Source organism: Pseudomonas sp. ACN5 (genome assembly GCF_002303975.1).
GTDB lineage: Bacteria > Pseudomonadota > Gammaproteobacteria > Pseudomonadales > Pseudomonadaceae > Aquipseudomonas > Aquipseudomonas laurylsulfatiphila.
This window is the reverse complement of record NZ_MRCP01000010.1, coordinates 1-110,905: the sequence shown is the minus strand read 5'-3', so window position 1 is coordinate 110,905 and position 110,905 is coordinate 1. Positions and strand designations below refer to the sequence as shown.

At 60.4% G+C, this 110,905-nt stretch carries 115 protein-coding genes, 2 tRNA genes and 1 riboswitch (1 of these 118 cut by a window edge); of the genes, 50 read left to right on the top strand and 67 right to left on the bottom strand.

Annotated elements, in window-relative coordinates; genetic code table 11:
• The 4 genes from BSF40_RS19390 to BSF40_RS19375 form a co-directional block, all read right to left on the bottom strand.
• Positions 1–83 carry the 5' portion of a DUF4398 domain-containing protein gene (locus BSF40_RS19390; protein ID WP_015093949.1) on the bottom strand. 274 nt of this gene lie to the left of the window's left edge, so only the first 83 of its 357 coding nucleotides appear in the window; its start codon is at positions 81–83; its stop codon lies off the left edge, out of view.
• A gap of 9 nt (positions 84–92) precedes the next feature.
• Complete coding sequence (locus BSF40_RS19385) at positions 93–929, bottom strand: ABC transporter substrate-binding protein (RefSeq protein ID WP_095966320.1); 837 nt, start codon at positions 927–929, stop codon at positions 93–95.
• 195 nt (positions 930–1,124) lie between these two features.
• On the bottom strand, positions 1,125–2,054 hold the full coding sequence (locus BSF40_RS19380) for an electron transfer flavoprotein subunit alpha/FixB family protein (RefSeq protein ID WP_008004325.1): 930 nt from the start codon (positions 2,052–2,054) through the stop codon (positions 1,125–1,127).
• A complete protein-coding gene (locus BSF40_RS19375; RefSeq protein ID WP_015093946.1) occupies positions 2,055–2,804 on the bottom strand; it encodes an electron transfer flavoprotein subunit beta/FixA family protein in 750 nt (249 codons plus the stop codon). It lies immediately after the preceding gene.
• Positions 2,805–3,352: 548 nt separating this feature from the next.
• On the opposite strand from BSF40_RS19375, the gene BSF40_RS19370 reads away from it, so the two are divergent.
• Positions 3,353–5,017, top strand: coding sequence for an electron transfer flavoprotein-ubiquinone oxidoreductase (locus BSF40_RS19370; RefSeq protein WP_095966319.1), 1,665 nt, complete (start codon positions 3,353–3,355; stop codon positions 5,015–5,017).
• A 177-nt stretch (positions 5,018–5,194) separates the two neighbouring features.
• On the opposite strand, the gene BSF40_RS19360 is transcribed toward BSF40_RS19370, so the two are convergent.
• From BSF40_RS19360 to BSF40_RS19335, 6 genes are all read right to left on the bottom strand, one after another.
• Positions 5,195–5,998: an IclR family transcriptional regulator gene (locus BSF40_RS19360; protein WP_095966318.1), complete on the bottom strand. Its 804-nt coding sequence runs from the start codon at positions 5,996–5,998 to the stop codon at positions 5,195–5,197.
• Between the two features lie 60 nt (positions 5,999–6,058).
• The gene (locus BSF40_RS19355; protein WP_095966317.1) at positions 6,059–7,369 is read right to left on the bottom strand and encodes an MFS transporter; all 1,311 of its coding nucleotides are present in this window, start codon (positions 7,367–7,369) and stop codon (positions 6,059–6,061) included.
• A 195-nt stretch (positions 7,370–7,564) separates the two neighbouring features.
• Positions 7,565–8,713 (bottom strand): galactonate dehydratase, encoded by a 1,149-nt coding sequence (dgoD, locus tag BSF40_RS19350; protein WP_095966316.1) that lies wholly within the window; start codon positions 8,711–8,713, stop codon positions 7,565–7,567.
• 45 nt (positions 8,714–8,758) lie between these two features.
• Positions 8,759–9,379, bottom strand: a complete 621-nt coding sequence (locus BSF40_RS19345; protein ID WP_095966315.1) for a 2-dehydro-3-deoxy-6-phosphogalactonate aldolase — start codon at positions 9,377–9,379, stop codon at positions 8,759–8,761.
• A gap of 19 nt (positions 9,380–9,398) precedes the next feature.
• On the bottom strand, positions 9,399–10,391 hold the full coding sequence (locus tag BSF40_RS19340) for a 2-dehydro-3-deoxygalactonokinase (protein WP_095966314.1): 993 nt from the start codon (positions 10,389–10,391) through the stop codon (positions 9,399–9,401).
• Between the two features lie 257 nt (positions 10,392–10,648).
• A complete protein-coding gene (locus BSF40_RS19335; protein ID WP_007977016.1) occupies positions 10,649–11,131 on the bottom strand; it encodes a GNAT family N-acetyltransferase in 483 nt (160 codons plus the stop codon).
• Between the two features lie 324 nt (positions 11,132–11,455).
• On the opposite strand from BSF40_RS19335, the gene BSF40_RS19325 reads away from it, so the two are divergent.
• A complete protein-coding gene (locus BSF40_RS19325) occupies positions 11,456–12,661 on the top strand; it encodes an MFS transporter (protein ID WP_095966312.1) in 1,206 nt (401 codons plus the stop codon).
• A gap of 81 nt (positions 12,662–12,742) precedes the next feature.
• Positions 12,743–13,066, top strand: a complete 324-nt coding sequence (locus tag BSF40_RS19320) for a hypothetical protein (RefSeq protein WP_095966311.1) — start codon at positions 12,743–12,745, stop codon at positions 13,064–13,066.
• A gap of 202 nt (positions 13,067–13,268) precedes the next feature.
• On the opposite strand, the gene araH is transcribed toward BSF40_RS19320, so the two are convergent.
• The 8 genes from araH to BSF40_RS19280 form a co-directional block, all read right to left on the bottom strand.
• Positions 13,269–14,237: an L-arabinose ABC transporter permease AraH gene (gene araH, locus BSF40_RS19315; RefSeq protein WP_095966425.1), complete on the bottom strand. Its 969-nt coding sequence runs from the start codon at positions 14,235–14,237 to the stop codon at positions 13,269–13,271.
• Between the two features lie 12 nt (positions 14,238–14,249).
• A complete protein-coding gene (araG, locus tag BSF40_RS19310) occupies positions 14,250–15,788 on the bottom strand; it encodes an L-arabinose ABC transporter ATP-binding protein AraG (protein WP_095966310.1) in 1,539 nt (512 codons plus the stop codon).
• 64 nt (positions 15,789–15,852) lie between these two features.
• Positions 15,853–16,857, bottom strand: coding sequence for a substrate-binding domain-containing protein (locus BSF40_RS19305; protein ID WP_095966309.1), 1,005 nt, complete (start codon positions 16,855–16,857; stop codon positions 15,853–15,855).
• A gap of 138 nt (positions 16,858–16,995) precedes the next feature.
• Complete coding sequence (locus BSF40_RS19300) at positions 16,996–17,814, bottom strand: SDR family oxidoreductase (RefSeq protein ID WP_007977027.1); 819 nt, start codon at positions 17,812–17,814, stop codon at positions 16,996–16,998.
• 274 nt (positions 17,815–18,088) lie between these two features.
• Positions 18,089–18,964 carry an SMP-30/gluconolactonase/LRE family protein gene (locus tag BSF40_RS19295; RefSeq protein ID WP_095966308.1) on the bottom strand — a complete coding sequence of 292 codons (876 nt, stop codon included), beginning with the start codon at positions 18,962–18,964 and terminating at the stop codon, positions 18,089–18,091.
• Between the two features lie 127 nt (positions 18,965–19,091).
• Positions 19,092–19,808, bottom strand: a complete 717-nt coding sequence (locus BSF40_RS19290; protein ID WP_095966307.1) for a FadR/GntR family transcriptional regulator — start codon at positions 19,806–19,808, stop codon at positions 19,092–19,094.
• A gap of 123 nt (positions 19,809–19,931) precedes the next feature.
• The gene (locus tag BSF40_RS19285) at positions 19,932–21,161 is read right to left on the bottom strand and encodes a hypothetical protein (protein ID WP_095966306.1); all 1,230 of its coding nucleotides are present in this window, start codon (positions 21,159–21,161) and stop codon (positions 19,932–19,934) included.
• A gap of 35 nt (positions 21,162–21,196) precedes the next feature.
• Complete coding sequence (locus BSF40_RS19280) at positions 21,197–21,646, bottom strand: YcgN family cysteine cluster protein (protein WP_007984794.1); 450 nt, start codon at positions 21,644–21,646, stop codon at positions 21,197–21,199.
• A 164-nt stretch (positions 21,647–21,810) separates the two neighbouring features.
• On the opposite strand from BSF40_RS19280, the gene BSF40_RS19275 reads away from it, so the two are divergent.
• Positions 21,811–22,404 carry a nitroreductase family protein gene (locus BSF40_RS19275; RefSeq protein WP_095966305.1) on the top strand — a complete coding sequence of 198 codons (594 nt, stop codon included), beginning with the start codon at positions 21,811–21,813 and terminating at the stop codon, positions 22,402–22,404.
• Positions 22,405–22,529: 125 nt separating this feature from the next.
• On the opposite strand, the gene BSF40_RS19270 is transcribed toward BSF40_RS19275, so the two are convergent.
• The 6 genes from BSF40_RS19270 to BSF40_RS19245 all read right to left on the bottom strand — a co-directional run bounded on the left by BSF40_RS19270 (position 22,530) and on the right by BSF40_RS19245 (position 29,073).
• Complete coding sequence (locus BSF40_RS19270) at positions 22,530–23,462, bottom strand: D-2-hydroxyacid dehydrogenase (RefSeq protein WP_095966304.1); 933 nt, start codon at positions 23,460–23,462, stop codon at positions 22,530–22,532.
• 119 nt (positions 23,463–23,581) lie between these two features.
• Complete coding sequence (locus tag BSF40_RS19265) at positions 23,582–23,875, bottom strand: YcgL domain-containing protein (protein ID WP_095966303.1); 294 nt, start codon at positions 23,873–23,875, stop codon at positions 23,582–23,584.
• Positions 23,872–25,005, bottom strand: a complete 1,134-nt coding sequence (gene rnd, locus BSF40_RS19260) for a ribonuclease D (protein ID WP_095966302.1) — start codon at positions 25,003–25,005, stop codon at positions 23,872–23,874. The genes BSF40_RS19265 and rnd overlap by 4 nt, the downstream gene beginning before the upstream one ends.
• 123 nt (positions 25,006–25,128) lie before the next feature.
• Complete coding sequence (locus tag BSF40_RS19255; protein WP_095966301.1) at positions 25,129–25,779, bottom strand: class I SAM-dependent methyltransferase; 651 nt, start codon at positions 25,777–25,779, stop codon at positions 25,129–25,131.
• 72 nt (positions 25,780–25,851) lie between these two features.
• Positions 25,852–27,501, bottom strand: coding sequence for a phosphoethanolamine transferase (locus BSF40_RS19250; RefSeq protein WP_095966424.1), 1,650 nt, complete (start codon positions 27,499–27,501; stop codon positions 25,852–25,854).
• A gap of 189 nt (positions 27,502–27,690) precedes the next feature.
• Positions 27,691–29,073 carry a glutamine synthetase family protein gene (locus BSF40_RS19245; protein ID WP_095966300.1) on the bottom strand — a complete coding sequence of 461 codons (1,383 nt, stop codon included), beginning with the start codon at positions 29,071–29,073 and terminating at the stop codon, positions 27,691–27,693.
• A 485-nt stretch (positions 29,074–29,558) separates the two neighbouring features.
• On the opposite strand from BSF40_RS19245, the gene BSF40_RS19235 reads away from it, so the two are divergent.
• The 3 genes from BSF40_RS19235 to BSF40_RS19225 all read left to right on the top strand — a co-directional run bounded on the left by BSF40_RS19235 (position 29,559) and on the right by BSF40_RS19225 (position 32,726).
• Positions 29,559–30,743 (top strand): cyanate transporter, encoded by a 1,185-nt coding sequence (locus tag BSF40_RS19235; protein ID WP_095966299.1) that lies wholly within the window; start codon positions 29,559–29,561, stop codon positions 30,741–30,743.
• Positions 30,744–30,756: 13 nt separating this feature from the next.
• On the top strand, positions 30,757–31,674 hold the full coding sequence (locus BSF40_RS19230) for a DMT family transporter (protein ID WP_095966298.1): 918 nt from the start codon (positions 30,757–30,759) through the stop codon (positions 31,672–31,674).
• A gap of 113 nt (positions 31,675–31,787) precedes the next feature.
• Positions 31,788–32,726 (top strand): LysR family transcriptional regulator, encoded by a 939-nt coding sequence (locus BSF40_RS19225; RefSeq protein WP_095966297.1) that lies wholly within the window; start codon positions 31,788–31,790, stop codon positions 32,724–32,726.
• Between the two features lie 3 nt (positions 32,727–32,729).
• Here the strand turns inward: BSF40_RS19225 and BSF40_RS19220 are convergent, their stop codons facing one another.
• On the bottom strand, positions 32,730–33,095 hold the full coding sequence (locus BSF40_RS19220) for a 5-carboxymethyl-2-hydroxymuconate Delta-isomerase (protein WP_015093921.1): 366 nt from the start codon (positions 33,093–33,095) through the stop codon (positions 32,730–32,732).
• Positions 33,096–33,146: 51 nt separating this feature from the next.
• Positions 33,147–34,073: a LysR substrate-binding domain-containing protein gene (locus BSF40_RS19215; RefSeq protein WP_095966296.1), complete on the bottom strand. Its 927-nt coding sequence runs from the start codon at positions 34,071–34,073 to the stop codon at positions 33,147–33,149.
• Between the two features lie 440 nt (positions 34,074–34,513).
• Between BSF40_RS19215 and BSF40_RS19210 the strand changes: the two genes are divergently transcribed.
• From BSF40_RS19210 to lhpI, 7 genes are all read left to right on the top strand, one after another.
• Positions 34,514–35,389: a MurR/RpiR family transcriptional regulator gene (locus tag BSF40_RS19210; RefSeq protein ID WP_095966295.1), complete on the top strand. Its 876-nt coding sequence runs from the start codon at positions 34,514–34,516 to the stop codon at positions 35,387–35,389.
• A gap of 13 nt (positions 35,390–35,402) precedes the next feature.
• Positions 35,403–36,158: a transporter substrate-binding domain-containing protein gene (locus tag BSF40_RS19205; RefSeq protein ID WP_095966294.1), complete on the top strand. Its 756-nt coding sequence runs from the start codon at positions 35,403–35,405 to the stop codon at positions 36,156–36,158.
• Positions 36,159–36,268: 110 nt separating this feature from the next.
• A complete protein-coding gene (locus BSF40_RS19200) occupies positions 36,269–36,988 on the top strand; it encodes an ABC transporter permease (RefSeq protein WP_095966293.1) in 720 nt (239 codons plus the stop codon).
• Complete coding sequence (locus BSF40_RS19195) at positions 36,985–37,695, top strand: ABC transporter permease (protein ID WP_095966292.1); 711 nt, start codon at positions 36,985–36,987, stop codon at positions 37,693–37,695. The genes BSF40_RS19200 and BSF40_RS19195 overlap by 4 nt, the downstream gene beginning before the upstream one ends.
• 49 nt (positions 37,696–37,744) lie before the next feature.
• The gene (locus BSF40_RS19190) at positions 37,745–38,986 is read left to right on the top strand and encodes an FAD-binding oxidoreductase (protein WP_095966291.1); all 1,242 of its coding nucleotides are present in this window, start codon (positions 37,745–37,747) and stop codon (positions 38,984–38,986) included.
• 17 nt (positions 38,987–39,003) lie between these two features.
• Positions 39,004–39,792, top strand: coding sequence for an amino acid ABC transporter ATP-binding protein (locus BSF40_RS19185; protein ID WP_095966290.1), 789 nt, complete (start codon positions 39,004–39,006; stop codon positions 39,790–39,792).
• A 127-nt stretch (positions 39,793–39,919) separates the two neighbouring features.
• Positions 39,920–40,867 carry a bifunctional Delta(1)-pyrroline-2-carboxylate/Delta(1)-piperideine-2-carboxylate reductase gene (lhpI, locus tag BSF40_RS19180; protein ID WP_095966289.1) on the top strand — a complete coding sequence of 316 codons (948 nt, stop codon included), beginning with the start codon at positions 39,920–39,922 and terminating at the stop codon, positions 40,865–40,867.
• 247 nt (positions 40,868–41,114) lie between these two features.
• Here lhpI and BSF40_RS19175 read toward each other — a convergent pair.
• The 5 genes from BSF40_RS19175 to dapA form a co-directional block, all read right to left on the bottom strand.
• Positions 41,115–41,204, bottom strand: a tRNA-Ser gene (locus BSF40_RS19175).
• Between the two features lie 83 nt (positions 41,205–41,287).
• Positions 41,288–42,001 carry a phosphoribosylaminoimidazolesuccinocarboxamide synthase gene (gene purC / locus BSF40_RS19170; protein WP_007944067.1) on the bottom strand — a complete coding sequence of 238 codons (714 nt, stop codon included), beginning with the start codon at positions 41,999–42,001 and terminating at the stop codon, positions 41,288–41,290.
• Between the two features lie 28 nt (positions 42,002–42,029).
• Complete coding sequence (locus BSF40_RS19165) at positions 42,030–42,788, bottom strand: MBL fold metallo-hydrolase (protein ID WP_095966288.1); 759 nt, start codon at positions 42,786–42,788, stop codon at positions 42,030–42,032.
• Positions 42,789–42,792: 4 nt separating this feature from the next.
• Complete coding sequence (gene bamC, locus BSF40_RS19160; protein WP_095966287.1) at positions 42,793–43,908, bottom strand: outer membrane protein assembly factor BamC; 1,116 nt, start codon at positions 43,906–43,908, stop codon at positions 42,793–42,795.
• A gap of 17 nt (positions 43,909–43,925) precedes the next feature.
• Entirely contained in the window at positions 43,926–44,804 is an 879-nt protein-coding gene (dapA, locus tag BSF40_RS19155) for a 4-hydroxy-tetrahydrodipicolinate synthase (RefSeq protein ID WP_007979774.1), read from the bottom strand.
• A gap of 329 nt (positions 44,805–45,133) precedes the next feature.
• On the opposite strand from dapA, the gene BSF40_RS19145 reads away from it, so the two are divergent.
• Together BSF40_RS19145 and BSF40_RS19140 are read left to right on the top strand one after the other, a co-directional pair.
• Positions 45,134–45,694, top strand: a complete 561-nt coding sequence (locus BSF40_RS19145; protein WP_007979776.1) for a glycine cleavage system protein R — start codon at positions 45,134–45,136, stop codon at positions 45,692–45,694.
• An 11-nt stretch (positions 45,695–45,705) separates the two neighbouring features.
• Entirely contained in the window at positions 45,706–46,179 is a 474-nt protein-coding gene (locus BSF40_RS19140) for a peroxiredoxin (protein WP_095966286.1), read from the top strand.
• A 130-nt stretch (positions 46,180–46,309) separates the two neighbouring features.
• On the opposite strand, the gene BSF40_RS19135 is transcribed toward BSF40_RS19140, so the two are convergent.
• Both BSF40_RS19135 and BSF40_RS19130 read right to left on the bottom strand, forming a co-directional pair.
• Positions 46,310–47,380: an AI-2E family transporter gene (locus BSF40_RS19135; RefSeq protein ID WP_095966285.1), complete on the bottom strand. Its 1,071-nt coding sequence runs from the start codon at positions 47,378–47,380 to the stop codon at positions 46,310–46,312.
• Between the two features lie 31 nt (positions 47,381–47,411).
• The gene (locus tag BSF40_RS19130) at positions 47,412–47,651 is read right to left on the bottom strand and encodes a sulfurtransferase TusA family protein (RefSeq protein WP_007979782.1); all 240 of its coding nucleotides are present in this window, start codon (positions 47,649–47,651) and stop codon (positions 47,412–47,414) included.
• Between the two features lie 98 nt (positions 47,652–47,749).
• Between BSF40_RS19130 and BSF40_RS19125 the strand changes: the two genes are divergently transcribed.
• A complete protein-coding gene (locus BSF40_RS19125) occupies positions 47,750–49,183 on the top strand; it encodes a M48 family metalloprotease (RefSeq protein ID WP_095966284.1) in 1,434 nt (477 codons plus the stop codon).
• A gap of 77 nt (positions 49,184–49,260) precedes the next feature.
• Here BSF40_RS19125 and BSF40_RS19120 read toward each other — a convergent pair whose 3' ends face one another.
• The 4 genes from BSF40_RS19120 to rpoE all read right to left on the bottom strand — a co-directional run bounded on the left by BSF40_RS19120 (position 49,261) and on the right by rpoE (position 53,032).
• Complete coding sequence (locus BSF40_RS19120) at positions 49,261–50,685, bottom strand: DegQ family serine endoprotease (RefSeq protein ID WP_095966283.1); 1,425 nt, start codon at positions 50,683–50,685, stop codon at positions 49,261–49,263.
• A 178-nt stretch (positions 50,686–50,863) separates the two neighbouring features.
• Positions 50,864–51,823, bottom strand: a complete 960-nt coding sequence (locus BSF40_RS19110) for a MucB/RseB C-terminal domain-containing protein (protein ID WP_095966281.1) — start codon at positions 51,821–51,823, stop codon at positions 50,864–50,866.
• Between the two features lie 8 nt (positions 51,824–51,831).
• The gene (locus BSF40_RS19105) at positions 51,832–52,419 is read right to left on the bottom strand and encodes a sigma-E factor negative regulatory protein (protein ID WP_015093912.1); all 588 of its coding nucleotides are present in this window, start codon (positions 52,417–52,419) and stop codon (positions 51,832–51,834) included.
• Positions 52,420–52,450: 31 nt separating this feature from the next.
• Complete coding sequence (rpoE, locus tag BSF40_RS19100; protein ID WP_003172477.1) at positions 52,451–53,032, bottom strand: RNA polymerase sigma factor RpoE; 582 nt, start codon at positions 53,030–53,032, stop codon at positions 52,451–52,453.
• 552 nt (positions 53,033–53,584) lie between these two features.
• Between rpoE and nadB the strand changes: the two genes are divergently transcribed.
• A complete protein-coding gene (nadB, locus tag BSF40_RS19095; RefSeq protein ID WP_095966280.1) occupies positions 53,585–55,201 on the top strand; it encodes an L-aspartate oxidase in 1,617 nt (538 codons plus the stop codon).
• Here the strand turns inward: nadB and BSF40_RS19090 are convergent.
• Both BSF40_RS19090 and BSF40_RS19085 read right to left on the bottom strand, forming a co-directional pair.
• Positions 55,170–55,622: a protein YgfX gene (locus BSF40_RS19090; RefSeq protein WP_095966279.1), complete on the bottom strand. Its 453-nt coding sequence runs from the start codon at positions 55,620–55,622 to the stop codon at positions 55,170–55,172. The two genes, nadB and BSF40_RS19090, sit on opposite strands and share 32 nt — an antisense overlap.
• Positions 55,606–55,860, bottom strand: coding sequence for a succinate dehydrogenase assembly factor 2 (locus tag BSF40_RS19085; RefSeq protein WP_007979797.1), 255 nt, complete (start codon positions 55,858–55,860; stop codon positions 55,606–55,608). Before BSF40_RS19085 ends, BSF40_RS19090 begins: the two co-directional genes overlap by 17 nt.
• Positions 55,861–56,009: 149 nt before the next feature.
• On the opposite strand from BSF40_RS19085, the gene BSF40_RS19080 reads away from it, so the two are divergent.
• On the top strand, positions 56,010–56,951 hold the full coding sequence (locus tag BSF40_RS19080; RefSeq protein WP_095966278.1) for a folate-binding protein YgfZ: 942 nt from the start codon (positions 56,010–56,012) through the stop codon (positions 56,949–56,951).
• Positions 56,952–56,972: 21 nt separating this feature from the next.
• Complete coding sequence (locus BSF40_RS19075; protein ID WP_095966277.1) at positions 56,973–57,794, top strand: HDOD domain-containing protein; 822 nt, start codon at positions 56,973–56,975, stop codon at positions 57,792–57,794.
• Positions 57,795–57,910: 116 nt separating this feature from the next.
• Here BSF40_RS19075 and BSF40_RS19070 read toward each other — a convergent pair whose 3' ends face one another.
• Entirely contained in the window at positions 57,911–59,299 is a 1,389-nt protein-coding gene (locus tag BSF40_RS19070) for a sensor histidine kinase (RefSeq protein WP_095966276.1), read from the bottom strand.
• The gene (locus BSF40_RS19065) at positions 59,292–59,963 is read right to left on the bottom strand and encodes a response regulator (protein WP_095966275.1); all 672 of its coding nucleotides are present in this window, start codon (positions 59,961–59,963) and stop codon (positions 59,292–59,294) included. Before BSF40_RS19065 ends, BSF40_RS19070 begins: the two co-directional genes overlap by 8 nt.
• 442 nt (positions 59,964–60,405) lie before the next feature.
• Between BSF40_RS19065 and BSF40_RS19060 the strand changes: the two genes are divergently transcribed.
• Genes BSF40_RS19060 through BSF40_RS19045 form a run of 4 tightly spaced genes read left to right on the top strand, consistent with a single transcriptional unit; the run spans position 60,406 to position 64,449 of the window.
• On the top strand, positions 60,406–61,383 hold the full coding sequence (locus BSF40_RS19060) for a tripartite tricarboxylate transporter substrate binding protein (protein WP_095966274.1): 978 nt from the start codon (positions 60,406–60,408) through the stop codon (positions 61,381–61,383).
• A gap of 58 nt (positions 61,384–61,441) precedes the next feature.
• Positions 61,442–61,900, top strand: coding sequence for a tripartite tricarboxylate transporter TctB family protein (locus tag BSF40_RS19055; protein WP_007979809.1), 459 nt, complete (start codon positions 61,442–61,444; stop codon positions 61,898–61,900).
• Position 61,901: 1 nt separating this feature from the next.
• On the top strand, positions 61,902–63,416 hold the full coding sequence (locus tag BSF40_RS19050) for a tripartite tricarboxylate transporter permease (RefSeq protein WP_007979812.1): 1,515 nt from the start codon (positions 61,902–61,904) through the stop codon (positions 63,414–63,416).
• The gene (locus BSF40_RS19045; protein ID WP_095966273.1) at positions 63,409–64,449 is read left to right on the top strand and encodes an AbrB family transcriptional regulator; all 1,041 of its coding nucleotides are present in this window, start codon (positions 63,409–63,411) and stop codon (positions 64,447–64,449) included. Before BSF40_RS19050 ends, BSF40_RS19045 begins: the two co-directional genes overlap by 8 nt.
• Before the next feature lie 101 nt (positions 64,450–64,550).
• Here BSF40_RS19045 and ung read toward each other — a convergent pair whose 3' ends face one another.
• A complete protein-coding gene (gene ung / locus BSF40_RS19040; RefSeq protein ID WP_008050720.1) occupies positions 64,551–65,243 on the bottom strand; it encodes a uracil-DNA glycosylase in 693 nt (230 codons plus the stop codon).
• A 132-nt stretch (positions 65,244–65,375) separates the two neighbouring features.
• Between ung and BSF40_RS19035 the strand changes: the two genes are divergently transcribed.
• Entirely contained in the window at positions 65,376–66,488 is a 1,113-nt protein-coding gene (locus BSF40_RS19035; RefSeq protein WP_095966272.1) for an enoyl-CoA hydratase/isomerase family protein, read from the top strand.
• Positions 66,489–66,623: 135 nt separating this feature from the next.
• On the opposite strand, the gene BSF40_RS19030 is transcribed toward BSF40_RS19035, so the two are convergent.
• On the bottom strand, positions 66,624–67,091 hold the full coding sequence (locus tag BSF40_RS19030; RefSeq protein ID WP_095966271.1) for a hypothetical protein: 468 nt from the start codon (positions 67,089–67,091) through the stop codon (positions 66,624–66,626).
• A gap of 167 nt (positions 67,092–67,258) precedes the next feature.
• On the bottom strand, positions 67,259–67,507 hold the full coding sequence (locus BSF40_RS19025) for a hypothetical protein (RefSeq protein ID WP_095966270.1): 249 nt from the start codon (positions 67,505–67,507) through the stop codon (positions 67,259–67,261).
• A 283-nt stretch (positions 67,508–67,790) separates the two neighbouring features.
• Positions 67,791–67,891, top strand: a riboswitch (guanidine-I (ykkC/yxkD leader).
• A gap of 60 nt (positions 67,892–67,951) precedes the next feature.
• On the opposite strand from BSF40_RS19025, the gene BSF40_RS19020 reads away from it, so the two are divergent.
• From BSF40_RS19020 to BSF40_RS18945, 16 genes are all read left to right on the top strand, one after another.
• On the top strand, positions 67,952–69,019 hold the full coding sequence (locus BSF40_RS19020; RefSeq protein ID WP_095966269.1) for a putative urea ABC transporter substrate-binding protein: 1,068 nt from the start codon (positions 67,952–67,954) through the stop codon (positions 69,017–69,019).
• A 15-nt stretch (positions 69,020–69,034) separates the two neighbouring features.
• A complete protein-coding gene (locus tag BSF40_RS19015) occupies positions 69,035–69,850 on the top strand; it encodes an ABC transporter permease (RefSeq protein ID WP_095966268.1) in 816 nt (271 codons plus the stop codon).
• Complete coding sequence (locus tag BSF40_RS19010) at positions 69,847–70,635, top strand: ABC transporter ATP-binding protein (RefSeq protein ID WP_095966267.1); 789 nt, start codon at positions 69,847–69,849, stop codon at positions 70,633–70,635. The genes BSF40_RS19015 and BSF40_RS19010 overlap by 4 nt, the downstream gene beginning before the upstream one ends.
• 13 nt (positions 70,636–70,648) lie before the next feature.
• Positions 70,649–71,374 carry an urea amidolyase associated protein UAAP1 gene (locus tag BSF40_RS19005; RefSeq protein WP_095966266.1) on the top strand — a complete coding sequence of 242 codons (726 nt, stop codon included), beginning with the start codon at positions 70,649–70,651 and terminating at the stop codon, positions 71,372–71,374.
• Between the two features lie 11 nt (positions 71,375–71,385).
• Entirely contained in the window at positions 71,386–72,027 is a 642-nt protein-coding gene (locus tag BSF40_RS19000) for an urea amidolyase associated protein UAAP2 (RefSeq protein ID WP_095966265.1), read from the top strand.
• Between the two features lie 316 nt (positions 72,028–72,343).
• The gene (gene uca / locus BSF40_RS18995; protein WP_095966264.1) at positions 72,344–75,985 is read left to right on the top strand and encodes an urea carboxylase; all 3,642 of its coding nucleotides are present in this window, start codon (positions 72,344–72,346) and stop codon (positions 75,983–75,985) included.
• A gap of 25 nt (positions 75,986–76,010) precedes the next feature.
• On the top strand, positions 76,011–77,789 hold the full coding sequence (gene atzF, locus BSF40_RS18990; protein WP_095966263.1) for an allophanate hydrolase: 1,779 nt from the start codon (positions 76,011–76,013) through the stop codon (positions 77,787–77,789).
• Positions 77,790–78,000: 211 nt separating this feature from the next.
• Positions 78,001–79,494 carry a sensor domain-containing diguanylate cyclase gene (locus tag BSF40_RS18985; RefSeq protein ID WP_095966262.1) on the top strand — a complete coding sequence of 498 codons (1,494 nt, stop codon included), beginning with the start codon at positions 78,001–78,003 and terminating at the stop codon, positions 79,492–79,494.
• Positions 79,481–79,699, top strand: a complete 219-nt coding sequence (locus BSF40_RS18980) for a cysteine-rich CWC family protein (protein WP_007979840.1) — start codon at positions 79,481–79,483, stop codon at positions 79,697–79,699. Before BSF40_RS18985 ends, BSF40_RS18980 begins: the two co-directional genes overlap by 14 nt.
• A gap of 33 nt (positions 79,700–79,732) precedes the next feature.
• The gene (locus tag BSF40_RS18975) at positions 79,733–80,425 is read left to right on the top strand and encodes a pseudouridine synthase (protein WP_095966261.1); all 693 of its coding nucleotides are present in this window, start codon (positions 79,733–79,735) and stop codon (positions 80,423–80,425) included.
• 312 nt (positions 80,426–80,737) lie between these two features.
• Positions 80,738–81,622, top strand: coding sequence for an alpha/beta fold hydrolase (locus tag BSF40_RS18970; RefSeq protein WP_095966260.1), 885 nt, complete (start codon positions 80,738–80,740; stop codon positions 81,620–81,622).
• Between the two features lie 180 nt (positions 81,623–81,802).
• Positions 81,803–81,876: transfer RNA gene (locus BSF40_RS18965), tRNA-Gly, on the top strand.
• Positions 81,877–82,128: 252 nt separating this feature from the next.
• Positions 82,129–82,431 carry a type II toxin-antitoxin system HigB family toxin gene (locus BSF40_RS18960; RefSeq protein WP_095966259.1) on the top strand — a complete coding sequence of 101 codons (303 nt, stop codon included), beginning with the start codon at positions 82,129–82,131 and terminating at the stop codon, positions 82,429–82,431.
• Entirely contained in the window at positions 82,431–82,790 is a 360-nt protein-coding gene (locus BSF40_RS18955) for a type II toxin-antitoxin system HigA family antitoxin (RefSeq protein ID WP_095966258.1), read from the top strand. The genes BSF40_RS18960 and BSF40_RS18955 overlap by 1 nt, the downstream gene beginning before the upstream one ends.
• 486 nt (positions 82,791–83,276) lie before the next feature.
• Positions 83,277–83,546, top strand: coding sequence for a short-chain dehydrogenase (locus tag BSF40_RS18950; protein WP_095966257.1), 270 nt, complete (start codon positions 83,277–83,279; stop codon positions 83,544–83,546).
• A gap of 160 nt (positions 83,547–83,706) precedes the next feature.
• A complete protein-coding gene (locus BSF40_RS18945) occupies positions 83,707–84,435 on the top strand; it encodes a bifunctional 2-polyprenyl-6-hydroxyphenol methylase/3-demethylubiquinol 3-O-methyltransferase UbiG (RefSeq protein ID WP_095966256.1) in 729 nt (242 codons plus the stop codon).
• 290 nt (positions 84,436–84,725) lie between these two features.
• Here the strand turns inward: BSF40_RS18945 and tam are convergent, their stop codons facing one another.
• From tam to fos, 6 genes are all read right to left on the bottom strand, one after another.
• Positions 84,726–85,496, bottom strand: coding sequence for a trans-aconitate 2-methyltransferase (gene tam / locus BSF40_RS18940; protein ID WP_095966255.1), 771 nt, complete (start codon positions 85,494–85,496; stop codon positions 84,726–84,728).
• Positions 85,497–85,700: 204 nt separating this feature from the next.
• A complete protein-coding gene (locus tag BSF40_RS18930) occupies positions 85,701–86,204 on the bottom strand; it encodes a DUF4142 domain-containing protein (protein WP_095966253.1) in 504 nt (167 codons plus the stop codon).
• 73 nt (positions 86,205–86,277) lie between these two features.
• The gene (locus tag BSF40_RS18925; protein ID WP_007976786.1) at positions 86,278–86,436 is read right to left on the bottom strand and encodes a KGG domain-containing protein; all 159 of its coding nucleotides are present in this window, start codon (positions 86,434–86,436) and stop codon (positions 86,278–86,280) included.
• A gap of 118 nt (positions 86,437–86,554) precedes the next feature.
• Positions 86,555–87,901: a diguanylate cyclase domain-containing protein gene (locus BSF40_RS18920; RefSeq protein WP_095966252.1), complete on the bottom strand. Its 1,347-nt coding sequence runs from the start codon at positions 87,899–87,901 to the stop codon at positions 86,555–86,557.
• Positions 87,902–87,980: 79 nt separating this feature from the next.
• Positions 87,981–88,619 carry a LysE family translocator gene (locus tag BSF40_RS18915; RefSeq protein WP_095966251.1) on the bottom strand — a complete coding sequence of 213 codons (639 nt, stop codon included), beginning with the start codon at positions 88,617–88,619 and terminating at the stop codon, positions 87,981–87,983.
• A gap of 64 nt (positions 88,620–88,683) precedes the next feature.
• Complete coding sequence (gene fos / locus BSF40_RS18910; RefSeq protein ID WP_095966250.1) at positions 88,684–89,100, bottom strand: fosfomycin resistance glutathione transferase; 417 nt, start codon at positions 89,098–89,100, stop codon at positions 88,684–88,686.
• A gap of 203 nt (positions 89,101–89,303) precedes the next feature.
• Between fos and BSF40_RS18905 the strand changes: the two genes are divergently transcribed.
• On the top strand, positions 89,304–89,543 hold the full coding sequence (locus BSF40_RS18905) for a CopG family ribbon-helix-helix protein (protein WP_095966249.1): 240 nt from the start codon (positions 89,304–89,306) through the stop codon (positions 89,541–89,543).
• On the top strand, positions 89,533–89,817 hold the full coding sequence (locus tag BSF40_RS18900) for a type II toxin-antitoxin system RelE/ParE family toxin (protein ID WP_095966248.1): 285 nt from the start codon (positions 89,533–89,535) through the stop codon (positions 89,815–89,817). Before BSF40_RS18905 ends, BSF40_RS18900 begins: the two co-directional genes overlap by 11 nt.
• A gap of 10 nt (positions 89,818–89,827) precedes the next feature.
• On the opposite strand, the gene BSF40_RS18895 is transcribed toward BSF40_RS18900, so the two are convergent.
• Positions 89,828–90,754, bottom strand: coding sequence for a LysR family transcriptional regulator (locus tag BSF40_RS18895; protein WP_095966247.1), 927 nt, complete (start codon positions 90,752–90,754; stop codon positions 89,828–89,830).
• Between the two features lie 77 nt (positions 90,755–90,831).
• On the opposite strand from BSF40_RS18895, the gene BSF40_RS18890 reads away from it, so the two are divergent.
• Positions 90,832–91,320: a DMT family transporter gene (locus BSF40_RS18890; RefSeq protein WP_095966246.1), complete on the top strand. Its 489-nt coding sequence runs from the start codon at positions 90,832–90,834 to the stop codon at positions 91,318–91,320.
• A 128-nt stretch (positions 91,321–91,448) separates the two neighbouring features.
• Here the strand turns inward: BSF40_RS18890 and BSF40_RS18885 are convergent, their stop codons facing one another.
• From BSF40_RS18885 to BSF40_RS18870, 4 genes are all read right to left on the bottom strand, one after another.
• Positions 91,449–92,780, bottom strand: coding sequence for an MFS transporter (locus BSF40_RS18885; protein ID WP_095966245.1), 1,332 nt, complete (start codon positions 92,778–92,780; stop codon positions 91,449–91,451).
• A gap of 174 nt (positions 92,781–92,954) precedes the next feature.
• Positions 92,955–93,881 carry a hydroxymethylglutaryl-CoA lyase gene (locus tag BSF40_RS18880; RefSeq protein ID WP_095966244.1) on the bottom strand — a complete coding sequence of 309 codons (927 nt, stop codon included), beginning with the start codon at positions 93,879–93,881 and terminating at the stop codon, positions 92,955–92,957.
• Entirely contained in the window at positions 93,878–95,071 is a 1,194-nt protein-coding gene (locus BSF40_RS18875) for a CaiB/BaiF CoA-transferase family protein (RefSeq protein ID WP_095966243.1), read from the bottom strand. The genes BSF40_RS18880 and BSF40_RS18875 overlap by 4 nt, the downstream gene beginning before the upstream one ends.
• Positions 95,072–95,307: 236 nt before the next feature.
• Positions 95,308–96,216, bottom strand: coding sequence for a LysR family transcriptional regulator (locus tag BSF40_RS18870; protein WP_095966242.1), 909 nt, complete (start codon positions 96,214–96,216; stop codon positions 95,308–95,310).
• 131 nt (positions 96,217–96,347) lie between these two features.
• On the opposite strand from BSF40_RS18870, the gene BSF40_RS18865 reads away from it, so the two are divergent.
• On the top strand, positions 96,348–97,367 hold the full coding sequence (locus BSF40_RS18865) for a DUF4917 family protein (protein ID WP_095966241.1): 1,020 nt from the start codon (positions 96,348–96,350) through the stop codon (positions 97,365–97,367).
• Between the two features lie 109 nt (positions 97,368–97,476).
• On the opposite strand, the gene BSF40_RS18860 is transcribed toward BSF40_RS18865, so the two are convergent.
• Positions 97,477–98,019, bottom strand: coding sequence for a helix-turn-helix domain-containing protein (locus BSF40_RS18860; protein WP_095966240.1), 543 nt, complete (start codon positions 98,017–98,019; stop codon positions 97,477–97,479).
• Between the two features lie 159 nt (positions 98,020–98,178).
• Between BSF40_RS18860 and BSF40_RS18855 the strand changes: the two genes are divergently transcribed.
• Positions 98,179–98,961 (top strand): aldolase, encoded by a 783-nt coding sequence (locus BSF40_RS18855; RefSeq protein WP_095966239.1) that lies wholly within the window; start codon positions 98,179–98,181, stop codon positions 98,959–98,961.
• 29 nt (positions 98,962–98,990) lie between these two features.
• Positions 98,991–99,878 carry a dihydrodipicolinate synthase family protein gene (locus BSF40_RS18850; protein ID WP_095966238.1) on the top strand — a complete coding sequence of 296 codons (888 nt, stop codon included), beginning with the start codon at positions 98,991–98,993 and terminating at the stop codon, positions 99,876–99,878.
• A gap of 134 nt (positions 99,879–100,012) precedes the next feature.
• Here the strand turns inward: BSF40_RS18850 and BSF40_RS18845 are convergent, their stop codons facing one another.
• From BSF40_RS18845 to BSF40_RS18835, 3 genes are all read right to left on the bottom strand, one after another.
• Positions 100,013–100,357, bottom strand: a complete 345-nt coding sequence (locus BSF40_RS18845; RefSeq protein WP_095966237.1) for a YegP family protein — start codon at positions 100,355–100,357, stop codon at positions 100,013–100,015.
• A 164-nt stretch (positions 100,358–100,521) separates the two neighbouring features.
• Positions 100,522–100,827, bottom strand: coding sequence for a ribbon-helix-helix domain-containing protein (locus BSF40_RS18840; protein ID WP_095966236.1), 306 nt, complete (start codon positions 100,825–100,827; stop codon positions 100,522–100,524).
• A gap of 14 nt (positions 100,828–100,841) precedes the next feature.
• Entirely contained in the window at positions 100,842–101,423 is a 582-nt protein-coding gene (locus BSF40_RS18835) for a DJ-1/PfpI family protein (RefSeq protein ID WP_095966235.1), read from the bottom strand.
• Positions 101,424–101,718: 295 nt separating this feature from the next.
• Here BSF40_RS18835 and BSF40_RS18830 point away from each other — a divergent pair, with 295 nt between their 5' ends.
• Positions 101,719–102,693 carry a DMT family transporter gene (locus tag BSF40_RS18830; RefSeq protein ID WP_095966234.1) on the top strand — a complete coding sequence of 325 codons (975 nt, stop codon included), beginning with the start codon at positions 101,719–101,721 and terminating at the stop codon, positions 102,691–102,693.
• Here the strand turns inward: BSF40_RS18830 and BSF40_RS18825 are convergent.
• The 3 genes from BSF40_RS18825 to BSF40_RS18815 all read right to left on the bottom strand — a co-directional run bounded on the left by BSF40_RS18825 (position 102,684) and on the right by BSF40_RS18815 (position 104,671).
• Entirely contained in the window at positions 102,684–103,898 is a 1,215-nt protein-coding gene (locus BSF40_RS18825) for an SAM-dependent methyltransferase (protein ID WP_095966233.1), read from the bottom strand. The genes BSF40_RS18830 and BSF40_RS18825 overlap by 10 nt on opposite strands.
• Positions 103,899–104,030: 132 nt before the next feature.
• The gene (locus BSF40_RS18820) at positions 104,031–104,390 is read right to left on the bottom strand and encodes a hypothetical protein (RefSeq protein ID WP_095966232.1); all 360 of its coding nucleotides are present in this window, start codon (positions 104,388–104,390) and stop codon (positions 104,031–104,033) included.
• 2 nt (positions 104,391–104,392) lie between these two features.
• On the bottom strand, positions 104,393–104,671 hold the full coding sequence (locus BSF40_RS18815) for an ogr/Delta-like zinc finger family protein (protein WP_095966231.1): 279 nt from the start codon (positions 104,669–104,671) through the stop codon (positions 104,393–104,395).
• Positions 104,672–104,971: 300 nt separating this feature from the next.
• Here BSF40_RS18815 and BSF40_RS18810 point away from each other — a divergent pair, with 300 nt between their 5' ends.
• Positions 104,972–105,397 (top strand): helix-turn-helix domain-containing protein, encoded by a 426-nt coding sequence (locus BSF40_RS18810; protein WP_095966230.1) that lies wholly within the window; start codon positions 104,972–104,974, stop codon positions 105,395–105,397.
• 68 nt (positions 105,398–105,465) lie between these two features.
• Here the strand turns inward: BSF40_RS18810 and BSF40_RS18805 are convergent, their stop codons facing one another.
• From BSF40_RS18805 to BSF40_RS18785, 5 genes are all read right to left on the bottom strand, one after another.
• The gene (locus tag BSF40_RS18805; protein ID WP_015093872.1) at positions 105,466–105,822 is read right to left on the bottom strand and encodes a putative holin; all 357 of its coding nucleotides are present in this window, start codon (positions 105,820–105,822) and stop codon (positions 105,466–105,468) included.
• Positions 105,809–106,111, bottom strand: coding sequence for a helix-turn-helix domain-containing protein (locus BSF40_RS18800; RefSeq protein ID WP_095966229.1), 303 nt, complete (start codon positions 106,109–106,111; stop codon positions 105,809–105,811). The genes BSF40_RS18805 and BSF40_RS18800 overlap by 14 nt, the downstream gene beginning before the upstream one ends.
• 129 nt (positions 106,112–106,240) lie before the next feature.
• Positions 106,241–106,858: a TPM domain-containing protein gene (locus BSF40_RS18795; RefSeq protein ID WP_095966228.1), complete on the bottom strand. Its 618-nt coding sequence runs from the start codon at positions 106,856–106,858 to the stop codon at positions 106,241–106,243.
• Positions 106,859–106,886: 28 nt separating this feature from the next.
• Positions 106,887–107,642: a YgcG family protein gene (locus tag BSF40_RS18790; RefSeq protein ID WP_095966227.1), complete on the bottom strand. Its 756-nt coding sequence runs from the start codon at positions 107,640–107,642 to the stop codon at positions 106,887–106,889.
• Positions 107,643–107,677: 35 nt separating this feature from the next.
• Positions 107,678–108,283: a LemA family protein gene (locus tag BSF40_RS18785; RefSeq protein ID WP_007976733.1), complete on the bottom strand. Its 606-nt coding sequence runs from the start codon at positions 108,281–108,283 to the stop codon at positions 107,678–107,680.
• Between the two features lie 263 nt (positions 108,284–108,546).
• On the opposite strand from BSF40_RS18785, the gene bglX reads away from it, so the two are divergent.
• Complete coding sequence (gene bglX / locus BSF40_RS18780; RefSeq protein ID WP_095966226.1) at positions 108,547–110,838, top strand: beta-glucosidase BglX; 2,292 nt, start codon at positions 108,547–108,549, stop codon at positions 110,836–110,838.
• Positions 110,839–110,905: the final 67 nt, after the last annotated feature.

Below are 110,905 nucleotides of genomic sequence, written 5' to 3'. Positions count from 1 at the left end.
ATTTGTTCGTTCGGCGCCGGATCGGTTGCACAACCCGCCAGGGCGACAATGGCCACGGCAGCGAAAAGAGGTCGAATACTCACTAAATATCCCTACTGTTTTGGGGTACTGACGGGTTGTTGCGAGGGTTGCTGCGGTTGTGAGCGCTGTGCCTTCCAGCGCTCGATATTGCGCATCAGCACAGCCTCCGTCAGTCCGGACGCGGGCAATTCTGTCATCTTTTTGGCCAACTGTCCGCGCAACCACGGATCGTTGCAGGCCGAGTTGTGGGAAATCGCCAGGAACAGGCCAGGCTTGTCGACCGGTTGCGAACGCGCAATCAGATCACCGGCCATGCCCAGTGCCTGTGCAGTCGCCATGCCCGAGTAACGTCCGGCCAGGACAAATTCGACTTCGCCCAACAACAGCTTCTGAAAGGCCAGGGTCAGGCTGGACGTGTGCGCGAGGGTTAACTGCTGTGCGGCAAAAGTGCTGAATTGCGCGGTCAATCGAGCCTTTTCCGACACGGCACCCGGATGGCCGTGCAGATCTGTGGCTTCGTTGTAGACCAGTGCCGAATCCTTGCGCGTCCAGACCAGGTAGTCGTTTTCCAGCAAGGGAGGATGGATGTAATCCAGGGTTTCCAGCTCACTGACGGTCAACGTCGCGTCCGCCAGCATGTCCATGCGTCCGCTGCGCACTTCGTCCAGGGCCTGGGCGCGTTTGCCGGCATACAGCAGTTCGACCTTGAGCCCCAACTCCCCCGCCACTTGCTGCAACAAATCGGCACTGGCACCGATCAGGTGTTTGGGATCTTGCGGGTCTTGCCACAGGTACGGCGGCGCATCGGGGCTGCCGGTGACCACCAGGCGTTCGCATTTACCTGCGGCGAAAGACAGCGCCGGCAACAGCGTCAATCCCAGCAAGCTCCATACACAGCGCAGATCCATGGCTTCACACTCCACTCAAACCCGGTTATTCCCCCCCTGTAGGAGCGAGCTTGCTCGCGATGGACGTTAACGATGACGCGTTCATTTTGGAAAAACGCGGCGCATTGAAGTCCATCGCGAGCAAGCTCGCTCCTACAGAAGAGCAAAAAAAAGCCCGACCAAAAGGCCGGGCTCTTTATAAGTGAAGCAGCCGGTTTAGACCAGCTTCTCCAGCTCAGGGATGGCTTCGAACAGGTCCGCCACCAGGCCGTAATCGGCCACCTGGAAGATCGGCGCTTCTTCGTCCTTGTTGATCGCAACGATCACTTTGGAGTCTTTCATGCCGGCCAGGTGCTGGATCGCGCCGGAGATACCGACGGCGATGTACAGCTGTGGAGCAACGATCTTGCCGGTCTGACCGACCTGCATGTCGTTGGGTACGAAACCTGCGTCGACCGCGGCGCGCGAAGCACCCACGGCAGCACCCAGCTTGTCGGCCAGGGCGTACAGGTGCTTGAAGTTGTCGCCGTTCTGCATGCCGCGGCCGCCGGAAACGACGATCTTGGCAGCGGTCAGTTCCGGACGATCGGACTTGGCCAGTTCTTCGCCGACGAAGCTGGAGATGCCAGCGTCGTGAGCAGCGCCAACAGCTTCAACGGCAGCGGAGCCACCTTCAGCTGCAACCGGGTCGAAACCGGTGGCACGCACGGTGATCACTTTCACTGCAGCGTTCGATTGAACGGTGGCAATGGCGTTACCGGCGTAGATCGGGCGCTTGAAAGTGTCAGCGCTTTCTACCGAGATGATCTCGGAGATCTGGTCAACGTCCAGTGCAGCGGCAACGCGCGGCAGGATGTTTTTGCCGTTGGAAGTGGCGGCAGCCAGGATGTGGCTGTAGCCCTTGCCCAGTTCGGCGACCAGTGGAGCAACGTTTTCCGGCAGCTGGTGAGCGTAGGCAGCGTTATCAGCTACCAGCACTTTAGCCACGCCAGCGACTTTCGCAGCGGCTTCAGCCACGGCGCCAGCGCCCTGGCCTGCAACCAGAACGTGGATGTCACCACCGATTTTGGCGGCAGCAGCAACGGTGTTCAGCGTGGCCGGGGCCAGCACTTTGTTGTCGTGTTCAGCAATAACCAAGATAGTCATTTAGATTACCTTCGCTTCGTTTTTCAGTTTCTCGACCAGTTCAGCCACCGACTTGACCTTGATACCCGCGCTGCGTGCAGCTGGCGCTTCGACTTTCAGGGTCTTGTTGGTGGAGGCGGTGGAAACGCCCAAAGCGTCCGGAGTCAGCACTTCGAGAGGCTTCTTCTTGGCTTTCATGATGTTTGGCAGAGACGCGTAGCGCGGCTCGTTCAAACGCAGGTCGGTGGTGACGATGGCCGGCAGTTTCAGGGAAACTGTCTGCGCGCCGCCGTCGATTTCGCGAGTCACGGCAACACTGTCGCCGCTGATTTCGACTTTGGACGCGAACGTGCCCTGACCGTAGCCGCTCAGTGCAGCGAGCATCTGGCCAGTCTGGTTGTTGTCGCTGTCGATGGCTTGTTTGCCAAGGATCACCAGCTGAGGCTGTTCCTTGTCGACAACAGCCTTGAGCAGCTTGGCAACGGCCAGGGAAGTCAGGTCTTCGGCGGACTCGACGAGGATGGCGCGGTCGGCACCCAGAGCCAGCGCGGTGCGCAGTTGCTCTTGAGCGGTGGACGGGCCGACGGAGACGACGACGATTTCAGTCGCAACACCTTTTTCTTTCAGGCGTACGGCTTCTTCCACGGCGATCTCGCAGAACGGGTTCATCGACATCTTGACGTTGGCAAGATCGACGCCGGAATTGTCCGCCTTGACGCGAACCTTGACGTTGTAATCCACAACGCGTTTGACAGCTACAAGAACCTTCATGGATTCCTCGTTACTCTCCGGTGAAAAGAAAGTCGCCTAGGCGAACCTGGCGGTTGATGCTCATCGGGCGCAAGGGCACCTCCAAAAACGCCGGCAAAGGTGTCAAGTGACCAGCGCTCATGATCTGCATGACCGTTCGTCAGTGGTGACTGACGAGTCATTCAACATCGCGGCGTGTAAACTGCGCATCAAACCCGCGCAGCGCATCACTCTCTACTGCCATCGCCCTGTCTTTAGAGGTGCTCTTGAAACCAACTGCCAGCCTACGGCGAGCGCAAAACCGCCCGTATCTTGACCGGAACGCCTATTCCGGTCAATACGCCAAAATGGCCGTTCATAAGGCGCGTGACTTTGATTTCTCTGGCTTTGAGCCAATTCAAACAAACGTTTGTATTGGACGCTGAGAGTGGTGTAGATATAATGCGCCACCCAAAGAGAAAGGTGGTCAATCGATTGTCCGCTTTCGGCGTTGCGCCGGAATTCATGGATGCGACACCCAACCTCCAAATTAGAAAAAAAACTGTTGAGCCTTGAGTAGGAGATAACCTGTGGAACGCGAATACATGGAATTCGACGTCGTCATCGTCGGTGCCGGCCCCGCTGGTCTTTCCGCCGCCTGCCGCTTGAAGCAGAAGGCCGCCGAAGCCGGTAAGGAAATCAGCGTCTGCGTGGTCGAAAAAGGCTCCGAAGTCGGTGCTCACATTCTGTCCGGTGCCGTGTTTGAACCACGCGCCCTGAACGAACTGTTCCCGGACTGGAAAGAACTCGGCGCGCCGCTGAACACCCCCGTCACCCGTGACGACATCTTCGTGCTGAAGAACGCTGACAGCGCGCAGAAAGTTCCAGACTTCTTTGTGCCCAAGACCATGCACAACGAAGGCAACTACATCATCTCCTTGGGCAACCTGTGCCGCTGGCTGGCCCAGCAGGCCGAGAACCTGGGCGTGGAAATCTACCCGGGCTTCGCCGCTCAGGAAGCACTGATCGACGAGAACGGCGTGGTGCGCGGGATCATCACCGGCGACCTGGGTGTCGATCGCGAAGGCCATCCGAAAGAAGGCCTGTACACCCCGGGCATGGAACTGCGTGGCAAATACACGCTGTTCGCCGAAGGTTGCCGTGGCCACATCGGCAAGCAGCTGATCAAGCGCTTCAACCTGGACACTGACGCTGATGCCCAGCACTACGGCATCGGCCTGAAGGAAATCTGGGAAGTCGACCCGGCCAAGCACCAGCCAGGCCTGGTGGTGCACACCGCCGGTTGGCCGATGGACATCATGGGCACCGAGAACACCGGTGGCTCGTTCCTCTATCACCTGGAAAACAACCAGGTCGTCGTCGGCCTGATCGTCGACCTGTCCTACAGCAACACCTACCTGTCGCCTTTCGACGAGTTCCAGCGCCTCAAGCATCACCCGGTGCTCAAGCAGTACCTGGAAGGTGGCAAGCGCATCAGCTACGGCGCTCGCGCCATCTGCAAGGGTGGCCTGAACTCGCTGCCGAAGATGGTCTTCAAGGGTGGCGCGCTGATCGGTTGCGACCTCGGCACCCTGAACTTTGCCAAGATCAAGGGCAGCCACACCGCCATGAAGTCCGGCATGCTCGCCGCTGAATCGGTGGCTGAGGCACTGTTCGCAGAGAAGGACGGCAGCGAAGAACTGACCACCTATGTCGACGCGTTCAAGAAGAGCTGGCTCTACGACGAACTGTTCGCCAGCCGCAACTTCGGCCCGGCGATCCACAAGTTCGGCGCCATCGTCGGCGGCGGTTTCAACTGGCTCGACCAGAACATCTTCGGCGGCAAACTGCCGTTCACCCTGCACGACACCAAGCCGGATTACGCGTGCCTGAAACTGGCGGCCGACTGCAAGAAGATCGACTACCCGAAACCGGACGGCAAGATCAGCTTCGATAAACTCAGCTCGGTGTTCATCTCCGGTACCAACCACGAAGAAGAGCAGCCGTGCCACCTGAAGCTGGCCGATGCGAGCATCCCGATCAGCAAGAACCTGCCGTTGTACGATGAACCGGCACAGCGTTACTGCCCGGCCGGCGTGTATGAAGTGATCACCAAGGAAGACGGCGAGAAGCGCTTCCAGATCAACGCCCAGAACTGCGTTCACTGCAAGACCTGCGACATCAAGGATCCTGCACAGAACATCACCTGGGTGACGCCGGAAGGCGCTGGCGGCCCGACTTACCCGAACATGTAAGCCGACCGCTGAACATCAAGGCTCCCGAATGGGGGCCTTTTTGTTGCCTGGCATTGATGCAACAGCACAAACCCCATGTGGGAGCGGGCTTGCTCGCGAAAGCGGTCATTCATTCAACATTGATGTCGACTGATACACCGCTTTCGCGAGCAAGCCCGCTCCCACAAGGGGGTCGAATCAGACCTTGAGGCCCAGCTCCGCTGACAGCCGTGCCGTGACCCCCTTGATCAACGGAATCAGCTCGGCCATTTTCTCCAGCGGCATGTACGGCACGGTACTGGCGATGCTGATGCCGGCGACGATGCGTTTGCTGGCATCGCGCACCGGCGCCGCCACGCAACGGATCGACGGCTCGTTATCTTCCAGATCGAAGGCGTAGCCGCCGGCCACGTACTCGACCATGCGCTGCTCGAACTGCTCCCAGGATTGCTCCGGGTGCTGCGGCCAGAACTGGTTTTTTCCACCCACCGGCAGGCTGACTTCGTACAGGCGCTGCCACTCCTGCGGCGAATCATCGAGCATCAGCGCCTTGCCGATCCCGGTGCGCGCCAGCGGCATGCGATGGCCGACCCGCGAACGCATTTCCGGGCCATTGCGACCCGGGTTCTTGTGCAGGTACAGCACTTCGTCGCCTTCACGGATCGCCAGATGAATGGTGTCGCCGGTCAACGCCGACAACTCATCCAGATACGGCCCGGCCAGGGTCACCAACGGCAACTCTTCACGGGCCTGAAACCCCAACTCGATCAGTTTCGGCCCCAGCAGATAGCCGACTTGCGGCACCACCCGCAGGTAACGCTCGTCCACCAGGCAACTGGCCAGGCGATGGGTGGTGCTGCGCGTGGTGCCGATCAGCCGGGCGATTTCCTTGAGATCGCGGGCGCCGCTGGCCACGGCATGAACCACACCCAAACCGCGAAGCAGAGTTTGGGTGCCGGTGGGTGCGGCGTCCTTGGCGATTTTTGGGGCGTCTTCCTGCATATCCAGCCTTTACCGTTGAGCGAGTGAACGGGCGGCATTATGGTCGCCCGCGTGCCACGACTACAACTTGATACGCTCGACCTTGCCCACCAGCAAGATGTAGGACAGTGCGCCAATCAATGCCAACACCGAGATGTAGGTGATCGCCGGGGCAAAGGAATCACCCGTGGCGAGGAAGCCGATCACGATCGGCGTGGCAATGGCCGCCAGGTTGCCGATGAAGTTGAACACCCCGCCGGTCAGCCCGAGCAAACGCGCCGGGGCGAGCGTCGACACCAGTGACCAGGTGATCGAAGCCAGGCCGTTGCCGAAGAATGCCAGCGCGAGGAAGGCAATCACCAGCGGCGTCGACTCAACGAAGTTGGCGCCGATGATCGAGGTGGAAATCAGCAAACCGCTGATGATCGGCAACTTGCGGGCGAAACCCACCGTGTAACCGCGACGGATCAAAAAGTCCGAGAAGAAACCGGAGCACAGTACGCCGACAAAGGCCGCGAGAAACGGCAGCGACGCCAGCAGGCCGGACTTGATGAAGTCCATGCCGCGGTATTTCACCAGGTAGGTCGGGAACCACGTCAGGAAAAACCACAGGGTCGAGTTGAGGCAGAACTGGCCGAGGTAGATACCCCAGAGCTTGCGTTTGGTCAGGACAATCCCCAGGTCAGTCCAGCTGAATTTGGTTTTGACCTTGGCCTGTTCGGCCTGGATATCCACCAGCCCACCGCCCTCGCGGATCAAGTCGATTTCAGCGTCATTGGCGCCTTTGAAATCCCGTGGCTCGCGATACACCGCGTACCAGATCACGGCCCACAGAATGCCTACCGCGCCGGTGGTGACGAACACCATGTGCCAGCCGAATTCGTGCTGCAGCCAGGCCAGCACCGGTGTCAGGAAGGCCAGGCCGACGAATTGCCCGGAGGTGTAGAAACCGATGGCCGTGGCACGCTCGCGCTCGGGGAACCAGGTGGTGACCACGCGGCTGTTGATCGGATAGGCCGGCGCTTCCAGGGCGCCAACCGCCATGCGCAACACGAACAGCGCGATGAAGCTGCCGGCGAAGCCGAGCATCACGGTGGCAATCGACCACAGCAGCAGCGCTGCCGTGTACAGGATGCGTGGCGGTACGCGGTCTACCAGCCAGCCGCCGGGGATCTGCATGGCGGCGTAGGTCCAGCCGAAGGCAGAGAAGATCAGGCCGACATGAATCGGGTCGATGCCCAGGTCACTGGTCAATGCCGGGGCGGCAATCGACAGGTTGCTGCGGTCCAGGTAGTTGATCACCACGGTGATGAACAACAGCACCATGATGAAAAAACGCTTGCGGCTGGGCGTCACCAAGGACGCCTGCCCGGTGAGGGTTTGCGGTTGCATGGGGGGTGCCTCTTCTTATGGTTATTGAGGTCGATTCAAGTCTTGTGTGTACTCGGATCCACTGCCGATGGAGATCGAGTGTGGGAGCGGGCTTGCTCGCGAAAGCGGAGTGTCAGTCAACATCTATGTTGAATGTGCCGCCCTCTTCGCGAGCAAGCCCGCTCCCACAGGGATATGTGGTGGGTTAGAGATCACTCACCACTCGGCAAAACTGCCATCGGCATGGCGCCAGATCGGGTTGCGCCAGCGGTGGCCGATGGCGGCGCGTTCGATCACGTATTCCTCGTTGATCTCGATGCCCAGGCCCGGGCCGTTCGGGATCTTCACGAAGCCCTGGTCGTAGTCGAACACCCGTGGGTCTTTCACGTAGTCGAGCAGGTCGTTGCTCTCGTTGTAATGGATGCCCAGGCTCTGCTCCTGGATGAATGCGTTGTAGCAAGCCGCGTCCAGTTGCAGGCAGGCCGCCAGGGCAATCGGCCCCAGCGGGCAATGCAGCGCCAGCGCCACGTCGTAGGCTTCGGCCATGTTGGCGATCTTGCGGGTTTCGGTGATGCCACCGGCGTGGGACGCATCCGGCTGGATGATGTCGACATAGCCTTCGCTGAGCACGCGCTTGAAATCCCAGCGCGAGAACAGGCGCTCACCGAGGGCAATCGGTGTGCTGGTCAGTGGTGCCAGTTCTTTCAGCGCTTCGTAGTTTTCGCTGAGCACTGGCTCTTCGATGAACATCAGCTTGTACGGATCAAGCTCCTTCATCAGCACCTTGGCCATGGGTTTGTGCACCCGGCCATGGAAGTCCACGCCGATGCCGACGTTCGGGCCGACCGCATCGCGCACGGCGGCGACGTTGGCCAGGGCCTGGTCGACCTTGTCGAAGGTGTCGAGGAATTGCAGCTCTTCGGTGCCATTCATTTTCACCGCAGTGAAACCGCGCTCGACCGCATCTTTGGCAGCACGCGCCGTGTCCGCCGGACGGTCGCCGCCGATCCACGAATAGACGCGAATCTTGTCCCGCACCTGACCACCCAGCAGGTCGCTGACCGACACGCCCAGCGCCTTGCCCTTGATGTCCCACAAGGCCTGGTCAATACCGGCCAGGGCGCTCATGTGGATCGCACCGCCACGGTAGAATCCGCCGCGATAGAGCACGGTCCAGATGTCTTCGATGTTGCGCGGGTCCTTACCGATCAGGTAATCGGACAATTCTTCAACGGCAGCGGCAACGGTGTGGGCGCGGCCTTCGACCACGGGCTCGCCCCAACCGGTGACGCCCTCGTCGGTTTCGACCTTGAGGAAGCACCAGCGTGGCGGAACGATGAAGGTGGTCAATTTGGTGATTTTCATCTGTTGTCTCTCTTATGGATGCAGCGCTCGCAGCGCCAAAAAGTCTTAGCGAAGGGCTTTCCAGGCAGCGACATAGGCCTTGGCATTGGCCGCCACCTGCGCAGGCGTCATGCCCGGTTTGAACAGACCGGAGCCGAGGCCGAAACCTTTGACGCCCGCGTCGATAAACACCTGCATGTTGTCCGGGGTAATGCCACCGACCGGCGCCAGGATTGTCCCGGCCGGCAGTACCGCCAGCCAGGCCTTGACGACTGCCGGCCCCATTTGCTCGGCCGGGAACAGCTTGAGGATGTCCGCGCCTTCGGCCAGCGCCGCAAAGGCTTCGGTCGGCGTGGCGACACCGGGCGACAGGTACAGCCCCGCCGCTTTCGCCGCACGCAGGACCTTCGGATCGCTATGGGGCATGACGATCACCTGGCCCCCCGCCACTTTCACCCGTTCGACCTGCTCCGGCGTCAGCACCGTGCCGGCACCGATCAGGCAATCGGCAGGCAAGGTACTGCGCAGGATGCGGATACTGTCGTACGGTTCAGGGGAATTGAGCGGCACTTCGATGACGCGAAATCCGGCGGCGTACAGGACTTCGCCGATAGCGGCAGCTTCCTGTGGACGCAAGCCGCGCAGGATCGCGATCAAGCCGTTTTGCGCCAGCGCTTGTTTGAGCATGTCAGACCTCCAGGCAGGTTTAACGGGATGCGGTGGACGAGACCAGACCGGCGGCGAGCGCCAGTTGCCACAATCCGCGTTCGGTGGCCTGTTCGGCCAGGGTCACCCGGGTAAAACCACAGGCGTCGAGCGCACGGCGGTAGCGGGCACAGAGTTGGGTATTGCCGATAAGGATGATCGACGGCAGGTGCACGCTGTTGCGCCGACGCCGCTGGACATTGGCCAGGGCCGACAACTCGTGGCCGATCAGCAGGCCGGACAGATAATCGGCCTGAGCGGTGGCGCTCAATTCACCCGTGAGGCCCAGGCTACGGGCACTGAACAGGGTCGACAGCGGACCGGTTTCACCGTCCGCCGACAACGCGACCTGCACGCCACGATCAAACGCATCCCCCTCGAAAGACCCGCCACGCTGCTGGGTGCGCCCGAGAATGCTGTGCTCGCTGAGCACGGCGAAGACTTCGCCAGTCATGAAGGTATCGAAATGCACGATGCAGCCGTCGGCCACTTCCACCCATTTCGAATGACTGCCCGGCAGGCCGATCAGCAGGTCCGCGCTCGCCTCGCCCGCCAGGTTTTGCAGCACACCGAGCACCTGGGTTTCTTCGCCGCGCATCACGTTCGGCAGACGTGAACGCTCGATGACGCCGGGCACGATGTGCACATCGACGCCACGCAGGCTGCGAACGGTTTGCAAGGAAGTGCCGAGCGTGGCGACGTTCGCCGGCGTGTCGCGGTACGCCGCTTCGCACCAGCCCTGGGCGCTGCCGACCATGCCACAGGCAATCACCGGCAATTGCGGCTGGGCATCGAGCCAGTCACCGCATGCCTCATCGAAAGCCAGTTCAAAACCGTCGGTGCATTCCCGGCCGCCAATGATTCGAGGCGCCTTGGGCAACTGCATGATCCCCGACGCCAGCGAACGCTGTTCGAGCACCTGCCCGCCTTCAGTCAGTTTGTAAGCACGTAATGAGGTTGTCCCCCAGTCGAGCGCGATCAATTGCGCCTGCATCGCTTCACCTGTTTTGGTTTTTGGCAGTGAGTGAGCGGGACTATAAACCCACGCGACGCAAAATCTCAATATATAAATTATCATCCCATATATTGAGATTAAGACAAAAAAAACCACCGCCTACGGTAGCTCCCTGGAATGCATTCCCCTGGAGCTAGCTTGCTAGCGATGGTCGTCAACGATTAAGCGGAAAACCTGACACCCCGTGGTGCTTTCGATTTCTTCGCGAGCAAGCTCGCTCCTACAGGGGATACGGCTCAACTGCCCTCGGCGAACTCGCGCAATACTTTCCCGTCCATCCGATACCGGACCCACTCCTCCTGCGGCTGCGCACCCAGGGATTTGTAGAAGTCGATGGCCGGCGTATTCCACTCCAGCACGCTCCATTCGAAACGGCCGCAGTCGTTGGCGCAGGCGATTTTCGCCAGATGCCGCAACAGGGTCTTGCCTGCGCCACCGCCGCGCTGCTCCGGAGTGATGTAAAGGTCTTCGAGGTACAGGCAATTGCTGCCCAACCAGGTGGAATAGCTGAAGAAGAACACCGCGAAACCGATGGCTGCGCCGTCGCGCAGGCAGATCAGGCCATGGGCCGTGGCGCCTTCGCTGAACAGGCTGCGCTCGATATCGGCAACGCTGGCGATGACTTCATGGCGGGCACGTTCGTAGTCGGCCAGTTCAGTGATGAACGCGAGGATTTGCGGTGCATCACTGGGGGTCGCCGGGCGGATTTCGATCGTCATGGACGTGCCTTGTCAAAAGTTGAAAACGCCATACTAAGGCGACACGTGGCCTGTGGCGAGGGGGCTTGCCTGTGGCGAGGGAGCTTGCTCCCGCCGGGTTGCGCAGCAACCCCAAAAAGAACACTTGAGTCTTTCTGGTGGAACGCAGTCATTGAGAAAGGGCCTGCTTCGCAGGCCAGCGGGAGCAAGCTCCCTCGCCACAACAGCGCAGAGGCTTCACTCCGGCCGCCACTAACCCTGGCATCGATAACCTTGAACCTGACAATCAGGCACTGCGTGGTTAGATAGCGGCGCTGCTCACTTATCCGGTCAAGGAACCGCGTCATGTCTACCGCAACACCCCCAGTCTCAAGCAAATTGTTCGGCCTGTTTTGCCTTGCCAGTTACCTGCTGTCATTGTCCTATGGCTCGACCTTCCTGCTGTCGCTGCTGATCAACGCGCGTGGCGGCAACGAACACGACGCCGGCAGTGTGATTTCGGCGGCGATGCTCAGCACCTTTGCGGCAGTGATCGTTTCCGGTCATTTGTCCGACTTGCTCGGTGCCGCCCGGTCGGTGGCGCTGTTCGGTGTGTTGCTGGTAGCGGCCAGCCTGGGCTTCGCCCTGACCCCGGGCTTCGGCCCTCTGCTGTTGTTTTTTGGCCTACTGCTGGGCCTGGGTTGGGGCGTGTTCTACACCCTCGGGCCGATCATCGTGGCAAGCCTGGTGACACCCGCACAGCGCGCCAGATACTTCGCCCTGCTGTCGGGCAGCATGATGACCGGGATCGGCAGTGGCCCGCTGCTCGGCCGCGCCGCGAGTGCCCTCGGGTACCCGGTAACCGCTGCGTTTTATCTGGCAGCACTGGCCAGCCTGGTCGGTGTGGTGCTGTTCTGGCGACTGCAGCGGAAATTGAATCAGGCCCCTCTGCCATCGGGCAGCGTGTCGCGGATTTCGTGGCGTGCCGCGGGTCAGGTGCTGTCGTCCAGGGCTGTCTTTGCGATCATCATGGTCGGTCTTGGCGGCTGCGTGTTCGGCGGGCTGTCGAGCTTTCAAACCAGTTATGCCGCAGCGCGCTCGCTCGACTACTCGCTGTTCTTCCTCGGCTTCATGAGCGCGGCGATCAGTGGCCGAATGCTGGTTGCCGGGTTTGTGGTCAAGCGCGATCCATTGCGTGCCTCGTGCCTGCTTTCGGGGCTGATGCTGGCATCGATCGTCATGTTCGGTTTTGTCGTCGACAGCAGCTTCAGCTACGTGCTCGCGGCGGTGATGCTCGGGACCGGTTACGGCCTGACCTACTCGGTGATCAACGGCCTGGCCGCCAATGAGGCGCCGCCCGGCAACACCGCGCAATCCTTGCTGCTGTTCAGCCTGTCGTATTTCATCGGTGTGTTCGGCTTCCCCTTGCTGGCCGGGAAAATCATCGTCGAGCAAGGCATGGCCACACTGCTGCTCACCGTGCTGGCGGTTGCTGCGCTCAACTGGTTGATCACCGCAGGCCGATTGATCTGGCGAAGGGCAGCAGCGGTCAGGGCATTGACACAGGCCTGAGCCGTCCGTCGCTAACAACGCACCTATCCCGGGCGAGGACGGACTAATCAGGTAAGGACTCTACCCGTTGGAGACAACACCATGATCCTGTCCAGGTTGACCGCCCTCGCCCTCACCGCCCTGCTGTCTTGTGCCTCGTTCGCCGGGACCCTCGGCTCGAGCACCGGCCCGACCAATCCGGTGGAAAAGCCCAGGGCGCCGGCCATCCAGAGTGCCCCCGGCATGAACACCGACGGCACCACGATCGACCACAACCTGCCTCCGTCCACCGGCACCGACCCGCGCATCCAGGGCAATGACATGGGGCGTCAGGGAGGGGTGGACTTGCCGAACAGAAAAACGCCCGGCAGCGGTGGTCTCGGCTCGAGCACCACCGAGGACGAGGACAGCAACATCAGCCAATAGTGAAGCCAGGATAAATGTACTGAAGCTGATGGCCCCTTCGCGAGCAAGCCCGCTCCCACAGGATCTATGCCACACCAGCACTCAATGTGTGAAGGCAGAACCCTGTGGGAGCGGGCTTGCCCGCGAAGGCGTCGTCATATCCAACATTTACATTTCAGACAGACCTTCGCGGGCAAGCCCGCGCCTACAGAGGAAATGAATGTCAGCGCTGCTTCAGTCGGTCAATGACCACCGCCAGCAGCAAGATCGAACCGCGAATCACATACTGATAAAACGTATCGATATTCTTCAGGTTCATCGCATTCTCGATGATCGCCAGAATCAACACCCCGGCAATCACGTGCCGGATCATGCCGATCCCGCCACTCAACGAGACCCCGCCCAGTACACAGGCCGAGATCACGGTCAGCTCGAAACCCTGGCCGATCATCGGTTGCCCGGAGGTCATGCGCGACGCCAGGATCACCCCGGCCAACGCGCCGATCACGCCATGCACGGCAAAGATGATGATCTTGGTCCGGTCGACATTGACCCCGGCCAGCAACGCCGCCTCCTGATTGCCGCCGATGGCCATGGTGTTGCGCCCGTAGGTCGTGTAGTTCAGCAGCCAGCCGAAGAACAGGAAGCAGATGATGGTGATCAGGATCGGTACCGGCACGCCGAACATCTGGCCGTTGCCGAACACGAAGAACGATTCCTGGGACACCCCCACCGCCTTGCCGTTGGCGAAGATGTAGGCCAGGCCGCGCACGATCTGCATGGTCGCCAGCGTGGTGATCAGCGCGTTGACCCGCAGCCTGGCGATGACGATGCCGTTGATCAGCCCGACGATCAGGCCCATCACCAGCGCCGCACAGACACCGAGAAACACGCTGTTGGTGTCACGCATCACCACCGCCGCAACCACCCCGGCACAGGCAATCACTGAGCCCACCGACAAGTCGAAATGCCCGGACGCCAGGCAATACAACATGGTGCACGCGGCAATGCCGGTGGTGGAAATCGCCAGCCCCAGGCCACGCATGTTCAGCGGCGACAGGAAGTTGTCGATCATCAGGGTACAGAGTACGAAGATTCCGACGGCCGCCAGCAGCATTACCCAGTCATCTAGAAAGCGCCGCATATCCAGCGGTTTGCGTGTAGTCGGCAGGGTGTTGTTTTGGGTTGTCATCATAGTCACCTCTCAGTTCGCCACGCCGTCGGCGCGTTGGCGCGGCAAAGCCAGTTGCAGCAGGTTGGATTCGTTGGCCTGGTCGCGGCTCAGTTCGCCACGCAGCGCGCCTTCGCACAGCACCAGGATGCGGTCGGAAATGCCCATGACTTCCATCAAGTCGCTGGACACCACAATCACCGCGATCCCCTCGGCCGCCAGGTTATGGATGATCTGGTAGATCTCGGCCTTGGCACCGATGTCGATGCCGCGGGTCGGTTCGTCGAGCAGCAACACTTTCATCGGCATCGACAGCCAGCGACCGAGAATGGCCTTCTGTTGATTGCCACCGGATAGAAACTTGATCGGCTGCCCGGCGTGTGGTGTTTTTACCTTGAGCGCCTTGATCTGCTGGTCGGCGTTGCCTTTCTCCCACTGGCCACGCAACAGGCAGCCGAAGGTGGAATGGGCGCCGCGGGCGCTGATGTTGATGTTTTCGGCGACGCTGGCCAGCGGCAGGATGCCTTCCTTCTTGCGGTCCTCGGGGCACAACAGGATCCCGGCGGCAATCGCATCCCGGGGTGAACGCAGCTTCAGTTCATGGCCACGCAGTTTCAGCTGTCCGGCGCGGTTTCGCGCCAGGCCGCTGAGCAGGCGCAGCAGCTCGGTGCGACCCGCGCCCACCAGCCCGAACAACCCGAGAATCTCGCCTTTGTGCACCTCGAAACTCACGGGCTCGCGTAACCCCGGCCCAAGCAGACCGTCGACCTTGAGCGCCACCGCACCGCGCTGGCGCGGGCGGTAATCGTAGATGTCCTGGATGTCGCGCCCGACCATGCAGGTGACCAGTTGATCATGGGTCAGCTCGCTCATGTCGTCGAACGTGCACACGTATCGTCCGTCCTTGAACACCGTCACCGCATTGCAGATGCGGAACACTTCTTCCATGCGGTGGGAGACGTAGAGCACCACTTTGCCCTCGTCCCGCAGCCGGCCGATGATCGCCATCAAGCGGTCGATCTCCCGTGCCGAAAGGCTGCTGGTGGGTTCGTCGAAGGCAATCACATGGGCGCCACGGGACAGCGCCTTGGCGATTTCCACCAGTTGCCGCTGACCGAGAGACAGGCGCCCGACTTTCTCCTGCGGGTCGATCTCATCGGCCAGGCCTTTGAGACAGGCCAGCGCCTGCTGGCGCAGGGCGCCGCGATTGATCAGGCCAAAACTGGCCGGCAGATGCCCGAGAAACAGGTTCTCGGCCACGGTCATTTCCGGCACCAGATGCAGCTCCTGGTGGATCACCGCGACGCCACTGCCGATGCTGTCGGCGGTGGACTTGAAGTCCATCGTCCGCTCGCCGATCTGCAAGGCTCCGCTGCTGGGTATGTAGGCCCCGCCGAGGATTTTCAGCAGCGTCGATTTACCAGCGCCGTTCTCGCCCATCAAGGCATGAACCTGCCCCGGATAGGCGACGAAGCTGATGCTGTCCAGCGCCTTCACCCCGGGAAAGGTCTTGCCGATCCCGTTGAAACGCAAGCTGCCGCTGTGTTGTTGTGTATGTGTTTGCGCGTGCATAACCCACCTCTTCAAACCGGACAGGCAACCTCGTCGCCGAGGCCGCCGCTGAAATCAATGGCCGTCAGTTCCACAGGCCGATCTTTTCCAGTTCCTGCTTGAAGTTGTCGCGGGTGATCAGCGTCACGTCATCCATGGCGGTGTACTTCGCCGGTTCTTTGCCGGTGGTGACCCACTCGTACATCATGCTTGCGGTGTTGTAGCCCTCGATGTGCGGGCTCGGCAGCATCGAACCATAAAAGCCGCTGTCGGGCTTCTTCAGCTCGCCGATGGCGTCGGTACCGTTGATGCCGATGCCGATCACGTTGGCCGCAGCGAACCCGGCGCTCTCGGTGGCGCGCACACCGCCGAGCACGGTGTTGTCGTTCATGCCGCCGATGATCAGGTTCTTCGCTGCACTCGGCAGTTTCACCAACGCCGAGTTGGTGGCGTCCATGCTGCCCGGCACGTCGAGGGTCTTGAGGGCCGAGAACAGGATGTGGTCCTTCGGCATGCCGGCGTCTTCCAGGGCTTTGACCGAACCGTCAGTGCGCTTCTTGCCGGTGTCGAGTTCGTTGTAGGTATTGATCACCGCGTACGTGTCTTTCCAGTCCCAGCCGCGTTTCTTCGCCTCGGTGGCCATGGCATGGCCTTGCTTCTGGCCGACTTCGAACGCGGCCATGCCGAGGTACGGCACGTCTTCCATGAACTTGCCGCTGGCATCGACGAAACGGTCATCGACAGCGATCACCTTCAACCCGTTGAGCCTGGCCTTGGCCATGATTGCCGGGCCGAGGGACACGTCCGGCGGGCAGATCACGAAGCCTTTGGCGCCATTGGCCGCGAGGCTGTCGATGGCCGACAGGGTTTTCTCACCGTCCGGCACGGCGATCTTGATCAGGGTGAAGCCCTTCTCTTTCCCGGCCTTTTCGGCAAACGCCCACTCAGTCTGGAACCAGGGTTCTTCCGCCTGCTTGACCAGGAAACCGATTTTCACTTCCTCGGCCGCCAGCAGCGTGCTGCTCAGGCTGACCGCCGAGACCGCCAACGCGGCACAGCACAGGGAACGGATAGCATGACGACGATTCATAAGCTGACTCCTTGTTATTTTTGTTGAGCGTTCTTTGAAAGCGTTCTGTAAAGCCTGGGCGGTAAACCGTACTGCCAATAGTCATATCGTATGATGATTGACTTTCAGGCGAACCAGGACGCCTGAAAGCCCGGCCACTCAGTCGTGGTACATCACCGAGCGCCCACCATCGATGGTGATGCACGAGGCATTGATGAACGGCGCTTCATCACTGGCCAGGAACACCGCAGTCATCGCCACTTCAATCGGCTGGCCGATGCGTTTGGGTGGATGCAGGTCAAACGCACGCTGGCGCTCAGCGTGAGGATCGGCGAAACCGTTCCAGTAATCGATATTGATCTGGGTTTCGATATAGCCCGGTGCGATGGCGTTGACACGAATGCCCCTGGACGCATATTCGATGCCCAGCGCGCGGGTCAGCCCGAGCAAGCCGTGCTTGGCCACCGGGTAGGGAAAGCAGCCCGGTATGATGTGGGAGGAATGGGTCGAGGCAATATTGATGATGCTGCCGATGCCCTGCTCGATCATCTGCGGCAGCACCGCCTTGCAGCCATACCACGCGCCATCGAGGTCAATGGCAAAGCAGCGACGCCAGTCTTCCTCGGTCATTTCCAGCGGATCACGGAACACGTTGACCCCGGCGCAGTTGACCAGCACATCGATCCGGCCGTGTCGCTCGACCGCCAGCCTGGCCATCGCCTGCAGATCCTGCGGCTGTGAAACGTCAGCCTTGATCGCCACTACGTCGGCGCCCTGTCCGCGCCAGTGCGCCGCGACCTTCTCGACCTTCTCGGCCTGAATGTCGCTGATGATCAGCCTGGCCTGCTGGGACGCAAAGGTCGCCACAATGGCCTCGCCAATGCCCTGGGCGGCACCGGTCAGCAGCACGACTTTGTCTTTGAGGCGCTCACCCTTGGGCGGCTCGGGCACCGGGGGCAATGACAGCGGTTCAGCCATGGTTCAAGACTCCTTTTCGAAAACACGACGAAAACCGGACATCAGTCGATGGCCGGTCAAAAGGCGTTGTGGAAGAAAACAGGTGAAAGCGAAAACGTTTCAGCTTGAAAACGCTCTGCGGCACTGTCTGCGCAAGGGAGCACGGGGGAATTTCGCTGCATCACTTCACCTGTTTTGTTTTTTTGAGTGTGAGTGCATGTAACTGGTGAGGCCGACTATAAACCTGGCCCGCGATAAATCTCAATATATATATTCGCATCCCATATTATGGGACTTAACCCGCAAAACGCGTGCAACGCTTCCCGGGCACATCCACTGGAATCGACAGCACCGCCCCATCCAGCGGATGTCCCAGCGGACTCGCCGCACTGGTGATGTACAGGGTTTTCAGGTCCTCACCGCCGAACACGCAACTGGTGGGACGACTGATCGGCAGTTCGATGGTCCGGTCGACTTTGCCGTCAGGGCTCAACCTGAGCAGACAGTGTCCATCCCAACGGGCATTCCAGATAAAACCCTCGGCATCCATCGCCGAGCCGTCCGGGCCGCCGCGCCCGTGCGGGCCAAACCAGACCTGCGGCGCATCGAGGGCGCCGTCGCTGCGGATGAAGTGTCGATACATGGTGCCATCGAGGCTGTCGCCGAAATAAACGCGGGTGGCATCATCGCTCCACAACAGCGTGTTGGGAATGCCCAGGTTGCGCAGTAACGGCACAACCCGCCCGGTACGATCGATGCGAAACAGTCCACCCGAACGGCGCACGATGGGCAGGTCTTCACCCTGTTCTCCGATATTGTTTTGCATGGTACTGAGCCAGAGCCGGCCCTGGGCGTCGCAGCGGGCTTCGTTGGGGCGATTGCCCGGTTGCGGATCGGCCACGCAGAACAAGGTCAGGCGCGGCGCCAGGCCCGGTGAATCGAGATCGAGCCGATACACGCCACTGCTCAATGTCACCAGCGCGTCGCCGCTTTCACAGGGGATGAAGGCTGACACATGCTCCGGCATCTGCCAGATCTGCACGTTGGCGCCGATCAACCGCAACGCCTGTTTACCCGCGATATCCACCCAATACAGGGCCTGGGTCGGCGCATCCCAGAACGGACCTTCGCCCAGTTTCGCCCGATGCCCGGTAACCGCCGTCAACGTCATGAAACCTCCTGCATGGTTCTTGTTTTTATGATGTAGGACCCAGCTTGCTGGCGATGGTGTGTCAGTCGGTCTCGTGGTAGCTGATAAAGCATCGCGAGCAAGCTCGCTCCTACAGGGGTTCAAGTTCTCAGCTGGCCTTTTTATCGGCCATGACTTGCGGGTAGTAACGCTTGATCGCCAGGGCGGCGTTATCGATCAGGGTCATGCAGGCCCAGACGCCCCGAGCGGTATCACGGGCCGCAATAGCCTCGGCCAGGTCCCGGTGAATCGGCAAGGTGCGGCGCAGTTCATCCGGGTCGGCGGCGGACACTTCAAAGGCCACCGCCAGCAACGCGCCGAGGGCGGGAACCATTTGTTCGATGAATTGATTGTGGCTGGCGGCCAGGATGCACTCGTGGAAGAGCTGGTCGGCACGGTTGTAATCGATGCCGCTGTCCACCGCCCGTTCCAGTGCGTTGCAGGCCAACAGGATCGCGTCCACCTGTTCGCCGGTTGCGCGCTCGCAGGCCCAGCGCACGGCCATTGGTTCGATGGTGCGACGCAGATCGAGCAGATCGTCGACGAAGTTTTCCGGCAAGCCGCTGCGCGACAGCCAGCCGACGACTTGCGGATCGAAGAGGTTCCAGCGCCGCACCGGCAACACCCGCGTGCCGACTTTCGGGCCGACTTCGAGCATGCCTTTGGCAACCAGGGTTTTGATCGCTTCGCGGATGACCGTACGGCTCACGCCAAGTTGTTCGCCGAGGTCGGCTTCGACCTTGAGTGACTCACCCGGCCTGACCTGCCCCGTGGCCAGCCAGCATCCCAGCCAGTCGACCGTCGTAGCATGAAAGCTGTTGGACATGAGCACCTCCAAGCCGTATGCGATGGAGGACTACGCTAATCATCATACGATTGGGTGTCAATTTGATTTTTTGAAGAAATCAGAAATCTGATGCGGGAGCGGGTTTGCTCGCGAATGACGGTGTTACTGAATCAACTCGGTACTGAGTACTTTTGAAGACCCACCTATCACGCTCTCGCTGAGCTGAACAAACGCCTGGGTATCGATTTCCCCCTGCTGCATCGCCCCGCGCAACACGTCGTCCAGTGAACGCTTGTTGTGGGTTTTCAGACGAATCTCGCGATCCAGTTCCTGCAGCAACACCACCGCCCTGGCCACCTGCGCCGGGTTGACCCGATCACTGCGCAGCGTGCTGACCTTCTGGCTGGCCCTGACCAGTTTGCCGTGCAGGCTCTCGTAGCGTTCATCGCTCATGCCGCCGGCCCGGCGCACCAGTTCGATGGCGTAATACTCGGCAAAGCCTTCATTGATCCAGTCACTGCGCTTTGTGCCGTTGATCCGCCCGAACACCTGAGCCAACTCGCGGACCAGGGCGCTGGAGCCGCTTTCGCTGACCAACGGCAGGCGACTGTTGAGGTAGATCGACTCATGCGCCGACCGGCTGCCACGCCACATCGGATCATTGGCCCCGACGATCAGCAGTTTGCCCGGGTGTCGCGGGTACAGCGCCTGCACTTGCGGCCAGACGAAAGTCAGCAGCGTCAGCACATCCATACGCCGCATGCCCTGCCCCAGCGGCGAGGCGACGGTAACTTCAGTCTCGCCCAGACGGGTACGGCGACTGCCAAGCTGGCCGGCGAGCATCCAGCCCGTGGGCCGGTCGAACAGCCTGGAAGGGTTATCGATACGGAACTTGTTCTGGCCGATCCGTGGCCACGCGGTTTCGACGCTTTTCCAGACACCGGGCAGCTCGAATTCAAGGCGTGAAACCAGTTCGATGCCATCCTGTTGATCGAGCCTGGCAGGCGGCACCAGATCGTCGCCGCGCATCAATGCCCAGTTTGGCGTCATGCGAGCATCAAAGCTGCCGTTCTTGCGCCCATGGTTGATACTCACCCGATACGTCAGGCTGGCCTTGTCAGTCGCTGGACGCCAGACACCCCGCGCCGCTTTGCCCGGGGTCAGTTGCCATTGGCCGTCGGCCTTGAAATCGCTGTAGTGGCTGCCGTCGCCCAAGTCGAAATCCAGGCTGCGTACCGCCGAGCCCTGGGCGAGCGTCAGGCGCACTTCGGCCTGATCGTTCTTCGGCAACAGGCGCACGTGATAATCCAGATCGACCTTGTTCGCTGCCCATACGGGCGCACTCACGGCCAGTAATCCAACGCCCCACGCCTGCCGCCATCCCACAGCCATACACACTCCTTCGTGAAAGGTTGAACCTCAGGCAGTCAGCCCGCGCGGAAAATCAGGTGATCCTCCCAGTCGTCTTCCGGCACGCTGCCTTCGGCGAGCATGCGCCCGGACTGGGAGATCCGCTCATGGTGCACGGCATCGCGATCACCGCACACCAGGTGATGCCACAACGGCAGGTCCTTGCCTTCGCTGACCAGACGATAGCCGCACGTCGGCGGCAGCCATTTGAATTCGTCGGCCTTGCCCGGCGTGAGCTGGATACAGTCCGGCACAGTGTCGCGACGGTTAGGATAATCCGTGCACTGGCAGGTTTTCAGGTCCAGCAGTTTGCAGGCGATGCGCGTGTAATAGACGCTGTTGTCGTCTTCGTCTTCAAGCTTTTGCAGACAGCACAATCCACAGCCGTCGCACAGCGACTCCCATTCCTCCTGATCGAGTTGATCGAGGGTCTTGCGTATCCAGAACGGTTCTACTTTGGCGGCCATGGTTCGAGCATCGACATCAGGTGGTGAAAAGGCCGCCAGTCTAGTGCCCGAAACCCCGTGGGCCAAGCATTGGCGACTGTCGGTAGAACGGGCTTGTCAGTTTCTGCGCTGCCAAGTAGGGTTTTTCGTCGCTCCCACTTTCAAAACCTGCAAGGAATCTCTTGATGAGTGCCAACCCACGCGTTGCCGATTACACCATTGACCCTCAGTTCACCGATCGCTGGTCGCCCCGCGCCTTCACTGGCGAAGCCATTGCCGAAGAAACCCTGCTGAGCTTCTTCGAAGCCGCGCGCTGGGCACCTTCGGCCTACAACTCGCAACCCTGGCGCTTTCTTTACGCACGTCGCGATACGCCGAACTGGGAACGCTACCTGGGACTGCTGAACGAATTCAACCGCAGCTGGGCGCAACATGCTTCGGCCCTGGTGATCGTGATTTCGAAAACCACCTTCACCGCGCCTGGCGCCACCGAAGAAACCCCGGCCCTGTGGCACACCTTCGACACCGGTTCCGCCTGGGGCCACCTGGCCCTGCAAGCGAGCCTGAGCGGCTGGCACACCCACGGCATGGCCGGCTTCGACCAGGAACTGACCCGCAAAGAGCTGAACATTCCTGAAGGCTACGCCCTGCACGCCGCCGTCGCGGTGGGCAAGCTGGGAGACAAGGCCAGCCTGGCGGATTACCTGCAGGCCCGCGAAGTGCCAAGCCCGCGTCGTCCGTTGAGCGAGTTGGCGGCTGAAGGCGACTTCACTCTCTAAGCCACACCGAAAAACCAATGTGGGAGCGGGCTTGCTCGCGAATGCGGTGTGTCAGTCACTGTGATTGTCGACTGACACACCGCATTCGCGAGCAAGCCCGCTCCCACACTTTGATCGCATTGGATTTAATACCCGCGATCGAAATCCACTTCCCCGCGCAACGCCTCTCCCGCCTGAAACGCCCGCAGGTTTTCGACAAACAGCTTCACCATCATCGACGGCGAAGTCGGTGCCGAACTGTGGCCGGTGAGCAGCAGGCCCCAGGCTGTCCAGAACGGATGCCGCTGGGGCAATGGCTCCTGACGGCACACGTCGATCACCGCGCCCGCCAGATGCCCTTCCTTCAAGGCTTCCACCAGATCCGCATCGACCACCGCCACACCGCGCCCGGCATTGATGAACAACCCGGTCGGCTTGAATTGCTTGAACAGCGCCGCGTCGTAGATATCGTGGGTTTGCGGCGTATTCGGCAGCAGATTGACCACGTAATCGACTTCACCGACCAGCCGCGGCAGATCCGCCAGTGAACCGACTTCGATGAACGGCGCCTGTTCCCGCGCGCTGCTGGCAACGCCATACAACTCGACACCAAACGGCACGAGGAACTGCGCGACACGCTGACCGATATCACCGGTGCCGACGATCAACACCTTGCGCCCCGCCAGGCTCTGGCCATGGCGGCTGTCCCATTTGCGCTCGACCTGGCTGACCAGTCGCGCCAGCACTTCACGTTCGTGACCGAGCATATAGGTGAGCACGTATTCGGCCATGACTTGCCCGAAGATGCCCACTGCACGGGTCAATCGATAGTGCCGTGGCAAGCCATCGGCCAGCAGCGGCGTAATGCCGGCCCAGGTCGATTGCAGCCATTGCGGTTGATGGCCCTGGCGTAACAGGGTCGCCAGCAGATCAGGCTGGCCGAGCCATACCGGACAATCGGCGGCCTGGCCGGCCAGTTCGGCGGAATCACCGCTGGTCAGCACCTCCAGGTCCGGTGCCGCCTCGCGCAACAGTTGGGCGTACACGGGGTGGTCGTGTTCAGCAATCAGGACGCGCATGCTTCAAACCTTTCAAAAACGGTGCAGACGGCAGCCGACAGAGCGCTGCTCGGTCGATGCTGCCATCGCTAAAATCAATCAGTGTTTCATAACCACGCTGAACAGAGCCTGTCTGCCATTCACACCGGATCGTTGCGGCGCAACAATTCTTCCGGCAAGTGCTCGATGTACTCGTCTTCGGCAGGCGGCATTTGCAGGTGATAACCCTGTTTCTCGAGGTTATCCAGCACGACCGTGATGTCCTCGCGCGACAGCTTGCGCTCCGGGCTCAGTACCAGGTCGAAGGCATGGATAGCCTTGCCGAAGGCGGCCATCAAGGCATCCGGCACACGCTCCAGAGCATCGCTCTTGAGCACATACAGGTACATTTCGTTTTTCTTCGAGCTGCGATAGATGGAGCAAATACGTTTCAAGGCTGTTCTCCGGCGGTGACCAGGCTGTCTAGCAGCGCCTGGCCCATCAATTCGCGGCGCCAGCCACGCAGCGAATCAGGCAATTGGTAGGGACCATTGGGGAAGCCGCTCTTGAGCAGCGCTTCCAGGGTTTTCTTGCGCAGCATCAGTTCCGGCGCAATGCTCAGGCGCTCGGCCTCAGCCTGGCCGATGGCTTTGAGCTGCTTGAGCAACACGGCAGCGTCCACCGGCAGCGGCTCCGGCACGGCTGGTGGCCATTGATCTGGCGACACACTGCCAGAGCGCTTGATCAGATCAAGCAGAAACTCACCATCCTGACGCACGGTACGCGGGTGCATGTCTTCGATTTTCGCCAGGGCGCCGAGATTATCCGGTTGCGTACGCGCCAGCGGCCACAACGAATGCTCGCGGATGATCCGGTTGCGCGGCAGGTCGCGGGCACGGGCTTCCTTTTCGCGCCAGGCGCAAAGTTCACGCAATACCGCGAGTTGGGCGCGGGACAGCTTCCAGGCCAGCTTGGCATCGCGATAGACCTCGTACGGATCTATCTCGCGACGCAGGTTGGCCACCAGTTCGGCACCGTCTTCCAGAACCCAGGCGTATTTCTCGTCAGACAGCTTTGGACGCAGCTTTACGAAAACTTCGGCCAGGTGCACGGCGTCTTCGGCGGCATAGCTGATCTGGGTTTCGGAGAGCGGACGTTGCAGCCAGTCGGAACGGGTTTCACCCTTGGGCAGGTCGATGCCGAGCACTTCCTGCACCAGGCGTGAATAGCCCATGGAGAAACCGAGGTTCAGGTAAGCGGCCGCCAATTGCGTATCGAACAGTGGCGCCGGCAGGCTACCGGTCAGGCGTAGCAGGACTTCGAGGTCTTCGCTGCACGCGTGGACAACCTTGACCACGGCCGGATTTTCCAGCAACGCGGCCAGAGGCTGCCAGTTGTCGATGGTCAGCGGATCAATCAGGTAGGCACGTTCGCCATCGCCGACCTGCAGCAGGCCTGCGATCGGGTAGAAGGTGTCGACCCGCATGAATTCGGTATCGAGGGCAACGAATGGCAGTTGCTGCCACTCGGCACAAAACCGACCGAGGCTATCGTTGTCGCGAATCCAGTGAATATCGATGGCCACACGGCTCTCCCTTGAAGAATGGCGCGCAGTATATATCGCCCCCGGCGATTTCCGCGCATCCACTGAACAAGAGCGTTAGCGAAAATGACTGCGTGACATGAAGAATAGTCCGACAAGGTCGGCCTAGCGGGTCTTACCCAGCACGTAGACCCGCATTTGTGCACAACCGGGGAAAAAATCCTGATGGCTGAGCAAACGGAATCCCGCCTGCCTGAACTCGCTTTCGACCCCGGCCTTGCTCGGTAACGGCCCCTCCAGGCTTGAATGCGCGCCCTTGAAACGTCCGTCGAGGCGCACCGCGACAATCACCGTATCGCGACTGACCCGGTAAAACTCGCCCAGCATCGCCAGACGATGCTCCGGGCTGTAAAGGCGTTGAAACAGTTGCATGCAAAAAATGCAGTCGACCGCGTTCTCCGACAAACCAATCGAGAAGGCGGAGCTTTGAAAGGTCTTGATCCGCTTCAACAGGCTTTGCGGGTGATGTGTGCGGGCATGATCGAGGATGTCCTGGGACGGGTCCGTCGCGAGGATCACCCGATTGGCATGTTCGGCCAGCACCGACCAGAAACGCCCTACACCACAAGCAACGTCAAGGATCAGGCCCGGCTCGCCAGCGACGTTAAGCGCATTACGCACCAGACGCGCCTCACGCCAGAGCAGCAGACGCCCGGTCAGGCCCGGCGCTTGCGGCTGAAGGCAGACGCGCGCGTGTTCCTGGTCGTAGCGCCGGGCAATCTCAAGCTCGATGGCGGATGGGGGTTGAGCGGACATGTGCAATGGCTCTTGATAAACGTTCAACAGGCCGCAGGTCGGCAGCCATCGAGTGAAACAAAATCGGAGCACTCAATCCTTGGCCAGCACACCGTCGGTCACCGGGCCACGACATCCGGCAAACATGTCCAGATCCCGGTTGTAGACCTTGCTGTTGACCTCCAGCAGCCCAAGCATCGAATGGAACAGGTTGTCCTGGCTCAGGGGCTTTTCACGACCCTGTTGCAGGCAGCGGGTATCTACCGCAAACGACTGTTTATAGCTGTCGGAGAACCAGGCAAACATGGCCACATGTTTTTGCTGCTCCGGTGCCAGCATGTAAGGCGTGCCGTGGAGGAACAAGTTGTACTCGCCCAGGGATTCACCGTGGTCCGACAGATACAGCATCGCGGTGTCCACTTTGGACTGGTTGCTGCGCAGCAGATCAATCAAGGTCGACAGCACATGGTCGGTATAGACCAAGGTGTTGTCGTAACCATTGACGATACTTTCGCGACTGCAATTGTTCAGGGCATTACTCTCGCAAACCGGGGTGAAACGCTCGAACTCTTTCGGATAACGCTTGAAGTACTCCGGACCGTGGCTACCCATCTGGTGCAATACCAGCACGGTGTCCTTGTCCAGGGTATCGATGAAATGTTGAAGTCCCTGCAGCAGGATTTCGTCGCGGCATTCACTGTTGGCGCACAGCGCCGGGTCTTTCAGATTGCTGACGTCCTGGAGGGTGACGCGATCGCATGCACCCTTGCAACCTGACTGGTTGTCACGCCAGATCACGTCGATACCCGCATGCTTGAGCACATCCAGCAGGCCTTCTTCGTTCTTGGCCTTGCTGGCGTTGTAGTCCTTGCGCCCCATGTTGGAGAACATGCAAGGCACCGATACGGCGGTTTCCGTACCGCAGGAGTGCACATCGGTGAAAGCGATCAGGCCATCTTCCTTGCTCAGTTTCGGCGTGGTGTCGCGGCTATAGCCAAAGATGCCGAAGTTCTCCGCCCGGGCACTTTCCCCCACGACAAGCACCGTCAGGGATTTGCGCCCGTGAGTTTGCCAGAGCGTATTGCGCTGAGCATCTTCACCGATCTTGACAAAGGGTTGCCGCGCAGTCGCTACTTTCTCGCGCAATAAACCAGCCGAGGCACCAATGTAGTTGCTTGGCACCACCATCAAACGCAACTCGTGGTGATTGCGAAACAGCGAAGACAAGCCTTGATAGTTAACCAGTGCAATACCACCAATGACGGTCGCAGAAGCAAATATCACCAGGACTTTACTAAGCAGCTCACGGTGCCAACGACGATAATTAATCGGTGCCTTCCACAATAGCCATGACGGCAATACACCGAGCAGCACAATATAAACAAACAACTTGAGCGACAGTAAGTCGCGTACTTCCGTAGCATTGGTTTCAGCGAAGTTACGCAACATGCCGGTGTCGATCAGGACACCATACTGGCTCATGAAATACGCCACGCCCGCGCTGACCATGAACAGCAGGGTCAGGACCGGCTTGAGCACCGGCCGGAAGGCCAGCAGCGTCAGCACGATGTTGAAAGCCGCGAAGATCATCATCCCGAAGGCCACGCGCATGACGATGCCTTTGCCATCGGACGTGGTGATTTCGAACAGGTGTTGCCAGAGTACAAAGTTGAAGCCAACCAACAAAAACGCACTGGCAATGAGTGTCACCCATTCGGGGCGCACGGCTTTAATCTTAAACATGAGGTTCGGCGAGTCCTGAAAAGAAGTGCCTTCGGTCAATGTGAAAATTTCATTGACCGAGACAGTTCAAATTTTAGGAAGCCAACCATCAATTTTTTGTGAAAAAGAAGCCAACAATTAGTTGGCTTATAACACCCGCCTGAAACTTCAGACTATTTGAGAATAGTTCAGCTTTGGTTCAGTTTCGGCTCAAGCCTGATGCAGGTACCAGCGCCAGTCCTGCTCACCCACTTCCCCCATGAACTGGCGGTACTCGGCGCGTTTCACCGCCAGGTAGACACCGAGGAACTCGCCGCCGAAGGCTTCCCTGGCCCAACTGGAACCTTCCAGCGAACGCAATGTGGTCAGCCAGTCCGTCGGCAACAGTTTCGCGGCCTGGGCGTAGCCATTGCCCTCCACCGGCGCACCCGGGTCGAGTTGTTCGCGGATACCGCGATGAATACCGGCCAGAATCGCTGCAGCCGCCAGATAGGGGTTGGCATCCGCGCCACAAATTCGATGCTCGATGTGCCGGGAATACGCCGGCCCGCCAGGGACACGCAAACTCACGGTGCGATTGTCCACACCCCAGGTGGCTGCCAGCGGCGCATAGCTGTTGGCCTGGAATCGACGGTAGGAGTTGGCGTTGGGGCAGAACAGCAACAGCGAATCGAGCAAGGTACTGAGCATGCCGGCAACAGCCTGCTTGAGCAGGGGCGTTCCATCCGGGGCTTCGCTGGCAAAGAGGTTGTTGCCGTCCTTGTCCGCCAGACTCACGTGCATATGCATCCCGGTGCCGGCCAGGTCATCGAATGGCTTGGCCATGAAGCACGCTGTCATGCCGTGCTTGTGCGCCACCCCTTTGACCAGACGCTTGTAACGCACCGCTTCGTCCATGGCCTGCAACGCGTCGGTGCGGTGTTCGAGGGTGATTTCCACTTGCCCCGGCGCGTATTCGGAAATGGCCGTGCGCGCCGGAATCCCCTGGTGCTTGCAGGCGCTGTAGAGATCGGCAAGGAAGGGTTCGATCTGCTCAAGCTCGCGCAATCCATAGACCTGTGTGCCGCGCGGACGCCCGCCATCGACATCCCGTGCCGGTTGCGGCCGGCCATTGCTGTCGCGTTGCTGATCCAGCAGGTAGAACTCCAGTTCCGCCGCCATGACCGGGTAATAGCCGTCAGCCTGCAACCCTTCGATGACTTTCGCCAGTAAGTGACGGGGATCGGCAATGGTAGCGGGCATCCCCTCAGTCGGGTGCATGCTGACCTGCACGGCCGCGGTCGGTATCAGACGCCACGGCATACGCGTGAGGCTGCCGCTGATCGGGTAGGCCCGGCAGTCGATATCGCCGACATCCCAGACCAGCCCGGAGTTTTCCACGTCATCGCCGTTGATGGTCAGGCCGAGGATGGTGCTCGGCAATGGCCGCCCGCTTTCATACACCGCCAGCAATTCGTCACGGTGCAGCAGCTTGCCCCGCGGCACACCGTTGTTGTCGAGGATGAACAGCTCGAACATTTCAATATCCGGGTTCTGTTCCAGAAAAGTCAGGGCTTCAAGCCGGGTGGCGAACGAGGTCGTGGCACAACTCATGGGAATTCTCTTTTTCCGTGTTTGACGGGTGCACAAAGGCACACGCACTTTAATTCCGGTACCTACCGGAATATGTAGGAACGATCAGCGGAAAAAGCAGGAATCCGGCGGGCGCGCATGTCGGCAATGCCACAGCGCCCAGAAGGCCAGTTCAGAAGGAAGTGCAGAGAGGCTTGGTGCGGTGGCAGGCGTGAATCGACGACCAAGGCTCGACGCACGAGCGCCGATGGTTGCCTTGAAGTGGATTGCGACTGGCCAACCGTCCATAGAGAGAACCGCAGAAAACAGATGACCGGCAGCGTCACACGATGGGTTCCGTCGTTAAATCAGGATTTGAAGAACCTTGGATGTCGTCTGGCTAAACATTCAACGGTGTCCGTATGACCGCACGCCTATTTAATTTCCAAATACATCCCCAGACTTTCTGATTTGCGGCCTTCAGGCCTCGCGCGCCTAATCGCAACCTTACCGTTCAAGGCCCGATCATGGAAAACACCCGCGCGACTACCCGCCCTGCCCTCTGGCTGATGTTCAGCATTGTTCTCGTCGCCCTGAACCTGCGTCCCTCCATGGCCGCCGTCGGACCTTTGCTCTCGGCAATTCGCGAGGACATCCCGCTGAGTTTCAGCCTGGCATCACTGCTGACCCTGCTGCCGGTCATGGCCATGGGACTGGCGATGTTTTTCGGACTGCGTGTCAGCCAGCGTCTCGGTGAACATCGCACTGTCGTCCTTTCGTTGCTGATCATAGGCATGGCCACGGTGTCGCGCCTGTTTCTCGATTCAGTCGCCGAATTGATCCTCAGCGCCGTACTGGCAGGTATCGGCATCGCCCTGATCCAGGCCCTGATGCCTGCGCTGATCAAATCCCGCTTCAGCGACCACGTTGCCTTGTGCATGGGGCTCTACGTCACGTCGATCATGGGCGGTGCCGCCCTGGGTGCGTCCTTTGCCCCGCTGGTGATGGCGTCTAGCGGCAGCTGGCGTATGGGCCTGGCGATCTGGGCCGTACTCGCCGTGCTGGCATTGCTCTTCTGGCGCAGCCAAAGCACCGGGATGCCGACACCGAATTCGAGGGCATCCAGCAAAGGATCGTTCTTCGCCAATTCCCGCGCGTGGTTACTCGCGATCTTCTTTGGCCTGGGCACTGCGTCCTACACCTGTGTTCTGGCCTGGCTGGCGCCGTACTACGTGGAAAAGGGCTGGAGCGAGCAACACGCCGGATTGCTGCTCGGGTTTCTGACCGCAATGGAAGTGCTGTCGGGCCTGCTGACGCCCTTCATCGCCAATCGCAGCCGCGACCGTCGAGTCGTGCTGATGGTCTTGCTGACACTGATCATCACCGGTTTCTGCGGACTGATACTGAGCCCGCAGCACTTGAGCCTGATGTGGCCATGCCTGCTGGGGCTGGGCATTGGCGGGCTGTTCCCGATGAGCCTGATCGTATCGCTCGATCACCTGGACAATCCATTGCGCGCCGGTGGCCTGACCGCATTCGTGCAAGGCATCGGCTACCTGATCGCCAGCCTGTCGCCTTTGCTGGCGGGGATCATCCGCGACCGGCTCGGCAGCTTTGAATGGGCCTGGTGGTCACTGACGGCGGTCATGGCGCTGATGATGTTGATGGTTTTGCGCTTCAACCCAAGGCACTACAGCCGCCACATCCACTGACCCGGAGCCTGCCATGAAAACCACCGGTTTCGCCGCCGCTCACGTCAGCATGCTGCTTTGGGCCTTGCTGATCGCTGCCTCGTTTTCCGCGGCGGCGCAAGTCAGCCAGGCCATCGACCCGATCCTGCTGACCGGTTTGCGCCTATTGTTCTGCGCGGTGGTGTTTCTGCCGCTGTTGCAGCGTGAAGGCAACGCCGTCATGACCACCCGCGGGCTGCTAGGTCACGCGGTGCTCGGCCTGCTGTTGGCGTTGTACTTCGGTTCGCTGTTCGAAGCGTTGCGCTACACCTCGGCCGTCAATACCGGGACGATGTTTACGCTCGTGCCGCTGATGACCCTGGCTTTCGAAGCCGTGCTCATACCTGACAGCCGCTTGAAACAACGGATTGTGCCGATGCTGCTCGCCGCTGCCGGGGCGGTGATACTGATCATGAAAGGCACCGGCCCCGGTGAGTTGCCATCGCCCTATGCACTGACTGTATACGGCATCGGTTGCCTGGCGATGGCACTCTACGCCCCACTCAGCCAACGCCTGAAAGCCAATAGCCTGAAGGGACGCGGGCCGGTGCCCATGACGTTCTGGAACATGCTGTTCGGCGCGCTGTTTCTGCTGGTGTTCTGCGGACTCAGTGGCGGTTGGCGCTCGGCATCATCACTGACGCTCAAGGACTTCTATTGGTTGATGTACCTGGCGGTGTTCGCCACCCTGGCGACGTTCTGGCTGCTGCATCGGGCCATCGGCGTGATCGCGCCATCCTCGGTGATTTCCTACATCTACCTGAGCACGCTGTTCATTACCTTGTTTCATTGGTTCTGGGGACGCCAGATGCCGCTGCCGCTGGAGTTGGCCGGCGCGCTGCTGGTGGGCATCGGCATGTTCGCGCTGTTGATCTCCAGCCGCCGCACCGTGTCGGCGATGGTCCAGCGTTGAAGGGCTCCAGGGGGAAACTTCCTGCAAGGCATTTTCCCTGTTCGCTCATTCCGTTAGGATAATTCACCCACCCTGCACAGGGTCAGCGCAAGGGATGCAGCGAGACGCAACGGATGCTGAACAGTAATTCGCTTAGAAAACTCGACATGCAGGACCTCCTGGTGTTCGTCGCCGTGTACGAGCAGAACAGCGTCACCGGCGTATCCGAGATGCTTAGCGTCAGCCAGTCCACAGTGAGTTACTGCCTGAAAAAACTGCGCAACAGCTTCGAGGACGAACTGTTCATCAATACCCGTACCGGCGGCATGCAACCCACCGACAAGGCCAGCGCGATGTACCCGCACGCGCTGAAAATCCTGGAAAGCATCAACTTGTGTCACGCCGGCTCACCCGCGTTCGACCCAGGCCTGCAAGCCGTGACGTTCAACCTCTGCGCACCGGAGTATTTCGAGCAGTTGATCCTGCCGCGCCTGTTGAAAACCTTCGCCCTCGCCGATCTCCCGGTGACGGTCAATGTGCTCAAACTCGAAGCCGACATCCCGGCCGAAGCGTTGCGCGAAGGCAATCTCGACCTGGTGATGTGTTTCGGCCCGAACTTTCATCGCAGCCACGTCGATTTCAAATCCCGGACGCTGCTCGATGATGATCTGGTCTGCGTGTTCGACAAACGCGCCACCCCGGCGGAACCGCGTTTGAGCCTGCAAACCTATGTTGAACGTCGACACGTGTTCCCGACACCCTGGACGTCCGCCACCAACATGGTTGACGGCTGGCTCGCGCAGCAGGCCAAACAGCGCCAGATCGTCGCGCGCGCCAACAGTTACAGTGCAGCGCTGAAGCTGATTACCGGCACCGACTATGCCCTGACCCTGCCCCGGCGCATCCAGCGGCTGCTGGCCAGTACCGACACCTTCAATCACTGTGAAGCGCCCGAGGGTTTGCCGGGTTTCACCCTCGACATGCAGTGGAGCCAGCGTGTCGATCAGGACAGCGCCAACACCTGGCTGCGAGCGCAAGTGATCCAGGCCTGCACCGTGCAGGAAACGGCCTGATACTCAGTGGCTGATGGCGGTCTTGCTGTAGGAGTCGCGATCGATGTCGAGAATTTCCACGCACAGCTGGACTTCAACGCCGCTCGGCCACTCACACAGGTCCTGAACCACCGCCAGCAGGCTTTCGGAAAGTTGTTTCTTGATCTGTGCGGAACGACCACTCAACAGTGCGAGTTTCACATGCACGAATGCCCGCTCAGACAGAGCAGTACCGACCTTGAACGTTTCGACCCTGACCGCGCGGCTCTTGATGTCGAATTCGGCAGCAAACTGACCGGAACCCACCAGCGTATTGTTCAACCGCATCAACGCCACATCGGCATTCAGGTCAGACAGGTTGGCGGTGTATTCCATGTGCAGGTGAGGCATGAGTTGGCTCCTGGAAGGGGATGGAAAGGTCGTACGTATAACACGCCCTGTTCATTCGGGCAGCGGCAAAACGGCACGCTCACTCATGAACGCCTCCAGGCGCGAACGCAACCAGCGCTCGGCAGGGTCGGTATCGACATGACTGAGCCAGACCATGGACAAATCCAGGGTCGGTGTCTTGAACGGAAAGGGCTCCTTGAACAGCATTCCGGAAGCCGCCATCGCCTCGGCGGTGTAGTCCGGCAGGCTGGCGATCAGGTCCGTCCCGGCGAGCAGTGCCGGCAACGAACTGTATTGCGGCACCGAGAGCACCACCCGGCGCGTGCGGCCGATTTCCGCCAGCCACTCGTCGGCGTAGCCACTGACGTTGGCGGTATGGGACACCAGCACGTGCGGTCGCGCGCAATATTCGTCTAGCGTCAGCGGAGTGTCGCAAGCATCGGCGCGCAAAATGCTGGGCTGGATATGCCGCAGCAACTTGCGCTTGGCATTGGCCGGCAAGCCACGGGTCTGGCTGATACCCACCGTGATATCGCCGGACGCCAGCAAGTCGGGAATCCGCCAGTAATCGACATGCTGCACCACAAACACCACCTTTGGCGCTTCCTGGCGCAGCGTTCGCAGCAAGGGCGGCAACAGGCCGAACTCGACATCGTCGGACAACCCGATGCGGAACGTCATCGTGCTGCTGGCCGGGTCAAAATCATGGGTCAGACTCAAGGCCACGGACAAGGAATCCAGCGCCGGCGACAGGTGCCTGATGATCTCCTCAGCCCGTGCCGTCGGCTCCATGCGATGGCCAACACGGATGAACAACGGATCATTGAACATCGCACGCAAGCGGTTGAGCGCAGAACTGATGGTCGGCTGACCGAGAAACAGCTTCTCCGCCACCCGGGTGACATTGCGCTCCAGCATCAGCGTTTCGAATACCACCATCAGGTTGATATCCGCCTTGCGAAGTTCGTTGCGATTCATCCAGTGTCCCCGTCCCCCAAATCTGCTGACAGTTTAGGTAGCCGGGGCAACTGCCGTCTATCCAACTCAAGTTCAACAGCCTGATGGGGTTCACGCTTGATGGATTGAGCAGGAATGCGGACCGTTGCCAGCTCGAAAGAAAGCGGCCTCGAACGAGCAGCTTTACCGCTGCATTTCAGCTCCCCCCAGGCGTCCTGCCAACGATGCATTAGAAAATGACTGATATCGCGCTAGATGACCAAGAGGATGGTGCACATGGGATTTTTGGCTTCTCCACTATACAAGGTCGTGCTTGGAGCATCCTGAAGCTCCAACCGAGTTATCGATGCTGTGTACCAGAGTGACGACCATCGGTCGTGACAGCTAACTGTCACGTATTGACTTAATGACAGAAAACACGCACTTTCTTTCTAAGCGCTGAAAAACAACAGGAAGCAGCCTTGAGCCAGCCCATCAAACAACGCCTTGAAAGCAGTCTTTCAACCGCCTCCGCCTCTGGCAGGGTGATTGCTAACTATATGCTGGCCAACCTCTATGAACTGCCGTTTCAGACCGCCGCTGATATCGCCGCGAAATTGAACGTCAGTGAATCCAGTGTGGGGCGCTTCTGTCGCTCACTCGGATACAGCCACTTCAAAGACCTGAAAAACGACCTCAAGGTCGACCTGGGCGATGGCCCATGGCTGGTGGGCGATCGCTTGCAGGAATTTCGCCATCAAGCCAGCCAGGGCCCGCAAGGCCTGCCGCGCAGCTTCGAGTTGGAAGTCGCGGCCCTGGTCAAGGTTTACGAATATAGCCTCACCCCGACCTGGCACAGCGTCAGCCAGCGCCTGGCCACTCGGCGCAAGGTATTCGTCGCCGGGTTCCAGACCGAGCGTGGCATCGCGGCGTCCATGGTGCATCTGTTGCAGTACCTGCGCGATGACGTGCACTGGGTCGATGGCGCCGCCGGGCATTATGCCGAGGTGCTGCTCAGCGTCCCCGATGACTCTGCACTGGTGGTATTCGAGGCCCGCCGCTATTCACGTCACGCCCTCACTCTGTGCCGCAAGGCCCGCGAGGCCGGAATTCAAGTGACGCTGGTAACCGACACCTTTTGCGACTGGGCCGAACAGAACGCCGATGAAGTGTTCCGCGTGCCCACCGAGTTCAACCTGTTCTGGGAATCGACAGCGGCGATGCTGTCGCTGGTCCACCTCCTGGTCAACGACGTCTGCAAACAGCTGGGTCCCGAGGTCGAAAAGCGTCTTGAAGCCATCGCGGCCTTACACAACGAGTTCGTTGGATACACATCGTCACCAAACTCAAAACAATAAAACGAGGTGCTGGATGAAACACGTCATTCGCTTTGCCGGTGTATGCGCAATGGTCCTGGCCGGGGCCAGCAGCGCGCAGGCTGAAGTACTGAAGATTGCTACCGAAGGTGCTTACCCTCCGTTCAACTACGTTGACTCGGACAACAAGCTGCACGGTTTCGATGTGGATATTGCCAACGCGCTGTGCGAGCGAATGAAAGTCCAATGCAAGATCGTCGCCCAGGATTGGGAAGGGATCATTCCGGCACTAATGGCGAAGAAATACGATGCGGTCGTGGCATCGATGATCGCTACCGATGAACGCAAGCAAAAAATCGATTTCACCAACCACTACTACCGCACTCCCCTGTCCGTGGCCGTGGCCAAGGACTCGAAGATCACTGACGCTCAAACCAACTTCAAAGGCCTGTCAGTGGGTGCCCAGTCTTCCTCGACCCAGGCCATTTATGCCGAAGAGCATTACGGCCCGGCCGGTGCCGACGTGAAGTTCTATCCGACCTTGGACGAAGCCAACAGTGACCTGGCCGCAGGCCGGATCGATGGCGTGATCGCCGACAAGTTCCCGCTGCTGGCCTGGGCCGAAGCCGCCGGCAAGGACTGCTGCAAAATCATTGGTGACGTCAACGGCACCACCGCCGATGCCTCCATCGCCATCCGCAAGGGCGACGATGCCCTGCGCGAACGCTTTAACACGGCGCTGGCTGAAATCGTTGCCGACGGCACCTACAAAAAGATCTCCAGCCGCTACTTCGCCTTCGATATCTATTGATCGCCAGGCCTTCAGCCGAGACTGAAGGCCTTCTTTCCATGCACGCTGCCCTGCACCCTCTCCGGGTGCGGCGCCAGCGTGCGGGCTTAACTTTGCGAGAGGGTTCGAGCATGTTCGAACATCTGTCACTTTTATCCTTCGCCAGCGGTGGCTGGGGTTCGGCACTGCTGGCTGGCGCGCTGGTGACCATCGCCCTCGCCCTTAGCTGCTTACCCATCGGTTTGCCACTGGGCTTGGGCGTGGCGTTGGCGGCCCGCTCCCGGCAGCGCTGGTCGCGGGCCATGGCCACTCTGTTTTCCACCGTGTTTCGTGGACTGCCCGAATTGCTGACCCTGTTGATCATCTACTACGGCTGCCAGATCGCTGCGCAGAAACTGTTGGCCGCCATGGGCTACGAGGCCGAAGTCACGATCAATACCTTCGCCGCCGCAATGATTGCTTTCAGCCTGGTATTCGCCGCGTTCTCCAGCGAAATTTGGCTGGGCGCCTTCAAAACCGTGCCCAAGGGTCAGTTCGAAGCGGCAGCGGCCCTTGGCCTGTCCCGACGCACAACCTTTACCAAAGTGATACTGCCGCAATTGACACGCATTGCTTTGCCGGGCCTGTCGAACAACTGGTTGTCGCTGCTCAAGGACACCTCCTTGGTATCGACCATTTCCTTGGTCGACCTGATGCGCCAGACCAACCTGGCCGTCAGTGTCACCAAAGAGCCCATGTTCTTCTATGCCGTGGCCTGCTTTGGCTACCTGTTTTTCTCGGCCCTTTCCGGTCGGTTGTTCCAGCTCCTGGAGCAGCATTTCAGCCGCCATCAACGGAGCGCCCACCCATGAGCTTCGATGAATTGCAGAATCTGTTCCTCAGCCCTGACTTGTTGGAGCGTTACGGTCCCCGCTTCATCGAAGGCCTGTTGGTGACTGCCAAGCTGGTGACCATTTCCTTCACCCTTGGCGCCCTGCTCGGTCTGCTGATCGCCTTGGGCCGGTTGTCGAGTAACCGCTTTATCAGCCGTTTTACCGGCGTCTACGTGTATTTCTTCCGCGGTTCGCCGCTACTGGCACAGCTGTTCATGCTCTATTACGGCCTGGGTTCGTTCAAAGGCTTCTGGCAGGACGTGGGTTTGTGGTGGTTCTTCCGTGACGCCTGGTTCTGCACACTGCTGGCCTTCACCCTGAACACCGCGGCCTATCAGGCCGAGATTTTGCGCGGCAGCATCCTGGCCGTGACCCAAGGCCAGCGCGAGGCCTCGAAAGCCCTCAGCCTGTCGCGCTGGACCACCTTTCGCAAAGTCATCCTGCCGCAATCTCTGCTGGTCGCCATTGGCCCGCTGGGAAATGAACTGATCCTGATGATCAAGGCCAGCGCCATTGCCTCGCTGGTGACCATCTACGACTTGATGGGGGTGACCAAGCTGGCCTTCTCGCGCAGTTTCGACTTCCAGATCTACCTCTGGGCCGCCGTGCTCTATCTGCTGATTGTGGAAGTCGTGCGGCGCAGCCTGAAAGCGCTCGAGGGCCGCCTCGGCCGTCACTTGCAGTAAACCAAATTCTCTCGGGCTGCCGTGCGCGCCCCTGCATCAGGGATACACCATGCATTGCGAAACCATCGTTCTGGGCGCAGGGATTGTCGGCGTCAGTACCGCACTCCAGTTACAGGCCCGTGGCCGTAAGGTCGTGCTCATCGACCGCCAGCAACCGGGTAACGGCACCAGCCACGGCAATGCCGGGCTGATCGAGCGCGCTAGCGTAATTCCCTACGCATTCCCGCGCCAGTTGTCGAGCCTGATGCGCTACGCCCTCAACCAGCAGTCGGACGTGCGCTACAGCCTGAAGTACCTACCCAAGGCCAGTCCATGGCTGCTGCAGTACTGGCGGCACTCCGGGACCAAGGGCTTGGCCGCCGCAACCCGGGCCATGTTGCCGTTGGTGGAGCACTGCGTCAGCGAACACGATCTACTCTCTGCACCGGCCGGCGTGGATCACTTGATCCAGGCCAGTGGCTGGGTCGAGGCCTACAATTCTCCATCGGCGTTTGCCAAGGCCCAACGCGACGCTGCTGCGCTCATGGACTATGGCCTGAATTACAAAGTGCTCGACCGCGATCTGATGCATGCCCGTCAACCGGGCTTGCACAGCAGCGTGGTAGGCGGCATTCACTGGCTGGACCCCAAGACCGTTAGCGACCCCGGCGGCCTGACACGCGGTTATGCCAAACTGTTCGTCAAACGCGGCGGCGTGTTCGTCCTTGGTGACGCCCTATCCTTGAGCCAGCGCGTGGGCAAATGGGAAGTGCAGAGCGAACAGGGCCTGGTGATTGCGGATGAAGCTGTGGTCGCCCTCGGCCCGCAAGCCCGGAGCATTTTCGAGCCACTAGGGTATGACATTCCTCTGGCGATCAAGCGCGGTTATCACATGCACTATGCCGCCCTGCCTGGCACGCGCTTACAACGACCGCTGCTTGACCCGGTGGGAGGTTATGTCCTGGCACAGATGGTCGGCGGCATTCGCCTGACCACCGGGATCGAGTTCGCCGACAGCCAGGACCCGGTCAACGAAATCCAGCTACGTCGCTGCGAAGAGCTGGCGCGCGCCTTCTACCCGCTGGGCGAACGCCTGGATGCCGAGCCTTGGCTGGGACGCCGTCCATGCTTACCGGACATGTGCCCGGTGATCGGTCCGGCGCCACGACACAAAGGTTTGTGGTTCAACTTCGGGCACGCCCACCACGGCCTGACCCTTGGACCTGTCAGCGGTCGGCTACTGGCCGAGATGATGACCGGTGCGATGACCTTTACCAACCCTGCCCCGTACAGCGCCGAGCGCTTTCACTGACTGCCGGAGTCAAGACCATGCATGCTCTCTCTGCCCTTGTAGACACTCCGTTCGCCGCAAGCCCGGACACCCGTAAGGTGGTGGTTGATATCGCCGGCCTGAACAAGTTCTATGGCGCCTTCCATGTGCTGAAAAACATCGATTTGAAAGTGCGCGAAGGCGAGCGCATCGTGCTCTGCGGGCCTTCCGGCTCCGGAAAATCGACGCTTATCCGCTGCATCAACCGCCTGGAAATCGCCGAAAAAGGCCGCATCCTGGTCAACGACACCGACTTGGCCCAGACCAACCGCGAGGCCGCCAAGGTCCGCAGTGAAATAGGCATGGTGTTCCAGCATTTCAATCTGTTCCCGCACATGAGTGTGCTCGATAACTGCACCCTGGCCCCGATTTCGGTGCGTGGCCTGAGCCGCAAGAAGGCCGAGGAGCTGGCCCAGCACTTCCTGCAAAAAGTCGGTATCGCCAGCCAGGCCGGCAAGTACCCAAGCCAGCTCTCGGGAGGCCAGCAACAGCGCGTGGCCATCGCCCGGGCTTTGTGCATGGAACCCAAAATCATGTTGTTCGACGAACCCACCTCGGCGCTCGACCCGGAGATGGTAAGCGAAGTGTTGGATGTGATGGTTAACCTGGCCGGCAGCGGTATGACCATGCTCTGCGTGACCCACGAAATGGGCTTTGCCCGGCAAGTGGCCGAGCGCGTGCTGTTTCTCGACAGCGGCCAGATCATTGAGGACGCACCGCCTCAGGACTTCTTCAGCGCCCCGAACAGCGCGCGGGCCAAGGCCTTTCTTTCGCAAATTTTACATTGAGGCCACATACGAACACGGCTTGTCTGCGATGGCTGCGCCAGGCGTAGGCCGTTAATCAACGCACTTGCGCGCACAGCTGTTTCTTTCCGACATCCGCTACTACTGATCTCAGCAAAAGGAATATTCAATGACTAATATGCTGGCGAATAATGCCGCCCCGAAAAACCTTGCAGTTACCGTCTGTGATCAAGCGCAGACAGCGGCACTGCTGGATTTCAAAAAACTCGTTGACGCTATTGCCCAAGCCGCAACCGAACTGGAAGCTGGTTCAATTCTGAGCCCTGAGCGCTTGGTTGTACCCCTGGGTGACGGCGGTGTTTTGCTGAGCATGCCCGCCACCGCTCAGGACATCGGCATCCACAAACTAGTAAACGTCCAGCCGGGGAATGTGCAGCGTCAGCTGCCCACGATCAACGGCACGGTAACCGTATGTGATGCCGTAACCGGACAAATAAAGTGCTTGCTCGACGGCCCAGAGGTCACCGGGCGTCGTACTGCGGCAGTAACCCTCCTGGCGATTCGGACACTGTTGAAGCGTGAGCCGAAACAGATCTTACTGTTCGGAACCGGCGCACAAGCACGTCATCACGTACAAGCTATCAATGCCCTTTACCCACTATGCAAGCTGTGGGTAAAGGGCATTGACGCGCAGACGGCGGCAGACTTTTGCAACAAAAATCGAGACCTGCACGAGCATTTGCAACCGTACGGCGACAGCATTCCCGACGTGGATGTGGTAATCACCGTAACCACCAGCACAGAGCCGGTCTACAACGAGCTAGCCAAACCTGGTCGATTGATTATCGGTGTAGGTGCTTTCAAACCGGAGATGGCAGAGCTCGGCAAAGTCACTCTGGACGGTAGCGTTCTCTATGCTGACGATACTGCCGGAGCGCAGCACGAAGCAGGCGACCTGTTGCGGGCAGGAGTGGATTGGTCTCAAGTCAGATCGCTGGCCGCAGCCATTCGCGGCCCAATCGATTTGTCACGCCCCGTTGTGTTTAAAAGCGTGGGTACCGCGGCTTGGGACCTGGCCGCTTCGCGGGTCGCGCTCCACGCCCTTGCCAGCCAATAAACCAATTTCGCAAGCTTTGAATTATAAATTGCACTCAGCCATCGCTAGCGTTGACTATCTTCGCTAGCGATGGCCCAGAAGCGATTCCAAGAGTATGGCGGGCATCGTCTCGAAAATGCCGGGGTTTAGAACGGGCTAGAGCGGAATACAGGGCATGTTTTATGCCTTGGAAATGCCCTAAACAATATGACAGAAACGAAAAAGCCCCTGTAATCAACGATTACAGGGGCTTAGTCGTATTCAATAATGGCGGAGAGATAGGGATTCGAACCCTAGGTACCGGTGAAGGTACAACGGATTTCGAATCCGTCCCATTCGGCCACTCTGGCATCTCTCCAACGGCGCGCATCATAACAACACTTTCGCCGGAAGCGAACCCCCCAAGCGAAATATTTCTGTGCTTTCAGATGCTTGCGTCGGTTAAAGCGGTACGCCCAGACGGTTGGCGACTTCTTCGTAGGCTTCGATGACGTCACCGAGGCCCTGACGGAAGCGGTCCTTGTCCATTTTCTTGCCGGTAGCCTTGTCCCACAGACGGCAGCCGTCCGGGCTGAACTCGTCGCCCAGCACGATGGAACCATCGTGGAACACGCCGAATTCCAGCTTGAAGTCGACCAGCAGCAGGCCGGCGTCGTCGAACAGTTTGCTCAGGACTTCGTTGACCTTGAGCGACAGTTCTTTCATGCGAACCAGTTGCTCGGCGGTGCCCCAACCGAAAGCCACGACGTGGGATTCGTTGATGAACGGGTCGCCCTTGGCGTCGTCCTTCAGGAACAGTTCGAAGGTGTAAGGGTTGAGCTTCATGCCCTCCTCGACACCCAGGCGCTTGACCAGGCTGCCAGCGGCGTAGTTACGCACGACGCACTCGACCGGGATCATGTCGAGCTTCTTCACCAGGCATTCGTTGTCGCCCAGCAGTTTGTCGAACTGGGTCGGCACGCCGGCCGCTTCGAGCTTCTGCATGATGAAGGCGTTGAACTTGTTGTTCACCATGCCCTTGCGGTCGAGCTGTTCGATACGCTTGCCGTCGAACGCCGAAGTGTCGTTGCGAAACAGCAGGATCAAACGGTTAGCGTCGTCGGTCTTGTAAACCGACTTGGCTTTGCCGCGGTAGAGTTCTTCACGTTTTTCCATGATGGGCTCCGCTTGCTAAGTAGATGGGCTAGGCGATGTGACGCCAGTCGAGCCCTGAATCTTGATCGGCCAGTTGCAGCCAGTCCGGGTCGCACCCAAGGGTGTCGACAAAACATTGCCGGGCCAGCTGCGGCAGGTTGTTCTTGCTGCTCAGATGGGCCAGGACCAGATGTTGCAGGTCCTTCCAGCCCAGCTCGGCCACCAGGAATGCCGCCTGGTGGTTGTTCAAATGTCCCAGTTCACCGCCCACCCGCTGCTTGAGAAAGTACGGGTAATAACCGCGAGCCAGCATGTCCCTGCAATGGTTGGACTCGATCATCAATGCATCGAGGTCCCGGTAACCGTCCAGTACCTTGTCGCAATAGGAGCCCAGGTCGGTCAACAGGCCAAAACGCCGTGAACCATCACTGAAGACATACTGCGTCGGTTCCTGTGCATCGTGGGCCACGGCAATGACACCGATGCTCAAGTCGCCGATCTGCAACTGCTCGCCGCCGGCCAGAAAGCCTGCGGGTTCAATCGGTTTGCGCATCCCGCGCAAGGTCCCGCGACTGAGGTAGACAGGCAGATTGTAGCGCCGAGACAGCAAACCCACGCCATGCACGTGGTCGGCATGTTCGTGGGTCACAAGTATCGCGCTCAGCTGCGCAGGGTTCACACCCAGTCGCAGCAGGCGTTTTTTGGTTTCCCGCAGGGAAAAACCACAATCCACCAGCACGTACGTATCAGCGCTGGCTATCAGCGTGCCGTTCCCTTGACTGCCGCTGCCGAGAACGGCAAAACGCATAGGATCAGCCCAGGTTGTCTTGAATCTTGCTCAACACTTTACGCGCCACATCTGCCGGCGCCACGGTGTTGATGTTCTTCTCGACGGTGACCTGGACGTTCTCGCCAACCTTGCTCAGGCGAACCTGATAACGCTCGGCACGGGCTTCAAGCTCTTCCTTGCTCGGCGCACTGCCGAACAGGCCGCTGAGGAAGCCTGGCTTGTCGTCTTTGCTCTCGGCTTTTTCGGCCAGGTTGATGTAGTACAGGCCCAGGCTGCGGTTGATGTCTTCAACGCGCCACTCACCTTGTTCCAGCGCACGACCTACGCTCGACCAGGCACGGTCAAGGTCGGTACCGACGTTCAGCACAGGGTTGCCGCTGCCGTCTTCACTCAGGCTGACACGGCTGGGCGCGTCGAAATCACGCGAAGCCAGCATGGAGACAGAACCGCCCTTCTCCGAGATACGGCTCATGCTCGCGAGCATGTCGTCGACCAGTGCCGCGTCCAGGCCAGTGTTGACCGAACGGTTGGTGAACTCGACATCGGCGGTGCTGCCGGCAGGACGCTCGGCGCTGACCACGTAGACTTCACTGGTGTTGCGCTGCACGCCCGGCTCGATGCGCACCCGCACGCGGGTTTCGCTGTCGGTGCTGACGCCGGCCGCGCCCAGGCGCTTGGCCATGGCCGCAGACAGTTCATCGGAATGCTGCCAGGTCGTGGTGAATTCGCCGGTTTGCGGGCGCTGTTCATCCAGACGGAAACCGTTGTCCTGGAAGAACTGAACGGCCACAGGCCAGATTTCGGCCGGCGGGTTCTGCGCCAGGATGGAGCTGGTGCCGCCGCTCTTCTGCAGCGAATAGGGACTGGCGTCGGCAGCCGCGGTCAGCGGCTGGGGACGAGGAACGACGTATTCGCCCGTGGCGGTGTCATCGGCCACGTTGCGCGGGATCGGCAACAGCGGATCCAGACGCTTGGCGGTATGGATATCCGGCGGAATTTGCATCGGTGCAGTCTGTTGCGCTTCCAGGTAATCGCTACCACGGTCACGGAAATAACCTTCCGGGCCCCAGATCCATCCGCAGCCACTGGTGCTGGAGATAATCAAGGCAAGTGCGGAAAGTCCGGCCATTCGCTTCATGCGTTGTACTTCCTCAATTAAACCAGGACGCTGCACTGGCGCAGGGCCGTGCGGAGCGTTTCGTGACAAGGTGCGCTCAGCCAGGTCAGCGGCAGGCGAATGCCTTCGTGCATCAGGCCCATTTCGACCAAAGCCCACTTCACCGGAATCGGGTTGGCTTCGATGAACAGGTCCTTGTGCAGCGGCATCAGTTTTTCGTTGATTGCCCGTGCAGTCTCGGCATCCCCCTTGAGGGCGGCCTCGCACAGATCGGCCATTTCACGCGGCGCGACGTTGGCGGTGACGGAGATGTTGCCCTTGCCACCCATCAGGATCAGCTCGACCGCGGTCGGATCATCGCCGGACAGCACGATGAAGTCCTTGCTGACGCCATCGAGGATGGCCTTGGCGCGCTTGAGGTCGCCGGTCGCTTCCTTGATACCGATGATGTTCGGCACGGTGGACAGGCGGATCACGGTCTCGGCCTGCATGTCGCAGGAGGTGCGGCCGGGCACGTTATAGAGAATCTGCGGGATGTCGACCGCTTCGGCGATGTGCTTGAAGTGCAGATACAGGCCTTCCTGGGTCGGCTTGTTGTAGTACGGCACGACCAGCAGGCAGGCATCGGCGCCGGCTTCCTTGGCATTGCGGGTCAACTCGACGGCTTCGCGGGTCGAATTGGCGCCGGTACCGGCAATCACCGGAATGCGGCCATTGACCTGCTTGACTACCGCCTTGATGACGGCGATGTGTTCATCGACATCAAGGGTGGCCGATTCGCCGGTGGTACCGACGGCGACAATGGCATGGGTGCCGTTTTCAAGGTGGAAGTCCACGAGTTTGCTGAGGCTGTCCCAGTCAAGACGCCCCTGTGCATCCATGGGAGTGACCAGTGCCACCATACTGCCCGCAATCATGAAACCGCTCCTGCCGGAAAAAGAGAGCCGTAATGGTACTGGCGCCAAGTTGCTTGCACAAGCGAAGTACTGTGCTGCCGCCATTCCCCTTGGCGCCGGTTTTCGCTACCCTTCAGACTTTGATCGTTACAGACAAGCTCGTCCGTCGGGTTTCAGCCTCCATTTTCGGCATCACAAGTCCTGATCCAGCGTTGCCACGTCTCGCTCCCGCCCCGGCGGAGCCTGTTCGCAATCTGTCACTCGGGACTTTCTGAGTTCGCATCCGCAGGCTCGCTCCCGACCAATCAGCCCTTAGACGTACCGACCGCTCATCGCTTTAGGAATGCTGCATGTCCACCCCCACAGTTCGCGAACAATTCCTTGTTATCAGTGCCCTCGGCGCCAACCCCATGGAGCTGACCAACGTCCTGTGCCGCGCCAGCCATGAAAACCGCTGCGCCGTTGTCACCTCTCGCCTGACCCGTCATGGCGAATGCAGCGCCCTGGTGCTGGAAATCTCCGGTAGCTGGGATGCCCTGGCGCGCCTGGAAGGCAGCCTGCCAGTGCTGGCCAAGCGGCATGCGTTCACGGTCAACGTGGTGCGCAGCGCCGCCCTGGAAAACCGCCCCCAGGCCCTGCCGTACGTCGCTTATGTCAGCTCGGCCTACCGCTCGGACATCATCAACGAGCTGTGCCAGTTCTTCATGGACCACAATGTCGAGCTGGAAAACCTGACCTGCGACACCTATCAGGCCCCGCAGACCGGAGGCACCATGCTCAATGCCACGTTCACCGTGACCTTGCCGGCCGGCGTGCAGATCAGCTGGCTGCGCGATCAGTTCCTGGATTTCGCCGACGCACTGAACCTGGACGCCCTGATCGAACCCTGGCGCCCACAGAACCCAATGTAAGGAAGCTTTCCATGGCCGTTGCCATCGACCAACCGGTTGCCGATTTCGAAGCCTCCGCCACCAGCGGGCAGACCGTCAGCCTCGCAGGCCTGAAGGGCAAGCAGGTGGTGATCTACTTCTATCCGAAGGACAGCACGCCGGGCTGCACCACCGAAGGCCAGGGCTTTCGTGATCAGTATGCCGCGTTCAAGGCCGCCAACACCGAAGTGTTCGGCGTATCTCGCGACAGCCTGAAATCCCACGAGAACTTCAAGTGCAAACAGGAATTCCCCTTTGAGCTGATCAGCGACAAGGACGAAGCCATCTGCCAGCTGTTCGACGTGATCAAGCTGAAAAAGCTGTATGGCAAGGAATACATGGGCGTGGATCGCAGCACGTTCCTGATCGACAAGAATGGCGTGCTGCGCCAGGAGTGGCGTGGCGTGAAGGTGCCGGGGCATGTGGATGCGGTTCTGGCGGCGGCTCAGGCCCTCGACAAAGCCTGATTCATATAGCGCCTATCCGGACGCCTTCGCGGGCAAGCCCGCTCCCACAGTTGACCGAGTTGTTCAGGCGAACAAGGTCCAATGTGGGAGCGGGCTTGCCCGCGAAGAGGCCGTCAGCCTCACCGAAGATTCAAAGCAACGGCGCCACCTCCGGCTCCTTGCGCGGCCAGGCATCCAGCACCGCCTTGAACAGCGTCGCCAGGGGAATCGCAAAGAACACCCCCCAGAAGCCCCACAACCCGCCAAACAGCAGCACCGCACAGATGATCGCCACCGGGTGCAGGTTGACCGCCTCCGAGAACAGCAAGGGCACCAGCACGTTGCCATCGAGCGTCTGGATGATTCCGTAGACCGCCATCAGGTAGATGAACTGATCGCTCCAGCCCCACTGGAACAGCGCAATCAGAAATACGGGTACTGTCACCACCACGGCGCCGACATAAGGCACGACCACCGAAATCCCCACCAGCAGTGCCAGCAACGCCGCGTAGTTGAGTTCAAGCACGACAAAGGCGATGTAGGTCACCCCACCACAGATAAAGATTTCGATGACCTTGCCGCGAATGTAGTTGGCGATCTGCCGGTTCATCTCATGGGCGACCCGGGTGATCAGCGCCCGCTCACGGGGCAGGTAACCGCGCACCCACTGGCCGATCATGGCCCGGTCCTTGAGGAAGAAAAACACCAGGATCGGTACCAGCACCAGGTAGATCATGATGTTCACCAGCAAGGGCAGGCTCGACAGCGAGAACGTCAGTGCCCACTGACCAAACTTGCCGATTTCGCCGCGCGCCACTTCAATGGCCCGCAGTACTTGCTCATCAGACACCAGATGCGGATAGCGCTCGGGCAGCAGCAGCAACAGTGACTGCCACTTGGCGAGCATGCCGGGCAACTCGTTGAACAAGGTGATCAGTTGATGCCACAGCAGCGGCACGACCACCACGATAAACACCAGCAACAGCCCCATGAACAACGCAAAGACCAACCCCACCGCGACCCAGCCCGGCACACGCAGGCGCTCAAGCGTCACCACCAGCCCCTGCATCAGGTACGCCAGCACCATCCCGGCGAGCACCGGCGCCAGCATGCCGCCCAGGGTCAATACGGCGGTGAACGCCAGAAACAGCAGCACAGCCAGCACCACCGCTTCTTCATCGGAAAAATAGCGCTGAATCCAGTCGCGTAACACTTTGAACATCAATAATCCTTAGGAGCAAACGCAGCACAATTCAGGCTTTTTTCAACCAGTAGCGGTAAACACCCGCTTCATCTTCTTCACGAAGCAGGGTATGACCGGCCAATCGGGCAAAGGTGCGAAAGTCGCGCTGCGAACCTGCATCGGTGGCGATAACCTTGAGCACCGCGCCACTGGCCAGCCGGTTGAGCTCCATCTTGGCCTTGAGCAACGGCAACGGGCAATTCAGGCCGCTGGCGTCCAGTTCAACGTCATGCTCTACAGCATCGGTCATTGCATCACTCCGGGTCAGGTGGTTGAGTTGCCTAGAATATCTGGTCGCAACGCCGGTGTCCGGCTACAGTAAGGTCTTTGTCGACTAAGGCTTTGTGCATGACATTTTTGCGCCCTACCCTGCTGACGCTCGCTTGCCTGCTCGCCTCACCGGGCTTCGCCGACGACCTGCCGTCACTCGGCGACGCCAGTTCTGCCATTGTCTCGCCACAACAGGAATACCAACTCGGCCGCGCATGGCTGGCCATGTTGCGCAGCCAGGTTTCGCAACTCAACGACCCGCAACTCAAGAATTACGTGGAATCCAGCGTTTACCGCCTGCTGGAGACCAGCCAGGTCACTGACCGGCGCCTGGAATTCATCCTGATCAACAGCCCGCAGCTCAACGCCTTTGCGGCGCCGGGCGGGATCGTCGGGGTCAACGGTGGCTTGTTCCTCAACGCCCAGACCGAAGGCGAATACGCCTCGGTACTGGCGCACGAACTGGCTCACTTGTCGCAGCGCCACTTTGCCCGGGGTATCGAAGCACAAAAACGCATGCAAGTCCCCATGATGGCTGCATTGCTGGCGGGTATCGTGGTAGCGGCCGCAGGTGGCGGTGACGCCGGGATCGCAGCCATTGCCGGCACACAGGCAGCAGCCATTCAGGAGCAGCGGCGATTCTCCCGCCAGAACGAACAGGAAGCCGACCGTATCGGCCTCCTCAATCTGGAAAAGGCCGGTTACGATCCCCGCTCGATGCCAACCATGTTCGAGCGCCTGGGGCGTCAGTACCGCTACGATGCCAAGCCACCGGAGTTCCTGCTGACTCACCCAGTCACCGAATCGCGTATCGCCGACACCCGCAACCGCGCCGAACAGTTTCCAACGGGCGGCATTGAAGACAGCATGCGCTACCAGCTGATCCGCGCACGCGTACAGCTGATCTATGAAGAAACCCCGGGGCTGGGCGCCAAGCGCTTCCGCGCCCAACTCGACGAGAACCCGAAAAACGACGTGGCACGCTACGGCCTGGCGATCGCCCAGATCAAGGGCGGCCAACTGAACGAAGCACGGGAGAACCTCAAGCAGTTGCTGGCCAAGTCACCTAACGAAATCATCTACAACCTCGCTCAGGTCGATCTGGACATCACCAACAATCGCCTGGCGGATGCCCAGTCCCGGGTTGACCGCTTGATGACCCAGTACCCTGGCAACTACCCGCTGAACCAGGTGCGCGTCGACCTGCTGCTCAAGCAAAACCGCACCGCAGATGCGGAGAAAGCCCTCGAAAGCCTGCTCAAGTCACGGCCGGATGACCCGGACGTGTGGTATCAGGTTGCCGAGACGCGCGGACTGTCGGGCAATATCATCGGCCTGCATCAGGCGCGCGCCGAATATTTTGCCCTGGTCGGGGACTACAAACAGGCCATTCAGCAACTGGACTTCGCCAAACGCAAGGCCGGCAGCAACTTCCCGCTGTCTTCGCGGATCGACGCGCGGCAACGCGAGCTGATGGAACAGGAGCGCTTGATCAAGGACATGATGGGCTGACGCCCTTGCAGACAAAAAGTCCGGACATAAAAAAACCGCCTCTTTCGAGGCGGTTTTTTATTCAGCCATCAACCGGGTTATTCAGCCAGCTTGAAGGTGATGAAGCTCGCACGACCTTGACGCAGTACTCGCATCGACACCGAACGGTTCTTTGGCAGCGCCTTGGCGATGTCCGCGAACTCCTTGGCGGAACCGATGGCCTGGTTGTTCAGGTGGGTGATCACATCACCCGGCTGCAGGCCGATCATGGCGGCAGGACCGTCCTGCACTTCCTTGATCACCACACCACCTTTGAGGTCGTAGGTTTTCTTCTGGTCGTCAGTCAGTTCGACCACGGAAACACCCAGGCGATTGCTGCTGCGCTCGATGCTGGATTTCGGCTCGGCGCCCATTTCCTTGTCTTCATCCGGTATGGCACCGACGGTCAGCTCGACATTTTTGCGCTTGCCGTCACGAATTACTTCCAGATCAGCCTTGGCGCCAGCCTTCAATGCGCCAACGAGGTGCGGCAAGTCGGCCGACATGACGATTGGCTGACCGTTCATGCTCAGGATCACGTCACCCACTTGCAGGCCACCCTTGGCAGCCGGGCCATCATCCTGGATCTGAGCCACCAGCGCACCCGCCGGTTTCTCCAGGCCAAACGACTCGGCGAGATCCTTGCTCACTTCCTGAATCACCACGCCCAGCCAGCCACGGCTGACCTTGCCACCGGACTTCAGCTGATTGGAAACGTCCATGGCCACGTCGATCGGGATTGCAAACGACACGCCCATGAAGCCGCCGGAGCGGGTATAGATCTGCGAGTTGATCCCGACCACTTCACCGTTGAGGTTGAACAGCGGGCCGCCCGAGTTACCTGGGTTGATCGGCACGTCGGTCTGGATGAACGGCACATAGTTTTCGTTCGGCAGGCTGCGACCGACGGCGCTGACGATGCCCTGGGTCACCGTGTGGTCAAAGCCGAACGGCGAACCGATAGCAACCACCCACTGACCAGCCTTCAGGTCCTGGGATTTACCGAGTTTGAGCACCGGCAGATCCTTGCCTTCGATTTTCAGCAGCGCCACGTCGGAACGTGGATCGGTACCGACCAGCTTGGCCTTCATTTCGCTGCGATCGGCCAGACGGACGAGGATTTCGTCTGCATCGGCGATCACGTGGTTATTGGTCAGGATGTAGCCATCAGACGAGATGATAAAACCCGAGCCCAGGGACGTTGCCTCGCGCTGACGGTCACGAGGAGAACGCGATTGCGGCGGCATGCCCCGCTCGAAGAATTCGCGCAGCATTGGCGGCAGGCCTTCGAGGTCGGGCATTTGCTGGCTGACTTTGCGATCCGGCAGCTTTTGCGTGGTACTGATGTTCACGACCGCGGGCGAGGCTTGTTCGACCAGTTGCGTAAAGTCAGGCAATTCGACCGCTTGGGCGGTGACCGCCTGACCGAGCACCAGCACGGTGGCAATAATGGAAAGGTAGGACTTCAAGCGTGGTATCGACATACGGCTCCCGTTACGACGAGCAGGGTTAAGCGATATGGAGCAAGGAACACCGGGAACAATACGCCGGTATTTTTGTTCCGGGAACAACAAACAAGGCCAGAGCCGAGGGGCTCTGACCTATAAGAAATTTAAGGGTTTTTTGCAAATTGAAATGCTCACGAAACATTTCGAATTTAGCTCACTGCTTGGTTGCAGTGGCGTCGGTGCGCATTGAAAGCGCTATCCGTTCAGCAGTACCTACCGGTATCTCGCCGACGACGGTCACCATCATGTCGCCTTGTGCCGTGGTCAAGCGCCGGGAAACCGCAACGGTCGGCCCCAACTGAGTACGGGTATCGGTGACGGTTGCGCCATTCAACGGTTCGAGGAATACCGAAAAACGCGCCAGACCATCGTCGTACATCAGGCTATTGACCTGGGTCTTGGTCTGCGGATCCTTGCGAGCGGTACTGCTGGTCAGCTCGAAGCCGGGAGGCAACCAGTCGGAATGCCAGACCTGGGCAGTCTTGACGGCAGAAGCCTTGTCACTGTCGAGGTTGACTGGCTTGCAATCATCGCTGGCCTGCAGATCCTTTTCGGAAGGAACGTCGGCCGTATCCAGTTGCGTGAACTGGAAGCGCTCCAGCAACCGCCCCTTGTCGTCCAATAACAAAGACTTCAGAGGCAGGCCGGTTTCTTTGTCCAGATGCAATTCAAAACCGTAGCGGTGTTGATCCCGGGGTTTCAGCGATACGATCACCGCCGAACGCCCGGCAACACGCGACTTGCCGATGACGGCGAGGTCATACCAATTCTTGAGCTTTTGAGGATCGAGTGCACGGGCAGCGGAGTTGGGGGAGTCCCCCAGCCCTGCTATCAGTGTGCCGCTGACGCATTGAGTATGCCCATCAATGCGAACGACTTCCTGAGCGGAGCCGTCGAGCTGGATCAATCGCTCGCGGACCTTTCCATCCTGGACGAGGTGCCAGATGTTATGGGTAGAAAAACTACCGTTACGCTCGTAGACGAAAGTACCCTGAAAGCTTTGCTGCTGCTCTGCCTGGCCCAGGCGGGTCAACCAGTCCTGGGCATCATCAGCTTGGGCTGGAACGATGAACCAGCCGCTGAGCAGAAGCGAAAGTAGAGGTATGGCGCGCATGATCCTCCTTAACGGTTTTCCAGACTTGCCGCACGAGCGTAAGGCAGAGCGCTCTCAGTACCTTTCAGTGCAGCCTGCTGTGCATGTTGGCGCAAGTAGCCTGGCAGACGCTGATCGTGCCAGCCTGGCTGACCTTGCAAAACGCCATTGGCCATTGGGCCTGTAGCTTCCGAACTCTCATTGTAGCCTGCCAGAACAGCAGGGCCTTTTACTTGAGGAGCGGCCAGTGCGGGTTGACTGGATTGCTGGGCCAGTTCGGTACCGGCGATCTCATCCTGGTTGTACAGACGCACACCGGCCAGTACCGCCAGGGTCACAGAAGCTGCGACCGCCAGACGACCCAGGCTGCGCCATGGACCGCGGGAAGCTTTTGCCGGTGAGGCCTCGTCAGCCAGGGCAGCAGAAACAGCCGCAGCGATGTCCAGGCGTGGAAGCAGCAGATCCTTGTGCATCACTGCCCGAGCGATCTGATAACGAGCCCAGGTTTCACGGGTTTCAACATCGTCGCAGGCATTCAATACCCGACGCAATTCCAATTCGTCCGCTTCGTTATCCATCACTGCGGACAGCGATTCCTGCAGGGCTTCACGACTCATGGCGTTCCTCTCTTGGCTGTCGCCGCTGTCTTTAGTTTTCCTGCAACAACGGCTGCAGGGCTTTGTCGATGGCCTCCCGGGCGCGGAAAATCCGGGAGCGCACGGTGCCTACCGGACATTGCATGACGCTCGCAATGTCCTCGTAACTCAGACCATCAAACTCACGTAAAGTTAAAGCCGTACGCAAATCTTCCGGCAGTTGCTGAATGGTTCGATGGACAGTGCCTTCGATCTCATCCCGCAGCAAAGCCCGTTCTGGCGACTCGAGATCCTTGAGGCCATGATCGCCATCGTAGAACTCTGCATCTTCGGAACTGACATCGCTATCCGGCGGCCGACGGCCGCGTGAAACCAGATAGTTTTTCGCCGTGTTGATGGCGATGCGGTAAAGCCACGTATAAAACGCGCTGTCTCCGCGAAAATTTCCAAGTGCACGGTACGCCTTGATAAAGGCTTCTTGTGCCACATCCTGGGCTTCATGGGTGTCGTGCACAAAACGCACGATCAACCCGAGAATTTTGTGCTGGTATTTCAGCACTAGCAGATCGAAAGCACGCTTGTCGCCGCGCTGAACGCGTTCGACCAGTTGCTGATCCTCTTCCTGGGTTAGCATGAACACTCCTCGATGAGCTCGGAGGAGGCTTGCAGAAGTAAACCACCAGACTTGCAAACATAGACTCGGGCTTTTCGCAAAAGTTCTCCCCCTCCAGGCAAGTTTCCTGCGGGCTCTGATTTGGCACGCACGAAAAGCGCAGCGCGAGTGGGCCCGGCTGCGCGAATAATCTTGTCATCGGATTCTTCGCCAGGGATCGAACTGCAATCCTGTACTGAATCCGACGCTGTCCCTTGTTTCAGGCAACGGTCTATTGATCTTGGCACTTTGGCAAAAGTTCCAAATATTTATAGCTGCGCCGAACCGACATTGTGCAACCGTGAAGCGAAAAAGACTGTTAAATCGGCGATACAGTCGTTCTCGCGCGCAACGGGCAGAAAAACATCCGACGAAGCGCCCGACATTTTGCGTCACAGTAGTTTCACAATGCCATGCTGGCTCGGGTATTGTGCCGTCCCCCCCCTCTATATACTAGTGGGCTGTGCGGCTGACCTGACTCGCCAATCCAGCTGCGCCACCCCCGACCCGGGTCGCTTTGAGCGGAATCCTGAAATGAGCCAACAGTTTCAACACGATGTTCTGGTAATTGGCAGCGGTGCTGCCGGCTTGAGCCTTGCGCTGACCTTGCCCGGTCATTTGCGCATTGCCGTATTGAGCAAAGGCAACCTCGCCAATGGCTCGACGTTCTGGGCCCAGGGTGGCGTTGCCGCCGTGCTGGACGACACCGACACCGTTGAATCCCATGTCGATGACACGCTCAATGCCGGCGGCGGCCTGTGCCATGAAGACGCGGTGCGCTTTACCGTCGAGCACAGCAAGGAAGCGATTCAATGGCTGATCGACCAGGGCGTGCCTTTTACCCGCGATGAACAGTCGGGCAATGAAGATGGCGGGTTCGAGTTCCACCTGACCCGCGAAGGCGGTCACAGCCATCGGCGCATCATCCACGCCGCCGATGCCACGGGCGCTGCCATTTTCACAACCCTGCTCGAGCAGGCCAGGAAACGACCGAACATCGAACTGCTGGAGCAGCGGGTTGCGGTAGACCTGATCACCGAGAAACGCCTGGGACTCGAAGGTGATCGCTGCCTCGGTGCTTATGTGCTCAATCGCGGCACCGGCGAAGTCGATACCTATGGCGCCCGCTTTGTGATCCTCGCCTCCGGGGGAGCGGCCAAGGTTTACCTGTACACCAGTAACCCCGACGGCGCCTGCGGCGATGGCATCGCCATGGCCTGGCGCTCAGGCTGCCGGGTGGCGAACCTGGAGTTCAACCAGTTTCACCCCACCTGCCTGTATCACCCGCAGGCCAAGAGCTTCCTGATCACCGAAGCCCTGCGCGGCGAGGGTGCCCACCTCAAGCTGCCCAACGGCGAGCGCTTCATGCAGCGCTTCGATCCACGGGCAGAACTGGCGCCACGGGACATCGTCGCCCGGGCCATCGACCATGAAATGAAACGCCTGGGTATCGATTGCGTCTATCTGGACATCAGCCACAAGCCCGAATCCTTTATCAAGACGCACTTCCCGACGGTGTACGAACGCTGCCTGGAATTTTCCATCGACATCACCAAACAGCCGATTCCGGTGGTCCCGGCGGCGCACTACACCTGCGGTGGCGTGATGGTCGACCAACAGGGCCGCACCGACGTGCCGGGGCTGTACGCCATTGGCGAAACCAGTTTCACCGGCCTGCACGGCGCCAACCGCATGGCCAGCAACTCACTGCTTGAATGTTTCGTTTATGCCCGCTCGGCGGCCGCGGACATTCTCGAACAGTTGCCCCGGGTTCCAATGCCCGCCCCCCTTCCCGCCTGGGATGCGAGCCAGGTTACCGATTCCGATGAAGACGTGATCATTGCGCACAACTGGGATGAGCTGCGGCGGTTCATGTGGGACTACGTTGGTATCGTGCGCACCAACAAACGCCTGCAACGGGCACAACACCGCGTGCAACTGTTGCTGGATGAAATCGACGAGTTCTACAGCAACTACAAGGTCAGCCGGGATCTGATCGAGCTGCGCAACCTGGCCCAGGTGGCCGAGCTGATGATTCTGTCAGCCATGGAGCGCAAGGAAAGCCGTGGCCTGCATTACACCCTCGACTACCCGGACATGTTGCCGGTCGCGCTGGACACTATTCTGGTGCCGCCCACCTACGTCGGCTGAATTTGAGCCGGACCCGCAGGCGTCGGTGCACATCCGCCGCCTGCGCATCCCGGGGCACGCAAATGGCCCTGACCCGGCGCTCGCCCCGCAGACGGAAACGCAAGACCACCACCAACGGCAGCGCCAGGCTGTCCGGCCTCAGCTGCACGGGCTGCCAACCCTTGGCCCGGCTCCACAATTGCCAACCATCGGCATCGCGCCGCAAGCCGCAAATGGCCTGCGGGTGTGTCAACAGAATCCCCCGGGGCAACAGCCAGACACCGTGAGCCACGCACAGCACAACGCCGAGCGAACTGGCCCAGAGCGGAATCGACAGTAAAAACAACGAACCCAGCGCGAACAGCTGGGCCAGCAGATACGCCGCCAGCAACTGCCGTGAGGCATGCCAGCGGCATTCGAACGAATTACTTGGGCTGGACACGATCCAGAATCATGCGAACCATGCGTTGCAGCTCGGGATCTTCCGATTCGCTGCGTTCCATGAACCAGCCGAACATGTCCTGATCCTCACACGTCAGCAGTCGGACGTACAACGCGCGATCCACCTCGTTGAGCGTTGCGTAAACCTCTTTCGTGAACGGCACCAGCAACACGTCAAGCTCAAGCATGCCACGGCGGCTGTGCCAAAAGAGGCGGTTCAGTTCAACATCTTCGACCATGGAGCGCTCCTCAAATAGGCCGCAAGTATACAGGCCCGCGCACCGTCGAACAGTCGGCTTTGGTCGGGCACCGGTGATCCTTTGTGAACTACCCATTTCGAAGGCGGCCCCTTATGATGTCCACCAGACTTTTTACCCTGCGATGACCCATGGCCGATTCTGCTTTTTTCTGCACGCTTTCTCATGAAGGTGTTCTCGCGGTCCGCGGCGCGGACGCCAGCAAATTCCTGCAAGGCCAACTGACCTGCAATCTCAACTACCTGAGCGATTCCCGGGCCAGCCTCGGCGCGCGCTGCACGCAGAAAGGCCGGATGCAATCGAGCTTTCGCATCCTGCTCGAGGGTGACGGCGTGGTCCTGGCCATGGCCAGCGAATTGCTCGAACCGCAACTGGCGGACCTGAAAAAGTACGCGGTGTTTTCCAAATCGAAACTGACCGACGAGAGTGCCGCCTGGGTCCGCTTCGGCATTGACCACGGCGACGCCGCACTGGCCAGCCTCGGCCTGGACCTGCCGGCAGAAACCGACAGCGTGGTGCGCAACGACGGGCTGATCGCCATCCGTGTTTCGCCGCAACGCGCCGAGTTGTGGGTTGCCGCCAGTCTTGCCGATGCAGTCAAAGGCAAGCTGTCGGCGGTGCTGAGCGAAGGTGACCTGAATCAATGGTTGCTGGGCCAGGTCCGTGCCGGGATCGGCCAGGTCATGCCCGGCACCCGCGAGTTGTTCATCCCGCAGATGCTCAACCTGCAAGCGGTCGGCGGCGTGAGCTTCAAGAAAGGTTGCTACACCGGCCAGGAAATCGTCGCGCGCATGCAGTACCTGGGCAAACTCAAGCGTCGCCTGTATCGCCTGCAACTGGCTGCCGGCGAGCTGCCGGAACCGGGTATGGCGCTGTTCTCCCCGACCCATGGCAGCTCTATCGGCGAAGTGGTGCTGGCTGCCCGCGCCGGGCAAGGCATTGAGCTCCTGGCGGTGTTGCAAGCCGAAGCGGCAGACAGTGGAGACATCCACCTGGGGGCGCTCGAAGGGCCGTCCTTGCAGCTGCTCGACCTGCCTTATGAACTGGATCGCGATCGCGAAATCCAGCAATAACGGCAGCACTAGAGAGACTCAATGAGCGAACTGGCGGAAAAGGTCCAACAGGATTTGGTTGAGGCCATCAATAACGATGACCTGGTTCTGCCAACGTTACCGGAAGTGGCCCTGCAAATTCGCAAGGCCGCGGAAAACCCGGAAGTCAGCGTCAGTACCCTGAGCAAAGTGATCGGCCGTGATACCGCGCTGTCGGCGCGCCTGATCAAAGTGGTCAACAGCCCGCTGTTGCGCGCGACCCAGGAAGTGACTGACCTGCACACCGCGATCACTCGCCTGGGCATCAACTACAGCTGCAACCTGGCGATCGGCCTGGTCATGGAGCAGATTTTCCACGCCCGCTCCGACGTGGTGGAACAGAAAATGCGCGAAGTCTGGCGCAAAAGCCTGGAAATTGCCGGCGTCAGCTATGCCCTGTGCCGCAGTTACACCCGGCTCAAGCCCGACCAGGCCGCCCTTGGCGGGCTGGTGCATCAGATCGGCGTACTGCCGATCCTGACCTACGCCGAAGATCACTATGAACTGCTGTCCGACCCGGTCAGCCTCAACCATGTGATCGACCGGATTCATCCCGTGATCGGCAAAAAACTGCTCAAGGTCTGGGACTTTCCCGACATGCTGGTGCAGGTACCGCAGCTCTACCTGAATTTCAAACGCCAGTCGGCGCAGGTCGACTATGTGGATCTGGTGCAGGTGGCCAGCCTGTATTGCCACAAGGACACCGACCATCCGTTCGCTCCTATTGATCCGTTGAGCGTGCCGGCCTTCCATGCAATTGGCATCGACATCGACGATGAGGCGATGTGCGCCGACCTGGAAGAAACCCGCACGATGTTTTACTGATCAAAGACCGCGTCGCCCCCTTCGCGAGCAAGCCCGCTCCCACATTGGATCTATGCAACACCACAAATCCCTGTGGGAGCGGGCTTGCTCGCGAAGGGGCCTGAACAGACGCTGCATCACTCCCCCGCAACAAAACTCACCCGCACCTTCAACCCCGCCCGCTCACCATCGTGCAGGCTGATCTGCGCCAGATGCGCGCGGCAGATCTCGCCGACAATCGCCAACCCCAACCCTGAACCGGCCACTTGCTGATTGCGCCGGTAAAAGCGTTCGAATACCCGGTCGCGCTCCTCAAGAGGAATGCCGGGGCCATCATCTTCGACTTCCAGCACGGCGGGGGCCGAGACCCGCAGAATCACGTTGCCGCCTGGCGGGGTATGAGCCAGGGCGTTATCCACCAGATTGCTCAGCAGTTCGTTCAATAGCGTCGGCTCGCCCCGCAACCAGACCGGTTCATCCGCTTCCAGCGCCAGCGCGATGCCGCGCTTGTGGGCCAACGGCGCCATGGCCATGCCCAGTTCCCGGGCCAATTGACTGAGGTCGAGCAACTGCGCGCCCCCCTCGGCAATCGCCCGGGCGCCATTTTCGACCCGTGCCAGGGAAAGCAGCTGATTGGCCAGATGGGTCAAGCGATCAGTGCCCTGGGCGGCGGTCTCCAGCGTGCTGCGCCAGGTCTCGGGCTCGCCCGAGCGCATGCCCAACTCCAGTCTCGCCTTGAGGGCTGCCAATGGCGTGCGCAGCTCGTGGGCGGCGTCGGCTATGAATTGCGCCTGCTTCTCGAACTGTCCTCGTAGACGCTCGGTAAAGTGATTGAGGGCGCGCACCAGCGGCCACAATTCGCGCTGCACTTCCACCAATGGCAAGGGGCGCAGATCGTCCGGCTGGCGCTCTTCCACCGCCGTGCGCAAGCGCTCCAGCGGGCGCAACGCGGCACTCACCGCAAACCACACCAGCATCAACGCACCGATTGCCAGCATGCCCAGACGCAGCAAGGTATCCGCCGCCAGACTGCGGGCCATGCTGACGCGCGCCTCATCGGTTTCGGCCACGCGGATTTCCGCCATGCCGTTCATGTTGGGCTCGCTCACGGGCTTGAGCAGGCTCACCACGCGCACGTTCTGCCCGCGGTACTGGGCGTTGTAGAAACGTGCCAGCGCCGGGTAGTCGTCGGTGCGCGGCGTTCCCGGCGGTGGCGCGGGCAGGTTTTCGTAACCGGAAATCAGCTTCTGATTGATATCGTTGACCAGGTAGAAAATTCGCCCGGCACTGTCGTAGGCAAAGGTATCGAGGGCCACGTAGGGCACGTCGGCACTCAGGGTGCCGTCGCGCTGGGAGACGCCGGCGGCGATGGTGCGCGCCGAGGCCAGCAAGGTCCGGTCATAGGCCGTGTCGGCGGCTTCACGACCGTTCCAGTAGGCGCTCAACCCGCTGGCCAGCATCAACACCACCAGCAACAGCGCCAGGTTCCACAACAACCGCCAGCGCAGGCTGCTGGGCTTATGCATCGCGGCTTTCCAGCAAGTAACCGAGGCCACGGAAGGTCACGATGGCGACCGGCTGGCCATCCAGTTTCTTGCGCAGGCGGTGCACGTAGATTTCGATCGCATCGGGACTGGCCTCTTCATCCAGACCGAACACTTGCGACGCCAGTTGCTCCTTGCTCATCACCCGCCCGGGGCGCGCGATCAGGGCTTCGAGTACCGCCTGTTCGCGGGAGGTCAGGGTGAGCAATTCATCACCGAGGGTGAAACGCCGGGTTTCCAGGTCATAGGCCAGCACACCACAACGCTGGATACGTTCACCGCCCAGCACACTGCGGCGCAGCAACGCCTTGACCCGGGCTTCGAGTTCGGTCAGTTCGAACGGCTTGGCCAGGTAATCGTCGGCGCCGAGGTTCAGGCCATGGACCCGATCCTTGACGTCGCTGCGGGCGGTCAGCATCAGTACCGGCAGGTTCTTGCCCCGCGCCCGCAGGCGCGCCAGCACTTCGAAACCATCCATGCGCGGCAAGCCGACATCGAGGATCGCCATGGCGTATTCCTCGCTGCCCAGCGCCAGGTCGGCGGCCACGCCATCGTGCAGGACGTCCACGGTCAGCCCGGTGCTCTTGAGCGCCTGGGCGACACTTTCGGCGAGCTGCAAATGGTCTTCGACGAGCAGGACACGCATGGATCTATACCTCGTTCAGGGATGGCCGACGCCATTCTTTGGCGCGGAGTTTACAGCCGCAATCACCGCTGTGAAGCCCGAAAAACCGTGAAAGCCCGCTGAAAGGTTAGCGAAAGGTTGGGTGGTTAGAGTCGCCCCACGGATGGTTTCGACTGCCGACCATCGAATCGTAGTTTGAAAACGTGCTTTGACATGTAACTACCGAAAAACGCCTCGAAGCGTTTTCGCCAATAAGAACAATAAACGAGGTACTGCACCATGCTGTCCACACAGCTTCAGGCTTGCCCGCCCCGCCCTTTCTCTTGCTCCCCGATGTTTACGCTTGCCAGCGCCGAAGCCGGCTGCCCGTCGTTCGATCCGTGCGGATTCGAACACGCCAGCACCGCGCGAAATCGTCGCACCTGAATCATCCTCAAAAACAAAAACTCCACTGGAGACAAAAATGAATCGTTCAATGCGCCGTTTCGCCCTCGCCGCCAGCTGTGTGCTGTTCGCCGGCCAACTCATGGCCGAGCCTAAACGCCCGGAATGCATCGCCCCGGCCTCGCCAGGTGGTGGTTTCGACCTGACCTGCAAACTGGCGCAAAGCGCGCTGGTCAACGAAAAACTGCTGACCAAACCGATGCGGGTGACCTACATGCCCGGCGGTGTCGGTGCGGTGGCGTACAACGCGGTGGTCGCCCAGCGTCCGGCCGATGCCGGTACGTTGGTGGCCTGGTCCAGTGGTTCGCTGCTGAACCTGGCCCAAGGCAAGTTCGGTCGTTTTGATGAAAGCAATGTGCGCTGGCTGGCCGCCGTCGGCACCAGCTACGGCGCTATCGCGGTGAAGAGCGATTCGCCCTACAAGACCCTCGACGATCTGGTCCAGGCCCTGAAGAAAGATCCGAGCAAAGTGGTGATCGGTTCCGGCGGCACCGTCGGCAGCCAGGACTGGATGCAGACCGCGTTGATCGCCAAGGCCGCCGGGATCAATCCGCGTGACCTGCGTTACGTCGCCCTCGAAGGGGGCGGCGAGATCGCCACGGCCCTGCTCGGCGGTCACATCCAGGTTGGCAGCACCGACATTTCCGACTCCATGCCACACATCCTCAGTGGTGATATGCGCCTGCTGGCGGTGTTCTCCGACAAGCGTCTGGACGAGCCGGAAATGAAGAACATCCCGACCGCCCGCGAACAAGGCTACGACATCGTCTGGCCGGTGGTACGCGGTTTCTACCTGGGGCCGAAGGTCAGCGACGAGGACTACGCCTGGTGGAAGGATTCCTTCGACAAACTGCTGGCTTCACCGGAGTTCGCCAAGTTGCGCGACCAGCGTGAACTGTTCCCGTTCGCCATGACCGGCCCGGAGCTGGACACCTATGTGAAGAAGCAGGTCGCGGACTACAAAGTGCTGGCCAAAGAGTTCGGCCTGATCCAGTGATCGTCTCTGTCTAGCGGCTGCGACTCCGCTTGGCGGAGTCGCAGCACAGGAGTTCCTCATGCTCTTACAACGCATTTTTGCTTCGGTGCTGTTGCTGGCCTGTCTCGGCCTGGCATTGATGGCGTGGCCGTACCAAGCGGCTTTTTCCTACGAACCGGTGGGGCCTCGGGCCTTTCCACTGCTGATGCTCGGCCTGATGGGCTCAGCGCTGTTGTACATGGTGTTCCGTCCGGCACCGATCAAGCACAGTGCCGACGAGCCGCCGCTGGATCGCGAAACCCTGACCAAGATCGGCATCTGCGTGGTGCTGTTGCTGGTGTTCGCCGGCACCTTCGAGCCCCTGGGTTTCATCGTCGCCAGCATCCTGATCGGCGTGCCCATGGCGCGACTGTATGGCGGTCGCTGGGTGCCAAGCATCGTGATCATCAGCTTGATGGCCGTCGGCCTCTACCTGCTGTTCGACAAGTTGATGGACGTACCGCTGCCCTTGGGCGTGCTCGACGTTCTGGAGAACTGATATGGATACTCTTGGCTATTTGGGTCAGGGTTTCGGCGTCGCGCTGAGCCCGTACAACCTGGTGACTGCACTCTGCGGAACCCTGATCGGTACAGTGGTCGGCCTGTTGCCAGGCCTGGGGCCGATCAACGGCGTGGCGTTGCTGATTCCGATCGCATTCGCCCTCGGCCTGCCACCGGAGTCGGCACTGATCCTGCTGGCGGCGGTGTACCTGGGTTGCGAATACGGCGGCCGGATCAGCTCGATTCTGCTGAACATTCCGGGTGAAGCGTCCACCGTTATGACCACCCTCGACGGTTACCCGATGGCCCGCAAAGGCCTGGCCGGTGTAGCACTGTCGCTGTCGGCATGGAGCTCGTTCATCGGTGCCTTTATCGCGACCTGCGGCATGGTGCTGTTCGCCCCGCTGCTGGCGAAATGGGCGATTGCCTTCGGCCCCGCGGAATATTTTGTACTGATGGTATTTGCGATTGTCTGCCTCGGCGGCATGGCCGGCGACCGTCCGCTGAAGACGTTCATCGCGGCGCTGATCGGTCTGTTCCTGTCGACCGTCGGCATCGACGCCAACAGCGGTGTGTATCGCTTCACCGGGGACAACATTCACCTGACCGACGGTATCCAGTTCGTCGTGCTGGTGCTGGGCTTGTTCTCCATCAGCGAAATCCTCCTGCTGCTGGAAAAAACCCACCACGGCCAGGAAGCGGTTAAAGCCACCGGCCGGATGATGTTCAACTTCAAGGAAGCGGCGTCGGTGTTCGTGGTGAACATCCGTTGCGGTGTACTGGGTTTCATCATGGGCGTATTGCCGGGTGCCGGTGCGACCCTGGCCAGTGCCGTGGCCTACATGACCGAAAAACGCATGGCGGGTGCCAAGGGTACTTTCGGCCAGGGTGACATGCGCGGCCTCGCGGCGCCGGAAACCGCCATCGGTGGCGCGGCTTGCGGTGCGCTGGTGCCGATGCTGACCCTCGGCGTTCCAGGTTCCGGCACCACGGCGGTGATGATCGGTGCATTGTCGCTGTACAACATCACCCCCGGCCCGCTGTTGTTCCAGCAGCAACCGGACATCGTATGGGGCCTGATCGCTTCGCTGTTCATCGCCAACGTGATGCTGGTGATCCTCAATATCCCGATGATCCGCATCTTTACCCGCATCCTCGCCGTGCCGAACTGGGCGCTGGTGCCGGTGATCGCGATCATCACCGGGATCGGTGTCTACGCGGTGCACGCGACAACGTTCGACTTGTTCCTGATGATCGGCATCGGCATCTTCGGTTATATCCTGCGCAAGCTGGACTTCCCGTTGTCGCCGGTATTGCTGGGCTTCATCCTCGGAGGATTGATGGAACAAAACCTGCGCCGCGCCCTGTCGATTTCCAACGGTGCGCTGGAAATCCTCTGGTCGAGCCCGATCACCTTCGGTTGCTGGATCCTGACGGCGATCATGCTGCTGATGCCACTCATCCGTATCTGGCGCAAACGTTCGGCCGCGCAACGCATCATCCCCGATGTCTGATCGAACACCCTTCAAAGCCTGGTGGGGAACCCCGCTGGTCGGCCTGCTGGGCGGTTACCTCGCCAGCCAGGTCGGCTGGCCTTTGCCGTGGATGGTCGGCTCGTTGCTGGCGATCATCCTCGTGCGCTGCCTGACCCCCTGGCAACTGGCCGAAATCCCTGGCGGCCGCAAGTGCGGCCAGTGGATCGTCGGCATCGGCATCGGCCTGCACTTCACCCCGCTGGTGATGGAGCAAGTGCTGAGTCATTTCGGCCTGATCTTCTTCGGTGCGTTGGTCACCAGCCTGTCCGCCGTGGTCGGCGTGTGGCTGATGCGCCGTACCGGTGAAGATCGCGCCACCGCGTTCTTTTCCAGCATGCCCGGCGGTTCCGGGGAGATGGTCAACCTCGGCGCACGTAATGGTGCAGTGCTCAGCCGTGTCGCGGCGGGGCAAAGTTTACGGGTGTTGGTGGTGGTGCTGTGCGTACCGGCAGCCTTCAAGTATTTGCTGGGTGACGGTGCGCCGATTTCCCACGCGGGCAGCATCGATTGGCGCTGGCTGGCGGTGCTGTTTCCTGCTGGCGCACTGGCGGCCTGGATCTGGGAACGCCTGCATCAACCCAACCCCTGGCTGTTCGGGCCTTTGCTGGTCAGTGCGGCGGTCAGCATCGGCTGGGACCTGCACATCGGCTTGCCCAACGGCGGCAGCCAGATCGGTCAGTGGTTGATCGGCAGCGGTCTGGGCTGTCACTTCAACCGGCAGTTTTTCCGGCGTGCGCCATCGTTCATGGGCCGCACCTTGATCGGCACGGTGCTGACCATGCTGATTGCGACTGCCGCAGCACTGGGCTTGAGTGCGCTGACCCACCTGGATCTGCGCTCACTGACATTGGGCATGATGCCGGGCGGTATTGCCGAGATGAGCCTGACGGCGGAGACCCTGCAATTGTCGGTGCCGCTGGTGACGGCGATGCAGGTGATGAGGTTGCTGTTTGTGCTGTTTCTGGCGGAGCCGTTGTTCAAGTATTGGAACCGCAACCCGGATTCAGACTGATGGACCGAGTCGCCTTCTTCGCGAGCAAGCCCGCTCCCACAGGGTTCGCGTGATCCTTGTGGGAGCGGGCTTGCTCGCGAAGAGGCCCTCGAAATCAACGCTTAAACCGGCGGCAACCGCCACTCGATCGGCGTCTCGCCATTCTGCTCCAGAAACTTGTTGGTGCGGCTGAAGTGCCCGCAACCGAGGAAGCCGCGATAGGCGGACAGCGGTGACGGGTGCACCGAGGTCAACACCAGGTGCTTGGTCGCATCGATCAGCTTCTGCTTGCTTTGGGCATGGGCGCCCCACAGCATGAACACCAGGTGCGGCTGCTGCTGGCTGACCACTTCAATGACCCGATCGGTGAAAAACTGCCAGCCCTTGTCCTTGTGGGCATTGGCGTTGGCGCGCTCGACGGTCATGGTGGTGTTGAGCATCAGCACGCCCTGATCGGCCCAGCTCTGCAAGTAACCATGGTTGGGGATGTCGATGTTCAGGTCGCGCTTGAGCTCTTTATAGATGTTCACCAGCGACGGTGGCGCCGGCACGCCGGGTTGCACCGAGAAGCACAAACCGTGGGCCTGGCCCGGGCCGTGATAGGGATCCTGACCGAGGATCACCACCTTGACCTTGTCCAGCGGCGTGGAATTGAGCGCGTTGAAAATCATCGGCCCCGGCGGATAGATCTCCTTGCCGGCCGCCCGCTCCTGTTGCAGGAAGTTTCGCAACTCTGCCATGTAAGGCTGGTCGAATTCGGCACGCAGTGCCTCCTTCCAGCCCGGTTCGAGTTTGATACGGTCGTCAGCAGTCATGGTTACATCCGGCAAAAACAATGGGGCGAACCCTAGGAAAGCTCACCACGCTTGTCAATTGATCTGATACAGATCCGGCACTTTCCCACACAGCGATCATACTTAACCCTCAAATTCCCGATCGAGGTCACGATGAATCTGCACTTCGAAGAACTCACCGGCACCGACGGCGCACGCATCGGCATCGCCAGTCTGGATGCCGAAAATTCCCTGAACGCCCTGTCCCTGCCCATGATCAACGCCCTGCGCGACCGCATGGAAGCCTGGGCCAAGGAGCCGCAGATCGTCTGCGTCCTGTTGCGCGGCAATGGCGCCAAGGCCTTTTGCGCCGGCGGTGAAGTGCGCAGCCTGGTGGAAGCCTGTCGCGTCCATCCGGGTGAAGTACCGCCACTGGCTGCGCAGTTTTTTGCGGCGGAGTATCGCCTGGACTTCAAGCTGCACACCTACCCCAAGCCGTTGATCTGCTGGGGGCACGGCTATGTGCTCGGCGGTGGCATGGGACTGTTGCAAGGAGCGAGCACCCGGATCGTCACACCGAGCAGCCGCCTGGCCATGCCGGAGATCAGCATCGGCCTGTACCCGGATGTTGGCGCCAGTTGGTTCCTGTCGCGCCTGCCCGGCAAGCTCGGGTTGTTCCTGGGCCTGACCGGCGCCCATATGAACGGGCGGGATGCCATCGATCTGGACCTGGCGGATCGTTTTCTGCTCGATGAGCAGCAGCCGAAGTTGATCGAAGGCTTGCTGCAATTGAATTGGCAGGAACAGACACCCATGCAGCTCAACAGCCTGCTCAAGGCCTTGCAGCAGGAAGCCGTGGCGCAGATGCCCGAAGCCCAGTGGCTGCCGCGCCGTCGGCAGATCGACGAGCTACTGGATGTCAGCGATGTGCGTTGCGCCTGGAAGGCCATCAGCGCCCTGCGCGACCACAGCGATCTGTTGCTCAGCCGCGCGGCCAGGACTCTGAGCGAAGGCGCGCCGCTGACCGCGCATCTGGTATGGGAGCAGATCATCCGGGCCCGGCACCTGTCGCTGGCCGAAGTCTTCCAGATGGAATACACCCTGAGCCTCAACTGCTGTCGTCATCCGGAATTCAGCGAAGGCGTACGTGCGCGGTTGATCGACAAGGATCAGAAGCCGCACTGGCACTGGCCAGACATCAACACCGTGCCGGACTCGGTGGTCGAGGCGCATTTTCACAAGGCCTGGGAAGGTCGGCATCCGCTGGCGGATTTGTCCGAATACTAGAGCCTGGACATAAAAATGTGGGAGCGGGCTTGCTCGCGAAAGCGGTGTGTCAGTCAACATCAATGTTGCTGAGATGACGCCTTCGTCGGAACGCCGCCCGGAGCAAGCCCGCTCCCACATTAGAACTGCGATTGGCTATCGGTGGCCGCCCCGCCCGTTACGATAGCCGCGACCGTTACCGCGATAGTCGTTGTTCCAGTTCCCGCGGTTACGGCCGTCCCAGCCATGGTTCTGATGCGTGCGGTAGTCGCCCCGCGACGGCTGATAATAACGAGGGGCCGACTGGTAATGGCGAGACGATTGATACATCCGCGGCGGCGAGTAATGGCGCGACGGCTGATACACCCGCGGTTGTGAGTAATAGCGCGGTGTCGGCTGGTAATACCGCGCTGGAGGCACGTAATACCGGGGCGGTGGTGTGTAGTAACCGCCACCATTGGAGTAGTAGGAACTCCCTCCGGCGTAATAGGTTGGCGATGGTGAGGTATAGACCTCGGAACTGTAGTAACTGCCTCCTTCATCGTAGTAAGGCACGCACCCACCAAGGGACAATCCCAACACTGCAAGCAGTAGAATTCGGCGCAGCTTTTTTTGACAGAGCATGGCGGCCTCCTGGACCGCGGATGAGCCACACCAGCGACGCTGGCAGGCGACAGTCAAATGTTCGGTGACTGTCGAAAGATCAGACACCGAATTCGGAATCTGGTGCGTCCCCGAAACAAGTAGAAACATCTGCCCGATGAAAGGTTTTTCATCCATTCACGCCCTGATCAACGGTGTCCACCACGATGTCCACCGCCATGATGTCCACCACCGTGACCACGGTAGTAACCATGCCCGCCGTAGTAATAGGCGCGATAACCACCGTAATAGCGCGGACCGTAGTAACCGTAGTAATAGGGCGAGTAATAGCCGGGGTAGTAATAAGATCCCCCGTAGTAATCGGCAGGACCGTCGTAGTAGTAGCAGCCAGACAATCCGAGACCGAGCACTGCTCCCAACAACAATCGACGTAACATGGCGGCCTCCGTAAAGACCTGTGACAGCAGTCGGCACACACCGGCTGACACCTGTTTTGACTGGCAATCCCCTGCCAAGTGCGATGTCGCACCCACCTTCTGATCAGCGGCGGACAGGTTCCAATGCGGTGCACCCACGCACCATCACAAGGCAGTACGCCTTTCCAATCAACACCGTCGACCTCCCCGTCGCCCGAGCTAGAGCGCTCGGGCCAACTTGGCACGCCTCTCGCTTTAACAACCGGGTGCAGGAGTCACTACAGGTTCGCGGCACCACAATTTGCAAATGGCTGACTAGGGTTCCGGCTCGCAAACGCGAGTGACTGGTCCGAGAGTTGGCGACCTCCAGTTGAGGTTACACGGCGGGACAAAAGCCCGGGAGACAAGCCACCGTTAGCGGTGCCGCTGCCGTCCTGTCCGTCCTTGATCAACTGGAGAACCACCATGTCCCAGCTTCGTTTACCCGCCCTGCTCGCCGCTGCGTTCGCAGCCCTCGTGAGCTTCTCGTCCCAGGCTGCCCAAAAAGACCACTTCAGCGTGTGCTGGACCATTTACGCCGGCTGGATGCCGTGGGAGTACGCCGGCAGCCAGGGCATCGTCGACAAATGGGCGAAGAAGTACGGCATCCAGATCGACGTGGTGCAGCTCAATGACTATGTCGAATCGATCAACCAGTACACCGCCGGCCAGTTCGACGGTTGCACCATGACCAACATGGACGCGCTGACCATTCCGGCCGCCGGCGGCGTCGACAGCACCGCGCTGATCGTCAGCGATTTCTCCAACGGCAACGACGGCATCGTGCTCAAGGGTGAAGGCAAGACAGTCGCCGACCTCAAGGGCATGGACGTCAACCTGGTGGAGCTCTCGGTCTCCCATTACCTGCTGGCCCGGGCGCTGGATTCGGTGGACCTCACCGAGAAAGACCTGAAAGTGGTCAACACCTCCGACGCCGATATCTCCGCCGCCTTCAACACCGAACAGGTCAACGCCGTCACCACCTGGAACCCGATGCTCTCGGACATCAAGGCCAAGCCCGCGGTGACTGAAGTGTTCAACTCGAGCCAGATCCCCGGCGAAATCATGGACATGATGGTGGTCAACAGCGCCACCCTCAAAGACAACCCGGCCCTCGGCAAAGCACTGACCGGTGCCTGGTTTGAAGTGGTCGAGTTGATGAACGCGAAAAACGCCGCCGGCAAAGCCGCGCTGGAGCACATGGCCAAGGCCTCGGGCACTGACCTGGCGGGTTTCCAGGCGCAATTGGACACCACCAAGTTGTTCGCCACGCCCAAGGAAGCCCTGGCGTTCAGCACCAGCAAGCAACTGCCGGAAACCATGCGCAAAGTCGCCGAGTTCTCCTTCCAGCACGGCTTGCTGGGTGAAGGCGCCAAGGACACCAGCGCGGTCGGCATGGCCTTCGCCAACGGCGTGACCAGCGGCGACAAAGGCAACCTCAAGCTGCGTTTCGACCCGAGCTACGTGCAGTTGGCCGCCGACGCCAAGCTGTAATCAGGAGAACCGGCCATGCGCCTGATCAACCGTCACCTGGACCGCCCGAGTCGCCTGTTGTTGGTGATCCTGCCGTTCGCCCTGGTGCTGTTCGCCTATTTCATGGGCTCGGCCGAGCGACTACTGGACAACCCCAACGACAAGCTGCTGCCCAGCGCCGTGCAGATGAGCGATGCGGTGAAACGCCTGGCCTTCGTGGCCGACACCCGCACCGGCGAATACCTGCTCTGGCAGGACACGGCCTCCAGCCTGCAACGCCTGGCCATCGGCCTGGGCATCAGCGCCCTGGCCGGGCTGTGCCTGGGCATCGCCGCCGGCACCCTGCCGCTGTTCGGTGCGCCGTTGTCACCCTTGCTGACGGTGTTGTCGATGGTGCCACCGCTGGCGATCCTGCCGATCCTGTTCATCGTCTTCGGCCTGGGGGAATTGTCGAAAGTGATGCTGATCGTCATCGGCATCACCCCGGCCCTGGCCCGGGACCTGGAACAGCGTGCCCGGGAGATTCCCGTGGAACTGCTGATCAAGGCCCAGACCCTTGGCGCCTCCACCTGGACCCTGATGCTGCGGGTGGTGTTGCCGCAACTGCTGCCACGGCTGTTGATCTCGCTGCGCTTGATGCTCGGCTCGGCATGGCTGTTCCTGATCGCCGCCGAAGCCATTGCCTCCACTGATGGACTCGGCTACCGGATCTTCCTGGTGCGTCGCTACCTGGCGATGGACGTGATCTTGCCCTACGTGGTGTGGATCACCCTGCTCGCCTGGCTGATGGATTGGGGCCTTAAACGCCTGACCCGACGTGCGTTCCCCTGGTATGAGGGGGCCGCCAAATGAGCTTCATCACCGTTAAAAACGTCTGGCAGCAATACGCCGATCAAGTGGTGCTTGAAGGCCTCAACCTGAACGTCAACGAGGGTGAGTTCTGCACCCTGGTGGGTGCGTCCGGTTGCGGCAAATCGACCTTCCTGCGCCTGCTGCTCGGCCAGGAACGCGCCAGTCGCGGCGAGATCCTGCTCGACGGCCAGCCCTTGGCCGGTGAACCGGACGCCAGCCGTGGCGTGGTGTTCCAGCGCTACTCGGTGTTCCCGCACCTGAGCGTGCTGGACAACGTTGCCCTCGGCCTCGAACTGCCGCGTTCGCCCTTGCTCGGACGCCTGTTCGGCAGCGCGAAAAAAGAGGCCCGCGAACAGGCCTCGGTGCTGCTGCACAAAGTCGGCCTCGGCCATTCGCTGGACAAGTACCCGGCGCAGCTCTCCGGCGGCATGCAACAACGACTGGCCATCGCCCAGGCGCTGATCATGAGGCCGCGGGTGTTGCTGCTCGACGAACCCTTCGGCGCCCTCGATCCGGGCATCCGCAAAGACATGCACGCTTTGCTCCTGGAACTGTGGCGCGAGACCCGGCTGACGGTGTTCATGGTCACCCATGACCTGTCCGAAGGCTTCAGCCTCGGCACGCGCCTGCTGGTGTTCGACAAGGTCCGTCTCGACCCGCACGCCCCCGGCGCCTATGGCGCACGCATCACCTACGACATCCCTTTGAACAGCGACCGCCGCGCCCAGTGCAAAGCCGTCGACGCCCTGCCGCTGCCGGTGGCGGGCACGCTTCGTATCGCTTAGAGGATTTTTCACAATGACTGATTCGACTCAGCTGTTCCCGCCCTTCGCCGAAGACATGCTCCCTGGCGGCGGCCATCGTTCCTTCGTGCTCAAGCGCGGCCAATTGCTGCGCCTGACCGACCTGCGCGGCGGCGCCAACGTCAGCCTGACACTGCTCAACGCCAATGAAAAAACCGAACGGCTGAACCTGCCCGACAGCCTCAAATGCCAACACACCGCCAAGCTCACCGCCGGCCATTGCCTGTATTCGGACATGGGCCGCGTGCTGGCCGCCATCACCGCCGACACCTGCGGCTGGAGCGACAGCCTGGGCGGTGTGCTTTGCGCTGAAGAAGTGGCAGAAAAGTACGGCGCGGGCCGCTACCAGGAACTGCGCAACGGCTTCTTCCGCAACGGCACCGACAACCTGCTGGTGGAACTGGGCAAGTGGGGGCTGGGTCTGTCCGACCTGCTGATGACCCTCAATCTGTTCAGCCGCGTGAACGTCGATGACGCCGGGCGCTTCCATTTCGTCGAGGGCAATTCCAAGGCTGGCGACTACATCGAGTTGTACGCGCCGATGGACACCCTGGTGGTGCTCACCGCCCTGCAGCATCCGATGGATCCATCGCCGGAATATGCACCGAAACCGCTGAAGCTCAGCTGGATGAACGCCGACGCCAGCGTCGCCGAACACTGCCGCACCTCGCGCCCGGAAAACGAGCGCGGCTTCATCAACACCGACCGTCTGTTCGCCTGAGGATCGCTGCCATGTCACTCGCCATCGTCACCCCTGAAAAGCAGCCGGAAACCGCGATCTACCGCGCCACCATCCCCGCCGGCGAACCCTGGCTGATGGAGGTCAAGGCCGGCCAGACACTGCGCATTCTTGATCTGGAAGGTAATCAGGCCGTCGACACCTTGTTCTACAGCGTCGCCAATCCCAAGGAACGCTACGACGTGCAGTGCACGTTGCGTCGGCAGAACAGCGTGTACCTGAGCACCGGCAGCGTGCTGTATTCCAACCTTGGCAAACCGATGCTGACCATAGTCGCCGACACTTGCGGGCGTCACGACACCCTTGGCGGGGCCTGTGCGCAAGAGAGCAATACCGTGCGCTACGCCCTGGAGAAACGCTACATGCACAGCTGCCGCGACAACTACCTGCGCGCCTGCGTCCACGACGGACGCCTGGGCAAGGGCGACATCGGGCCGAACATCAACTTCTTCATGAACGTGCCGGTCACCGCCGACGGCGGCTTGACGTTCGAAGACGGGATTTCCGCGCCGGGCAAGTACGTCGACCTGCGCGCCGAGATGGACGTGATCGTGCTGATCTCCAACTGCCCGCAACTGAACAACCCGTGCAACGCCTACAACCCGACACCGGCGGAGCTACTGGTATGGAACTGAAACTCGCACGTTTGCGCCGCTGGATGTTCACCCTGTGCCAGGCCCGTTCAGGCCAGTGCCTCAGAAAGTAAAAGCCACCACCGCCCCCTGTAGGAGCGAGCTTGCTCGCGAAAAACCCAAGAGCGCCGCTGGGTATCTGGTTTTACGCGTAATCGTTCACGACCATCGCGAGCAAGCTCGCTCCTACATGGGGCCAATGGTGTTTTGGAACGAATTGATTCTGCCACCGGGGACGACCCCGATGCCTTTCGAAAAACTGCGGGACGGCCCGCATCCCAGTCGAGGCTGATGCGCAATCGCCTCCGGGGGTTATGCCATGTTCGAAAAAGTCCTGATTGCCAACCGTGGCGCCATTGCCTGCCGCATCCTGCGGACCTTGCGTGAACTGCACGTGCAGGGGGTCGCCGTTTACTCTGAAGCCGACGCGGCCAGCCTGCACATCCTGCAGGCCGACGAGGCGCACAGCCTCGGGGAAGGCGCCGCCGCCGGCACGTACCTGGCGGTCGATAAAATCCTCGCCATCGCCAAAGCCAGCGGCGCCACGGCGATCCATCCCGGTTACGGCTTCCTCTCGGAAAACGCCACATTCGCCGAAGCCTGCGAAGCTGCCGACATCGCCTTCATCGGCCCGACCCCGGAACAACTGCGGGTGTTCGGCCTCAAGCACACCGCCCGCGCCCTGGCCCGACAACAGGGTGTGCCCATGCTTGAAGGCACCGAGTTACTCGAGAGCCTCGACGCAGCATTGATCGCCGGTGAACAAGTCGGCTACCCGGTGATGCTCAAGAGCACCGCCGGCGGTGGCGGCATCGGCATGCGCGTGTGCCGCAGCGCGACCGAGTTGAGCGAATCCTTCGAAGCGGTCAAGCGCCTGGGCCAGAACAATTTCAGCGACGCCGGGGTGTTCATCGAGAAGTACATCCAGCGTGCCCGTCACCTGGAAGTGCAGGTATTCGGCGACGGCCACGGCGAAGTGATCGCCCTTGGCGTACGCGACTGTTCGGTGCAGCGTCGCAACCAGAAAGTCCTCGAGGAAACCCCGGCACCGAACCTGCCCGAGGGCATGGCCGATGAACTGTGCGCGGCGGCGATCAAACTGGCCAAAGCGGTGAACTACCGCAGCGCCGGCACCGTGGAGTTCGTCTTCGACAGCGATGCCCGGCGTTTCTATTTCCTGGAAGTGAACACCCGTTTGCAGGTGGAACACGGTGTCACCGAACAGGTGTGGGGCGTCGACCTGGTGCGCTGGATGGTGCAACTGGCGGCCGGTGAGCTGCCGCCACTGAGCGATCTGGTACAGGGTTTGAAGCCGCAGGGTCATGCGATTCAGGCACGGTTGTATGCCGAGGATCCGGGACGTGATTTCCAGCCAAGCCCCGGTTTGCTCACGGCGGTGAATTTCCCTGACGCCGACGGCAAACGACTGCGCATCGACACCTGGGTCGAAGCGGGCTGCGAGATCCCGCCCTACTTCGACCCAATGATCGCCAAGGTCATCAGTTGGGCGCCGACGCGCGAAGAGGCCGTTGCGGACCTGCATCAGGCACTGGGTGCCAGCTTGCTCTACGGCGTGGAAACCAACCGCGATTACCTGCGCCAGATCCTCCTGGATGCGCCTTTCGCCAGCGGCCAGCCGTGGACCCGTTGCCTGGAAGGCCTGGTCTATCAGGCCAACACGTTCGAAGTACTCAGCGCCGGTACGCAAACCAGTGTTCAGGATTATCCGGGGCGCCTCGGTTACTGGGCGGTCGGCGTGCCGCCTTCAGGGCCGATGGACAGTCGCGCGCTGCGCCTGGGTAACCGTTTGCTGGGCAATGACGAAGGCGCGGCGGCGCTGGAAATCACCATGAGCGGGCCGCTGCTGCGCTTCAATTGCGAGGCGGTGGTGGCGGTGATCGGGGCGGTGATTCCATTGCTGCTCGACGGTCAAAGCGTGCCGATGAACACTGCGCTGGTGGTTCCGGCAGGCGCCAGCTTGAGCCTTGGCACCATCGCCGGTGCGGGCGCCCGCAGTTATCTGTGCCTGCGTGGCGGCCTGCAGGTACCGGATTATCTGGGCAGCAAAAGCACCTTCACGCTGGGGCAATTTGGCGGGCACGGTGGCCGCGCCTTGCGGGCCGGCGACGTGTTGCACCTGCCAGCGCTGAATGACCGCAGCGCCGGTCAGCAACTGGCTGAAGAGCAGGTCACCGAGTTGCCGGCGGTTCGGCAAATCCGCGTGATCTACGGCCCCCACGGTGCGCCGGAATACTTCACCGAAAACTACATCGGCACCTTCTTCGCCACCCAGTGGGAAGTGCATTTCAACTCCAGCCGCACCGGTGTGCGGCTGATCGGGCCGAAGCCGGAATGGGTGCGTGCTGACGGTGGCGAGGCGGGTTTGCATCCGTCGAACATTCACGACAATCCGTATGCGATTGGTGCCGTGGATTTCACCGGTGACATGCCGGTCATCCTCGGCCCGGATGGCCCAAGCCTTGGCGGGTTCGTGTGCCCGGTGACGGTGATCGAGGCGGATCTTTGGCAGCTTGGTCAACTGAAGGCGGGGGACAAGGTGCAGTTCTCCCCCATCGACCTCAAGACCGCCCGCACCCTTGCCCTGAAATGGGATCAATCCTGTAGGAGCGAGCTTGCTCGCGATGGTGTGTCAGCCACCCTGATGTCGACTGACACACCTTCGCGAGCAAGCCCGCTCCCACAGGGGGTTGTGTCGCCTGTGGTGCTGGATATCGGTCAGGGAGATACGCGGCTGGTTGCACGACTGTCGGGCGACACGCATTTGCTGCTGGAAATCGGCGCCCCTGAATTGGATCTGGTCCTGCGCTTCCGCGCCCACGCCCTCATGCAAGCCCTGGAAAGCCAACACCTGCACGGCGTGATCGACCTGACGCCAGGCATCCGCTCACTGCAAGTCCACTATCAACCCGAACAACTGCCACTGGCCGACCTGCTCGGCATCGTCACCGGCGAATGGGACGCCGTGTGCGCCGCCAAAGACCTGCAAGTGCCCTCGCGCATCGTCCATCTGCCGCTGTCCTGGGACGACCCGGCGTGCCAGTTGGCCATCGAGAAATACATGACCACGGTGCGCAAAGACGCGCCCTGGTGCCCGAGCAACCTGGAGTTCATCCGGCGCATCAACGACCTGCCGAACCTCGATGAAGTGCAACGCACGGTGTTCGACGCCAGTTACCTGGTGATGGGCCTGGGTGACGTTTACCTCGGCGCGCCAGTCGCCACCCCGCTCGATCCGCGCCATCGCCTGGTCACCACCAAGTACAACCCGGCGCGCACCTGGACCGCGGAAAACTCGGTGGGCATCGGTGGCGCCTACATGTGCGTCTACGGCATGGAAGGCCCCGGCGGTTATCAGTTTGTCGGGCGCACGCTACAGATGTGGAACCGCTACCGTGAAGTTGCTGCGTTCGATGGCAAGCCATGGTTGCTGCGGTTTTTCGACCAGATCCGTTTCTACCCGGTCAGCGCCGATGAACTGCTGCGCATTCGCCAGGATTTCCCCCTCGGGCGCTTCAACCTGAACATCGAACACAGTCAGTTGAACCTGGCGGATTACCAGGCGTTTCTGACGCAGGAAGCCGAGACCATCGGCGCGTTTCGCAAGCAGCAAAAAAGCGCGTTCAATGCCGAGCGTGAGCGCTGGATCACCAGCGGCCAGGCGCATTTCGACAGCGAAGAGCCGGCCCCGGAGACGACCGAGGAGGCGCCGCTGGCCAGCGGTCAACAGAGCGTCGACAGCCACATCGCCGGCAACCTCTGGCAGGTTCAGGTCGAGGCCGGCAAGCGCGTCGCGGCCGGTGATGTGCTGGTGATCCTGGAGTCGATGAAGATGGAAATCCCCCTGCTCGCCCCCATGGCCGGTGTGGTGCGCGAGGTGCGCGTGCAACCGGGTTCGGCGGTGCGCGCCGGACAGCGCGTCGTGGTGCTGGAACTTGACTGAACCCATTTTGAAAAGGACGCATGCCATGAATATCAATCTGCAACTCGACGCCCTGCGCAGCGCCTACCGCGACGGCGGCCTCACCCCCCGGCAATTGCTGGCGAACCTGCGGGACAAAGCTGCGGCGCTGAATCCGGACTATCACCTGTTCATCCACCTGCTCAGCGCCGAGGAACTGGAGCCGTACCTCGCCGCCCTCGACGGTCGCGACCTCGACAGCCTGCCGCTGTACGGCGTGCCATTCGCGATCAAGGACAACATCGACCTGGCGGGCATTCCGACCACGGCAGCGTGCCCGGCATTTGCCTACGTGCCGCAGCGTTCGGCGACCATCGTCGAACAACTGCTGGCCCTGGGTGCGATTCCGTTGGGCAAGACCAATCTCGACCAGTTCGCCACCGGGCTCAATGGCAGCCGATCACCCTATGGCGTGTGCCCCAACAGCGTGTTGCCGGAGTATCCGTCGGGCGGCTCCAGCGCCGGATCGTCGCTGGCGGTAGCGCTCGGGGTCGCGAGCTTTTCCCTGGGGACCGACACCGCCGGCTCCGGGCGCGTGCCGGCGGCGTTGAACAACCTGGTCGGCATGAAAGCCACCAAGGGCCTGATCTCGACGGCCGGCGTGGTGCCGGCCTGTCGTACCCTCGATTGCGTCACTACGTTCACCGCCACGGCGCGGGAGGCCAGTCAGTTGCTGGCGCTCACCGCACGCCTCGACCCGCGGGACGAATACAGCCGCAGCAACCCGCTGTGGAATGACGGCTCGGCGTTCGGCACACCACGGCCGTTCCGGTTCGGCGTACCACGTGCACAGGACCTGCAATTCTTTGGATGCCCTGAAGGCCCGTTGTTGTTCGGCGATGCCATCGATCGTCTCAAGGCCTTGGGCGGCGAAGCGGTGGAATTGGACCTGTCGCCGTTTCTGGAGGCCGCACGCTTGCTCTATGAAGGCCCGTGGGTGGCCGAGCGCTACAGCGTGGCCGGGGAGTTGATGGCACAAAACCCCGAGGCCGTGTTGCCGGTGATTCGCGCTGTCTTGGCCAAGGCACCCGCCGTCGACGGCGTGCAGACCTTCCGCGCCCAATACCGGCTGCAAGCGCTCAAAGCCCTGTGCGACGCAGCGCTGGAAGGCCTCGATTGTGTCGTCACGCCCACCATCGGCCGCCCGGTGTCGCTGGCGGAACTCAAGGCCGAACCGGTACTGCGCAATTCGGACCTCGGCTACTACACCAACTTCATGAACCTGCTCGACTACGCCGCCGTCGCCGTGCCCAGCGCCTTCATGGACAACGGCCTGCCATGGGGCGTGACAGTGTTTGGCCGGGCCTTCACCGATCAGTATCTGTTGAGCGTGGCCGATGCCTTGCAGCGACAGCAAGGCCTGGCCGCTCCCGCACCGGCACCGGTTGCCCGCCATGATCGGGCGCGGCTGGTGGTCTGCGGCGCGCATCTGGACGGGCTGGCGTTGAACTGGCAGCTCAGGCAGCGTGGCGCCCGGTTGCTGGAAACGACCTTCAGCTCGCCGGATTATCAACTCCATGCCCTGGCCGGCGGCCCGCCGTTGCGTCCGGGCATGGTCCGCGTGAAGGATGGCGGCGTGGCGATTGCCGTGGAAGTCTGGGAGTTGCCCAGCCGAGAACTGGGTTCGTTCCTGACCGGGATTGCGGCACCGCTGGGATTGGGCAAGGTGCAACTGGCGGACGGTCGCTGGGAGAGCGGGTTTATCTGTGAGGCGTATGGGCTGGAGGGGGCGGTGAACATCAGCCATTTCGGTGGCTGGCGGATGTACCTGAAAACCCTGGGCTAAACACCAGACTCATAACCCTGTGGGAGCGAGCTTGCTCGCGATAGCGGTGTGACATTCAGCCTTGATGTGGCAGACACGCCGCCATCGCGAGCAAGCTCGCTCCCACAAGGTCCGTGCAAGATTTACGACCATTCGCAGCGCACATGGAGCAGTTATTTCCCGGCAGTACCCTTAGAATGCCTGCCATCGGATGACTGCCAATGGAACTGCCATGCCGCTTCGCTCGCCGCTGTACTCTCAACGCTCGTTGGTGCTCACGCTGGTCGCATTGCTGGGCGCAGGCTTCCTCGCCACCTCCTTTCTCAGTTACTACGCCTCCAGGGCCTCGATCCGCGACAATATCGTCAACACCGAACTGCCGCTGACGTCGGACACGGTCTACTCGGAAATCCAGAAAGACCTGGTCAGGCCGATCCTGATTTCCTCGATGATGGCCCGCGACACCTTCATGCGCGACTGGGTGGTCAATGGTGAAAAGGATTCCGACCAGATGACCCGGTACCTCAACGAGGTCATGACCCACTACGGCGCCTACACCGCGTTCTTCGTCTCCAACACCAGCCTGACTTACTACCACGCCAAGGGTGTACTCAAGCAGGTCAAGGCCACCGAGCCCCGCGACGCCTGGTATTTCCGCGTGCGGGACATGAAGGACCCGTACGAGATCAACGTCGACCCGGACCTCGCCAACAAGGACAACCTGACCTTTTTCATCAACTACAAGGTCCACGACTACAACGACCGGTTCATCGGCGCGGCCGGCGTTGGCCTGACCGTCGACGCCGTGATCAAGCTGATCGACAAGTACCAGCAGCGTTATCAGCGCAGCGTATATTTCGTCGACAACTTCGGACGCCTCGTGCTGACAGGCGCCGAAGGCGGTCCGCAGGGTGCGCGCATCGGGCAGAAACTCGGTGAACTGGACGGCATGAAGGACCTGGTCAACCGGCTGCCCAAACCCCACAGCGGCAGCTACGAATATTCCGTGCAGGGCCAGGGGCATTTCCTCAATGTGCGGTTCATCCCGGAACTGAACTGGTACCTGTTCGTCGACAAACGCGAGGACAGCGCCCTGGGTGAAATCCGCCAGTCGCTGTACCTCAACCTGCTGATCTGCCTACTGGTCACGCTGACCGTGCTGGTCCTGCTCAACCAGGTCATCAAGCGCCTTCAGGACAAGATCCAGGCCCAGGCCACCCTCGACAGCCTGACCGAACTGCCCAACCGTCGCGGCTTCGACCTGCTGGCCATACAGGCCATGCACGAAGCCCGGCGCGAGCCCAAACCGCTGTCCGCCTTGCTGCTGGACCTCGACCGCTTCAAGGTGTTGAACGACACCTATGGCCACCTGGCCGGCGATCAGGTATTGAATGGCTTTGCCCAGGATCTGAAGAGCTGCCTGCGGCACGCCGACATCGTCTGCCGCTGGGGCGGTGAAGAGTTCATCGTGCTGCTCAAGGACACCGATGGTCAGACCGGTCTGATAATCGCCGAGAAAATTCGTCGGTACGTGGAGCAACAGAGCTACACCTACAACGGCCAGATCTTGCGAGTGACCGTCAGTATCGGCCTGACCACCCTGCAGCCCGATGACACCTTGCACACCCTGCTGTCACGGGCGGATCATGCGATGTACCGGGCCAAGCAAAGTGGCCGTAACCGAACCTGCGTGGAAATGGCTCACTCCATCCATGAACCAGCCTGACCTCTGCCCCGCCTGCGGCGCACCCAACGACTGCACCCTGGCCGACCCGCGAACCGCCGACCGCGCCTGCTGGTGCTACGGCGTCAGCATCGACCCAGCCGTGCTCCAGGCGCTGCCGGCGCAACTGCGCAATGCCTCGTGCCTGTGCCCGCGCTGCGCCGAGGTCGAGGCGCAGTTGCAAGCAGCGTCCGAATCGATCAAGTAAGATGCGCGCCCCTTTCTTCACTGATCCTTAGTCATGCGTGTCGACCGATTCCTCAGCAACCTGCCGTGCTTCAACCGTAAGCAGGTGCGCCTGTTGCTGGTGGAAAAACGCGTCAGGATCGACGGAAAAGTCGTCAGCGACCCGCACAGCGAAGTCCGCGAGTTCAGCCGCGTCGAAGTCGACAGCGACGTGCTGCAAGTCGGTAAACCCCTGCGCCATTTCATGCTGCACAAACCCGCCGGATGCGTCAGCGCCACCCGGGATCCGCAGCACCCGACCGTGCTCGATTTGATCCATGAGCCGGACAAGGACGAGCTGCACATCGCCGGGCGTCTGGACTTCAACACCACCGGCCTGATGCTGATCACCAACGACGGCAGCTGGTCGCGGCGCCTGACCCAACCGCAGACCAAACTGCCCAAGGTCTATTACGTCGAAACCGAACAGCACATCGGCCCTGAATACGCGATCAAGTTCAACGAAGGGCTGTACTTCGCCTTCGAAGACCTCACCACGCAACCCGCCGGGCTGGAGCTGCTCGGGCCGAAATGCGCGCGCCTGAGCATCGTCGAAGGCCGCTATCACCAGGTCAAGCGCATGTTCGGCCACTTCAACAACAAGGTGATGCGCCTGCACCGCGAACGTATGGGGCCGCTAGAGCTCGACGACGCGTTGAAACCGGGCGAATACCGCCCACTGAGCGCTGAAGAGATCGGATTGATCTAAGCCTGCGACCGCTCAGCAGAAGTTGTCGAACAATTTACCAAAGGCACTTGCGCGATGACGTGACCCCTGCTTGAATCAGGACGTCGGCCGAAATGTGACCGATGAGTCACCCCATACTTCTAAGAAACTTTTTGCCGGTAGGAACCCAGGGGTTCCGGCCTCACCCGGCAGACTGCCCGCCAATAACAATACCCGTCGACCGGACTGCAATGGATCGACATGGGCCTCTCAAATTCCAGGCGTATGCCTACCTGTCACAAAGCTCGTGCAATCTCTATTGCGCGCATACCCGCTTGCCAGGAGTCTTATGACATGAGGCCAGAAATCGCTGTGTTGGATATACAGGGTCAGTATCGGGTTTACACGGAGTTCTATCGCGCAGACGCCGCAGAGAAGACCATTATCCTGGTCAACGGCTCGATGGCCACGACTGCGTCGTTTGCACAAACCGTGAAGAACCTCCATCCGCAGTTCAACGTCGTCTGCTACGACCAACCCTACGCGGGCCGGTCAAAAGCCCACAACCTGCACGAGAAATTGCTGACCAAGGAAGTCGAAGGGCAGATCCTCCTGGAGCTGATCGACCACTTCGCCGCCGAACACGTGCTGTCGTTTTCCTGGGGGGGCGCCGCGACCCTGGTCGCCTTGGCCCAACGGCCACGACGCATCGAAAAAGCCGTGATCAGCTCGTTCTCCCCGGAGATCAACGCGCACATGCTCGACTACCTCGAGCGCGGCGTCGATTACCTCGGCAGCCGGGATGGCGACCGGGTCGGCAACCTGGTGAACAGCACCATCGGCAAACACCTGCCGACCCTGTTCAAGCGCTTCAACTATCGGCACGTCAGCAGCCTGGCCGATCATGAATACGGGCAGATGCACTTCCACATCAGCGACCTGCTGCACAGCGATCGCCAATGCTTTTTCAAAGCGGCGGAAAAAATCAACGTGCCGGTGCTGTTCATGAACGGCGAATGGGACGAATACACCGCCGCCGATGGCGCACGGTTGTTCGCCAACCACGTGCAACACGCCACCTTCACGACCCTTCAGGCCACCGGCCACTTTCTCGACATGGAGCACAAAGCCGCCTGCCGAGACAGCCGCAACGCACTCATGGGGTTCCTGAAACCGGCCCAGCACGATAGCCGACCGCGTTACCACTACGTCCAGGACCACCATGCATTGGCAATCTGAAACAGAGTCATCGCGAGCAAGCTCCGCCCTGCTGAATCAAACCTATTCAGCAGGCGCCAGGCTTGCCCGCGATCGACCGTCATGCGATCCACGCATTATTGGTAAATCGCGTTAAACCCGCCCCACATAAAGAAAAACTTCAAATCGCCGGCTGTATCTGGTACAAAGTCAGCGCTCTGAGCGGGTGTCGTATAATGGCATTACTCCAGCTTCCCAAGCTGATAACGAGGGTTCGATTCCCTTCACCCGCTCCAATCGAATTTTGATCTCACGTCAGAGTGGTTTTGACGGGGGATGCAGAGACAGAAAAAACCGGTCCAAGTGGCCGGTTTTTTTGTGGGCGGGATTTGGGTTAGCGTCTCCAAACCCTGAAAATTAGCGTTTTCGCGCAAAATCCAGGTTTTGTTAACGTTTTACTTGTCCCGATAATAGATTTCCTCCACGACATCAGAGATTGCAACTCTCCAGAACTCAGACCAACATCTCCCAAAACGGGAGGACGTGCAGTGCGTGTGATTGCAAAAGGGACATTGCGGGAGTTCTGGGAAAGTAGCCCGGCTTATGCTGACTCCGAAACACCACTGGTTGAATGGTATCGGCACATGGAAAAAGCCGTTTATGGCACGCCGCAAGAGGTCAAAGCGGAGCTGAGAACGGCCAGCATCCTCAAGGGTGGCAGGGTTGTATTCAACATCGGTGGCAACAAATACCGAGTGATCATGGCAATCGATTATCAGCGCCAGCTCGGTTTCATACGATTCGTTGTCACCCACGCCCAGTACGATCAGATCAACGCGGAGACCGTGTGATGGACATTAAACCTATTCGCAACCAAGAAGACCTTACCGCTGCATTTGTACGCGTGGAACAATTGTGGGGAGCTGACATTGGTTCACCTGAGGGTGATGAGCTGGAAATTCTGGCGCTGCTCATCGAAAAGTACGAAGACGAGCATTACCCAATGCCTCCGTCCGATCCGATTGAGGCCATTAAATTTCGCATGGATCAGCAAGGCCTGACTCCTCGTGACCTGGAACCCTTTATCGGCACAAGCGGACGCGTATCCGAGGTGCTGAACCGAAAACGCAAATTGAGCCTGTCAATGATCAAGCGTCTGCACGATGGGTTGCGAATTCCTTACGAAAGCTTGCTCGCGGGTGTAGCCTGATAGCTCTCCCCCAATTCCAACCTCAGCACAGGTTGTCTGACGGGAGACGCAGAGTTAGAAAAAACCGGTCCATGTGGCCGGTTTTTTTGTGCGCGGAATTTGGTGATGCACCCTCCAACGTTAGTGCTAAGACCCACATTTAAAGGCCCAACAGAGATCAACGCCAGAAAAAGCAACGTCCTACACGACACTGGGAATTGTCCGTACACTTGCGCATTGCTGTGCCTTTGTCATGAGCCCTATAGTCCGACCGCGCCCAAATGGCGTATCGGGTTTGGCGACTCGATGCCGTGGTACAGGAGCCTCCGAGAGTTTCTCGGAGCGCTTTTGAACGCAGTTGGCTACCTGTTTTTTGGTAGCTGTGCGTGGGAGACCTTCGGGTCTGCCGGTTTTACCATGGTCCGGTTCGCCAACCCGCGTACAGCTACCACCCTATTGTTTGGCGACGATTGAGTGGTGCGTCCTCCTCCAACATGGTAATCACTCATGAATGAATACATGGCTTTAACCAGCAACGCCGACGACTTGCCCTCGCTGTTCGTCAACACCACACAACCGCTGCACTCACTGCTTAGCACCGCCAGTTACCGCATCCGAGCGGTAACGCAACTCCTCGAAAACCTTGCAATGCGCGGCGACCTGACCTCTGACACTGTGGTGCTGAGCGACTTCGCATTGCTCTGCTGCGTACCGTTGCGCGATGGTTGCGATGTGCTGGATGTGATCGCAAGACGCATGGATGCAGAGCCGTCCTAAGATTGCACCGGGCGGCATCCTGTTGTGGCGAGGGAGCTTGCTCCCGTTGGACTGCGCAGCAGGCCCTGTTCGGGGTCGCTTCGCGACCCAACGGGAGCAAGCTCCCTCGCCACAGGTGCCTTCACTTATCATGTGAACACCTCAACAGAGCAACCCGAACATGACCCAAAACATCTACGACGACCCTCAGTTTTTCCAGGGCTACAGCCAGATGGCCCGCTCCATCGGCGGTCTCGATGCCGCGCCGGAATGGCCGGCGCTGAAGGCCATGCTGCCGCCCATGCAGGGCTTGAAGGTGGTGGATCTCGGCTGCGGTTACGGCTGGTTTTGTCGTTGGGCCAGTGAGCAAGGCGCTGACAGCGTGCTCGGTCTGGATGTTTCGCAAAAGATGCTGGAGCAGGCACGCAAAACCACCTCCGCATCAAACATCCGTTATGAGCGCGCCGACCTGGAAGCCCTCGATCTGCCGGCCGGCGGTTTCGATCTGGCCTACAGCTCCCTCGCACTGCACTACATCAAGGACTTACCGGGGTTGTTCGCCAATGTCCACGCGGCGCTCAAGCCCAGTTCGCCGTTCGTGTTTTCCATCGAGCACCCGATCTTCATGGCACCGCGTAATCCTGGCTGGATCATCGATGCCGAGGGCCGCAAGGGTTGGCCGGTGGACGGTTATCAGCGTGAAGGCGAGCGCGTGACCCACTGGCTGGCCGACGGTGTGATCAAGCAGCACCGCACCATTGGCACCTTACTCAATATGCTGATTGCGGCGGGTTTCAGCATCCGCCATGTCAATGAATGGGGGCCGAGCGATGCCGAGGTGACGGCGCAACCGGCGCTGGCCGAAGAGCGCGAGCGGCCGATGATGATGTTGGTCGGCGTTCAGCGCTGAGCCACGCGCGTATCTTTTGCGTATAGATCCCGGCACGCGAATAAAGAAACCGTAGCGCGGCGTTGAGCCCGGAAACAGATCCCTTATTCTCCCGGCTCATCCATCGCCCCGAGATCGACATGCACAATTCAGAGTTGGGAATCATGATCATTTCATTGATCGGGTTGTTCGGCTTTGCCTCGTTTGCTTTTGAATACTTGAGCGCCCGACGCTCGAAAAAAACAAACTGCCGTGATTGTTCCAAGCGGTAAAAGAGACAGGTGACGCGCATCAACTGTCCCTTTTTCGCATCAGCGGGTCGCGACGATAAACAGTCGCGGGAACGGCAACAGCACCGCCCCATCGGCCAAGGCCGGATACGCCCGCTCGATAGCCGCCTGGTATTGCTTCAGATACTGCGCCCGTTCCGCCTCGTCCAGCGGTTCGAGAAACGGCCGCAAGCCACTGCCCTTGAACCACTCCACCACGCCAGACGCGCCGCCTGCGAGCGGATGATGGTAAGTGGTGCGCCACACATCGACGCGTGAGCAACAGGCCTTGAGGATCGAGTAATAACCACTGGCATCGGCCATCTCGGTCCGCTGCCCGGCTGCGCCTGCCAGTTTGCCGACCCATGGACCATCAGCGGCGACTTCACGCATCAAGCGGTGCGAGTGCTCATTGAGGTTGTCAGGCATCTGGACGGCCAGGCTGCCTCCGGGCGCAAGCTTGCCCACCAGCGACGGCAGCAAGCTTGCGTGATCCGGAACCCACTGCAATACAGCGTTGGCGAAAATCACATCGAAGGGGCCTGCGTCGTTCCAGGTGTCGATGTCGGCGATGTCGAACTGCACCTGCGGCAAGCGCTTGCGTGCGGCCTCGATCATGTCGGTCGAACTGTCCAGGCCTCGGACCGTAGCGTTGGCAAAACGCTCGACCAGCAACTCGGTGGAGTTACCGGGGCCACAACCGATATCGATGGCCGAACGCACATCCCCGGCGGGGATGGCCGCCAGCAGGTCACGGGCGGGACGGGTGCGTTCATCTTCAAAAGCGACGTACTGTTTGGCGGACCAACTCATTGCGTTCTCCTGTCGGTGCGTTGTCCTCGGGTCGCTACGATACCGCGGCGAGCGCCGCCAAAGGTTTCAGAAAACTACCTTTTCACGTTTGAGCTGGAGAAACTGAGAAAGCACTACCGCAGCCTCGGCGAAGGCCTGACCATTGACCTGGACGGCACCGTCGTCCAGGAAAAAGGTCAGCAAAACCTGAAGAATTGCTGATGATCAGCTTCTGGCTTGCAGGGCCTTGGCCATTTGCAGATGATTTTGCAATTTGGGCAGGGTTTCTTCGGCGAACGCCTTGATTTGCGGCACGTCGGTGGTCTGCGCTTCCTGCTGCAACCGTTCGATGGCTTGCTGCGTGGTCTTCACCTGGCTGGCCGTATAGGCCTCATCGAAGGTTGCCCCGTCCATGACTTGTGGCATCAGGGCTTTGGCCTTTTCGACAATTTCTTCGCGCGGCGCTACCGGTAAATCCAGTTGTCTGGCGATTTTCGCCAGGTGCTGGTTCGCCGTGGTGCGGTCGTTGATGACAACGATGGTGTAGTCCTTGACCTCTTTGGACTCGGACTTCTGGTGTGCCAGGCGACTGGCCTCGATGTCGGCCATGCCCTGGGCCGACGCATCGTCGATGAATTCGGCAGGTGACTGGGCGAAGGCGTTGCTGGCAAACAGGCCCAGTAATGTGGCAATACTGGCATTACATAATCGGGTGGCCATCCGTTTCATGGTCGCGCCCTCCTTTTTCAAATTCAAACGGGAGCTTGCGCCCCCGCTTCTCAATCAAAACCACCTGCATCCATTACTTGGATTTCTGTCCGGGTTTGCGGCCCATGTCGGGTTTCGCAGGTTCTTTATCGACAGTCGTCGTGGTGGTTTTCCCACCCTTGCGACCGGCTTCAGACGCCTTCGTTCGATCGTTGGCGAAGTTTCCCGAGTTCGAGTTTCTTGAATTAGGCATGATTCTCTTCCTCTTGGTGATAGTCGCGGCGAGCTGGCGCCCGCATAGAATCTGAATTTGCGCGTCGCAAAAGGTTTAGAAAAATGCGTGGACAGCACGACGAACGGTGTACGGACTATCAGACCATTCGCAGGTGATGCTCACGTTTGGCGCAGTACATCGCCTCGTCTGCATGCCGGAATAATTGCTTCTCTTCAGTGCCGTGTTCGGGATATCGGGCGACGCCGATGCTTGGATGGATGCTCAGGTTGTGCCCGTCCAGACGCAGGGGCCGGGCCAGGACCTGACGGATTTTTCCGACCACGATGTCGGTATCGTCTGCGGCATGAATACTGTGCAGCAACACCACGAATTCATCACCACCAATGCGGGCCACGGTGTCGGTTTCCCGCACACAGCCCTTGAGCCGGTTGGCCACCGCTTGCAGCAGCATGTCGCCGACCGCATGGCCATGGGTGTCATTGACTTGCTTGAAGCGGTCGAGGTCGACGTACAACAGGGCCATGCGCCCGCCGTCCATGCGGGCCAATTGCAGTGACGCCTTGAGGCGGTCGCGCAACAGTTCACGGTTGGGTAGCTGAGTCAGTTGGTCGTACTGGGCCAAATGTTGCAGGCGGGCGTGCAACTGCTTGCGCTCGATGGCCGTCGCGACCTGGGCACAGACGTACTGCAGCAACTCCTTGTCCTGCTCGGTGTAGCGCTCGCCGCCCGGAACGCTTTTGACGATCAACGCGCCGATGGTGCCGTTCTGCGAGTTCAGCGGCACACCCAGCCAGCAGGGTGCGTTCTGCCCGGTCATCAGCGCTTCGAAGCCGGCAGGCGGCGTGCACGGGTTCGGGGTCAAAAGGATCGGCTGCCCCGTGCGGATCACTTCGGTGCACACCCGCCCGGTCATGGTCCCGGGCAGTTCGGGCTGTGACTCCTGGTCATCGACGTGATAAGGGAAATTCAGCTGCGCACAGTGCTCGTCGTACAGCGCCACGGAAAAATTCAGCGCCGGCAGCCACTCGCCGATGATCATGTGGATGCGCCTGAACAACGCCAGCAGATCCTCCGCCGCGTGGGCCGCTTCGGATATCGCATACAACGCGGCCTGCCGGGATTCGGCCTGCTTGCGTTCGGTGATGTCGCGCGCCACGGCAATGCGCAACTGGTCGACCTCGGACCAACGTGCCGACCAGAGGATGTGCACCACCCGGCCATCCTTGCGCAGGTAGCGGTTTTCGAAGTTGAGCTTGGGCTCGCCGCCCATGATTTCCCGGGCGGCATCAAGGGTACGCAAGCGATCTGCGGGGTGCACCATGTCGATCATCAATTGACCGATCATTTCATCGGCGCTGTAGCCGAAAATGCGCTCGCACGCCGCACTGACAAAGACGAAGCGGCCTTGCTTGTCCACCGCACAAACGGCGTCCAGCAACAGATCGATATAGCTCGCCAGTGGCGCGGAGTTCCGGTTTTCCATGGTTCAGCGTGGGTGTCCCGATAATGCAGCGCTCATCAATCATCCCTGCCCGGTCGGCCTTGCTTCCTTGTGATCACATTCAAGCCTTGTTCGGCATCAGCCCCGGCAACGCATGGACCAGCGCGTTGATGGCAAAGCCGATGAACATTACCCCGCACAACCGGGTGATCGCCAGTTCATGGCGTTGATACAAGGTGCGCACCCGCCGTGCCCCCACGATGCCAATGAGAATAGCGTAGGCGAGCAATCCACCGACAAAGCTCAGGCCGATCAGTGCTGGCAGCATTGACCAGTGGAGCAGTTCCGCGCGACTCGACAACAGTGCCGTGAATGTCGCCACCGCCACCGGATAAGCCTTGGGATTGGTCAGGCCGAACAGAATGCCATGCCAGAACGGCTGCCGCGCCGGACCCTGTGGTGCATCGCCATTGCTGCGCCGGGCGCGCACCGCACGCCAGCCGAGCCAGAACAGGTACAGGCCGCTGAGCACACCCAGCACGTCGAACGCGGTACTGCCGATCTCCCGCGCACCGACAATCGCGATCAACGCCGTGCTGCACCACACCACATCGCCGAGTAAATGCCCGCACAGAAACCCCGCCCCGGCCCGTCGCCCATGGGCCGCGCCAATGCCGAACACCGCCAGCACGCCCGGTCCCGGGGTGATGCCGTAGATAAAACCCGAGGCAAGCACGGCCATTAGTAGCGATGGGGTCATGGGGCGTCCTTTTGTACTGCTGGGTGAATGGTGGCCAGTCTATATCAGGTCCCGCAATATCGACTTACAGATCGTCGAAGAACTTCATCCCCGCATACGGCTGCTGCCGGCAGGCCGTCAGGCGCGACGCCAGATCACCCACATGGGCTTCCAGCTTGTGGCCATCCGGGTCGAGGAAGTAGAACGATGCGCCCTCGCTGCGGTTGTCGCGCCACTCCTGCACCCGGGCGGATCGCAGGCGCTCGACGAAACGCGGAAAATCCGCTGCATCGAGGCTGAAAGCGTAATGGGTGTAGTCGGCGGCGGGCTCGCAATGGCGTAGCGGGTCGAGGGAGAGACACAACCACAACCTTGGCAGCGACAGGTAGGCGCCGGTATCCCAGGTGGCTTCGAGGTGCAGTTGCAGGAGGTTCTGGTAGAACGCCACGCTGCGGTTCAGGTCGGTGACGGAGAAGGTCAGGTGGTTGAGGCCTGTGAGCATGGGGTTAAAGACCTTTGAGGTTTTCAGGTGCGACGCAGGTTTCAGCTATGAGGTTGGCAGCGAAAACGCCTGAATCTGCACGCGACAGATGGAAAGATTCAACACCACCGCAAGACCATTTGTTACGACAGACGAACGGGGCGGCCTCCACCCTGCATGACACTGTAGTATGTTGTATTACAAACCACTACATCGAGACCGCCATGTCCACCATGTCCTTGCGCCTGCCAGACGAAATCGCCGATACCCTCGCCAGTCTTTCCAAGGCCACTGGCCGCAGCAAGTCGTTCCTCGCAGTCGATGCCTTGCGCGAGTATCTCGCGAGGGAAGCATGGCAAATCGAAGAAATTCAGAAAGCGCTGAAAGAAGCCGATGCCGGCGACTTCGCCTCGTCAGACGAGGTCAGTGCGATTGCTGATAAGTGGGTAAGCAATGCGCGTTGAGTGGCTGCGTACTGCACTCAAGAACCTTGATGAAGAAGCCGCTTATATTGCGATAGAGAATCCAAAGGCAGCAGCAGATTTCGTACAAGCCATTCTCGCCAGTGTCGATCACCTTGCGCACTTTCCGGCGACAGGCCGGGAAGGTCGATTGCCCGGTACTCGTGAATGGATTTTGCCCGACCGCCCCTATCTGATTCCGTATCGAGTTCGCCAAGGTCGTCTGCAAGTGCTCAGGGTCTTCCACACTCGACGCCTTCCCCCCATCCATTGGTGATTACAGCGAATCATCCCCCCCGAAAACAAACCCCGTCTGCACCTGCACCAATCCGCTCATTCAGCCAGTTCAACGCTTGGTCTGCGCCCCGCCGTTTATGCCACGCCAACACAAAGGTGAACGACGGAATATCAAAGGGTGGCGGCACGACGATCAACGACTGTTCATCAATATCGCGCAGACCACGCGAGGCCACCGTCAGAATAAGATCAGTACCGCTGATGCATTCCGGGGCCACGCTCCAGTGCGGCAGGCTGACTGCCACACGACGACGTTCACGCAATGCCGTCAGCGCCCGCTCGATTTCCGGGGTGCCGCTGCCGCGCATTTCCAGCAGCACATGGGGTCGAGCCAGGTAGGTGGGCAGGTCGAGCACACCGTCGGCGGGCAGGCTTCTGCGGTCCACCAGGCAGGCGTAGTGCTCTTCGAACAGCGGCGTGCTGCGCAATTCGTTGGGCATTTCCGGGAACACACCGATGGCGACGTCAATATCACCGTTGAGCACGCCGTCGAGCATGCTTTCGCGGCTGCCATGGCTGATTTGCAGGTCGATGCCCGGCGCATCGCGGCGCAACGTCCGGATCAGGCCCGGCAGGACAATGGCGGCGCCATAGTCGGACATCGCCAGGCGGAAGGTGCGCCTGGCGGTAGCCGGATCAAACGCGTTCGGCGCCAGCAGCGCTTGCACCTGGGCCAGGATTTCGGCCAGCGGTGCCACCAGTTCCAGCGCCCGCGGCGTCGGTACAAGGCCGGAGCCGGCGCGCACCAATAGCGGATCGCCGAGCAGGTCGCGCAATCGCGCCAGCGCATGACTGACCGCAGGCTGGCTCAAATGCAAACGCTCGGCCGCCCGGGTCACGTGTTGCTCGGTGAGCAAAGCGTCGAGGACCACCAGCAGGTTGAGGTCGATGCGTCGAAGATCATTCATCTGCTGCATGCTCTGGATAACAAAACGGAATTTAAATCTGCGCGACGAATACCCTAGAGTCCAGCAAAACCTGTGGGAGAACGATCATGAGTACGTTGCATTGGGCCGGCCTGGTGGTGCTGGCAATGATTGCCGGGGCGGTGGTGCCGTTTCAGAGCGCGATCAACGTCAACCTCGGGCGCGGGTTGGGCCATCCGTTGTGGGCGACGCTCGCCTCGTTGCTGGTGAGCGTTATCGTGCTGTTGCCGATCATCGTTGTGATGCGCTTGCCGTTGCCATCACTGGCATTTATCAGCAAGGCGCCGCTGTGGATGTGGGCGGGTGGCGCTTTTGGGGTGTGCTTCATTTCCCTGGCATTGGTGCTGCTGCCCAAGCTCGGTGCCGCGGGGTTCATGGCATTGGCGCTGGCGGGGCAAGTGGTGGCGTCTTTGTTGCTGGATCACTTCGGCTGGTTTGGCCTGGTGGAGCGGCAGGTCACCTTGCCCAAGGTGCTTGGGGTGGTGCTGTTGATGGGCGGGGTGGTGTTGATTCAGTTTTTTGATGCGCCGGCCAAGGGCTTGGCGACAGTGGGTTGAGGGGGCAACCGACAGTCAAATGTCGGCTGTCAGTCAGTCTTCGCGAGCAAGCCCGCTCCCACAGGGGATATGCGGTCACTGTGGGAGCGGGCTTGCTCGCGAAAGCGGTTTATCTGGCAACGTAGATTTCAGGCCTTGTCGAGGGTCCGCAACTTCTGCGGCAACCCCCACAGCAACAGCGCCACCGCGATCAGTGCACAGACACCAATGACATACAGCGCTGGCGTGGTGCTGCCGGTCAGGTCCTTGATCCGGCCGACCATCACCGGGCTGACGATGCCACCGAACTGGCCCAGGGTGTTGATCACCGCAATCCCGCCCGCCGCACCCGCGCCGGCACCGGCCAGCAGTTTCGGCGGCAGGGTCCAGAAGCTCGGGATGGAGGCGATGATCCCGGCACCGAGCAGGCCCAGCGCGACGATCAGGAAGGTCGTGTGGCTGGCGAAGATCCCCGCACAGAAGAACCCGACTGCACCGACGGCCACCAGACCGGCGACAAACTTGCGTCGCTCACCGCAAGCATCGGACAGGCGTCCGATCACCACCATGCTGATGGCGCCGCAGATGTACGGGATGGCGGTCAGCAGGCCGATCATCACCGGACTTTCGGTGCCGGCGCTGCGGATCAGTTGCGGCGCCCAGAAATTCAGGCCGTAGGACGCCACCTGGATCAGGAAGTAGATCAGCCCCAGTGTCAGGAAACCCGGAATCCGCAGTGCGGCGAGCAACGAGCCACCGCTCTTGTGCGGCTCATGCTGGGCGATGCGGCTGGCCAGCAAGGTCTTCTCCGAAGGCGTCAGCCAATGGGCGTCTTCGATGCGGTCCTTGAGCAGGGTCAGCACCAGCAAACCGAGGCCGATGCACGGCACACCGCCGAGCAGGAACAGCCAGTGCCAGCCGCGCATTTGCAGCACACCGTCGAGGTGTTGCAGCACCAGGCCCGAGAACGGCGCGCCCACCAGGCCTGCGAACGCCGACGACAGGAACAGCATCGAGGTGATGCGCCCGCGATAGTGCTGCGGGAACCACAGGGTCAGGTAATACAGCACGCCCGGGGCGAATCCCGCCTCCATCGCGCCGATCACGAAGCGCAGCACGTAGAACTGCCATTCGCTGTTGACGAACACCATGGCCGCCGTGGCCAGGCCCCAGGACATCATGATCCGGGCGATCCAGCGCCGGGCGCCGACCTTGTACAGCATCATGTTGCTCGGCACTTCGAAAATCACGTAACCGACCACGAATAACCCTGCGCCGAGGCCGTAAGCGGTGTCGCTCAGGCTCAGGTCGGCCTGCAGTTGAAACTTGGCGAAGCTGATGTTGATACGGTCGAAAAAGGCGAACAGGTAGCAGACCATGATCAGCGGCATCAGGCGCCAGGCGACTTTGCTGACCAGGGCTTTTTCGGTGTCGTGGCTAACGGACGGGCTCGCGCCCGCCTCCAGTGCATTCAGGCTCATTGCGGTTCTCCAGGCGGACTTCCCGTGGGTGTCCGATTGTTTTTGTTGTCTGGTTGAGGTGCTTTTTATTGTGGGAGCGGGCTTGCTCGCGAAGACGGCGTGTCAGTCACCATCTATGTTGAATGTCAGACCGCTTTCGCGAGCAAGCCCGCTCCCACAGGGTTAGGGGTGGGGTCAGGAAGGCACCGGGTGCAGGTCACAATTGCGCCCGGCTTTGGCCAATTGCCCCGGTACTTCGTGGCCGAGCAGTGCCGGCAGTCCTCGGGACAGTTTCAGCAGCAGCGGCAGATCGATACCGGTGTGAATGCCGACTTCATCGCACAGGTTCACCAGGTCTTCTGTACAGATGTTGCCCGACGCTCCCGGTGCAAACGGGCAGCCGCCGAGGCCGCCCAATGCGGCGTCGAAACGTCGGGCACCAGCCTCGTAGGCAGCCAGCACGTTGCACAGTCCGAGGCCACGGGTGTTGTGGAAATGCAGGGTCAAATCTGCCGGCGCCACCCGCTGCAGCACCCGACGCACCAGTCGCTCGACCTGGCGCGGATTGGCCATGCCCGTGGTGTCGGCGAGGGTGATGCCCTGGATGCCGAGTTCCTGATAGGCCTCGACGATTTGCACGACGCGGTCCTCATCGATCTTGCCCTCGAACGGGCAGCCGAAGGTGGTGGCGATGCTGCCATTGAGGCGCACCGGGCTTTCGCCAACGAACCGCACGATCTCGCCGAACGCTGCCAATGAATCTTCACAACGCATGCGCATGTTCGCCAGGTTGTGGGTCTGGCTGGCGGACATCACCAGGTTCAGCTCATCGGCACTGCACGCCAGCGCCCGTTGCGCCCCCTTGAGGTTGGGGATCAAGGCGACGTAGATCACCCCCGGCTGCCGGGTAATGCCCTTGAACACCAGCTCGCCATCGCGCAGCGCAGGAATGGCCTTGGGCGACACGAACGAACCGGCTTCGATGCGGCTGAATCCGGCCAGCGACAATTGATCGATCAGGGCAATCTTGTCGTGGGTTTCAACCCAGGTCGGCTCGATTTGCAAACCGTCGCGCGGGGACACTTCCTGCACGATCAGGCTGTCGGAATAATCGGTGATCATTGCACCACTCCTTCGACTTTCAGGCGTTCGATGTCCATCGCGGTAAGGCCCAACTGCGCGAGGATGCCGTCGGTGTGCTGGCCCAGCCCGGGGCCGGACCAGTTCACGCCGCCGGGTGTCTCGGAGAGTTTCGGCACGATGCCCGGCATTTTCACCGTGGCGCCACCGGGCAGCTCGGCATTGAGCAGCATGTCCCGTGCCTGATAGTGCGGATCGGCGACGATGTCGGCCACTGAGTAGATGCGTCCGGCCGGGACTTCGGCGGCTTCCAGCGCGGCCAGCACCTCGTCGATGGGCAGGCTGCTGGTCCAGTGGGTGATGGCGGCGTCGAGCTGGTTGCTTTTGGCGGCACGCCCGTCGTTGTGGGCGAATTCAGGCGCCTCGGCCAGATCGGCGCGGCCGATGGTGTGCATCAGGCGCTTGTAGATCGGATCGCTGTTGCCGGCAATCACCACATAGGCGCCATCGGCGGTCAAATAGGTGTTGGACGGCGCGATCCCCGGTAAGGCACCGCCGCTGCGTTCACGCACATGACCGAGCATGTCGTATTCCGGCACCAGACTTTCCATGACGTTGAACACGCTTTCGGCCAGGGACACATCGACGATCTGCCCGCCGCCCTGCCCGGTCTTGACCCGCAGCAATGACATCAGCGCACCGATCACCGCATGCAGCGAAGCCAGGGAATCGCCGAGGCTCACGCCGACCCGCGCGGGCGGCGAACCGGGGGTGCCGGTGGTGTAGCGGATGCCGCCCATGGCCTCGCCTATGGCACCGAAACCCGGACGATCGCGGTACGGGCCGGTCTGACCGTAACCGGAAATCCGCACCAGGGTCAGGTTGGGGTTGAGGGCGTGCAACACGTCCCAGCCAAGGCCGAGTTTCTCCAGGGCGCCGGGGCGCAGGTTTTCGATCAGCACATCGGCGCTGGTTGCCAATTGCTTGACCAGTTCGATGCCTTCGGGGGATTTGAGGTTCAGCGCCAGGGACTTCTTGTTGCGCGACTGCAGGTACCACCACAGCGAGGTGCCTTCGTGCAGCTTGCGCCATTTTCGCAGGGGATCGCCCTGGCCCATGGCTTCGATCTTGATCACCTCGGCGCCGAACTCGGCCAGCATGCGCGCGGCGAACGGCGCGGCGATCAGCGTGCCGATCTCGATCACTTTGATTGCACTCAGGGGGGCAGTCATCGCGGGGTACCTCTTGTTCTTGGAATATGAGCCAAGGCTAGAGGACTGATGCCTGATGAATCCAACCTTCAGTTGGCAACGGGCGTTCGCGAAATGCGAACGCCCTGGAAAATTATCGCGGCCTCACGGCCGCCTTCGCGAGCAAGCCCGCTCCCACAGGGATTTTCAGCGCTACACAGATCCAGTGTGGGAGCGGGCTTGCTCGCGAAGAGGCCGGCCCAGTCAGCCAAGAACTTTCAGACTGAGCCCCGCAAATGCTCAAACAACATCCGGCTCACCGGCGACAGCAGCGCCTCATCGCGCACCACCAGAATCAGCGCCCGATCGGACCATTCGTCCGTCAATGGCACCGCGTGCAACCCCAGCGCCCGGCCAAACAATTCATACGCCCGCTGCGGAAGGATGCCGATCCCCATGTTGGCCTGGACCATGCGGCACATGGCATCGAACCCCGGCACATGAATGCGCACCCGCAACACCTTGCCGGCTTCGCGGGCCGCTGCATGGGTACGCATGTTGATTGAACTGGCGGCATGCAGCCCAACGTAATCGCTGTCTAGCGTATCGGCGAACGCCACGCTCGACCGGTTCGCCAAGAGATGGTGCGGCGGCATCAGCACCACCAGTTTGTCCTGGCGATACAGCACGCTGTGCAGGCCCTTGATGTCGCTGTCGATGGAACAGATGCCGAGGTCGGCCACCCCGTCGAGCACGCCCTGAATCACCCCGGCGCTGGGCCGTTCTTCGAGGTCGGTCTTGACCTGGGGGTGACGCTCGGAAAAATCCCGCAGGTCCTCTGGCAAAAACTGAATGATCGCCGACAGGTTGGCGAGCATTCGCACATAGCCGCGCACACCATGGCTGTGCTCGCCCAGTTCGAGGCCCATTTTCTCGACGTTGAACAGCATCTGCCGGGCATGGTGCAGCAGGGTTTCACCCGCCGGTGTCAGGGACATGCCCTTGGCCTGGCGCACGAACAGGCTGATACCCAGCGCCTCCTCCAGCTCCATCAAGCGCTTGCTCGCCGCCGAGACGGCAATCGCCTCGCGCGACGCGGCACGGGTCAGCGTGCCCTCCTCATGGACGGCGACGAACAGTTGCAGAGTGATCAGGTCGAGACGGCGGATCAGGCTTTTTTGCAGCATCGGGTACTCGGCGAAGTCGGCTCGGGCGAAGTCGCAGCATAACGTTCTTCGCCCGCGTCGTGCCGTGGTCGGGCAGCCGGTCGTGATAAAGTCGCCGCCCAAAGACCTTTTGCCGTGAGACGAAGACCGCAATGACCGATTTCCAGGATGTCGATGCCCAACTAGAAGACTGGAACGCCTTGCGCAGCACCGCTTCGTTCAGTGGTTTGCTGGTGGGCAACGGTGCCAGTCGCGCGGTATGGGACGATTTCGGCTACGAGTCGCTGTTCGAAAATGCCCGCACCGTTGAAGAAAAACCCCTGAGCCCGTCCGAGCTGAGCGTGTTCGACGCGATGCAGACCCGCAGTTTCGAGCAGGTACTGAGCGCGTTGAAAACCACCAGCCGGGTCAACAAGGCCCTGGCCGTCAGCTCCGCCGCCCCGCGCAATCGCTATTACGCGATCAAGGAAGCGCTGATCAACACCGTGCATGCGGTGCATATCCCGTGGCGGCTGGTGGTGCCCTCGACATTGGCGACGATCAATCAGGAACTGGCCAACTACCGCACGGTGTTCACCACCAATTACGACCTGATCAACTACTGGGCGGTGCAACACCAGCCCGAGGCGATCACCGATCTGTTCCAGGGGACCGAACCCGCTTTCGACCTGAGCGACACGACCACCGACAAAACCCGTTTGCTGTACCTGCACGGCGGTCTGCACCTGGTGCGCAACCAGGACGGCACGGCGCGCAAGCTGATGTCGACCGAGGGCACGTTGCTGGGCAACTTCGCGATCAATAACACGATCAAGACCCTCGACGACGTGCCGCTGTTCGTCAACGAAGGGCCGAGTGCGGACAAGCTCAAGACCATTCGCAGTTCGGACTATCTGTCGTTCTGCTACGAGCAGTTGCTCGGTCACGGCCAGGCGCTGTGTCTCTTCGGCCATGCGCTGGGGGAGCAGGACAGCCACATCATCCATGCCTTGCGCCTGGCAAAGCCGCAGGTGCTGGCGATCTCGATTTACCCGCGCAGCAAGGCCTTCATCCAGCACCAGAAGCGGCATTACGCGAAGGTGTTTGAGGGGACGGGGGTTGAGTTGCGGTTTTTTGATTCCAAGAGCCATGCGTTGGGTGGCCCCAAGTTATCGGTTCCAGTCGAAGTTTAGTACTGGCCGATCTGACGCTTTCGCGAGCAAGCCCGCTCCCACATGGGATCTGTGTCGTTCACAAATCCCATGTGGGAGCGGGCTTGCTCGCGAAGCTTTTGCAGTCAACTCATTCCTCGGTGCTGTGCACCACCACCAGCAACTGCGCCTGTACCTCACCCACCGAACGAATCCGGTGCGGTTTTTGCGCATTGAAGTGCAGCGCATCCCCACGATCGAGCAGCACGCGCTCGCTCATGAAGTCCACTTCCACCCGCCCCTCGTGGACGAACAGAAACTCCTCGCCCAGATGCTCCTTGAAGGTTTTGTCGGTGAACTCCGCCGGCGGGTAAATGATGAACGGCAGCAGGCTGCGTTCACTGACCTGATGGGCCAGCACCGCGTAACCCGGATTGTTGCCACTGGCACCCAAAGGTTGCCGCTCGTGGCTGCGTACCAGGCTGTAGCTGTCGAAGCCGGCGTTGTCTTCAGAGAACAACTCCTCGACCTTCACGTTCAGCGCCTTGGCCAGTTTCAACGCTGCCGCAATCGACGGCGTGTTCAAGCCGCGCTCGACTTTCGACAGGTAACTCTTGGTCATGCCGGATTGTTCGGCCAGCGCTTCCAAGGTCACGCCAAGTTTTTTTCTTAGTAATTTCAAACGAATAGACATGTGGAGCGATTAATCCATCAAGGAGGCAACGATTTGCCCTTGCCAATGACACAACGTGTCATTTAGGCTCTTTAGTGTCATTTGCGCTCACCGACGACTTTGCGAGGAACCGGTGAGCGACAAACCCGACGTCCATTGAATCACCCAAAGGACACCGATATGGCCAAGACATTAGCACTGCCCAAAGAGCAACTGGTCAAGCACGCGCTGAGCCAAATGCAAAATACCCTGGCGGATAATACGTGGACCGCCCGGCAAAAGCTGGCCCTGACCTGCCGCATCCTGTTCGAGCACGGTCACGATTCCGGTCTGGCCGGGCAAATCACCGCCCGTGGCCCGCAGCCCGGCACTTACTACACTCAACAACTGGGCCTGGGTTTCGACGAAATCACCGCGGGCAACCTGCTGCTGGTCAACGAAGATCTGGAAGTGCTCGAAGGCCACGGCATGCCCAACCCGGCCAATCGTTTTCACAGTTGGGTATACCGCGCCCGCCCGGATGTGAACTGCATCATCCACACCCATCCGACCCACGTTGCAGCCTTGTCGATGCTGGAAGTACCGTTGCAGATTTCCCACATGGACCTCTGCCCGCTCTATGACGACTGTGCATTTCTCGAAGGCTGGCCGGGTGTGCCGGTGGGCAACGAGGAAGGCGAGTTGATTGCCGGGGCGTTGGGCGACAAGCGGGCGATCCTGCTTTCGCACCATGGCCAATTGTCCACCGGCAACACCATCGAGGAAGCCTGTGTCATCGCGCAGCTGATCGAATGTGCCGCGAAGCTGCAACTGTTGGCGATGAGCGCCGGGACCATCAAGCCGATCATCCCCGCGTTGGGCCGTGAAGCCCATGACTGGATTGCCCGGCCGAAACGTCACGCCGCCGCTTTCAACTACTACGCCCGGCAGAGCCTGCGCCAACACGCCGATTGCCTGAACTGACCCCAGACCTTTTTGAACGGAGAGACACCATGTCCACCGCCAACATTCACGGCATCATCGGCTACACCATCACCCCTTTCACCGCCCATGGCGAAGGCGTTGACCTGGACGCCCTCGGGCGCTCCATCGACCGCCTGATCGAGGGCGGCGTGCACGCTATCGCACCGCTGGGCAGCACCGGTGAAGGTGCCTACCTGAGCGACGCGGAGTGGGATCAGGTCAGCGAATTCAGTATCAAGCACGTGGCCAAACGCGTGCCGACCGTCGTCAGCGTGTCCGACCTGACCACCGCCAAGGCGGTACGTCGCGCGCGCTTCGCCGAAGCCCATGGCGCCGATGTGGTGATGGTGCTGCCCGCGTCCTACTGGAAACTCAGTGAAGCGGAAATCCTCGCTCATTACCGCGCCATCGGCGACAGCATCGGCGTGCCGATCATGCTCTACAACAACCCGGCCACCAGCGGCACCGACATGTCGGTGGACCTGATCCTGCGCATCGTCAAGGCCGTGGAAAACGTGACCATGGTCAAGGAGAGCACTGGCGACATCCAGCGCATGCATCAACTGCAACGTCTCGGCGACGGCCAGGTGCCGTTCTACAACGGCTGCAATCCGCTGGCCCTGGAGGCCTTTGCCGCTGGCGCGAAAGGCTGGTGTACCGCTGCGCCGAACCTGATCCCGCAGCTCAACCTGGATTTGTATGATGCAGTGCTGGCCAACGATTTGGTCAAGGCCCGCGAGCTGTTCTACCGCCAGTTGCCGCTGCTGGATTTCATCCTCAAGGGTGGCTTGCCGGCGACGATCAAGGCGGGTTTGCGGGCGACAGGTCTGGAGGTAGGGGATCCGCGGTTGCCGGTGTTCCCGTTGGGTGAGGCGGGTTGTGGTCAGTTGCAAGGGCTGTTGAACGCCCTGCGCTGATCTCCAGCCACACACAAAACCAAAAAATGTGGGAGCGGGCTTGCTCGCGAAGAGGTCGTCACATTCAGCATATGTGTTGAATGTTCCATCGCCTTCGCGAGCAAGCCCGCTCCCACAGGGGATATGTGTTGATCTCAAAGCACCGGTAAGGTTTTGTCCTTGACCACCTTGCTCGGGCCATTGGCTTTCACACTGGCGATGCCTTTCTCCATGGCGGCATCGGAGGAATAGGTTTCGCTGCTGCCGATGATCTCGTGGTTACCCGCCTTGAGGTTGAAATACGGATGGCCGTCCTTCGTGGTTTTCTTCTCGTAGCGCTCATCCAGCGGGCTGTTGGCCTGGACCGAGGCGATGCCTTTGTCGGCGGCGGCGTGGGTGGTGTACAGCTCGCTGGTCAGAATGGTCTCGGCGTTGGCCGCCTTGAGGACGAACCTGAACTGGCCATTGCTGCTTTTGCTCACTTCATACCATCCGGACATGCTGTTTCTCCTTGCCGATTGAGAGGTTGTGCGCTTCACAGTAAAGACCAAGCCGGGATTTCTGTCGCCTGTACCGGCCCCTTCGCGAGCAAGCCCGCTCCCACAGGTTCAGCGTAATCCCTGTGGGAGCGGGCTTGCTCGCGAAGGATTCGACGCAGTTTTGACTACTTCACCACTGCCCGCACCACCGACAACTCCGGAGACTGCGTCCGCCGCTGGCTCAGATACCGCGTACAACTCACCCGCAGGAACGAAGCGAAATTGACCACCTCGCCGCGATAGTCCATCACCTCTTCATACAGCTTGGCGATCAACTGGTTGGTGGTCATGCCGTCGACCTCGGCGATTTCGCTGAGGATGTCCCAAAACTGATTCTCCAGCCGCAGGGTGGTGACCACCCCACAGATGCGCAGCGAGCGGGAGCGCGATTCGTAAAGAATCGGGTCGGCTTTGACGTACAGCTCGCACATGGACATGTCCCTCGTTACAGCGTGATTTTGGTACCCAGCAACCCCAGGAAACCGGCCAACCAGTTCGGGTGCGCAGGCCAGGCCGGCGCCGTGGCCAGATTGCCCTGAACATGGCCGTCCGTCACCGGGATGTCGATATAGGTTCCGCCCGCCAGGCGCACTTCCGGAGCGCAGGCCGGATAAGCGCTGCATTCACGACCTTCGAGAATACCCGCTGCCGCCAGCAACTGCGCGCCATGGCACACGGCGGCGATCGGCTTGCCGGCCTTGTCGAATGCGCGCACCAGCTCCAGGACCTTTTCGTTCAGGCGCAGGTACTCCGGCGCACGGCCGCCAGGAATCAGCACGGCGTCATAATCGGCGGCGTTGACCTTGGCAAAATCGAAGTTCAAGGCAAACAGGTGGCCGGGTTTTTCGCTGTAGGTCTGGTCGCCTTCAAAGTCATGGATCGCCGTGCGCACGGTCTGGCCGGCGGTTTTGTCCGGGCAAACGGCGTGCACCGTGTGGCCGACCATCAGCAGCGCCTGGAACGGCACCATCACCTCATAGTCTTCGACGTAATCACCAACCAGCATCAGAATTTTTTTCGCAGCCATGGGGAGGACTCCTCTGGAAGTGGGCGTGCAGGAGTATTCAAGGTAGTCCTTATCCGGTGGCGCGGGTAACAACCGGCTACTACCTGATGGACCACGTTATCGTTCTTCGCGAGCAAGCCCGCTCCCACAGGGGGAACGCATTCCAATGTGGGAGCGGCGGTGCGGCGATCCGACTTGCTCGCGAAGAGGCCCGCAAACTGTACGGATAAGTCTGTGCCTAGCTGTAACAGCGGACAACCCATGGTTTATGGCTATATGGAGCCTTACCCCATCACCCAAAATTCTGGTTGCCATCATGTCCTCGCGCGAAAACACCGGCATGGCCCTGGGCCTGCTCGGCGTTGTGATCTTCAGCCTCACCCTGCCCTTCACGCGGATCGTCGTACAGGAACTCCACCCGCTGCTCAACGGCCTGGGCCGGGCACTGTTTGCGGCGGTTCCGGCGGCGTTGCTGTTGCTGTGGCACCGGGAAAAGTGGCCGACCTGGAAACAGGTCAAAGGCCTGACGCTGGTGATGGCCGGGGTGATTCTCGGTTTCCCGGTGTTGTCGGCCTGGGCCATGCAAACCTTGCCGGCGTCCCACGGCGCGCTGGTCAATGGTTTGCAGCCCCTGTGCGTGGCGCTGTACGCCGCGTGGCTTTCCCACGAACGGCCTTCGAAAGCATTCTGGGCCTGCGCCGCATTGGGCAGTGCGCTGGTACTCGGTTATGCGCTGATCAGCGGTGCCGGCAGCATTCAGGCCGGTGACCTGCTGATGCTTGGTGCCATTGCCGTGGGCGGGCTGGGCTACGCCGAGGGAGGCCGACTGGCCAGGGAGATGGGCGGCTGGCAGGTGATCTGCTGGGCGCTGGTACTGTCGACGCCGCTGTTGATCGGCCCGGTGGTGTATCTGGCGCTGCAACACCAGGGCGGGATTTCCGCCAGGACCTGGTGGGCCTTCGGTTATGTCTCGCTGTTTTCGCAGTTCATCGGCTTCTTCGCCTGGTACGCCGGGCTGGCCATGGGCGGCATTGCCCGGGTCAGCCAGATTCAGCTGCTGCAGATCTTCTTCACCATCGCCTTCTCGGCGTTGTTCTTCGGTGAACAGGTGGAGCCGGTCACCTGGCTGTTTGCCGGTGGGGTCATCGTGACGGTGATGCTGGGGCGCAAGACCGCAATCAAACCCAGTGTGGGAGCGGGCTTGCTCGCGAATGCGGCTCCCCATTCAACACTAGTATCGACTGACCCAACGCCTTCGCGAGCAAGCCCGCTCACACAGAATCAGAGGTAGCCGTCAGCGCGCAGCAACGTTTCCAGGCAATGCTCGCTGATGTGGTAGAAATCCTTCAGCTCCTGAATCTTCGCCAATAACTGGGCCGGCTCCACCGGTTCGGCGCGCTTGACCGCCAGTATCATCTTGTTCTTGTTGGTGTGGTCCAGCGAGATGAACTCGAACACCTTGGTCTCGTAGCCGCAGGCCTCCAGGAACAACGCGCGCAAACTGTCGGTGACCATCTCCGCCTGCTGGCCCAGGTGCAAGCCGTATTGCAGCATCGGCTTGAGCAGCGCCGGACTCTGGATTTGCAGGCGGATCTGTTTGTGGCAGCAAGGCGAGCACATGATGATCGACGCGCCGGAACGGATACCGGTGTGGATCGCATAGTCGGTGGCGATATCGCAGGCATGCAGGGCGATCATCACGTCCAGCTCGCTCGGTGCCACACTGCGTACGTCACCGCACTTGAACACCAGGCCGGGGTGCTCAAGCCTGGCGGCCGCGGTGTTGCACAGGGTGACCATGTCTTCACGCAACTCGACACCGGTCACTTCGCCTTCAGCTTTCAAGGTGTTTCGCAGGTAATCGTGGATGGCGAAGGTCAGGTACCCCTTGCCCGAACCGAAGTCCGCCACACGCACCGGTTTGTCCAGCGCCAGGGGTGACGAGGTCAGTGCATGGCTGAACACTTCGATGAACTTGTTGATCTGCTTCCACTTGCGCGACATCGCCGGGATCAGTTCATGCTGCTTGTTGGTCACCCCCAGGTCGGCGAGAAACGGCCGGCTCAGGTCAAGAAAACGGTTTTTTTCACGGTTGTGCTCGGCCGATGGCACTTCGCGCAATTGTTGAGGTTTGCTCTTGAACAGCGATGACTTGCCCTTTTTGCTGTATTCGAGCTGGGCTTCGTCGGTCAACGACAACAAATGCGCATTTTTGAACGACGCTGGCAGCAACCCGGCAATGCTCGCCACGCCTTCGGCCAGCGGCAGGTTCTTGGTGATATCGCGGGTCTTGTAGCGATAGACGAAAGACAGGCAAGGCTGCGCCTTGACCGTCACCGGCTTGATGATGATCCGCTGCAGATCCGTTTCATCGCCCGCGTACTTGGCCAGCACCAGTTTGATGAACGCATTGTGCTCGAGGCAGGCTTGCAGCAGCTCGATGAACTGGGCGTGATGATCCGGCGCGAGGCTGGCGGGAGTGGCGGTGACGGACATGGAAAAACGGCCTCAGGCGATGCAAATCGGAGAATGCCGGTATTTTAAGGGGGACGAGGACTTTGGGCACGGGGTTATTTTGTGGCAGGTCCCAGTCACGCCGCCCAGGACCTCGATACAAGCGTTGAAGCCTCAGGGTTCCACCAGGCGAAGCTTGCGATTGCTCGGTGAATTAATGATGTGTTTGACGATCAGTCCCACTGGCACTGCCCAGGTCAGGCCATTGGCAGGGTCGGTCACCACGGCGACCGTTTCGGAACTTGCATCGATGTCCAGGCGCCGACGATCATTGCACGACTTGAGTAAGCCATAGGCACGGCTAACCAGCCTTTCGGCCAGGAACATCGGTACATCCATACTCTGCAGATGCTTCACCGCGCGACAGAACAGGACTTGATCATCGATCCCCTCACTTTCATGACGCCCCAGAAACGCCTGGGCAATAGCCAATAACTCCTCATTCAGACCTGCATTTTCATCGGTAACCTTCATGCTCAAGTCTCCTGTGGCACTTCTGACGTGTCAGGACCGACGGCAACAGGCCGGGAAGCACGGCGCAAATCGGGTCCGGCGCAAGGCAGGCGTACAGCCGGATTAGGCATGCCACTGGGCGAAAGCTCATGGGTCATTTCAAATTCGGCACGCACGGACCAACCGCAAGCTTCCGACGTGCATTGCAGATACGCCACCCGCAGGAAAATATGACGGCCTTCGCTGGTGCGGATGCGCATCCGGCTCAAGCAGTGCGGGCACACCATTTTATAAGTACTCATGCTTGAATCCCGAGGGTCATTGGGTGGCAATCAACCTGATCAAACGCAATACTGCTTGAGGCGTTCATCGCGGCGCTCCGGGCTTGCGAACAGTGTCTGCCAGGCATAAGGAACTGCATCGGGCAGACGCGTAATGGGGTCGAGCCATGCTCGTAGGAAATCCCCCTGATACCATTAGGAAGTTTCGACATCGTATTCTTCTGACTCATCTTTGATGATTGATTACTTACAAGAAAAAAAGTACTCATTACGCATAAATTAGGCACTCAAAAAGCATATGTCAAAAGGAAGCGGCTCAAATTGCGTAGCAAAAAATCACAAGCTGTTCTGGCTCGTCTAAAGCAAGTTACCGGCACAAAAACCGATGCTTCTTTATCTTCCGCGCTACAGATCAGCCCGCAAACCCTTAGTAGCTGGCGAGGCCGCGACAGCACACCTTACTCATTATGCGTAGAAATCGCGCAAGCCCGGGGAATATCCCTTGACTGGCTGTTGCTGGGCGAAGGGCCGGTTTTGAGACAAACAATTACTGATTCTTCGCAGACTGGTCAGGAAAACACCACACGGGAAAACACCATTCTCGCGCTCTGGCGGTTGCTCGACGAAAACGATCGCTGCGCCATACAAAACGCACTCGAGGAAAAGCAACGACTGCGTGATATGGAACTCAGGCTTTCCGAAATGGCCACCATCCTGGCAACACTCAAACCTTCGAATGAAACCTGATGAACTGTGTCATCCGAAGTTGCATGACTTCCCGTTCCGGATATCAAGACAACCCCATTCACGGACCATCATCTTCGTCCTCTCAGGTGTCGAATGATTTCGCCGATACCGGCACCATCGACCCATTGCATGAGCTTGATGCTGATGGGAATAACGATCAGCGCGCAAAGAAAGGCCGTTACACCTTCCGTCAGAAATGGCGCCAGCGGATGTGCGACAGGCGTAAAGAGGTAACCGACACCCGCAGACAGCAACCATGAACCGATTCGCTGCCAGGCCTTGAAGCTGGTGCGAGTGGTGGTGACCAGCCACGCGCCGAGCATCGCACCGAACAGTACCTCGCCATTGACCACTGGCAGCGTCGCAATCCCCATTCCCAACATGAGCCCATTGATGCCGTTGTATGCCGAATCAGTCAGGCTCATGCGCACCTCGCGCAACGACCGAATCCACCTGGATCGCTCCCGACTCGATCGCCCTGAGCAATGCGCAGGTGCGGGAGCTGACGTCGAACTTTCGGCGAATGTTGGCGAAGTGAAAATTGACGGTAGATTCCGTGCAATTCTCGATCCTGGCGATTTCCCAGGAAGTTTTGCCCTTGAAACACCACATCAGGACTTGCGTTTCTTTGGCCGTCAGTTTCGCCTTGGGCTTGCTTCCCTCAGCGCCATTGGCTGCACGTACCAAAGAGTCAATCGATTGTCGGGTTGCCATAAGAATCCCTCTTCGCGGGAACGCCCGTCGCTGGGCGTCCACTGTTGGAGAGAAATACTGACGACAAGGCTGAACCCGGACAATTGACGGGCGTTGTAGCGGCGAGCGCTACACAACGCCAGGGAGGACTTAGCCGAGTACCACCAAGCGGTTCGGCAGTTCATTGCGCACATGGGTTACGGGCACGTGCACCTTGAGCAGCTCGCCGCAGGCTTCGACGCAGCTGACAAAACCTTGCAACGTCTGCCCCTGCTTCACCTGCTGGGTGAAGGTGGCGACGATGGCATCCCAGTTCTTGTTGTCCAGGCGACTGGAAATGCCTTCATCCACCAGAATCTCCACATAACGCTCGGCTTCGGAGACGAAAATCAGAACACCGGTGCTGCCTTCGGTGTGGTGCAGGTTCTGCTCCAGGAACTGCCGGCGCGCCAGGTTCGAGGCGCGCCAGTGGCGCACCGAGCGCGGGACCAGATGGGTAGTGACTTTCGGCAGACGGAACACCAGGCACAGGACGATGAAGATGGCCCATTGCACCAGCAGCAGGCTGTGCAGGGTCAGCCAACCGGTGAGGTAATGCACGATGCCCGGCACCAGCAGCGCCAGCAGGCTGGCCCACAACAACGGGATGTACGCATAGTCGTCGGCGCGGGCCGCGAGCACGGTCACCAGTTCTGCGTCGGTGTCGCGCTCGACCCGGGCGATTGCCTCGGCGACTTTGCGTTGTTCGTGTTCGGTCAGTAATGCCATGTCGTGAATTGCCTGCTCATTTTTATGATCACCAGCCGCCGGACGAACCGCCGCCGCCGAAACTGCCTCCGCCGCCGCTGAAGCCTCCGCCTCCACCGCCGCCGCCAAATCCACCACCGCCAAAACCGCCCCCGGATCCTCCGGAGCCGCCCCGGCCGGCGGGAAGGATACCGAGCATCTGACACACAAAAACAGTCAGGATGAACAGCATCACCAAAAACACCAGCAACCCGGGATGCCGCGAGACGAAATCGTCCCCTGGATCGCCTCTGGACTCATACGCCGTGGAGGGTTCGTCCAAGGGGTTGCCGCCCAGCACCACCAGCATCGCCGCCACGCCGTCGCTGATGCCTTTACTGAAGTTGCCGGTCTTGAATGCCGGGGTGATGACCTGGTTGATGATCACTGAACTCTGGGCGTCGGTCAGGCGATCCTCCAGGCCATAGCCGACTTCAATACGCAACCGGCGCTCGTTTCGGGCGATGATCAGCAGCGCGCCGTTGTTCTTGTCCTTCTGCCCGATACCCCAGTGGCGGCCGAGCTGGTAACCGAAATCGGCGATGTCGGTGCCCTGCAAGTCCGGCAACGTCACGACCACAAGCTGCTCGCCGGTGGCCTGTTCATGGGCCTGAAGTTGTTGGTTGAGCTGCTCGCGCACCACAGGCTCGATCATCTGCGCGTTGTCGACCACCCGCCCGGTCAGCGCCGGAAAACCCAGTTCGGCCCGGGCCGTGATCGCCACCACCCACAACAACAGCATCAGGCCCGTTTTCAACACGCGCATTGGCTACCTCTTCCGTAGTGACGCACAAGCTGTACTCAGAACTTGACCTCAGGGGCCTTTTCCGAACCCGGCGTGGCTTCGAAGGTCTCACGCACCGGCAGGTCGCTGTACATCACCGTGTGCCACAGGCGACCAGGGAAGGTGCGGATCTCGGTGTTGTATTTCTGCACCGCGAGGATGAAATCGCGCCGGGCCACGCTGATGCGGTTCTCGGTGCCTTCGAGCTGCGACTGCAGGGCGAGGAAGTTCTGGTTGGCCTTGAGGTCCGGATAACGCTCGGAGACCACCATCAAACGACTCAAGGCGCCACTGAGCTGATCCTGGGCCTGTTGGTACTGCTTGAGTTTTTCCGGGTTGTCCAGGGTCGAGGCATCCACCTGGATCGACGTGGCCTTGGCCCGCGCCTCAATCACCGCGGTCAGTGTCTCTTCTTCATGTTTTGCGTAGCCCTTGACCGTTTCCACCAGGTTGGGAATCAGGTCGGCGCGCCGCTGATACTGGTTCTGCACCTGGCCCCAGGCGGCCTTGGCCTGTTCATCGAGGGTCGGGATATTGTTGATGCCGCAGGCGGTCAGCAACGTGGCCAGCATCAGCAGCGTGACGACCTGCAAACGCGAGCGATAGGTTGGACTTGCATTCATCAGGATGTCGCTCCCTTGTACATTCATGAAAAAACCGACCGTGAAACCTTCTGGGCCGGCTCTTGGGGCATAATCGCCCGCGCCTCTGGATTGCAACGGGCCGATGGGCTAAAAAGAGGCCCTGCGTGAAAACGCATCCGCCACCTGGCTGTCGTTTTTTGGCTCTGGTTTTTTTGAGCCTGCACCCGAACAACAATAGACGCTCCCTAAATTTTGGCTGGCCGGCGTGCATATCGCCGTTTGGGCCCTTGAGAAAACTATTCATGAAGAAGCTGTGTTTGCTGGGCCTGTTCGTCAGCCTGGCCAGTCATAACGTATTGGCCGCCACGACGCCCGCACCCCTGGAGAACAAGGAAGCCTTCGTCAGCAACCTGATGAAGCAAATGACCCTCGATGAAAAAATCGGCCAGTTGCGCCTGATCAGCATCGGCCCGGAAATGCCTCGCGAAATGATCCGCAAGGAAATCGCGGCGGGCAACATCGGCGGTACGTTCAACTCGATCACCCGTCCGGAAAACCGGCCGATGCAGGACGCCGCCATGCGCAGCCGCCTGAAAATCCCGATGTTCTTCGCCTACGACGTGATCCACGGCCACCGCACCATTTTCCCGATCCCGCTGGCCCTGGCCTCGAGTTGGGACATGGATGCCATCGGCCTGTCCGGGCGCATCGCCGCCAAGGAAGCCGCGGCTGACAGCCTCGACATCACCTTCGCGCCGATGGTCGACATCTCCCGCGACCCGCGCTGGGGCCGCACCTCCGAAGGCTTCGGCGAAGACACCTACCTGGTGTCGCGCATTGCCGGCGTGATGGTCAAGGCGTTCCAGGGTACTGGCGCGAACGCGGCCGACAGCATCATGGCCAGCGTCAAGCACTTCGCCCTGTACGGTGCGGTCGAGGGTGGCCGCGACTACAACATAGTCGACATGAGCCCGGTCAAGATGTACCAGGACTACCTGCCACCGTACCGCGCCGCCATCGATGCCGGCGCTGGCGGGGTCATGGTCGCGCTGAACTCGGTCAACGGCGTGCCGGCCACCGCCAACACCTGGCTGATGAACGACCTGCTGCGCAAGGAGTGGGGCTTCAAGGGCCTGGCCGTCAGCGACCACGGGGCGATTTTCGAGCTGATCAAGCACGGCGTTGCCGCCGACGGTCGCGAAGCGGCGAAGCTGGCGATCAAGGCCGGCATCCACATGAGCATGAACGACACCCTGTACGGCAAAGAGCTGCCTGGGCTGCTGAAGTCCGGCGAGATCCAGCAGAGCGACATCGACAACGCCGTGCGTGCGGTGCTCGAAGCCAAATACGACATGGGCCTGTTCAAGGACCCGTACCTGCGCATCGGCAAAGCCGAGGACGATCCGGTCGACACCTACGCCGACAGCCGCCTGCACCGCGCCGAGGCCCGTGATGTGGCGCGCCGCAGCCAGGTGCTGTTGCAGAACCGGAACGAGACCCTGCCGCTGAAGAAGACCGCGAAAATCGCGCTGGTCGGTCCGCTGGCCAAGGCGCCCATCGACATGATGGGCAGCTGGGCCGCCGCGGGCAGGCCTGCGCAGTCCGTCACCCTGTTCGACGGCATGACCAACGCACTGGGCGATAAATCGACGCTGATCTATGCCCGTGGCGCCAACATCACCAGCGACCCGAAAATCCTCGGCTACCTGAACTTCCTCAACTTCGACGCCCCGGAAGTGGTGGATGACCCGCGCCCGGCGAACGTGCTGATCGACGAAGCGGTGAAAGCGGCCAAAGAGGCTGATGTCGTCGTTGCCGCCGTTGGCGAATCCCGTGGCATGTCCCACGAATCGTCGAGCCGCACTGACCTGAACATCCCGGAAAACCAGCGCGAGCTGATCCGTGCCCTGAAAGCCACCGGCAAACCGCTGGTGCTGGTGTTGATGAACGGCCGCCCGCTGACGATCCTCGAAGAGAAAGAACAGGCCGACGCGATCCTCGAAACCTGGTTCACCGGCACCGAAGGCGGCAACGCCATCGCCGACGTGTTGTTCGGCGACTACAACCCATCGGGCAAACTGCCGATCAGCATCCCGCGTTCGGTTGGCCAGATTCCGACCTACTACAACCACCTGACCATTGGCCGGCCGTTCACCCCGGGCAAGCCGGGCAACTACACTTCGCAGTACTTCGATGACACCACAGGCCCCCTGTACCCGTTCGGTTACGGCCTGAGCTACACCGAGTTCAGCCTGAGCGACATGGCGCTGTCGTCGACCACGTTGAACAAGACCGGCAAGCTCGACGCCAGTGTCACGGTGAAAAACACCGGCAAGCGCGACGGCGAAACCGTGGTGCAGTTGTACATCCAGGACGTGGCAGGCTCGATGATCCGCCCGATCAAGGAACTGAAAAACTTCCAGAAGGTGATGATCAAGGCCGGCGAACAGAAGGTCGTGCACTTCACCATCACCGAGGACGACCTGAAGTTCTACAACACCCAGCTCAAGTACGCGGCGGAACCGGGCAAGTTCAACGTGCAGATCGGCCTGGATTCAGAGGATGTGACGCAGCAGAGTTTTGAGTTGCTCTAACCCCGTTACACCGCAATACAAATGTGGGAGCGGGCTTGCTCGCGAAGACGGAGTGTCAGTCGAAATC

Bases quoted from the DNA above. Each gene is read 5' to 3' on its own strand.
- BSF40_RS19385 (WP_095966320.1), bottom strand. From the start codon at position 929: ATGGATCTGCGCTGTGTATGGAGCTTGCTGGGATTGACGCTGTTGCCG.
- BSF40_RS19380 (WP_008004325.1), bottom strand. From the start codon at position 2,054: ATGACTATCTTGGTTATTGCTGAACACGACAACAAAGTGCTGGCCCCG.
- BSF40_RS19375 (WP_015093946.1), bottom strand. From the start codon at position 2,804: ATGAAGGTTCTTGTAGCTGTCAAACGCGTTGTGGATTACAACGTCAAG.
- BSF40_RS19360 (WP_095966318.1), bottom strand. From the start codon at position 5,998: ATGCAGGAAGACGCCCCAAAAATCGCCAAGGACGCCGCACCCACCGGC.
- BSF40_RS19355 (WP_095966317.1), bottom strand. From the start codon at position 7,369: ATGCAACCGCAAACCCTCACCGGGCAGGCGTCCTTGGTGACGCCCAGC.
- dgoD (WP_095966316.1), bottom strand. From the start codon at position 8,713: ATGAAAATCACCAAATTGACCACCTTCATCGTTCCGCCACGCTGGTGC.
- BSF40_RS19345 (WP_095966315.1), bottom strand. From the start codon at position 9,379: ATGCTCAAACAAGCGCTGGCGCAAAACGGCTTGATCGCGATCCTGCGC.
- BSF40_RS19340 (WP_095966314.1), bottom strand. From the start codon at position 10,391: ATGCAGGCGCAATTGATCGCGCTCGACTGGGGGACAACCTCATTACGT.
- BSF40_RS19335 (WP_007977016.1), bottom strand. From the start codon at position 11,131: ATGACGATCGAAATCCGCCCGGCGACCCCCAGTGATGCACCGCAAATC.
- BSF40_RS19325 (WP_095966312.1), top strand. From the start codon at position 11,456: ATGTCTACCGCAACACCCCCAGTCTCAAGCAAATTGTTCGGCCTGTTT.
- BSF40_RS19320 (WP_095966311.1), top strand. From the start codon at position 12,743: ATGATCCTGTCCAGGTTGACCGCCCTCGCCCTCACCGCCCTGCTGTCT.
- araH (WP_095966425.1), bottom strand. From the start codon at position 14,237: ATGACAACCCAAAACAACACCCTGCCGACTACACGCAAACCGCTGGAT.
- araG (WP_095966310.1), bottom strand. From the start codon at position 15,788: ATGCACGCGCAAACACATACACAACAACACAGCGGCAGCTTGCGTTTC.
- BSF40_RS19305 (WP_095966309.1), bottom strand. From the start codon at position 16,857: ATGAATCGTCGTCATGCTATCCGTTCCCTGTGCTGTGCCGCGTTGGCG.
- BSF40_RS19300 (WP_007977027.1), bottom strand. From the start codon at position 17,814: ATGGCTGAACCGCTGTCATTGCCCCCGGTGCCCGAGCCGCCCAAGGGT.
- BSF40_RS19295 (WP_095966308.1), bottom strand. From the start codon at position 18,964: ATGACGTTGACGGCGGTTACCGGGCATCGGGCGAAACTGGGCGAAGGT.
- BSF40_RS19290 (WP_095966307.1), bottom strand. From the start codon at position 19,808: ATGTCCAACAGCTTTCATGCTACGACGGTCGACTGGCTGGGATGCTGG.
- BSF40_RS19285 (WP_095966306.1), bottom strand. From the start codon at position 21,161: ATGGCTGTGGGATGGCGGCAGGCGTGGGGCGTTGGATTACTGGCCGTG.
- BSF40_RS19280 (WP_007984794.1), bottom strand. From the start codon at position 21,646: ATGGCCGCCAAAGTAGAACCGTTCTGGATACGCAAGACCCTCGATCAA.
- BSF40_RS19275 (WP_095966305.1), top strand. From the start codon at position 21,811: ATGAGTGCCAACCCACGCGTTGCCGATTACACCATTGACCCTCAGTTC.
- BSF40_RS19270 (WP_095966304.1), bottom strand. From the start codon at position 23,462: ATGCGCGTCCTGATTGCTGAACACGACCACCCCGTGTACGCCCAACTG.
- BSF40_RS19255 (WP_095966301.1), bottom strand. From the start codon at position 25,779: ATGTCCGCTCAACCCCCATCCGCCATCGAGCTTGAGATTGCCCGGCGC.
- BSF40_RS19250 (WP_095966424.1), bottom strand. From the start codon at position 27,501: ATGTTTAAGATTAAAGCCGTGCGCCCCGAATGGGTGACACTCATTGCC.
- BSF40_RS19245 (WP_095966300.1), bottom strand. From the start codon at position 29,073: ATGAGTTGTGCCACGACCTCGTTCGCCACCCGGCTTGAAGCCCTGACT.
- BSF40_RS19235 (WP_095966299.1), top strand. From the start codon at position 29,559: ATGGAAAACACCCGCGCGACTACCCGCCCTGCCCTCTGGCTGATGTTC.
- BSF40_RS19230 (WP_095966298.1), top strand. From the start codon at position 30,757: ATGAAAACCACCGGTTTCGCCGCCGCTCACGTCAGCATGCTGCTTTGG.
- BSF40_RS19225 (WP_095966297.1), top strand. From the start codon at position 31,788: ATGCTGAACAGTAATTCGCTTAGAAAACTCGACATGCAGGACCTCCTG.
- BSF40_RS19220 (WP_015093921.1), bottom strand. From the start codon at position 33,095: ATGCCTCACCTGCACATGGAATACACCGCCAACCTGTCTGACCTGAAT.
- BSF40_RS19215 (WP_095966296.1), bottom strand. From the start codon at position 34,073: ATGAATCGCAACGAACTTCGCAAGGCGGATATCAACCTGATGGTGGTA.
- BSF40_RS19205 (WP_095966294.1), top strand. From the start codon at position 35,403: ATGAAACACGTCATTCGCTTTGCCGGTGTATGCGCAATGGTCCTGGCC.
- BSF40_RS19200 (WP_095966293.1), top strand. From the start codon at position 36,269: ATGTTCGAACATCTGTCACTTTTATCCTTCGCCAGCGGTGGCTGGGGT.
- BSF40_RS19195 (WP_095966292.1), top strand. From the start codon at position 36,985: ATGAGCTTCGATGAATTGCAGAATCTGTTCCTCAGCCCTGACTTGTTG.
- BSF40_RS19190 (WP_095966291.1), top strand. From the start codon at position 37,745: ATGCATTGCGAAACCATCGTTCTGGGCGCAGGGATTGTCGGCGTCAGT.
- BSF40_RS19185 (WP_095966290.1), top strand. From the start codon at position 39,004: ATGCATGCTCTCTCTGCCCTTGTAGACACTCCGTTCGCCGCAAGCCCG.
- lhpI (WP_095966289.1), top strand. From the start codon at position 39,920: ATGACTAATATGCTGGCGAATAATGCCGCCCCGAAAAACCTTGCAGTT.
- purC (WP_007944067.1), bottom strand. From the start codon at position 42,001: ATGGAAAAACGTGAAGAACTCTACCGCGGCAAAGCCAAGTCGGTTTAC.
- BSF40_RS19165 (WP_095966288.1), bottom strand. From the start codon at position 42,788: ATGCGTTTTGCCGTTCTCGGCAGCGGCAGTCAAGGGAACGGCACGCTG.
- bamC (WP_095966287.1), bottom strand. From the start codon at position 43,908: ATGAAGCGAATGGCCGGACTTTCCGCACTTGCCTTGATTATCTCCAGC.
- dapA (WP_007979774.1), bottom strand. From the start codon at position 44,804: ATGATTGCGGGCAGTATGGTGGCACTGGTCACTCCCATGGATGCACAG.
- BSF40_RS19145 (WP_007979776.1), top strand. From the start codon at position 45,134: ATGTCCACCCCCACAGTTCGCGAACAATTCCTTGTTATCAGTGCCCTC.
- BSF40_RS19140 (WP_095966286.1), top strand. From the start codon at position 45,706: ATGGCCGTTGCCATCGACCAACCGGTTGCCGATTTCGAAGCCTCCGCC.
- BSF40_RS19135 (WP_095966285.1), bottom strand. From the start codon at position 47,380: ATGTTCAAAGTGTTACGCGACTGGATTCAGCGCTATTTTTCCGATGAA.
- BSF40_RS19130 (WP_007979782.1), bottom strand. From the start codon at position 47,651: ATGACCGATGCTGTAGAGCATGACGTTGAACTGGACGCCAGCGGCCTG.
- BSF40_RS19125 (WP_095966284.1), top strand. From the start codon at position 47,750: ATGACATTTTTGCGCCCTACCCTGCTGACGCTCGCTTGCCTGCTCGCC.
- BSF40_RS19120 (WP_095966283.1), bottom strand. From the start codon at position 50,685: ATGTCGATACCACGCTTGAAGTCCTACCTTTCCATTATTGCCACCGTG.
- BSF40_RS19110 (WP_095966281.1), bottom strand. From the start codon at position 51,823: ATGCGCGCCATACCTCTACTTTCGCTTCTGCTCAGCGGCTGGTTCATC.
- BSF40_RS19105 (WP_015093912.1), bottom strand. From the start codon at position 52,419: ATGAGTCGTGAAGCCCTGCAGGAATCGCTGTCCGCAGTGATGGATAAC.
- rpoE (WP_003172477.1), bottom strand. From the start codon at position 53,032: ATGCTAACCCAGGAAGAGGATCAGCAACTGGTCGAACGCGTTCAGCGC.
- nadB (WP_095966280.1), top strand. From the start codon at position 53,585: ATGAGCCAACAGTTTCAACACGATGTTCTGGTAATTGGCAGCGGTGCT.
- BSF40_RS19085 (WP_007979797.1), bottom strand. From the start codon at position 55,860: ATGGTCGAAGATGTTGAACTGAACCGCCTCTTTTGGCACAGCCGCCGT.
- BSF40_RS19080 (WP_095966278.1), top strand. From the start codon at position 56,010: ATGGCCGATTCTGCTTTTTTCTGCACGCTTTCTCATGAAGGTGTTCTC.
- BSF40_RS19075 (WP_095966277.1), top strand. From the start codon at position 56,973: ATGAGCGAACTGGCGGAAAAGGTCCAACAGGATTTGGTTGAGGCCATC.
- BSF40_RS19070 (WP_095966276.1), bottom strand. From the start codon at position 59,299: ATGCATAAGCCCAGCAGCCTGCGCTGGCGGTTGTTGTGGAACCTGGCG.
- BSF40_RS19065 (WP_095966275.1), bottom strand. From the start codon at position 59,963: ATGCGTGTCCTGCTCGTCGAAGACCATTTGCAGCTCGCCGAAAGTGTC.
- BSF40_RS19060 (WP_095966274.1), top strand. From the start codon at position 60,406: ATGAATCGTTCAATGCGCCGTTTCGCCCTCGCCGCCAGCTGTGTGCTG.
- BSF40_RS19055 (WP_007979809.1), top strand. From the start codon at position 61,442: ATGCTCTTACAACGCATTTTTGCTTCGGTGCTGTTGCTGGCCTGTCTC.
- BSF40_RS19050 (WP_007979812.1), top strand. From the start codon at position 61,902: ATGGATACTCTTGGCTATTTGGGTCAGGGTTTCGGCGTCGCGCTGAGC.
- BSF40_RS19045 (WP_095966273.1), top strand. From the start codon at position 63,409: ATGTCTGATCGAACACCCTTCAAAGCCTGGTGGGGAACCCCGCTGGTC.
- ung (WP_008050720.1), bottom strand. From the start codon at position 65,243: ATGACTGCTGACGACCGTATCAAACTCGAACCGGGCTGGAAGGAGGCA.
- BSF40_RS19035 (WP_095966272.1), top strand. From the start codon at position 65,376: ATGAATCTGCACTTCGAAGAACTCACCGGCACCGACGGCGCACGCATC.
- BSF40_RS19030 (WP_095966271.1), bottom strand. From the start codon at position 67,091: ATGCTCTGTCAAAAAAAGCTGCGCCGAATTCTACTGCTTGCAGTGTTG.
- BSF40_RS19025 (WP_095966270.1), bottom strand. From the start codon at position 67,507: ATGTTACGTCGATTGTTGTTGGGAGCAGTGCTCGGTCTCGGATTGTCT.
- BSF40_RS19020 (WP_095966269.1), top strand. From the start codon at position 67,952: ATGTCCCAGCTTCGTTTACCCGCCCTGCTCGCCGCTGCGTTCGCAGCC.
- BSF40_RS19015 (WP_095966268.1), top strand. From the start codon at position 69,035: ATGCGCCTGATCAACCGTCACCTGGACCGCCCGAGTCGCCTGTTGTTG.
- BSF40_RS19010 (WP_095966267.1), top strand. From the start codon at position 69,847: ATGAGCTTCATCACCGTTAAAAACGTCTGGCAGCAATACGCCGATCAA.
- BSF40_RS19005 (WP_095966266.1), top strand. From the start codon at position 70,649: ATGACTGATTCGACTCAGCTGTTCCCGCCCTTCGCCGAAGACATGCTC.
- BSF40_RS19000 (WP_095966265.1), top strand. From the start codon at position 71,386: ATGTCACTCGCCATCGTCACCCCTGAAAAGCAGCCGGAAACCGCGATC.
- uca (WP_095966264.1), top strand. From the start codon at position 72,344: ATGTTCGAAAAAGTCCTGATTGCCAACCGTGGCGCCATTGCCTGCCGC.
- atzF (WP_095966263.1), top strand. From the start codon at position 76,011: ATGAATATCAATCTGCAACTCGACGCCCTGCGCAGCGCCTACCGCGAC.
- BSF40_RS18985 (WP_095966262.1), top strand. From the start codon at position 78,001: ATGCCGCTTCGCTCGCCGCTGTACTCTCAACGCTCGTTGGTGCTCACG.
- BSF40_RS18980 (WP_007979840.1), top strand. From the start codon at position 79,481: ATGAACCAGCCTGACCTCTGCCCCGCCTGCGGCGCACCCAACGACTGC.
- BSF40_RS18975 (WP_095966261.1), top strand. From the start codon at position 79,733: ATGCGTGTCGACCGATTCCTCAGCAACCTGCCGTGCTTCAACCGTAAG.
- BSF40_RS18970 (WP_095966260.1), top strand. From the start codon at position 80,738: ATGAGGCCAGAAATCGCTGTGTTGGATATACAGGGTCAGTATCGGGTT.
- BSF40_RS18955 (WP_095966258.1), top strand. From the start codon at position 82,431: ATGGACATTAAACCTATTCGCAACCAAGAAGACCTTACCGCTGCATTT.
- BSF40_RS18950 (WP_095966257.1), top strand. From the start codon at position 83,277: ATGAATGAATACATGGCTTTAACCAGCAACGCCGACGACTTGCCCTCG.
- BSF40_RS18945 (WP_095966256.1), top strand. From the start codon at position 83,707: ATGACCCAAAACATCTACGACGACCCTCAGTTTTTCCAGGGCTACAGC.
- tam (WP_095966255.1), bottom strand. From the start codon at position 85,496: ATGAGTTGGTCCGCCAAACAGTACGTCGCTTTTGAAGATGAACGCACC.
- BSF40_RS18930 (WP_095966253.1), bottom strand. From the start codon at position 86,204: ATGAAACGGATGGCCACCCGATTATGTAATGCCAGTATTGCCACATTA.
- BSF40_RS18925 (WP_007976786.1), bottom strand. From the start codon at position 86,436: ATGCCTAATTCAAGAAACTCGAACTCGGGAAACTTCGCCAACGATCGA.
- BSF40_RS18920 (WP_095966252.1), bottom strand. From the start codon at position 87,901: ATGGAAAACCGGAACTCCGCGCCACTGGCGAGCTATATCGATCTGTTG.
- BSF40_RS18915 (WP_095966251.1), bottom strand. From the start codon at position 88,619: ATGACCCCATCGCTACTAATGGCCGTGCTTGCCTCGGGTTTTATCTAC.
- fos (WP_095966250.1), bottom strand. From the start codon at position 89,100: ATGCTCACAGGCCTCAACCACCTGACCTTCTCCGTCACCGACCTGAAC.
- BSF40_RS18905 (WP_095966249.1), top strand. From the start codon at position 89,304: ATGTCCACCATGTCCTTGCGCCTGCCAGACGAAATCGCCGATACCCTC.
- BSF40_RS18900 (WP_095966248.1), top strand. From the start codon at position 89,533: ATGCGCGTTGAGTGGCTGCGTACTGCACTCAAGAACCTTGATGAAGAA.
- BSF40_RS18895 (WP_095966247.1), bottom strand. From the start codon at position 90,754: ATGCAGCAGATGAATGATCTTCGACGCATCGACCTCAACCTGCTGGTG.
- BSF40_RS18890 (WP_095966246.1), top strand. From the start codon at position 90,832: ATGAGTACGTTGCATTGGGCCGGCCTGGTGGTGCTGGCAATGATTGCC.
- BSF40_RS18885 (WP_095966245.1), bottom strand. From the start codon at position 92,780: ATGAGCCTGAATGCACTGGAGGCGGGCGCGAGCCCGTCCGTTAGCCAC.
- BSF40_RS18880 (WP_095966244.1), bottom strand. From the start codon at position 93,881: ATGATCACCGATTATTCCGACAGCCTGATCGTGCAGGAAGTGTCCCCG.
- BSF40_RS18875 (WP_095966243.1), bottom strand. From the start codon at position 95,071: ATGACTGCCCCCCTGAGTGCAATCAAAGTGATCGAGATCGGCACGCTG.
- BSF40_RS18870 (WP_095966242.1), bottom strand. From the start codon at position 96,216: ATGCTGCAAAAAAGCCTGATCCGCCGTCTCGACCTGATCACTCTGCAA.
- BSF40_RS18865 (WP_095966241.1), top strand. From the start codon at position 96,348: ATGACCGATTTCCAGGATGTCGATGCCCAACTAGAAGACTGGAACGCC.
- BSF40_RS18860 (WP_095966240.1), bottom strand. From the start codon at position 98,019: ATGTCTATTCGTTTGAAATTACTAAGAAAAAAACTTGGCGTGACCTTG.
- BSF40_RS18855 (WP_095966239.1), top strand. From the start codon at position 98,179: ATGGCCAAGACATTAGCACTGCCCAAAGAGCAACTGGTCAAGCACGCG.
- BSF40_RS18850 (WP_095966238.1), top strand. From the start codon at position 98,991: ATGTCCACCGCCAACATTCACGGCATCATCGGCTACACCATCACCCCT.
- BSF40_RS18845 (WP_095966237.1), bottom strand. From the start codon at position 100,357: ATGTCCGGATGGTATGAAGTGAGCAAAAGCAGCAATGGCCAGTTCAGG.
- BSF40_RS18840 (WP_095966236.1), bottom strand. From the start codon at position 100,827: ATGTGCGAGCTGTACGTCAAAGCCGACCCGATTCTTTACGAATCGCGC.
- BSF40_RS18835 (WP_095966235.1), bottom strand. From the start codon at position 101,423: ATGGCTGCGAAAAAAATTCTGATGCTGGTTGGTGATTACGTCGAAGAC.
- BSF40_RS18830 (WP_095966234.1), top strand. From the start codon at position 101,719: ATGTCCTCGCGCGAAAACACCGGCATGGCCCTGGGCCTGCTCGGCGTT.
- BSF40_RS18825 (WP_095966233.1), bottom strand. From the start codon at position 103,898: ATGTCCGTCACCGCCACTCCCGCCAGCCTCGCGCCGGATCATCACGCC.
- BSF40_RS18820 (WP_095966232.1), bottom strand. From the start codon at position 104,390: ATGAAGGTTACCGATGAAAATGCAGGTCTGAATGAGGAGTTATTGGCT.
- BSF40_RS18815 (WP_095966231.1), bottom strand. From the start codon at position 104,671: ATGAGTACTTATAAAATGGTGTGCCCGCACTGCTTGAGCCGGATGCGC.
- BSF40_RS18805 (WP_015093872.1), bottom strand. From the start codon at position 105,822: ATGAGCCTGACTGATTCGGCATACAACGGCATCAATGGGCTCATGTTG.
- BSF40_RS18800 (WP_095966229.1), bottom strand. From the start codon at position 106,111: ATGGCAACCCGACAATCGATTGACTCTTTGGTACGTGCAGCCAATGGC.
- BSF40_RS18795 (WP_095966228.1), bottom strand. From the start codon at position 106,858: ATGGCATTACTGACCGAACACGAACAACGCAAAGTCGCCGAGGCAATC.
- BSF40_RS18790 (WP_095966227.1), bottom strand. From the start codon at position 107,642: ATGCGCGTGTTGAAAACGGGCCTGATGCTGTTGTTGTGGGTGGTGGCG.
- BSF40_RS18785 (WP_007976733.1), bottom strand. From the start codon at position 108,283: ATGAATGCAAGTCCAACCTATCGCTCGCGTTTGCAGGTCGTCACGCTG.
- bglX (WP_095966226.1), top strand. From the start codon at position 108,547: ATGAAGAAGCTGTGTTTGCTGGGCCTGTTCGTCAGCCTGGCCAGTCAT.